A 115,343-nucleotide genomic window follows, 5' to 3' on the forward strand; every position below is an offset into this window, starting at 1 on the left:
TCCAGGGCCAGGTGCAGGACGAGCCGCGCACCGGACATACCGATCGGGTGCCCCAGGGCGATGGCTCCGCCGTTGACGTTCACCCTTTCCGTGGACACGCCGAGGTCCTTCATTGACTGCACGGCCACCGCGGCGAAGGCCTCGTTGATCTCGATGAGGTCGAGGTCGGAGACCTCCAGGCCCTCCTTCTTCAGGGCGTGCTGGATGGCGTTGGAGGGCTGGGACTGCAGGGAGTTGTCCGGGCCCGCCACGTTGCCGTGGGCGCCGATCTCGGCGATCCAGTCCAGGCCGAGCTCCTGCGCCTTGGCCTTGCTCATGACGACGACCGCGGCGGCGCCGTCCGAGATCTGCGACGCGGAACCCGCCGTGATCGTGCCGTCCTTCGAGAACGCCGGGCGCAGCTTGCCCAGGGACTCCGCCGTGGTGTCGCCGCGGATGCCCTCGTCCTTGCTGAACAGGACCGGGTCGCCCTTGCGCTGCGGGATCTCGACCGGGGTGATCTCGGCCTCGAAGAGGCCGTTCTTCTGCGCGGCGGCGGCGCGCTGGTGCGACAGGGCGGCGATCTCGTCCTGCTCGGGGCGCTGGATGCCGAGGCGGGTGTTGTGCTTCTCCGTGGACTCGCCCATGGCGATGCCCTCGAAGGAGTCGGTCAGGCCGTCGTGGGCCATCGCGTCGATCATCTCCACCGCGCCGTACTTGAAGCCCTCGCGGGACTTCGGCAGCAGGTGCGGGGCGTTGGTCATGGACTCCTGGCCGCCCGCGACGATCACGTCGAACTCGCCGGCGCGGATGAGCTGGTCCGCGAGCGCGATGGCGTCGAGGCCGGACAGACACACCTTGTTGATGGTGAGCGCCGGCACGTTCATCGGGATGCCGGCCTTGACCGCGGCCTGGCGCGCCGGGATCTGCCCTGCCCCGGCCTGGAGCACCTGGCCCATGATCACGTACTGCACCTGGTCGCCACCGATTCCCGCACGGTCGAGGGCGGCCTTGATCGCGAAGCCGCCGAGGTCGGCTCCGGAGAAGGACTTCAGTGAGCCGAGCAGCCGTCCCATAGGGGTACGGGCACCCGCGACGATCACGGAGGTCGTGCCGTTTCCAGAAGACATGAGGTGCGATCCCCTTCCAGCTTGAGCAGCCGAGGAGTGAACGAGGGTTTACTTCGAATGTACTGAGTGGCACTCCGTGCCGTCACCGGGCTGTCGGTGTGATCGCTGGCACGTTGCGTAACCACCGCAGGAGCGCTGCACTGAATTCCATGCTGACGCGAATCGACCACATCGGGATCGCCTGCTTCGACCTCGACAGGACTGTCGAGTTCTACCGGGCCACGTACGGCTTCGAGGTGTTCCACTCGGAGGTCAACGAGGAGCAGGGCGTCCGCGAGGCCATGCTCAAGATCAACGACACCTCCGACGGCGGCGCCTCCTACCTGCAGCTTCTCGAGCCCACGCGCCCGGACTCCACCGTCGCCAAGTGGCTCGACAAGAACGGTGAGGGTGTCCACCACATCGCTTTCGGTACGGCGGACGTCGACGCGGACGCCGACGACATCCGCTCCAAGGGCGTACGCGTGCTGTACGAAGAGCCCCGAATCGGCTCCATGGGGTCACGAATCACCTTCCTTCACCCAAAGGATTGCCACGGAGTACTGACAGAACTGGTCACTTCGGCGCCTGTTGAGTCACCTGAGCACTGACCCTCGTACATATGGGCCGGTAGGGTTGGGGGCGGTCGCTCCTCGACACGGGGTGGCCGCATGCCGGGGTCCGGGTTTCGGGGGGCGAGCGTCGGGGCAGCAGCCCATGCTCTGCCGATGATCTGACACCATTCCCCGGGGGCCCCGTTCGGCGGACGGACGGAGCCCGTTTGGCCAGACTTGCGACCAGGGGACGGATGGGACCGCGCAGTGCGGGGCTACGAACGCCAGGAGCGAGAGCCGGCGGCTGACGTCGACCACCTCTCTCGGTTCGAGGCCGAGATGGATCGGCTGAAGACCGAGCGGGAGAAGGCGATCCAGCACGCCGAGGACCTCGGCTACCAGGTCGAGGTGCTGCGCGCCAAGCTTCACGAGGCGCGGCGGACCATCATGTCCCGGCCCGCCTTCGACGGCGGGGACATCGGCTATCAGGCCGAGCAGTTGCTGCGCAACGCCCAGGTCCAGGCGGACCAGCTCCGCCAGGACGCCGAGCGTGAGCTCAGCCAGGCCCGGGCGCAGACGCAGCGCATCCTCCAGGAGCACGCGGAGAACGCGGCCCGTCTGCAGGCCGAGCTGCACCAGGAGGCGGTGACCCGCCGCCAGCAGCTCGACCAGGAGCTGGCCGAGCGCCGGCAGACCGTCGAGTCGCACGTCAACGAGAACGTGGCATGGGCCGAGCAGCTCCGCGCCCGCAGCGAGTCCCAGGCCCGCCGGCTTCTCGACGAGTCCCGCGCCGAGGCGGAGCAGGCCATGTCGGCCGCGCGCGCCGAGGCCGAGCGGCTCACCAGCGAGGCCCGGCAGCGTCTGACGGGCGCGGCCGAGGAGGCCCGTGCGGAGGCCGAGCAGATCCTGCTCCGGGCGCGCACGGACGCCGAGCGGCTGCTGAACGCCGCCTCGACGCAGGCCCAGGAGGCCACCGACCACGCCGAGCAACTGCGTACCTCCACCGTCTCGGAGTCGGACTCCGCTCGTCGCCAGGCGCAGGAGATGAGCCGCGCCGCCGAGCAGCGCATGACGGAGGCCGAGGAGGCGCTGCGCAAGGCGCAGTCCGAGGCCGAGAAGCTGGTCACCGAGGCGACGGCGGCCGCCGAGAAGGCGCTCGCGAACGCCGAGTCGGCCAACGAGCAGCGCATGCGTACGGCCAAGGAGCAGGTCGCCCGGCTGGTCAGCGAGGCCACCAAGGACGCCGAGTCCACCAAGGCGGACGCCGAGCAGGTCGTCGCCGATGCCCGCGCCGAGGCCGAGAAGATCGTCGCCGAGGCCGCCGAGAAGGCCCGCACGATCACCGCCGAGGAGAGCGCGACCCAGCTCTCCAAGGCGGCCAAGACCGCCGAGGACGTCCTCAACAAGGCGCAGGAGGACGCGCAGAACACCACCAAGGCCGCGGCCGAGGAGGCCGAGCGGATCCGCACGGAGGCCGAGGCCGAGGCGGACCGGCTGCGCGCCGAGGCGCACGACATCGCCGAACAGCTCAAGGGCTCGGCGAAGGACGACACCAAGGAGTACCGCGCCAAGACGGTCGAGCTGCAGGAGGAGGCGCGCCGGCTGCGCGGCGAGGCCGAGCACCTGCGCTCCGAGGCGGTCGCCGAGGGCGAGAAGATCCGCGCGGAGGCCCGCAAGGAGGCCGTCCAGCAGATCGAGGAGGCGGCCAAGACCGCCGAGGAGCTGCTGTCCAAGGCCCGGCAGGACGCGGACGACCTGCGCCAGAAGGCCACGACGGACAGCGAGAAGGTCCGCACCGAGGCCATCGAGCGCGCGACCACGCTGCGCCGGCAGGCCGAGGAGACCCTCCAGCGCACCCGCCAGGAGGCCGAGCGCCACCGCGACGAGGTCGTCGAGCAGGCCGAGGGCATCAAGGCCGACGCCGAGCAGGCCGCCCGTGAGCTGCGCGAGGAGACCGAGCGCGGCGTCGAGGCCCGCCGGGCTGAGGCCGCCGAGGAGCTGACGCGCCTTCACGCAGACGCCGAGCAGCGGCTCGCCGCGGCCGAGCAGGCGCTCACCGACGCCCGCGAGGAGGCCGCGCGCATCCGCCGCGAGGCCGCCGAGGAGACCGACCGGCTGCGCACCGAGGCCGCCGAGCGGATCCGCACGCTGCAGCAGCAGGCCGTGGAGGAGGCCGACCGGCTGCGCACCGAGGCCGCGTCGGACGCGTCCGCGTCCCGTGCCGAGGGCGAGGCCGTCGCCGTACGCCTGCGGTCGGAGGCCGCGGCCGAGGCCGAGCGGCTGAAGTCGGAGGCGCAGGACACCGCCGACCGGGTGCGTGCCGAGGCGCAGGCCGCCGCCGAGCGGCTCGCCACGGAGGCGTCCGAGACGCTGGCCGCCGCCCAGGAGGAGGCCACCCGGCGCCGTCGCGAGGCCGAGGAACTCCTCGGCTCCGCCCGCCAGGAGGCCGACCAGGAGCGCGAGCGGGCCCGCGAGCAGAGCGATGAGCTGCTGGCCGCGGCCCGGGCCCGGGTGGAGGAGGCGCAGGCCGAGGCGGTACGCCTGGTCGAGGAGGCGGACCGGCGCGCCACCGAGATGGTGTCGGGGGCCGAGCAGCACGCCCAGCAGGTCCGCGACTCCGTGTCCGGGCTGCACGAGCAGGCCCAGGAGGAGATCACCGGGCTGCGCAGCGCCGCCGAACACGCGGCGGACCGTACGCGCCGGGAGGCCGAGGAGGAGTCGGACCGGGTCCGGGCCGACGCCTACGCCGAGCGGGAGCGGGCGAGCGAGGACGCGGGCCGCGTGCGGCGCGAGGCGAACGAGGAGGCCGCCGCCGCCAAGTCCCTCGCCGAGCGCACCGTCGGGGAGGCCATCGCCGAGGCGGAGCGGCTGCGGTCGGACGCCACCGAGCACGCCCAGCGGATCCGCACCGAGGCCTCCGACAAGATCGCCGAGGCCGACCAGGCCGCGTCCCGCACCCGGGCGGACGCCCGCGAGGACGCCAACCGGATCCGGTCGGACGCGGCGACGCAGGCCGACACCCTCATCACCGAGGCGCGTTCGGAGGCGGAGCGGCTCCAGTCGGAGACCATCGCCGAGGCCGACCGGGTGCGCGCCGACGCCATCGCCAAGGCCGAGAAACTGGTCGGGGACGCCACATCGGAGGCGGAGCGGCTGCGTGCCGAGGCCGCCGAGACGGTGGGGTCGGCCCAGCAGCACGCCGAGCGGGTCCGCAGCGACTCCGAGCGCGTCAAGGCCGAGGCGGCCGCGGAGGCCGAGCGGCTGGTCAACGCGGCGCGCGAGGAGGCCGAGCGCACCCTCGACGAGGTCCGCAAGGACGCCAGCAAGCGGCGCCAGGACGTGGCCGAGCAGGTCGACAAGCTCATCACGGAGACCACCGCCGAGGCGGACAAGCTGCTCACCGAGGCACAGCAGCAGGCCCACAAGACGACCGCGGACGCCGAGGCGCAGGCCGACACCATGGTGGGCGCGGCCCGCAGCGAGGCCGACCGGCTGGTCTCCGAGGCGACGGTCGAGGGCAACTCGATGGTCGAGAAGGCCCGTACGGACGCGGACGAGCTGCTCGTCGGCGCCCGCCGGGACGCCACCTCGATAAGGGAGCGCGCGCAGGAGCTGCGCGACCGCATCACCGGCGAGATCGAGGACCTGCACGAGCGGGCCCGTCGCGAGGCCGCCGAGACGATGAAGTCGACCGGCGACCGCTGCGACGCCCTCATCAAGGCTTCCGAGGAGCAGCTCGCCAAGGCGCAGGCGAAGGCCAAGGAGCTGGTGTCGGAGGCCAACTCCGAGGCCGGCAAGGTCCGTATCGCCGCCGTCAAGAAGGCCGAGGGTCTGCTGAAGGAGGCCGAGCAGAAGCGCTCGACCCTCATCAGGGAGGCCGAGGAGCTCAAGGCCGAGGCGATCCGCGAGGCCAAGCGCACGGTGGAGGAGGGCAAGCGCGAGCTGGAGGTCCTCGTCCGCCGGCGCGAGGACATCAACGCCGAGATCTCGCGGGTCCAGGACGTCCTCGAGGCGCTGGAATCCTTCGAGACGCCGGGTGCCGGCAAGGACGGCGGGGTCAAGGCGGGTGCGACAGTCGGAGCACCCCGATCGGGTGGCAAGTCGTCAGAGGGCTAGCGTGTCGGACGGGTTCCGGTGTCTCCTGGGGGCCTTTGACCCGGTTTTTGGCAAGCCGCCCGACGGTTAGCCACTCAAAAGGGGTCTCATTCTCCAGATCAAACACGTATCCGCTCGATGACACACCGCTTCGGCCCCTAGGATTCCACTTATCACCTCACCGGTCTCTTTCGACAGGAACCCCATGAGCGACACTTCCCCCTACGGCTTCGAGCTTGTGCGGCGTGGGTACGACCGCGCTCAGGTGGACGAACGGATCTCCAAGCTCGTCTCCGACCGTGACAGCGCTCTCGCCCGCATCACCGCTCTGGAAAAGCGCATCGAGGAGCTCCACCTCGAGACGCAGAACGCCCAGGCCCAGGTAACCGACGCAGAGCCGTCGTACGCCGGCCTCGGCGCGCGTGTCGAGAAGATCCTCCGCCTCGCCGAGGAAGAGGCCAAGGATCTGCGCGAGGAGGCTCGTCGCGCGGCCGAGCAGCACCGCGAGCTCGCGGAGTCGGCGGCCCAGCAGGTCCGCAACGACGCAGAATCGTTCGCGGCGGAGCGCAAGTCCAAGGCCGAGGACGAAGGCGTCCGGATCGTCGAGAAGGCCAAGAGCGACGCCTCCCAGCTCCGCGCCGAGGCGCAGAAGGACGCGCAGTCCAAGCGCGAGGAGGCCGACGCCCTCTTCGAGGAGACCCGCGCCAAGGCCGCGCAGGCCGCCGCCGACTTCGAGACGAACCTCGCCAAGCGCCGCGAGCAGTCCGAGCGCGACCTGGCGTCGCGTCAGGCCAAGGCCGAGAAGCGTCTCGCCGAGATCGAGCACCGCGCCGAGCAGCTCCGCCTGGAGGCCGAGAAGCTGCGCACCGACGCCGAGCGCCGTGCCCGTCAGACGGTGGAGACGGCCCAGCGTCAGGCCGAGGACATCGTGGCCGACGCCAACGCCAAGGCCGACCGGATCCGTTCGGAATCCGAGCGCGAGCTCGCGGCTCTCACCAACCGCCGCGACAGCATCAACGCTCAGCTCACGAACGTCCGCGAGATGCTGGCGACCCTGACCGGCGCCGCGGTGGCCGCGACCGGTGCGCCCGCCGCCGAGGACGAGCCGATCACCCGTGGGGTGCCCGCGCAGCAGTCCCGGTAACGATCCGGCGCACGGCTGCTGAATTTTCGCAAAGCCCTCTGCCACTGGGGTGGCAGAGGGCTTTGTCCCGTTTTAGCGTGGGCGGCATGATCGAGCTCGAGGGGCTGACGAAGCGGTACGGCGACAAGGTGGCGGTCAACAACCTGACGTTCACGGTGAGACCGGGCATCGTCACTGGGTTCCTCGGCCCCAACGGCGCGGGCAAGTCGACCACCATGCGGATGATCCTGGGCCTGGACCGGCCGACCGCGGGCGACGTCCGTATCGACGGCAAGCACTACGACCGGCTCAAGGATCCGCTGACGTACATCGGTGCCCTGCTGGAGGCCAAGGCCTGGCACCCCGGACGCAGCGCCTACAACCATCTGCTGTGCATGGCGCAGAGCAACGGCATTCCTAACGGCCGGGTGCGGGAGGTACTGGACACGGTCGGGCTGGCCGCCGTCGCCAAGAAGAAGACCAAGGGCTTCTCGATGGGCATGGGCCAGCGGCTCGGCATCGCGGGCGCGCTGCTCGGCGATCCGCGGATCCTGATGTTCGACGAGCCGGTCAACGGCCTCGACCCCGAGGGCATCCACTGGATCCGGAACCTGATGAAGTCGCTGGCCGGCCAGGGCCGGACCGTCTTCGTCTCCTCCCACCTCATGAGCGAGATGGCCCTGACCGCCGACCATCTGGTCGTCATCGGACAGGGGCGGCTGCTCGCCGACACGTCCATGCCCGAGTTCATCGCACGCAACTCACGGGCGTACGTCCGTATCCGCACCCCGCAGCGCGAGCGGCTGCTCGACGTGCTGCACCAGGCCGGGATCACCGCCGTGCAGAACGGCAACGGCACCTTGGAGGTGGACGGCGGCAAGTCCGAGCAGATCGGGGAGCTGGCCGCGCGCCACCAGCTCGTGCTGCACGAGCTCAGTCCGCAACAGGCCTCCCTGGAGGAGGCGTTCATGCAGCTCACCGCGGAGTCGGTGGAGTACCACGCGCACGCCGAGGCGCCGCCGCAGCCCCAAGTGCAACAGCAGCAGTGGGGCGCGGACTGGAGGAGGAGCTGAGCATGGTGGTCACCCAGGTCGTCCGCTCCGAATGGACCAAGATCCGGTCCGTCGCCTCCACCGTGTGGACACTGTCCCTCGCCGTGGTGGTCACCATCGCCCTCGGCATGCTGATCTCGGCCCTGTCGAAGAACGAGTTCGGCGACATGAGCCGGCGCGACCAGCTCTCCTTCGACCCGACCTTCATCAGCTTCGCCGGGATGGGCCTCGGACAGCTCGCGCTGATCGTGTTCGGGGTGCTCGTCGTCTCGAACGAGTACAGCACCGGCATGATCCGCACCTCGCTGGCGGCCGTGCCGCAGCGCGGCACCTTCCTGTTCAGCAAGATCGCGGTGGCGACCGGGCTCTCCCTCGTCGTCGGCCTGGCCACCAGCTTCGTCACCTTCTTCCTCGGGCAGGCGATGCTCGGCCAGTACAAGGCCGAGATCGGCGACCCGGGCGTGCTGCGGGCGGTGATCGGCGGCGGGCTCTACATGGCCCTCATCGCGATGTTCTCGATGGGCGTCGCGGCGATGCTGCGCTCGCCGATGCTGTCCCTGGGCATCCTGATGCCGTTCTTCTTCCTGATCTCCAACATCCTCGGGAACGTCTCGGCGACCGAGAAGATCGGCCGCTATCTGCCCGACCAGGCCGGCAGCAAGATCATGCAGGTGGTCACCCCGGTCGACGACGACACTCCCTACGGCCCCTGGGGCGGGCTCGGGATCATGGTGCTGTGGGTGATCGCCGCAGTGGCCGGCGGTTACGTCACGCTCAAGAAGCGGGACGCATAGCGAGGGACACGCGCGGCGGGGGAGGGCAGGTGCGAAGGTTTTACTCGCTCTTGAGTGGAACCGTCAGCGCCTCGGTATCCTCCTAACCCTTACGGGGGGCGTGTGCCCCGCTGTCCTGAACCTTTCGATGGGTGCGGAGCATGATCGAGGCAGTCGGCCTGACCAAGCGCTACGGCGACAAGACCGCTGTGTACAACTTGTCCTTCCAGGTGCGGCCCGGCGCCGTCACCGGCTTCCTGGGCCCGAACGGCTCGGGCAAGTCGACGACGATGCGGATGATCCTCGGCCTGGACAACCCGACGGCAGGCCATGTCTCGATCGGCGGCTACCCGTACCGCAGGCTGCCCAACGCCCCCCGCCAGGTCGGCGCCCTGCTGGACGCCAAGGCGGTGCACGGCGGCCGCGCCGCGCGCAACCACCTGCTGAGCCTGGCCCAGCTCTCCGGCATCCCCGCCCGGCGGGTCGACGAGGTGCTCGGCGTGGTCGGCCTCCAGGACGTGGCCAAGCGGCGCTCCAAGGGCTTCTCGCTCGGCATGGGCCAGCGGCTCGGCATCGCCGCGGCACTGCTCGGCGACCCGCAGGTGCTGCTGTTCGACGAGCCGGTCAACGGCCTCGACCCCGAGGGCATCCTCTGGGTGCGGAACCTGATGAAGTCGCTGGCGGCCGAGGGCCGTACCGTCTTCGTCTCCTCCCACCTCATGAGCGAGATGGCGCTGACCGCCGACCACCTCATCGTCATCGGGCGCGGCCAGCTCCTGGCCGACATGAGCGTCAAGGACTTCATCGCCGCTAACTCCGCGGGCTTCGCCCGGGTCCGTACGCCCGACACCGAGCCGCAGCTCCGCGAGAAGCTGGCCGGCGCGCTCACCGAGGCGGGCGGCCATGTGCTGCCCGAGCAGGACGGCGCGCTCAGGGTGACCGGGCTGGCGCTCCCCCGCATCAGCGACATCGCGCACGACTCCGACGTACGGCTGTGGGAGCTGTCGCCGCACCAGGCCTCGCTGGAGGAGGCGTACATGCGGATGACGCAGGGCGCGGTCGACTACCGCTCCACCATCGACCAGAAGGAAGGGCTCCAGCAGCCGCTGCCGCCAGGCGCGCAGCCGCCGATGCCGGTGCCCGGTCAGGGCCAGCCGGGCTGGTACGCCCCGCCGCCGCCCCAGCAGGGCGGCCAGCCGTACGCTCCGCAGCAGGGCCAACAGGGCGGCCAGCCGTACGCCGCGCAGCCGGGCCAGGCGGGTCCGTACGGCGCCCCGGCGGCACCCGGTGCGGCTCCCAACCCGTACGCGCAGACGGCCCCCCAGGCGCCCTTCACGGCCCCGGGCCAGGCTCCGGCGCAGCCCGCGCCGCCGGCCGCTCAGAACCCCGCCCAGGCGCCCGCGAGCGCTCCTGCCGGCGCGCCCGCGCCCCAGCCGCCCGTCGCCCCGGCCGCCCCGGCCACTCCCGCCGCCCCGACCCAGCCCGAGGACGCCCGATGAGCACGCCCCAGCCCCCGATGCCGCAGACCGCCGCACCGAACTGGCAGGCGGCGCCCGGCTCCCCGTACCCCACCTACACCTCGCCGATCCCCGTGGTGCGCACGCACCTCGGGCACGCGCTCGCCTCGGAGTGGACGAAGATCCGCTCGGTGCGCTCCACGATGTGGACGCTCGGCGTGTTCGTGCTGCTCGTCGTCGGCATCGGCCTGGGCGCCGCGGCGCTGGTCTCCGCCAACTCCTCCGAGGAGGGGCTGGCCGGCCAGAACCCGCTGTCGTTCGGCTTCTTCGGGCTGCTGCTCGGCAGCATGTGCATCATCACGCTCGGCGTGCTGACCACGGCCTCGGAGTACGGCACCGGCATGATCCGCACCACGATGACCGCGTGCCCGACGCGTGGCCGGGTATTGGCGGCCAAGGCGATCGTGTTCTTCGTCGTCGCGTTCGTCGTGACGCTGACGTCGTCCGTCCTGGTCGCCCTCGCCGACGTGGCCATGCTGGAGGGCTCGCGCGAGCCGACCGGTCAGGAGTGGCTGAAGGGCACGGTCGGCATCTCGTTCTACATCGCGCTGCTCGGCCTGCTCTCGCTGGTCGTCGGCTCGATCATCCGGCACTCGGCGGGCGCGGTCACGATCATGATCGGTGTTCTGCTGGCCCCGCTGGTCATCGCTCTGTTCATGTTCTCGGAGTCGCTGAAGGACCTCCAGCAGGCCCTGTTCGAGTACTCCATCCCGAACCAGCTCAGCGTCTTCTACGCCCAGTCCCTGTCCGAGTCCGGCCCGTCCGGCTGGGACCCGCTGTGGATCATGCTCGGTATCACGGCGGCCGCGTTCGCCGGCGCCTTCGCACTGCTGGAGAAGCGGGACGTGTGAGCCTGCCCGGCTAGAACCTCGGCGCGCTCCTGGACCGCTGCACCCTTGTGGTGCGGCGGTCCTTCGCGTTCCAGCACGCCTTGTGCCAGTGGCGGCGGTCGTCCACGCCCGCGTGGTCCGGCCAGGCGACCACGTGCGGGACGCCGTCCGGGATCATCTGCTCACAGCCCGGGCAGCGGTACGCCTTGCCCTGCGCGCTCGCGCCCGCCACATGCCGTACGTTCCACTCCTCGCCGTCCCAGCTCTCCGAGGACTGCCAGCCGCCGTAGCGGCCGGGACGGTCGTCCTCGGCGCTGCGACCGGACGAGACAGCGTCCTTGGGGCCGTTGGGTCGGTTGCGACGCGGGGACACGGAACACCTCACGGGGCTATACAGGATGCACGGGTCGCATCCAGCCTACGCGGCACGGACAGGGGTAGTCGTCCGGCACCAACCCCCACAAGTCCCTCACGCCGGCCACCGATTCTGCAGACAATCCGCAAATCTCTTCGCCAAGCCGTGTCCTCGGCACGTGTCAGACGGTTATGCCCGGTGGGGGAGCTCCGCGTCGGAGCCAAGGAAGCGGGAAACAGCAATGCGCGTAGGAAGTTTCGTACTGGCGGCCCGGTTCCCGGGCCAGGGCGATGGGGAGGCGCTGCACCGCGCGGTCCGCTCCGCCGAGGTCGCCGAGGAGGCGGGGCTCGACTCGGTCTGGCTGGCCGAGCACCACTTCGTGCCGTACGGCACCTGTCCGTCCGCGATCACCCTGGCCGCCTTACTGCTCGGCCGCACCAGCCGGCTGCGCGTCGGCACCGCGGTGAGCGTACTGCCCACGGCCCACCCGGTGGCCCTCGGCGAGCAGGCGGCACTGCTGCACATCACCTCCGGAGGACGGTTCTCGCTGGGTGTGGGGCGCGGCGGGCCCTGGGTCGACCTGGAGGTCTTCGGGCAGGGCCTCAAGGCGTACGAGGAGGGGTTCCCGGAATCACTCGATCTGTTGGTGCGCTGGCTGCGCGAGCCCTCGGTCGCGGCCGCCGGCGAGCGGTTCGGCTTCCGCGAGGTCGCCGTCGTACCGAGGCCGTCGGACTGCCTCACGGACGTCGAGGGCCCCGAGGTCGTCGTCGCGTGCACCTCGCCGCACAGCGTGCGGCTCGCGGCCGAGCGCGGGCTGCCGATGCTGCTCGGCATGCATGTGGGCGACGAGGAGAAGGCGGAGATGGTCGCCCTGTGGCGGGAGCACGCCCGCGCGGCGGGGCGGCCGGTGGACGAGATCCGTGGCGCGGCCCATGTGTCGGCCGGCGTCTGCCAGATCGCGGACCGGCGCACGGACGCGGTGGAGACCCTGACGAAGGCGATGCCGGGCTGGCTGCGGCAGGGCTTGGAGGCCCATGTGACGGTCGACGGCCGCCATCGTGCGATGCGCGACCCGCTGGCGTACACCGAACTGCTCTGCGGGCTGCACCCGGTGGGCACGCCGCGCCTGTGTGCCGACCGCCTGGCGGCGACCAGCGAGCGGACCGGGATCTCCCGCTTCGCCCTGCTGGTCGAGGGTTCGGGCGACCTGGCGGCGACCGAGGAGAACGTACGACGGCTGGGCGCCGAAGTGCTGCCGCACCTCGGCTGAGCCGGCCGGTGCGCACCGAACGCCCCGGGCCGCCAGAGGGCTTGCCGCCCCAGTACTGAATGCACCTCCCGCGTATGGAGCGGCAAGCAAGCGACTCAGTGCGTCAGCAGTCCCTGAACTCCGGGGACTGGTTCAACACCTGACTGCGCACCGAGGTGAAGCGGGACAGCGTCCCGTCGACCGAGGAGTCAAGCGGGAACACAGCCACCCGGTGGCAGTTCTGGAAGGCCAGTCGCACCCCGAAGTGCCGCTGTAGCGCGCCGCGTATCGCGTCACTCGCAAGCGCACGCAGCAACTGGCCACGTGCCTGCTCGTCCGGCGGGGGCGTCTGGTTGTCGGCGAACGAGCCGCCGTCGACCTTTAGCTGGGCCACCAGGGAGCTGATCATCTCCCATGCATAGGGCAGGGAGGTCCGGACGCAGTCGACGAAGGCGGCTTCGTCGACCTCGCCTCGCTCGGCCTGTTCGAGTAGGGCCGGTGAGACGTCGAGCGACATGGGTTCTCCTCTCGCACCCCCGCAGCAGCAGGGGTTGCCGGACAGATGAGGGAGTTCGCGATATCGGACACTCTGTGTACACGCCTCGCGACCTCCCGTTTAATACGGTAGGCAACAGACGGTGACCGCACCAGGAGAATGCGCACATGGGCGGGCCCCGTTGGGCTCACAATCGGCCAGAAATGAACAGGGGCAGTCCGGGGTCTTACGGACTCCCCCAGGGCGAATCGCGTCGACACCGGCCCGTCGAGTAGCGTTGCCGACCATGCGTCTCGTCATTGCCCGATGCTCCGTCGACTACGCGGGCCGGCTCACCGCCCATCTGCCCTCGGCGCCCCGTCTGATCCTGGTCAAGGCGGACGGCAGCGTCTCGATCCACGCGGACGACCGGGCCTACAAGCCCCTCAACTGGATGTCGCCGCCCTGCACTCTGAAGGAGGGGGACGGCGAGCAGCAGGACGTCTGGACGGTCACCAACAAAGCGGGCGAGAAGCTGATCATCACGATGGAGGAAATCCTCCACGATTCCTCGCACGAACTGGGTGTGGACCCCGGTCTGATCAAGGACGGCGTGGAAGCGCACCTCCAGGAACTCCTCGCCGACCGCATCGAGACGCTGGGCGAGGGTTACACGCTCATCCGCCGCGAGTACATGACGGCCATCGGGCCGGTCGACATCCTGTGCCGGGACGCGGAAGGCCGCACGGTCGCGGTCGAGATCAAGCGGCGCGGCGAGATCGACGGCGTGGAGCAGCTCACGCGCTACCTGGAGTTGCTGAACCGCGACCCGCATCTCGCGCCGGTACACGGCATCTTCGCGGCCCAGGAGATCAAGCCCCAGGCCCGGGTCCTCGCCACGGACCGCGGCATCGGCTGCCAGGTCCTGGACTACGACGCGATGCGCGGCATCGAGGACGACAAGCTGCGGTTGTTCTAGGACCGCGGTCCATCGGCGCTTCCCTCTTCCCGCCGCAACGGCGCTCAGCCCCCACGACGTTGTCCGGGGGTACCGAACCGACCTGAGGCACGGTTGGCACCGCCGAAACGCGCCATAGGAGCTGAGCGCCGCTGCGGCGGACAATGTTTGGCCGGGGACGGGTGCCGGGGTCACGACGGTCGTCGCGCCCCGAACAGTCCGTCGCCCACCGGCAGTGGGCCGAATCACCAACCGTCACTCGGACCACCGGCCATGGGGCGGATCCCCTGGCAGTGGGCCGCATCACCAACCGTCACTCGGACCACCGGCCACGGGTCGGATCCCCTGGCAGTGGGCCGCATCACCAACCGTCACTCGGACCACCGGCCACGGGTCGGATCCCCTGGCAGTGGGCCGAAGCACCCACCGCCGCTCGGGTCGCCGGCCCTGGGTCAGATCAGCGAGTCCGCGCCCGCGCTCGGGGTGTCCGCCCGCGTCGACGTCGGCGCGCTCGCCGAGGTGGTGGTCTCCGCCGGGCTGGAGGAGGCCGGCCCGCTCGCCGAGGTCGAGGAGGTCGGGGGTTCCGTCGGGTCGTCCGTCGGAGTCGGGTCGTCCGTCGGGGTCGGATCGTCCGTGGGCGTCGGATCGTCCGTCGGCGTCGGGTCATCCGTCGGCGTGGGCGGCCTCGTCGGGGAGGACGGCGGCTTGGTCGGGGACGACGGCGGCTTCGTCGGGGAGTGCGTGGCGCCGCCGCTCGAACCCTGCGTCCCGGTCGGGCCGTCCGACGGGTCCGTCGGGTCGTCCGTCGGGGTCGGGTCGTCCGACGTGCCGAAGGTGCCGTCGGGGCCCGGATCCGTCGGCCGGCTTGTGGCCGTACCGGTGTCGCCGGAACCCTTGTCCTCGTTGCTCTCCACCTTGTCCGCGCCCAGACTGTCGTCACCGGGGCCCTGGCTGGCGGACGGGTTGACGCCGACCTGGTTGGACGGGGCATTGGGGTCGTTGTCGGACGTGGCGCCGAGCGTCACCACCGTGCCGAGCACCGCCACGAGCAGTGCGCCCGCGCCGGCCGCGACGAGGTTGCGCCGCGCGAAGCTACGGATGCCGCCGCGACCCTTGTGCGAGGCGACAGGGGACGACGAGGCCTGGTGGGTGACCAGCGTCGTGGTGTCGCCGGCGGGCAGGAACGCGGCCGGCACGCCGCCGGGCGGCGACTGCGACTCCTCGTAGCGCGCGTCCGGCACCTCCTCCCCCGCGGTCGCGGAGAACGCGGCCACCCCCGGCGCCGTACCGGAGCGGTCGGAGACCAGCGCGAGGGCGCGCCGCCCGGCGACGGTGCCGCGCTTGTCGGCGAGGGCACCGCGCAGGCCGATGGAGGTCTCCAGCTCGGCACGGGCCCGGTCCAGTCGGCCGCCGCAGAGCGCGAGGATGCCCAACTCGTGGTGGAAGTAGGCCTGTTCGGACACGTCACCGGCGAGGCGCGCGGCCTCGGCACCGGCGCGCAGCGCCCGCTCCCAGGCGCTCCAGTGCAACCCCGCGGCGAACGCGGGCGCCGCCGTGCGGGCGAGCTGCACGGTCGGGCTCTCCTCGCCCTCGGCGGGCGGTGTGGTGGAGGGCACGAGCACACTCAGCGCGGCGAGCACGGCATCGGCCTCGGCGGACACCCGCTCCGGCGTGACCGAGGGGTGCCCGGCCCACCAGGCGTAGTGCTGCACGACGGTGCGGGCGTCGCTCTGGGCGTCCTCGCCGTACCCGGCGGCCTCGAGCTGGACCTGCACCCCGGCGGCGAGCCGGTAGCGGGAGCCGACCGGCGAGACCAGCCCGCAGTCGGCCAGCTCGCCCAGCGCCGCGTCCGCGTGGGTGTCACCGACGAGCGCGGGCAGATGCGCCTGGTGCGGCACCTCGCCGCCGAGCGCGACGGCGAACCTCAGGGTGGTGCGGGCGGAGGCGCTGAGCCGCGAGGCGAGCAGCCGTGCCGGTCCCGCCGCCTCGCCGAGCGAGGGCAGAGGTGTCTCCTCGCCGCCGCCCTCGGAGTCCGTCGGGCCGTCGAAGGGCGCGTCGTTCGGCGGGGCGTCCTCGAAGACGCCGTACTCGTCGACGGCGTCCGCGCCGGCCCGCAGCCGGTCGCGTTGCCGCAGCAGCGCCCCGGCCTGGACGAACCTCAGGGGCAGGCCCTCGGACTCGAACCACAGGTCGCCGGCCCAGTTCGCCTCGTCCTCGGTGAGGACCCGGCCGATGCCGCGCTCCAGGAGGTCCACGCTCGCGGCACGGTCGAGCCCGCCGAGGGCGACCTCCTCGATGCCGGAGTCGGCGGACGGCGCGGGCACCTCGGGCGTGGCGCCGAGCAGGAAGGCGCACTCGGGGGTCGCGTCCAGCAGTTCGTCGAGCGCGGCGCCGCCGAACTCGACGTCGTCCACGACGACGACGGCACCGATCTCACGGACGCGCGCGAGCAGTTCGTCCTGGTCCGGGCGGTACAGGGGCGCGCTGTACACGGAGTAGAAGAGGTCGTACAGCAGATCGGCGGGCGTGCGGTGGAAGCCGGTGAGGCGGACCACGCCGTCGGGGGCGAGGTCCTCGCAGTCCTCGGCGACGAGGTCGAGCAGGCTGGTGCGGCCCGCGCCACGGGCGCCGACCAGACGTACGGAGCGGCCGCGGGCGAGCATCCGTACGAGCTGTTCGCGCTCGTCCTGGCGGGCCAGCAGCGGCTGTGCGGGACGGGTCGGTCCGGGTGGGACCGGCGGCTTGGCGGCACGGTCGGCCTCGGCGCGTTCGGCCGGGGTCAGCTTCTCGGGCCGCCCTGGACGCTCCGCCTGCGGGCAGACCTCGATCTCGCTGCCGTCGACGGGATTGACCGTGAGCAGGAAGTCGCCGGAGACCAGTTGCACCGTGCGGGCGAGTGCGGGTGTGTGCTGGCCGAAGTCGGGTGTGAGGGGATCCCTGGGCGGGCGCGGGCGCGACGACTGGCCGTCGGCGTCATGGCCGTACCCCTCGGGTCCCCGGTTGTTCGGGTCCATAGGTTTCAAGCCCCCCAAAAGCGTCGTGTGCAGTTCGCGGCCCCTCCCGGCCGTTGCACACCGCGCTGTCGCTTCTGGTCCGGGCCCGCTCGAAGGGGTTTGTCTAGGCAGCGGGCAGCCGAACCCTAAACCTTCGCACAGTATCTACGACAGGTCGGGGTACCGCGCCGTCCGAGACATCACAGTCTCGTGAGGATTGTGCGCGACGTGCGCTTCGCAACCGGAACGCCCTACTGTCCCGCCCCACCCGTGCCGGGTGTCACACCCGGGGCAGGGACTCCACCCCGATGCCGCCCTCGATCGCCAGGATCCGGTGCAGCCGGGTGGCCACCAACAGGCGCTGCATCTGCGGCGGTACGCCGCGCAGCACCAGGCGTCGGCCGCAGCGGCCGGCCCGCCGGTGGGCCCCCATGATCACCCCGAGTCCGGTGGCGTCCCAGAACTCCAGCTCGGACAGGTCGAGCACCAGATCGCCGACTCCGTCGTCGACGGCCGAGTGCAGGACCGTGCGGGCGTCCGCCGCGCTGCGGACGTCGAGGCGGCCCCCGACGACCAGCTCGGCGTGGTCGCCCCTGATGTGCATATCGCTCCCCTAAGCGTGCGTTCGTGCTCCGCGTGTGTGGTCTGCGTAGGTGCCTGTGTCTGTGTTTGCTATGAGTCTTCGCTGTGGCACGTGATGCAACCTCTGACTGCGTTGAGCGGCCAGAGGTTGCCGTCTGTAAGCGAACCGATACCGAATTCACCCCATCGCGTGATGCGTCCGGGGGCTGCGCGGTGGTCTACGAAACCTCAGTAGCTGTAAAAGCCTTGCCCGCTCTTGCGGCCGATGTCACCCGCGTCCACCATCCGGCGCATCAGCTCCGGCGGCGCGAACTTCTCGTCCTGGGACTCGGTGTAGATGTTGCTGGTGGCGTGCAGCAGGATGTCGACGCCGGTGAGGTCGGCCGTGGCGAGCGGGCCCATGGCGTGACCGAAGCCCAGCTTGCAGGCGAGGTCGATGTCCTCGGCGGTGGCGACACCCGACTCGTAGAGCTTGGTGGCCTCGACGACGAGCGCCGAGATCAGCCGGGTGGTGACGAAGCCGGCGACGTCGCGGTTCACGACGATGCAGGTCTTGCCGACGGACTCGGCGAACTCTCGCGCGGTGGCGAGGGTTTCGTCGCTCGTCTTGTAGCCGCGCACGAGCTCGACGAGCTGCATCATCGGCACCGGCGAGAAGAAGTGCACGCCGACGACCCGCTCGGGGTGCGCCGTGGCCGCGGCGATCTTGGTGATCGGGATGGCGGAGGTATTGGAGGCGAGCACGGTGTCCTCGCGCACGATCTTGTCGAGCGCGCGGAAGATCTCGTGCTTGACCTCCAGCTTCTCGAAGACGGCCTCGACGACGACGTCCGCGTCGGCGGCCGCGTCCAGGTCGGTGGTGGCGGTGATGCGGGCGAGGGCCGCGTCGGCGTCGTGCGCCTCCAGCTTGCCCTTGCTGACGAACTTGTCGTACGACGCCTTGATGCCGTCGGTGCCTCGCTTGAGCGCCTCGTCGGTGACGTCACGCAGAACCACGTCCCAACCCGCCTGAGCAGAGACCTGGGCGATACCGGAACCCATGAGACCGGCCCCGATGACGGCGAGCTTCCGTGCCACTGACGACTCCCCTTTGAATCACGGCAGCATTACTGCGATTGTGCGCTTACACGCTGCTTACGATTGGCTTCTGCGGCGGACCTTAGCGCTCGTCGGGGACTGTGTGACCGGTTAGTAACGCGAGTCACGTCTCATCTGACGGACATCACACCGGCGCCGGTCATTCCGCGCCCCGGACGGCGTAGTTGAGCACGCTCGCGCTCAACAGCTCCTCGATGTCGTCGAGAAGCACGAGTACCTCCCGTGACACTTTGCCCGGATTGCGCCCGGCCACCATCTCCCGTCCGATGTGGACGAACACCGTCTGGTGGATCCAGGCGATCTGACCGGCGATCAGCCCCGGCAGCGGGTCTGCGGCGTCCGCGCCGACCTCCTCGCGCAGGGTCGCCTCCAGGTCGTCGTGGATCTCCTGCTGCAGGCTCCACAGCCGGGAGCGCAGCGGCGGCGCCTCGTGGATGCAGCGCATGAAGCGGTCGTAGCCCTCCATGAGGCCGACCCTGGGCGAGACCGCCTCGACGTCGGCGCGCAGTTCGCGCAGCACGGCCCGGGCGGCCGACTCTCCCTTCGCCCGGCCGCGCACCCAGTGGGAGAGCTGCTCGACGACGCCGGCGGAGCGGTCGAAGAAGAGGTCCTCCTTCGCCGGGAAGTAGTTGTAGACGGTGTTCACGGAGACGTCGGCGGCCTCCGCCACCTCCGCGATCGTCACGGTCACGAACCCGTGCTCCAGGAACAGTCCGGTGGCGATGTCCGAGATCCGCTGTCTCGTCTCGCGCTTCTTCCGCTCCCTGAGCCCTTCCGCCATGGCTCCCATCCTAACTTCAGTGGGACCTCTTAAACTTTGGGGTCATTGCAAAATTTAAGAGACTCTGTTTTTCTGGGCCCATGACCATCATCAGTACGGCCGGACTGGCCCGTACCTTCCGGACGAAACTCGGCCCCGTCGAGGCCGTCCGCGGCATCGACCTGACCGTGCGCGAGGGCGAGATCCTCGGCTTCCTGGGCCCGAACGGCGCGGGCAAGACGACGACCCTGCGGATGCTCACGACCCTGCTGGCGCCCACCGGCGGCGCGGCCACCGTCGCCGGCCACGACCTCGCGACCGACCCCGCGGGAGTGCGCCGGGTGTGCGGGTACGTGGCGCAGTCGGGCGGGGTGGACACCCAGATCACCGTGCGGGAGGAACTGATCACCCAGGGTCGCCTCTACCGACTGACCAAGGCGCAGGCCGCCGGGCGGGCCGAGGAGTTGGCGCACGACCTGGGTCTGAGCGACCTCCTGGACCGCAAGGCCGGCGCGCTCTCCGGCGGCCAGCGGCGCCGCCTCGACATCGCGCTGGCGCTCACGCACCGCCCGAAGGTGCTCTTCCTCGACGAGCCGACGACGGGACTGGACCCCGGCAGCCGGGCCGACCTGTGGGACCTGATCCGGCGGCTGCGCGACGAGCACCGCACCACGGTGTTCCTGACCACTCACTACCTCGACGAGGCCGACGCCCTCTCCGACCGGCTCGTCGTCGTCGACAAGGGCGTGGTCGTCGCGGAGGGCACGCCGAGCGCGCTGAAGCTGCGATACGGCGGCTCGATCGACGCCTCGCTCCAGGAGACCTTCCTCGCCATCACCGGCCGCAGCGCAACTCCGGCCGACGCCGCCCCCGTAGCCGTATAGGAATCCCGAGAAGATGCTGCTGCACGACACGGCCCTCATCTACGGCCGCTATCTCCGCCAGTCCCTGCGCTCCCGCTTCGCCCTGCTGTTCGGTGTGCTGATGCCGCTGCTGTATCTGCTGTTCTTCGGTCCGCTGCTGACGGATCTGCCGCTGGGCGGACAAGGCAGCTCCTGGCAGGTGCTGGTCCCCGGGCTGCTGCTCCAACTCGGGCTGTTCGGGGCGTCGTTCGCCGGATTCTCGATCATCATCGAGAAGAGCCAGGGGGTGGTGGAGCGGATGCGGGTGACGCCGGTCAGCCGCCTCGCCCTGCTGCTGGGACGCGTGCTGCGGGACGCCACGGTGTTCGTCTTCCAGGCGGTGCTGCTGGTCCTGGCCGCGCTGGCGATGGGCCTGCGGGCTCCGCTGCCCGGCGTCCTGATCGGCTTCGCGTTCGTCGCGCTGCTGACGGTGTCGCTGGCCTCGCTGTCGTACGCGCTCGCCATGAAGGTCAGCACCCCGCAGGAGTTCGGGCCGGCGATCAACGCCATGACGATGCCGATGATGCTGCTGTCGGGCCTGATGCTCCCGATGACGCTGGGACCGAGATGGCTGGACGTCCTGTCCCACTTCGTGCCGTTCCGCTATCTGGTGGACGCGGTGCGGGACGCGTACGTCGGCTCCTACGCCTCGGCGCACATGCTGTACGGCGCCCTGGTCGCCGTCGCCTTCGCCGCGCTGTCCGTGACGGTCGGCACACGCGTGTTCCGAACGGCCGGGGCGTAACTAGGCTGACCTCATGGTCAATCTGACACGCATCTACACCAGGACCGGCGACCAGGGCACCACCGCCCTCGGCGACATGAGCCGGGTCGCCAAGACCGATCTGCGGATCTCGGCGTACGCCGACGCCAACGAGGCCAACGCCGTGATCGGCACGGCGATCGCGCTGGGCGGCCTGGAAGAGGAGGTCGTCAAGGTCCTCACCCGCGTCCAGAACGACCTGTTCGACGTGGGTGCGGACCTGTCGACGCCGGTGGTGGAGAACCCGGAGTTCCCGCCGCTGCGCGTCGAGCAGTTCTACATCGACAAGCTGGAGGCGGACTGCGACCGCTTCAACGAGCAGTTGGAAAAGCTCCGCTCCTTCATCCTCCCCGGCGGCACCCCGGGCGCGGCCCTGCTGCACCAGGCCTGCACGGTCGTCCGCCGGGCCGAACGCTCGACCTGGTCGGCCCTGGAGGTCCACGGCGAGACCATGAACCCCCTGACGGCGACCTACCTCAACCGCCTGTCCGACCTCCTGTTCATCCTCGCGAGGACCGCGAACAAGGAGGTCGGGGACGTGCTGTGGGTGCCGGGCGGGGAGCGCTGAGCGGCCTGGGCGGCGACGCGCCCCGAAGGGGCGCGGGGAACTGCGCGACCAGCCACGACGGGCCCGCAGGCGATCGACGGCCCGTCGCGGCACATCCCCCGGAGCGCTGGGCACTCATCTCCGGGCCTGCTCCTTCGAGGTGACGAACCGGTCGGCGGGCCCGGGCTCGCCCTTGGGCTGCTTGGGCCAGATCAGGTAGGCCAGCGCGACCAGGCCGTGGATGCCGGCGGCGCGCAGCGCAACCCACTGGAAGGAACGCAGGGACGAGGTGTCACCGTCCCCGACGTACCAGACCGCGCCCTGGAGAAGGGCACAGGCCACGGCTGCCGCGAGCAACGTACGAAGCCACAGTCCGCCCTCGTGCCGGGCGCGTGCCATGCCGTACTGCGGTGGCTTGGGCGGGCGCGGGGCGCCGGCCAGGCGGTGCGCGGCGTGGCCGTCCAGCCAGCGGATCGTGTAGTGGCCGTACGCCACGGTGTAGCCGATGTAGATGGCGGCCAGGCCGTGCTCCCAGCCCGGCTCGGCGCCGTTCTTCAGGTCCACCGCGGTGGCCACGAACAGCACCAGTTCCAGCACCGGCTCGCACAGGAGCAGCACCACGCTCGTACGGCGCCACTTCAGCAGGTAGCGGACGGCGAGGCCCAGCGCCAGCAGCACCCAGAAGCCGACCTCGCAGGCGATGATGAGGGCGACGATCACAACATGCTCCCTTCGGTCACCTTTCCAGGCTCCCGTCGGGACCGGCCGCTTTCGTCGTCGGCGCTGACGAACTCGCGGTACATCGAAAGATGCAGTCCAGGACCGTTCCCCGGAATCAGGCGCAGGCCGAGCACACCGTGTTGGATGGAGCCATGCTCCTCCCCCGCCCGCACCGCTTCGACGTGTACATCGCCGTCGGCGGGCTGCTCGGCGGCCTGCTGCTGGTGGGCATCGGCCTGGGCACCCGGCCCTCCGACGACCCGATCACGCTCTTCGACGGCCCCTGGCCGATCCTGGTGCCGCTCGGCGTCATGTCCTGCTGCGAAATGCTGCGCCGGGCGGCCCCGCGCACGGCCCTGCTGACCGGCTCGGTCGCGATCTGCGCGGACGTCGTGACCCAGGGAAACCTGGCCACGGTCCTGATGTTCACCGACATCGTCTACGCGGCCGTGCTGTACGGCCCGCTCGCCTCCGCCCGCCGCATCCAGTGGATCACCGGCCTGCTCACGGTGGCCGCGACACTGGTGCCGTTCGCGGTGTGGCGCACACCGGAGGCGCTGCTGATCGGCGTGGTCGTCGGTGTCGTGGCGTACGGCCCCGCCGCCACGGGCTGGATCGTGCGCAACCACCGTGACGCCGCCGAGGCCGCCCGGCTGCGCGCGGAGCAGACCGCGCTGCTCGCCGAGATGGACCGCGCTCAGGCGGTCGTCGCCGAACGCTCCCGCATGGCCCGCGAGTTGCACGACATGGTCGCCAACCATCTCTCCGCCATCGCCATCCACTCCACGGCCGCGCTCTCCATCGACGACCCGAAGACCTCCCAGGAGGCGCTGTCGATCATCCGCGAGAACAGCGTCGAGGGGCTCGCCGAGATGCGCCGGCTCATCGGCATCCTGCGTGACTCAAGCGGCGACAAGGAGCCGGTCGCCGCACCCACGCTCGACGGCCTCGACGCACTGGCCGCAGGCGCCCGCACCAACGGCCTCGACGTCCACCTCGAAGCAGACCCCGGCACCGTCCCCGCCCCCGTCGAACTGGCCGCCTACCGCATCGTCCAGGAGTCGCTGACCAACGCCCTCAAGCACGCCTCCCCGGGCCGCGTCACGGTCGCGCTCGCCCAGCGGGGCGGCAGTCTCACCGTCGCCGTGACCAGCCCGTTCGGCGACCGCGACGGGCCGCGCGCGCCCGGTTCAGGTGCCGGGCTGGTCGGGATGCGGGAGCGAGTCGCGCTGCTGGGCGGTGAGTTCGAGGCCGGGCCCGAGGACTCGGCCGACGGCAAGATGTGGGTCGTACGCGCCACGCTTCCGCTGACCGAAGGAGACCCCGCATGATCCGCGTCCTGGTCGCCGAGGACCAGTCCGCCGTCCGCGCCGGGCTGGTCCTCATTCTGCGCAGCGCGCCCGACATCGAGGTGGTCGGGGAGGCGGCGGACGGTGAGCAGGCGGTGGAACGGGCCCGGGAGCTGAGGCCCGACCTGGTTCTGATGGACATTCAGATGCCGCGTCTGGACGGGGTGTCGGCCACCCGTCAGGTCGTCGAGGAGCGGCTCGCGGACGTGCTCGTGCTGACCACCTTCGACCTCGACGAGTACGTCTTCGGGGCGCTGCGGGCGGGCGCGTCCGGGTTCCTCCTGAAGAACACCGACGCCCGCGACCTGCTGGAGGCGGTCCGCACGGTGGCGCGCGGCGAGGGCCTGATCGCCCCGGCCGTCACCCGGCGCCTGATCGCCGAGTTCGCCGCCAAGCCCGAACGGGAGCCGACGGCCGACCCGTCCGTCCTGGACAGCCTCACCCGCCGTGAACGCGAGGTGCTGTCCTGCCTCGGCGAGGGCCTGTCCAACGCCGACATCGCGGCCCGGCTGGGCATGGCCGAGGCGACCGTGAAGACTCATGTCAGCCGGCTGCTGGGGAAGCTTGAGCTGCGCAGCCGGGTCCAAGCTGCGGTGCTGGCGCAGGAGTTGGGTATCTAGAGGTTCGGGAGCGCGGCCGTATACGAGAGTGGTCCAGACCTATTGACCTGTGGTCCAGACCTTTCTATTCTCGCGGCACCGTGGGCGTGAAGGCTCAGTCACGCCCCCAACTCCCCAAGGAGGCGCAGCATGCGCTTCAGACACAGAGCCGTGGCGGGGTTCGCGACCCTGCTGCTCCCGCTGGCCGGTCTGGTCGGCCTCGCGAGCCCGGCCGAAGCCGCCACATCCGCCACCGCCACCTACGCCAAGACCCAGGACTGGGGCTCCGGCTTCGAGGGCAAGTGGACGGTGAAGAACACCGGCACCACGTCCCTCAGCTCCTGGACCGTGGAGTGGGACTTCCCCTCCGGCACCTCCGTCACCTCCGCCTGGGACGCCGACGTCACCTCCTCCGGCACCCACTGGACCGCCAAGAACAAGTCCTGGAACGGCACCCTCGCCCCCGGCGCCTCCGTCTCCTTCGGCTTCAACGGCGCCGGCTCCGGCTCCCCCGCCAACTGCAAGCTGAACGGCGGAAGTTGTGACGGCGGCACCGTCCCGGGGGACGCCGCTCCCTCCGCCCCCGGCACCCCCAGCGCCTCCGACATCACCAACACCTCGGTGAAGCTGTCCTGGAGCGCCGCCACCGACGACAAGGGCATCAAGAACTACGACGTCCTGCGCGACGGCGCCAAGGTCGCCACCGTGACGACGACGTCGTACTCCGACACCGGCCTGACCGCCGGCACCGACTACTCCTACACCGTCCAGGCCCGCGACACCGCCGACCAGACGGGCCCGGTCAGCGGCGCCCGCGCGGTGCGCACCACCGGCGGCACCACCGACCCGCCGCCCACCGGCGACAAGGTCAAGCTCGGCTACTTCACCGAGTGGGGCGTCTACGGCCGCAACTACCACGTCAAGAACCTGGTGAGCTCCGGCTCCGCGTCGAAGATCACGCACATCAACTACGCGTTCGGCAACGTCAAGAACGGTCAGTGCACCGTCGACGACACCTACGCCGCCTACGACAAGGCGTACACCGCCGACCAGTCCGTCAGCGGTGCCGCCGACACGTGGGACCAGCCGCTGCGCGGCAACTTCAACCAGTTGCGTCAGCTCAAGGCCAAGTACCCGCACATCAAGGTGCTGTACTCCTTCGGCGGCTGGACCTACTCCGGGGGCTTCGGCCAGGCAGCGGCCAACGCGGCGGCGTTCGCCAAGTCCTGCAAGGCCGTGGTCGAGGACCCGCGCTGGGCCGATGTCTTCGACGGCATCGACATCGACTGGGAGTACCCGAACGCCTGCGGCCTGACCTGCGACACCTCCGGCCCCGCGGCCATCAAGAACCTGATGTCCGCGCTGCGCACGGAATTCGGCCCGAACTACCTGGTCACCGCGGCCATCACCGCCGACGGCTCCTCCGGCGGCAAGATCGACGCGGCCGACTACGGCGGCGCCTCCCAGTACCTCGACTGGTACAACGTGATGACGTACGACTACTTCGGCGCCTTCAACGCGCAGGGCCCGACCGCGCCGCACTCGCCGCTCACGTCGTACGCCGGCATCCCGCAGGCGGGCTTCAACTCCGCCGACGCCATCGCCAAGCTCAAGTCCAAGGGCGTGGCATCCAAGAAGCTGCTGCTCGGCATCGGCTTCTACGGCCGCGGCTGGACCGGCGTCACCCAGGCCGCCCCCGGCGGGACGGCGACCGGAGCCGCGCCCGGCACCTACGAGGCCGGCATCGAGGACTACAAGGTCCTGAAGAACTCCTGCCCGGCGAACGGCACCATCGCCGGCACGGCCTACGCCTACTGCGGCAACAACTGGTGGTCCTACGACACCCCGTCGACGATCGCCGGGAAGATGTCCTGGGCCAAGAACCAGGGCCTGGGCGGCGCGTTCTTCTGGGAGTTCAGCGGCGACACCGCGGGCGGTGAGCTGGTGACCGCCATCAACAACGGGCTGAGTTAAGCCCGCTAGGCAACATTGACGCGCTGACCGGGCGGGGCTGCCTCAAGCCACGCGAGAAATCCGGTCAGCGCGTCTTCGCTCATGGCGAGTTCGAGACGCGTGCCCCGGTGCAGACAGGTGAGGATCACGGCGTCCGAGAGCAGCGCCAGTTCCTCCTCGCCGTCGGGCAGACGCCGGCCGGCCACCTCGATCGCGGAGCGCTCCAGGATGCGGCGCGGGCGGTAGGCGTAGGAGAAGACGCGGTACCACTCGATGCGGTCGCCGTTGTAGCGGGCGACGCCGTAGCTCCAGCCCTTGCCGCTGGTGTCGGCTTTCTCCGGCACGTCCCAGCGCAGCGAACAGTCGAAAGTGCCGCCCGAGCGCTGGATGAGTCTGCGGCGCAGGCCGAAGACGAACAACCCCAGCACCACAAGGGCGACGACGATTCCGCACACAGTCAGAGCGAGGACCATCGACACCGACCTCCTCGTCTCCTAGGTAACGGAACGGAAAAAACTTCCATATCTGCCTCAGCCGCGACCGGCACCGGATTGCTCCGGTCCCAGCCGCGGCTGAGTGATGTCATCGGGTGCGCTCCCCCAGAGCCTAGACGGCCCGGAAGGTGACCCCGTGGGTCAGCGCGCCGTCGCCGCCCGCAGGCGGACCTCCGCGCGGCGCTCGGCGGACGCGTCGTCGTCCGACTTCGCGCGCTCCAGTGCCCGCTCAGCGCGCTGGACATCGATCTCGTCCGACAGTTCGGCGATCTCGGCCAGCAGCGACAGCTTGTCGTCCGCGAACGAGATGAATCCGCCGTGCACCGCGGCGATGACGGTCCCGCCATCACTCGTACGGATGGTCACCGGGCCCGACTCCAGCACACCGAGCAGCGGCTGGTGACCGGGCATGACGCCGATGTCGCCGGACGTGGTGCGCGCGACGACCAGGGTGGCCTGGCCCGACCAGACCTCACGGTCGGCGGCGACCAGCGCGACGTGCAGCTCAGCAGCCAAGGTGGCTCCTCGGGTCACCACCCGGCGGTTGTGCCGGGTGTTGGTTACAAGTCTAGTAGGCATGGAAGAGGGGGCGGGACGTGCCCCGCCCCCTCATCAAGAGCTCAATGGCTCACGAAGACCGGTACGTCAGGAGACGCCCAGCTCCTTCGCGTTCTTCTTGAGGTCCTCAAGACCACCGCACATGAAGAACGCCTGCTCCGGGAAGTGGTCGAACTCACCGTCGCAGATCGCGTTGAACGCGGTGATCGACTCGTCCAGCGGCACGTCGGAGCCGTCCACACCGGTGAACTGCTTGGCGACGTGGGTGTTCTGGGACAGGAAGCGCTCGACGCGGCGGGCACGCTGGACGACCAGCTTGTCCTCCTCGCTGAGCTCGTCGATACCGAGGATCGCGATGATGTCCTGGAGGTCCTTGTACTTCTGGAGGATCCCCTTGACGCGCATGGCGGTGTTGTAGTGGTCCTGCGCGATGTAGCGCGGGTCCAGGATCCGGGACGTGGAGTCCAGCGGGTCCACGGCCGGGTAGATGCCCTTCTCGGAGATCGGACGGGACAGAACCGTCGTCGCGTCGAGGTGGGCGAAGGTGGTGGCCGGGGCCGGGTCGGTCAGGTCGTCCGCGGGGACGTAGATCGCCTGCATCGAGGTGATCGAGTGACCACGGGTCGAGGTGATGCGCTCCTGGAGGAGACCCATCTCGTCGGCCAGGTTCGGCTGGTAGCCCACCGCGGAGGGCATACGGCCGAGCAGGGTCGACACCTCGGAACCGGCCTGGGTGAAGCGGAAGATGTTGTCGATGAAGAACAGCACGTCCTGCTTCTGCACATCGCGGAAGTACTCCGCCATGGTCAGACCGGCGAGGGCCACGCGCAGACGGGTGCCCGGGGGCTCGTCCATCTGACCGAAGACCAGCGCGGTCTTGTCGATGACGCCCGACTCGCTCATCTCGTCGATGAGGTCGTTGCCCTCACGGGTGCGCTCGCCGACACCGGCGAACACCGACACACCGTCGTGGTTGTTGGCGACGCGGTAGATCATCTCCTGGATGAGCACCGTCTTGCCGACGCCGGCGCCGCCGAACAGACCGATCTTGCCGCCCTTGACGTACGGGGTCAGCAGGTCGATGACCTTGACGCCGGTCTCGAACATCTCGGTCTTCGACTCGAGCTCGTCGAAGTTCGGGGCCTTGCGGTGGATGGACCAGCGCTCGCCGTCGTACTTCTCGTCGACGTTCAGCACCTCACCGAGGGTGTTGAACACCTTGCCCTTGGTGAAGTCGCCGACCGGGACGGTGATGCCGTCGCCGGTGTCGGTGACCGGGGCCTGGCGGACCAGGCCGTCGGTGGGCTGCATGGAGATGGTGCGGACCAGGCCGTCACCCAGGTGCTGGGCGACCTCCAGGGTCAGCGTCTTCTTCTCGCCCGCGTTCGCCGGGTCGGCGACCTCGACGTGGAGGGCGTTGTAGATCTCCGGCATCGCGTCGACGGGGAACTCCACGTCGACGACCGGGCCGATGACCCGGGCGACGCGGCCCGTGGCCGTCGCGGTCTCAACAGTGGTGGTCATTAGCGGTCACTCCCCGCGGTCGCGTCGGCCAGGGCACTGGAGCCACCGACGATCTCGCTGATTTCCTGGGTGATTTCGGCCTGGCGGGCCGCGTTGGCAAGACGGGAGAGCGTGTTGATCAGCTCGCCCGCGTTGTCGGTGGCCGACTTCATCGCGCGCCGCGTGGCGGCGTGCTTCGAGGCCGCCGACTGAAGCAGCGCGTTGTAGATACGGCTCTCGACGTACCGCGGCAGCAGGGCGTCGAGGACGTCCTCCGCCGAGGGCTCGAAGTCGTACAGCGGGAGGATCTCGCCCTTGCCGGGCGCCTCCTCCGCGACCTCTTCGAGGCTGAGCGGCAGGAGCTGGGCGTCCAGCGCCTGCTGCGTCATCATCGAGACGAACTCGGTGTAGACGATGTGGAGCTCGTCCACGCCGCCGTCCGCCGTCTCCTTCTCGATGGCCTCGATCAGCGGGGCCGCGACCTTCTTGGCGTCCGCGTACGTGGGCTCGTCGGTGAAACCGCTCCACGACTCCGCGATCTTGCGCTCACGGAAGTTGTAGTGCGCCACACCGCGGCGGCCGACGATGTAGCTGTCGACCTCCTTGCCCTCGCCCTCCAGGCGCGCGGTGAGCTGCTCCGCCGCCTTGATGGCGTTGGAGTTGAAGGCGCCGGCAAGGCCACGGTCGCTCGTCAGGAGCAGCACCGCGGACCGCGTGACCGTCTCGGCCTGCGTGGTCAGCGGGTGCTTGGTGTTCGAGCCGGTGCCGACCGCCGTGACCGCGCGGGTGAGCTCGGTCGCGTACGGCGCGGAGGCCGCCACCTTGCGCTGCGCCTTGACGACGCGCGAGGCGGCGATCATCTCCATCGCCTTCGTGATCTTCTTGGTCGCGGTGACGGATCGGATGCGACGCTTGTAGACCCGGAGCTGGGCTCCCATGAGTCAGGTCCCTTCCTTACGTCACTTGGAGGCGCTGGTCGCCTTCGGGGCGGCCGGAGCGTCCTCGCCGAGCAGCTTGCCGTCCGCGGTCTCGAACTGCTTCTTGAACTCCGCGATGGCGTCGGCGATGGCGGTGAGCGTGTCGTCCGACATCTTGCCGCCCTCCTTGATGGAGGTCATGAGGCCCTGCTCCTTGCGGTGCAGGTACTCCAGCAGCTCCTTCTCGAAGCGGCGGATGTCGGCGACCGGGACATCGTCCATCTTGCCGGTGGTGCCGGCCCAGACGGAGACGACCTGGTCCTCGGTGGACATCGGCTCGTACTGCGCCTGCTTCAGCAGTTCGACCATGCGCTGACCGCGCTCGAGCTGCGCCTTCGACGCGGCGTCCAGGTCGGAACCGAAGGCGGCGAACGCCTCCAGCTCACGGAACTGGGCGAGGTCGACGCGCAGACGACCGGAGACCTGCTTCATCGCCTTGTGCTGCGCGGAACCACCGACTCGGGAGACGGAGATACCGACGTTCAGCGCGGGGCGCTGACCGGCGTTGAACAGGTCCGACTCCAGGAAGCACTGGCCGTCGGTGATGGAGATGACGTTGGTCGGGATGAACGCCGACACGTCGTTCGCCTTGGTCTCGACGATCGGCAGACCCGTCATCGAACCGGCGCCCATCTCGTCGGAGAGCTTCGCGCAGCGCTCCAGCAGACGGGAGTGCAGGTAGAAGACGTCACCCGGGTAGGCCTCACGGCCCGGCGGGCGGCGCAGCAGCAGCGACACGGCGCGGTAGGCGTCGGCCTGCTTCGAGAGGTCGTCGAAGATGATGAGGACGTGCTTGCCCTCGTACATCCACTGCTGACCGATGGCCGAACCGGTGTACGGCGCCAGGTACTTGAAGCCGGCCGGGTCGGACGCCGGGGCGGCGACGATGGTCGTGTACTCCAGCGCGCCGTTCTCCTCCAGCGCACCGCGCACGGACGCGATGGTGGAGCCCTTCTGGCCGATGGCGACGTAGATGCAGCGGACCTGCTTCTTCGGGTCGCCGGAGCGCCAGTTGTCGCGCTGGTTGATGATCGTGTCGACGGCCAGGGCGGTCTTGCCGGTCTGGCGGTCACCGATGACAAGCTGACGCTGGCCACGGCCGATCGGGGTCATCGCGTCGACGGCCTTGTAGCCGGTCTCCATCGGCTCGTGCACCGACTTACGGGCCATGACGCCCGGGGCCTGCAGCTCGAGGGCGCGACGACCGCTGGTCTCGATCTCGCCGAGGCCGTCGATCGGGTTGCCGAGCGGGTCGACGACGCGGCCGAGGTAGCCCTCGCCGACGGCCACGGAGAGCACCTCACCGGTGCGCTGCACCGGCTGGCCCTCCTCGATGCCGCTGAACTCACCGAGGACGATGGCGCCGATCTCGCGCTCTTCCAGGTTGAGCGCGAGGCCGAGGGTGCCGTCCTCGAACTTCAGCAGTTCGTTGGCCATGGCCGAGGGAAGACCCTCGACCTTCGCGATGCCGTCGCCGGCAAGGGTGACCGTACCGACCTCCTCGCGCGAGGCCGCGTCCGGCTTGTACGACTGGACGAAGTTCTCCAGCGCGTCCCGGATCTCCTCCGGCCGGATCGTGAGCTCCGCCATCTGGGTTCCCTGCTCTCCTTGTTGGGCCCGAAGTTTCACTTGGGGGGATGGGGACTCCCCCCTGAAAGAGGTGAATCCTCTGCACGGCCCAACATGGGCCGTCGTAAGTACGTATTGCTATGAAGTTGCTGCTAGCCCGCCAGTCGGCGGCCGGCGTCCTCGATGCGGTCCGCGAGGGAGCCGTTGATGACCTCGTCACCGACCTGCACGCGGATACCGCCGACGACCTCGGGGTCCACGTCGATGTTGAGGTGCATCGTGTGGCCGTAGAGCTTCCCGAGAGCGGCACCCAGGCGCCGCTTCTGCGTGCCGCTCAGCGGCACCGCCGAGGTGACCACGGCGACCAGGCGTTCCCGGCGCTCGGCGGCGAGCTTGGACAGGGACTCCAGTCCCGACTCCAGGCTACGTCCACGCGGCGCGGTCACAAGACGCGTCACCAGACGCTCCGTGGTCGCCTTGGCCCGGCCGCCGAGCAGGCTGCGCAGCAGCTCGCTCTTGGCCGAGGTGGTGGCGGCGCGGTCGGTGAGCGCGGCGCGCAGCTCGGTGCTGCCGGACACGATCCGGCCGAACCGGAACAGCTCGTCCTCGACGTCGTCGAGCGTGCCCGCCCTCTGCGCGGCGGTGAGGTCGGCGGTGTCCGCCAGCTCCTCCAGCGCGTCCACCAGGTCGCGGGACTGCGACCAGCGGGAACGCACCATGCCGGCCAGCAGGTCAGCGGTCTCGCCGCCGACCTGGCCACCGAGCAGGCGCTGGGCCAGCTCGGCCTTGGCCTCGCCGGCCTGCGCCGGGTCGGTCAGGACCCGACGCAGCGACACCTCGCGGTCGAGCAGCGCGGTGACGGCGGCCAGCTCGTCGGCGAGCCGTCCGGCGTCGACGGACGTGTTGTCCGTCAGCGCGTCGAGTCGCTCGCGTGCGGCTGCCAGGGCCTCGCGGCTCGCTCCGTTCATCGTCCGGCCTCGGCCTTCTCCTCGAGCTCGTCGAGGAAGCGGTCGATGACGCGGCTCTGCCGGGCGTGGTCCTCGAGGGACTCGCCGACGAGCTTGCCTGCCAGGTCGGTGGCGAGCTTGCCGACGTCCTGGCGCAGCGCGGACGACGCGGCCTTGCGGTCGGCCTCGATCTGGGCGTGACCGGCGGCGACGATCTCCTCGCGCTGCCGCTGGCCTTCCGCGCGCATCTCGGCGATGAGCGTGGCGCCCTGCTCCTGCGCCTCCTGGCGCAGACGCGCGGCCTCGTGCCGGGCCTCGGCGAGCTGGGCCTTGTACTGCTCCAGAACGCTCTGTGCCTCGGTCTGGGCGGCCTCGGCCTTCTCGATACCGCCCTCGATGGCCTCGCGGCGCTCTTCCAGAACCTTGTTGATGTTCGGGAGGAGCTTCTTGGCGAGGAAGCCGAAGACGATGACGAAGGCGAGGAGGCCGATGACAAGCTCAGGGATCGGCGGGACGAGAGGGTTCTCCCCCTCGCTCGCCGCGATGAGCAGGTGGCTCATGTGAGTGCCTTTCGTCTAGTCGGCTGGACTGGTGTGGTGGCTCAGTAGCCGTAGACGAACGGCATGACCAGACCGATCAGGGCGAGCGCCTCACAGAAGGCGAAGCCCAGGATCTGGTTGGCACGGATCAGGCCGGCAGCCTCGGGCTGACGGGCAAGCGCCTGGGTGCCGTTACCGAAGATGATGCCGACGCCGACGCCCGGGCCGATCGCGGCGAGGCCGTAACCAATGGAGCCGAGGGAGCCTTCGACAGCAGCAAGGGTCGCAGACATGCCAGTTCTTCCTTTTCTTTACGGACCGGTGGGGGTTGGCCACCGGACGATCTGTGGAGGTGGGAGGGCGTTGGCTCAGTGGTGCTCGGCGAGAGCGCCCTGGATGTAGGTGCACGTCAGCAGGACGAACACGTACGCCTGCAGGGCCTGGATGAACAGCTCGAAGGCAGTCATCACGATGACCATCACGAACGAGACACCCGCGTAGGCGATGCCGAAGCCGTTCAGCATGTACCAGCTAGCGATCGTGAAGAGCAGCAGCAGGGTGTGACCGGCGAACATGTTCGCGAACAGTCGCACGGCGTGGGTGAACGGCCGGATCAGCAGGTTCGAGAAGAGCTCGATCAGCATGGCCAGCGGAAGCACCGCGCCGAGCGACTTGTCGTAGCCCGTGACGTTCTTCCAGAAGCCGACGAAGCCGTGCCGCTTGAACGTCAGGGACACCCACAGGATGTAGACGATCAGGGCCAGGACCAGCGGATACGAGATGATCGAGGTGACCGGGAACTGGGCGATCGGAATGATCGACCAGAGGTTCAGCATCCAGACGAAGAAGAACAGCGAGACGACGAGCGGTACGTACTTCTCGCCTTCCTTCTTGCCGATGGTCTCGTAGACGACACCGCGCCGGATGAAGTCGTAGCCAGCCTCGGCGACCATCTGCAGCTTGCCCGGGACCACCTGCGGCCTGCGGAACGCGGCCCAGAAGAAGCCCACGATGATGATCGAGCCGAGCAGCGCCAGCAGCATCGTCTTGTTGAAGTACACGTTGCTGTCGCCGTCACCCCACAGGGGCTGGAACATGAACGAATGCAGGCCCGGAGACACATCGGCGAAGCCACACCCGTCGAACAGGTGGCAGTCGGTCTCGAAGGCGAGCACCTGCGTCGGGTCAGCACTCACCGCGGGCTCCTTCAGCGTGGCGCATAGGTACGGCAACCTCGTTGTGTCGGCGCGGCGCGCAGCCGCGGTTCGGCACGGGACTGGTGTTACGGATGTGGGGGCGGCTGTGGGGCATCAAGCCTCGCGATTGAGCAGGCGTCAGCTCAGATGCCCGCGCCCGCGATGCCGCAGTTGGCACCGGACGATAGCAGGACTTCTCAAGCGCCTTTATCCCACCCCTACCTCTCACGACGAGTGCCCCGTCTTTTCGGACTTGCCGTCCTTCGAGGAGGTGTCCGAATCGGGTTCGACGTAGAGGATCTTGGCCTTCATGTGGGCACGCGTCTGCATGGCGATCCACACCAGGGTGGTGCCGAGCAGTGTGAACGCGAAGACCCGGGGGTTGAACAGCGTCGTGTTCTTGAACGCGGCCATGAAGATGAACAGCAACAGGATCTGCGCCGCGTACAGCATCAGGCCCATTGCCTGGAACAGATGCGGAAGCGATTTGGCAGTGCGCTGAAGTACGTAGAGGCCGATCCCCATGAAAAGGATCACGACCAGCGTCGCGACGACGGCCCCGATCGCTCCCTTGCCACCGGCGACCACGCCACTGACGACGGCGGCAACAGCACCGGCGACGGCTGTGGGCACGGCGGCCTGGAGCAGGGTGCGGGCGTCATTGGACGGCATGGCGGCAACTCCGCTTTCACGGTGGGGGCAGGGTGTCGTCATGGACGAGCGTAGTCCCGGGCTGAGAGAGAACCTCACGCCGGGTGGACCGTCGCACTTCGGTCCTTCGGCTCTGTCCCGGGTTCTCGTGAACCGTATCACAAACTATTTGATGAGGTCTTTACCTGGATCGTGTGCTCGGTGTCACACATGAGAGTGAAGGTGCGCGTCTGTGCAGAAACACTGCCGACATGTCTGGTATTGGGGTGCTTCGTTCCCCCATGACTTGGCAATGCTCTAGTCAGATTCTTACCTTGAGGCTTCTCTCACCTTGACCGTCAGCGCGACGTTCCGGCTTTACGCCGGTCCAGGGTCCGCGAACGAGCGCCGATCGCGGTCGCTCCGTTGACGCGCGAGACCCCTGCGGCGACCGGAGTACGCGGCTGCTCCTCGGACTCGGCGACCGCGGTCTGCGGTGTGGCGGCCGCGGGCTCGGCGACCGCCCCGCCCCGGCGGTAGCGCGGCGGCACGAAGTGCTCCGCCCAGCGCGGGGCGCGGGGCGTGAAGCGCGGCAGAAGAAGCAGGACCAGGCCGATGAAGCTGAGGAACACCACGCCGAGGACGATCCACATGGACGCCGAGTTCACCGAGTAGGCGAGGGCGCCGAAGGCGATCAGCGCCGACCAGAAGTACATGATCAGCACCGCGCGGCTGTGGGAGTGGCCGATCTCCAGCAGGCGGTGGTGCAGATGGCCGCGGTCGGCGGCGAACGGCGACTGGCCGCGCCAGGTGCGGCGCACGATCGCCAGCACCAGGTCGGCGGCGGGAATCGCGATGATCGTCAGCGGCAGCAGCAGCGGGATGTAGACGGGCACCGTCTGGTGCACGGCCGCCTTCTCGGAGCCGGCGAACAGCTTCAGCGCGTCCGGGTCGACCTGTCCCGTGATGGAGATGGCGCCCGCGGCGAGGACCAGGCCGATCAGCATCGAGCCGGAGTCGCCCATGAAGATGCGCGCGGGGTGCATGTTGTGCGGCAGGAAGCCCAGGCACATGCCCATCAGGATCGCCGAGAACAGGGTGGCCGGGGCGGCGGCCTCGATGCCGTACGACACCCAGACGCGGTAGGCGTAGAGGAAGAACGCCGCCGACGCGATGCACACCATGCCGGCCGCGAGGCCGTCCAGGCCGTCGACGAAGTTGACCGCGTTGATGGTGATGACGACCAGGGCGACGGTGAGCAGGGTGCCCTGCCACTGGGTCAGCGCGACGTTGCCGACCGTCGGGATGGGCAGCCACAGGATCGTCAGACCCTGCATGACCATGACGCCGGCGGCGATCATCTGGCCGCCCAGCTTGATCAGGGCGTCGATCTCGAACTTGTCGTCCAGGACGCCGATCAGCCAGATGAGCGCCGCTCCGGAGAGCAGCGCCCGCGGTTCGTTGGACTTCTCGAAGACCGTACTGAGGTTGGTCAGGTGGTCGGCGGCCAGCAGGCCCGCGCACAGGCCGAAGAACATGGCGATACCGCCGAGCCGCGGAGTCGGTTCGCGGTGCACGTCGCGTGCCCGGATCTGCGGCATGGCTCCGGCCACGATCGCGAACTTACGTACCGGCCCTGTCAGCAGATACGTCACCGCGGCCGTGATGCAGAGCGTCAGCAGGTATTCACGCACGGGCTTCCCCACAAGTCTCGCTGGCCATCTCAGCCCCACACCCTAGCGACGTACGCATACGCGACGCATATGTGTGGGGACTTCCGGGTAGCGACGATGGTTGCACGTGTGGCTGTGTGCTCAGGTGCGTCTACCCCGCCTCAGCCGGGATACGGCGGAAATCTACCGGTGAGCTCCCGCACTTCTTCACGGGACTTGTGGCTTTCCCTCCCACCTCTCAGTACGCCCGCCAGCAGCGCGGCGAGCCACACCATCTCCTCCTCCCCCATGCCCTGGGTGGTCACGGCCGCGGTGCCCAGGCGCAGGCCACGGGCGTCGCCGTGCGGCAGCGCGCAGCAGTCCAGCACCACTCCGGCCGCCGCGAGGAGGCCGCGCGCTTCACGGCCGTCGACGCCGAGGGGGGCCGGGTCGGCGGTGATGAGGTGGGTGTCGGTCCCGCCCGTGGTGACGACGAGCCCCTCCTCGGCGAGGTGGGCCGCCAGGGTGCGCGCGTTGGCCACCACCTGATGGGCGTACACGGCGAACGCCGGCGTTGCCGCCTCCCCGAAGGCGACGGCCTTGGCGGCGATGGTGTGCATCTGGGCGCCGCCCTGGGTGAACGGGAAAACGGCGCGATCCACGCGTTCGGCGAGGTCCGAGCCGCACAGGATCATCCCGCCGCGCGGGCCGCGCAGCACCTTGTGGGTGGTGGCGCACACCACATCGGCGTACGGCACCGGACTGGGCGCCGCTCCCCCGGCGACGAGCCCCATGGGGTGGGCGGCGTCGGCGATGAGATAGGCGCCCACCTCGTCGGCGATGTCGCGGAAGAGGGCGTAGTCGATGTGGCGCGGGTAGGCGATGGACCCGCACACCAGGGCCTTGGGGCGGTGATTGCGGGCGAGGGTACGCACCTGTTCGTAGTCGATGAGCCCGGTCTCCGCGTCCACCCCGTAGCCGACGAAGTCGAACCAGCGGCCGGAGAAGTTGGCGGGCGAGCCGTGGGTGAGGTGTCCGCCGTACGGCAGGCCGAGGGCGAGGACGGTGTCGCCGGGGCGCAGCAGGGCGGCGTAGGCGGCGAGAACGGCCGAAGACCCGGAGTGAGACTGCACGTTGGCGTGCTCGGCCCCGAACAGCGCCTTGGCCCGCTCCACGGCGAGCCGCTCGGCGACGTCGACCATCTCGCACCCGCCGTGGTACCGGGCGCCCGGATAGCCCTCGGCGTACTTGTTGGCCAGCGCCGATCCGAGGGCCGCCAGCACCGCGGGCGACGTGAAGTTCTCCGCGGCGACGAGCTGGAGCGTCGTCGACTGCCGGTCGAGCTCCCCGAGCAGGATGTCGGCGAGCTGGGGGTCCTGACGGCGCAGGACATCGGCCTCGAGGGTAGGGGTGACCGACATGGTGGGCTCCGGGCGTGCGTCGGCGGTGACGTACGTCCAATGTAGGCCCGGGGCGCCGCAGGCGCCCGGCTGTCACGTCCTTGCGGGTACTCCGGTGAGCGCAGTGACGACCGGATCCAGCGCCTCGTGTATCTCGTCCCCCACCGACCGGAAGAACGTCAGCGGCGCCCCGTACGGGTCGTACACCTCGTCCGCCTCGGCCGTCGGCGCCAGAAGCCACCCGCGTAGAGCCGCCGCCGCACGCACCAGGGCGCGTGCGCGCTGGACCACGCCGTCCTCCAGGGGAGGAAGCGTCGCGGGGTCTATGGCGCGGACCAGGCGGGTGAACTCCTTCAGGGTGAAGGTGCGCAGGCCCGCCGAATGGCCCATGGAGATGACCTGGGCGCGGTGGTCGCGAGTGGCCGTGAGGACCAGGTCGGCCATGATGACGTGCTCGTCGAGGAGCTCGCGGCCGACGAAGCCGGAGGCGTCCGCGCCGAAGTCGGCGAGGACCGTCTCCGCGTTGGATTCCATGGCCGCGCCCTCGTGGCCCCAGGTGCCCGCGCTCTCCACGATCAGCGAGCCGCCCAGCACACCGAGCCGCTGCGTCACGAAATGACGGGTCAGCCGCTCGGTGATCGGCGAGCGGCACACATTGCCGGTGCTGACGTGGAGGATGCGGAAGCTGTCGCGCGGCAGTCCGACGAACGTGGTCGTGATCTCCGCCGCGCTCTCGCCGTTGCCTATGCCACGCATGGGGGTCCCCCCTGCTCGAGCGCAGCCGAGAGCTCGGGGGATTCAGGGGCTGTCAATTCGCCACCTCGAGGTCGGGTACGACCTTCCGCAGATCCTCCGCCGAGAGGGCGCCCGCGCGAAGCAGGAGGGGGACCTCGCGGGTCACGTCGACGATCGAGGACGGGACGTTGCCCGGGGTCGGGCCGCCGTCCAGGTACACCGACACGGAGTCGCCGAGCATCTCCTGCGCGGCGTCACAGTCCTCCGGCGCCGGGTGCCCGGTGAGGTTCGCCGAGGAGACGGCCATCGGGCCCACCTCGGTCAGGAGCTCGATGGCGACCGGGTGCAGTGGCATGCGCACGGCAACCGTGCCCCGGGTGTCACCGAGGTCCCACTGCAGGGACGGCTGGTGCTTGGCGACGAGCGTGAGCGCGCCCGGCCAGAACGCGTCGACCAGCTCCCAGGCCAGCTCGGAGAAGTCGGTGACGAGACCGTGGAGCGTGTTCGGGGAGCCGATCAGCACAGGGGTGGGCATGTTGCGGCCCCGACCCTTGGCCTCCAGCAGATCGCCGACGGCCTCCTTCGTGAACGCGTCGGCGCCGATGCCGTACACCGTGTCGGTCGGAAGGACCACGAGCTCGCCACGGCGGACGGCGGACGCGGCCTCACGCAGACCGGTCGTGCGGTCGGTCGCGTCATTGGTGTCGTATCGCCGTGCCATATCTAGCGGGCCTCCTCGTACACGAAGTACACGTACTTCCGGGAAAGAGTCTTCGGGACGGTCACGGCAGCGCCTTGCGTGCGGTCGCGAACCGGGGGCGGTTGTTGAGGTCCGGGTGGTCGGCCGCGTCGGCCCAGCCCCGCTCCTCGGTGAAGATCCACGGCACCTGACCGCCCTGGGTGTCGGCGTGCTCGATGACGACGACGCCGCCGGGCCGCAGGAGACGGTGCGCGGTGCGCTCCAGGCCGCGGATGAGGTCGAGGCCGTCCTCGCCGGAGAACAGGGCGAGGTCGGGATCGTAGTCCCGCGCCTCGGGAGCGACGTACTCCCATTCGGTGAGCGGGATGTAGGGCGGGTTGGAGATGACCAGGTCGACCTGGCCGTCGAGGTCGGGGAAGGCGTCCAGGGCGTTGCCCTGGCGCAGGTCGACGCGCGAGCCCTCCACGTTCTTGCGCGTCCACACCAGGGCGTCCTCGGACAGCTCCACGGCGTGCACGCGCGAGCGCGGGACCTCCTGGGCGAGGGCCAGCGCGATGGCGCCGGAGCCGGTGCACAGGTCGACGATGCAGGGCTCGACGACGTCCATCGCGCGCACCGCGTCTATGGCCCAGCCGACCACCGACTCGGTCTCGGGCCGCGGCACGAACACGCCCGGCCCGACTTGGAGTTCGAGATAGCGGAAGTACGCCCGTCCGGTGATGTGCTGGAGCGGCTCGCGCTGCTCGCGGCGGGCGATGACCTCCCAGTACCGGGCGTCGAAGTCCGAGTCCTTCACGGAGTGCAGTTCGCCCCGCTTCACGCCGTGCACGAACGCGGCGAGCTCCTCCGCGTCGTTGCGCGGCGAGGGCACGCCGGCGTCCGCCAGCCGCTGGGTGGCCTGTGCCACCTCCGCGAGCAGCACGCTGCGGGGGCTTGGGGTCCGCCCCCCGATGAATTGCTGCACGCAAGTCCTCCGTGTCGTACTCGTACGTGCGTACGTCCGTCCCTTACGCCCTTACGCGGCCGCCAGCTTCGCCGCCGAGTCCGCGTCGACGCACGCCTGGATCACCGCGTCGAGGTCGCCGTCCAGGACCTGATCCAGGTTGTACGCCTTGAAGCCGACGCGGTGGTCCGAGATGCGATTCTCCGGGAAGTTGTAGGTACGGATCTTCTCGGAGCGGTCGACGGTGCGGACCTGGCTGCGGCGGGCGTCGGCGGCCTCCTTCTCGGCCTCCTCCTGCGCCGCGGCGAGCAGCCTGGAGCGCAGGATACGCATCGCCTGCTCCTTGTTCTGAAGCTGGCTCTTCTCGTTCTGGCAGGAGGCGACGACTCCGGTCGGAATGTGCGTGATGCGCACGGCGGAGTCGGTGGTGTTGACGGACTGCCCACCCGGGCCGGACGACCGGTACACGTCGATGCGCAGGTCGTTCGGGTTGATCTCGACGTCGATCTCCTCGGCCTCCGGCGTGACGAGCACACCGGCCGCGGAGGTGTGGATACGGCCCTGCGACTCGGTCGCCGGCACCCGCTGCACGCGGTGCACACCGCCCTCGTACTTCAGCCGGGCCCAGACACCCTGGCCGGGCTCCGTGGCACCCTGCCCGCCCTTGGTCTTCACCGCGACCTGGACGTCCTTGTAGCCGCCCAGCTCGGATTCGGTGGCGTCGATGATCTCGGTCTTCCAGCCGACGCGCTCGGCGTACCGCAGATACATGCGCAGCAGGTCCCCGGCGAACAGCGCGGACTCGTCACCGCCGGCGCCCGCCTTGATCTCCAGAATGACGTCCTTGTCGTCACTGGGGTCACGCGGGACGAGCAGGAGGCGCAGCTTCTCGGTCAGTTCCTCGCGCTGCTTGTCCAGCTCCTTGACCTCGGCCGCGAAGTCCGGGTCGTCGGCGGCGAGTTCCTTCGCCGTCTCGATGTCGTCGCCGGTCTGCTTCCAGGAGCGGTACGTGGCGACGATCGGGGTGAGTTCGGCGTAGCGCTTGTTCAGCTTGCGCGCGTTCGCCTGGTCGGCGTGCACCGACGGGTCGGCGAGCTTCTTCTCCAGGTCGGCGTGCTCAGTGACCAGTTCCTCGACGGCCTCGAACATCTTGGGCTCCTGTGTGAATACGTCTGTGAAGGGCGGGCGACCAAAAACGCCGGTCCCGGCGCGCCTGAAACAGGGCGCGGCCGTGGACCGGCGAATTGGAGCTCGCTACTTCTTGGAGCCGGCAGTCGCCTTGCCGAAGCGGGCCTCGAAGCGGGCCACACGGCCACCGGTGTCGAGGATCTTCTGCTTGCCCGTGTAGAACGGGTGGCACTCGGAGCAGACCTCGGCACGGATGGTGCCGCTGGCGATCGTGCTACGGGTGGTGAACGACGCGCCACAGGTGCAGCTCACCTGCGTCTCGACGTACTCGGGGTGGATGTCGCGCTTCAAGGTGTCTCCTAGTTTCGGGAGGGCGCCGGGTCGCCGCCGCGGGATGCGGGAGCGTGAACCGGAGCCGACGTACCAGTCTGCCAGGACTGGGGCCATCCCCCAAAACCGGGGGTGGCTCCGATCTATTCCGTCCCGGACACCACACCGCTGGCGTCGCCCTTGGCCGTGCCTTCCGTTGCCGCCTTCGGGATCGCCTTGTCGTTCTTCAGGGCCGTCCACACCTGCTTGGCCTTCGCCTCGGCCACGATCACGCGGTTCGGGTCCGCCGGGTCGTACTGGACCGGCATCGTGACCATGGTCATGTTCTTGGAGCTGATGCCCTTGAGGCCGTTGGTGAAGGACATGAGCTTGTTGACCGAGCCCAGGTCGGAGTCGGTGGTGACCGTCTTGGTGGCGGTGTTGGCCAGGTCGTACAGCCGCTTGGGGTTGCCGAACAGGTTGATGTCCTTGACCTGCTCGAGCAGCGCCTTGATGAAGGCCTGCTGGAGCTGGATGCGGCCGAGGTCGGAGCCGTCGCCCACGCCGTGGCGGGTGCGGACCAGACCGAGGGCCTGCTTGCCGTCGAGCTGATGCGTGCCGGCCTCGAGGTCGAGGTGGCTGTCGGGGTCCTTGATGTTCTTGGTCGTGGTGACCTCGACACCGCCGAGCTCGTCGATCAGCTTCTGAAAGCCGGAGAAATCGACCTCCAGATAGTGGTCCATGCGGATGCCCGACACGGACTCCACCGTCTTCACCGCGCACGCCGCGCCACCAGTGGTGTACGCCGAGTTGAACATCACGCCCGACGCGGCCGGGTACGTGTTGCCCTTGGTGTCGGTGCACCGGGGGCGGTCGATGAGGGTGTCGCGCGGCACGGAGACGACGCTGGCCTTCTTGTGGCCCTTGTAGACGTGCAGGATCATCGCCGTGTCCGAGCGGGCACTGCCGTCGTCGGCGCCGCCGCCGAGCTTCTTGTTGCCGCCGGAGCGGGTGTCCGAGCCGAGGACGAGGATGTTCTCCGAGCCGTTGTCGACCTTCTGCGGCCGGTCGGTACCGAGGGCCTGGTCGATGTCGACGCTCTTGAGGTTGCCGTTGAGCTTGAAGTACAGATAGCCGGCGCCGGTCCCGCCCAGGACCACGATCCCTGCGGCCGTCCAGGCCATGATCCGCAGGCCCTTGTGCTTCTCGCGGGGCTTGCGGCGACGGCCCTTGGCGCGGTGGCGCGGGCCGTTGGTCCCGTTCTCGCCCGGTATACCGGGCTCCGGCGTGCTCTCGGCGGACACTCTGCTCCTCGGTTCTCGTCCCGGTCGGTTACCCCCTGCTTTCAGGGTCAGGCATGGCGCAAAAGGCCCTTACCGCACCATCGTCACCCCGTCCGGTCAGACGGGGAAACCCGGGAAAGGGTTGCACAACGGACTGTGCCCACCACCTGGGAGGCGATGGGCACAGTCCGTAGTCGGCGATACCGGGTATGCCGGTCTCACCTGCGATTTCAGCCGAAGATGTCGTACTGCTTGAAATCGGTGCCGACGGACTTCGGTGTGGCAAAGATCTCGCTCGTGGCCTTGCCGGTGCCCGGGTACAGATAGAGCGTGCCGGCGGAGTTGCGGGCCAGGAAGTCGGCCTTGCCGTCGCCGGTGACGTCACCCACGGCGTCGAAGCCGGTGTACGTCGCCCAGGTGCGCACCTTGATCCGGGTGGCGAAGGCGCCCGTGCCGGACTTGCCGGTGCCCTTGAACAGGTAGATGTAGCCGCCGGACGAGCTGCGCGCGATCAGGTCGGTCTTGCCGTCGCCGGTGAAGTCGCCGTGGCCGCGCAGGGAGTTGTACTGGTTGAAGCCCGTGCCGGACTTCACCGGGCTGGCGAAGGTGCCGTTGCCATTGCCCGGGTAGATCCACAGCACGCCGGCCGAGTCGACGGAGAGCACGTCGGGCAGGTAGTCGCCGTTGACGTCACCCGGTGCCACGATCCGGGTGCGGGACTTCCAGTTGCTGAAGATCGTCTTGGTCGCCCAGGTGCCGCTGGCCGGCACGAAGTGCGACCAGAACATCGCCCCGTCGGAGCTGCGCCGGAACACGAGGTCCTGGTAGCCGTCCCGGTCGAGGTCGGTCTGCAGGACCAGGTTCACGCCGCTCCAGTCGCCCCAGGACTCGCGCGCGGCGAACGTGGTGCCGTTGGAGTCCTTGGAGTAACCGGTCTTGGTGGAGGCGTTGCGCAGCCACAGGTCGGCCCGGTGGTCACCGCTGATGTTGGTGTCGTCGACGCGCGGATAGGCGGCCCCGACGTAGGAGCTGACCTTGGCGAACACGCTGTACGCGCCCTTGGCGACGCAGTCCTGCACGCCCCAGGAGACGACACCGGCGATACGGCCGTTCACCACGAGCGGCCCGCCGGAGTCGCCGTTGCAGGCGGAGACCGTCCCGGTGTCGCTGCCGGTGGCCGGCTTGCCCGCGCAGACCATGTGGCCCTTGACGAACTCACTGCCGTAGTAGCCCGTGCACGTGGTGTCGGACTGGATCGGCAGCGTCGCCGACTTCAGCGACTGCGAGATGTCCTGGCTGGTGGAGGTGGTGCGGCCCCAGCCGTAGACCTTGGCGCTCGTGCCGGCGGCGTACGAGGCGGTGTCGCCGGACGTCGTCATGCGGATCGGCGTCGCCTTGACCGGGTTGGCCAGCGTGATCACGGCGATGTCGTTGTCGATCGTCGTCGCGTTGTACGACGGGTGGTTCCACTGCCGGTGCGGCAGCGAGACCGTGCCGCCGTGCAGGTCGCTGTTGCCGGCGTCGTCGGTGGTGGGTAGCTGGTTGGTGCCGGTGACGACGGCGCCGTAGTTGTACCAGTCGTAGCCCTTGACGCAGTGCGCGGCGGTGAGGATCTTCGTCGGCGCGACGACGGCGCCGCCGCAGAAGAAGCCCGTGTCGTCGCCCTCGTCGGCGGTGCCCTGGTCGTCGTAGTACCAGAGCTGCGCCATCCAGGGCGCCGAGGTGATGCTGGTGGTGGTGCCCCCGATGACCATGGGGCTCACGGTGGAGTCGCCGGAGGTGCCGGTCGTGCTCGCGCCGTACGACGACTTCTTCGCCGTCTCCCCCGCGGTGTCGTCACCGGCGACGGCACCCGCGACGCGCCGCTCCAGTTCGGCGAGCGAGGCCGAGCTGGTGGCGGGCTTCACGGTGGGCTTGGGCAGCGCGGTCGCGGCCCCCGCGGACGAGGTCAGCAGCGCGGCGGCGACGGCCGCGGCGAGGCCGGCTGCGGCCACGGGCAGCCCGAGACGAATCCGGCGTCTGTGACGACCGTTGCCGGACGTGGTGGTGGTCAAGAAAGTCCCCCCAGAGACATCAAGAGTCGGAAGGGGCGCACAGATGCGCCCGCTCCTATCAGCGCCAAAAGGCCGCCCCACGTCACTGATATGACGTGGGGCGGCCTGGGCGCCCTCCAGGGGCACGGGACTGTATTCAGTTGGCGGCTCGGCCGCGTGGGCCGGGCTACTAGTCGCCGTTGCCGGGCGTCGGCGTCGTCTTCTGAATCTGCATCAGGAACTCGGCGTTCGACTTCGTCTGCTTCATCTTGTCGAGGAGCAGTTCGACCGCCTGCTGCTGGTCGAGCGCGTGCAGCACCCGGCGCAGCTTCCAGACGATGGCGAGCTCGTCCGGAGCGAGCAGGATCTCTTCCTTACGGGTGCCGGACGCGTCGACGTCCACCGCGGGGAAGATGCGCTTGTCGGCGAGCTTGCGGTCGAGCTTGAGCTCGGCGTTGCCGGTGCCCTTGAACTCCTCGAAGATCACCTCGTCCATGCGGGACCCGGTGTCCACCAGGGCGGTGGCGAGGATGGTCAGCGAGCCGCCGTCCTCGATGTTGCGCGCGGCACCGAAGAAGCGCTTCGGCGGGTACAGCGCGGTCGAGTCGACACCACCGGACAGGATGCGGCCGGAGGCGGGCGCGGCGAGGTTGTACGCACGGCCCAGACGCGTGATCGAGTCGAGCAGTACGACCACGTCGTGGCCCAGCTCCACCAGACGCTTGGCGCGCTCGATGGCGAGCTCGGCGACCGTGGTGTGGTCCTCGGCCGGACGGTCGAAGGTCGAGGAGATGACCTCGCCCTTGACCGACCGCTGCATGTCGGTGACCTCTTCCGGACGCTCGTCGACGAGGACGACCATCAGGTGGCACTCGGGGTTGTTGTGCGTGATCGCGTTGGCGATCGCCTGCATGATCATGGTCTTGCCGGTCTTCGGCGGGGCCACGATCAGACCGCGCTGGCCCTTACCGATCGGCGCGACGAGGTCGATGATGCGGGTGGTGAGGATGCCCGGGTCCGTCTCCAGACGGAGGCGGTCCTGCGGGTACAGCGGCGTCAGCTTGTTGAACTCCGGGCGGCCGCGGCCGTGTTCGGGCGCCATGCCGTTGACGGAGTCCAGGCGGACCAGCGCGTTGAACTTCTCGCGCCGCTCGCCTTCCTTGGGCTGACGGACCGCGCCGGTGATGTGGTCGCCCTTGCGCAGGCCGTTCTTGCGGACCTGGGCCAGGGAGACGTACACGTCGTTCGGGCCCGGCAGGTAGCCCGACGTACGGATGAAGGCGTAGTTGTCGAGGATGTCCAGGATGCCCGCGACCGGGATCAGGACGTCGTCGTCGGCGAGCTGCGGCTCCTGCACGTCGTCACGGCCACGACGGCCCCGACGGTCGCGGTAGCGCCCGCGACGGCCACGACGGCCGCCCTCGAAGTCGTCGTCGTCCTGCGGGCCGTTGTCGCGCTGACGGTCCTGACGGCCGCCGCCCTGCTGCTGGCCCTGCTGGCGGTCCTGACGGCCGCCGCCCTGCTGGTCGTCGCCCTTGCGACGGTCACCGCGATCACCGCGGTCACCGCGGTCACGGTCGCGGCCGCGCTCACGGCGGTCACGACGACGGCCCTCGCCGCCGTCGGCGTCGCCCTTGGCGTCGCCCTGCGACTGCGCGGGCGTCTCGGCCTTCGGCTCGTTCTTGGCCTCGGCGGCGACGGTCTCGGGCGCCGCGGCGGGGCTGCCCGCGTCCGCGGTGGCGCGACGACGACGGCGCTCGGCCGGGGCGTCCTCCGCACCATCACGCGAGGGGCCGCCGGCCGGCTGGCCGGGAATCTCGATCTGCTGCTGGGCCACGGCCTTCTCGGCGGGGGCCTCAGCCGCCTTCTCCGCCTTCTTCTCGGCGTCTTCGCCGGTACGAGCCTTGGAGGTGGCACGACGCTTGGGCTTGGTCTCGGTGGCGGCCTCCGCCTTCGGAGCCGCGGCACCTCCCCCGGCCTGCGCCTCCTTGATGACCTCGATCAGTTGGCTCTTACGCATGCGCGCCGTGCCCCTGATGCCGAGGCCGGATGCGACCTGCTGAAGCTCGGCCAGCACCATGCCCTCGAGGCCGGTACCGCGGCGCCGCCGGGAGCCGGCACCGGTGGCAGGCGCGGAGGCGTCCGTGGCGGGCGCGGCAGCGGTCTCCTCGACACGTGCGCCCATCAGATCGGTGGTGTCGCTCACGAAGGGTCCTTCCCTGGAGCGGACGTCGGCCTGTCTGGCTCGGCGACCGGTTGTGCTGTCCGGCTTCGGTCCTTGGTGTGTGGACCGTGCCGGGGCGGTGGTCCGCCAAAGCGGCGGAGGAAATATCTGGTGATGGCGGTTCCCAGAGCCGTGGCACTGAGTGTCGGTGTCACTCGGCCCGGTCGCGCCGGTTCCGGAGCGTGCCCGGCAGGTCGCTCAGTGCTCGTGTACGACGTACTGCCCGCGTACGTCATACGGAACACAGTGCGGCTTGGGAGGCTCCCGGAAGAATGTCTGTCCCGGACGGGGACAACAAGCACCTCGCCATGGTGGGGTCGGGTGCAGACTTGAGGTTAACACTACCGGATCCAACAAACATTCCCCCTCTCGAAATCCGGCAACCGTGTGTCAGGTCGCAAGCGGCAGCACGCTCGCTCCCTGGGCGTCGAGGTCGAGCCGGTTCGCGGCCCACCCCTCGCCTGCCAGATGGGCGACCTTGTCGGCACTGTCCTCATCGGCCAGTGCCAGCACAGTGGGTCCCGCGCCCGAGATGACCGCCGGCACCCCGTCGGCCCGCAGCCGCTCCACCAGCGCGGCGCTCTCCGGCATCGCCGGCGCGCGGTACTCCTGGTGGAGACGGTCCTCGGTGGCGGGCAGCAGCAGCTCGGGGCGCCTGGTCAGGGCCTCGACGAGCAGTGCGGCACGGCCCGCGTTGGTGGCGGCGTCGACGTGCGGGACGGTGCGCGGCAGCAGGCCGCGCGCGGTCTCCGTCAGGACCGGCTTACCGGGCACGAAAACCACCGGAACGATGGAATCGGCGGGCTCCATCCTGATGGCCCGCGCGGCGCCGGCCTCCATCCAGGACAGGGTGAATCCGCCCAGCAGACAGGCCGCGACGTTGTCGGGGTGGCCCTCGATCTCGGTGGCGAGTTCGAGCAGCGCCGTGTCGTCGAGCCTGGCCTCGCCGCCTATGGTCACGGCGCGCGCCGCGACGATGCCGGCGCAGATGGCGGCGGAGGAGGAACCGAGGCCGCGGCCGTGCGGGATGCGGTTGGCGCAGACGATCTCCAGGCCGCGCGGCTGGCCGCCCAGCAGGTCGAAGGCGGTGCGCAGGGAACGTACGAGCAGGTGGTTCTCGTCACGCGGCAGCGTCTCGCTGCCCTCACCCGCGATGTCGATGTGCAGCCCGGAGTCGGCCACCCGGACGACCACGTCGTCGTACAGCCCCAGTGACAGGCCGAGGGCGTCGAAGCCCGGGCCGAGGTTGGCGCTGGTGGCGGGGACGCGCACCCGGACGGCGGCGGCGCGGAAGGCTGGACCGGCCATCGCTCGATGACTCTCCTTGAGCTGCGTGATTGTCGAAGACATTCGATGACGTACGAGAACCTCTGGGGCCGCTTCCGGACATCGGAGACGGCGCGGCGCCGCACCCATGCGGAGGCATATGCGGCGGGCGGGTTCACTACAGCCTATCGAAGGTAGGTTCTGTGGCGACATAGGGCGCACAGGAGGCGCACGATGCGTGTCGTATGCCCCCCGTGCACCCCTTGTAGGGAAGTTCCCCAGGTGAGCGCCTCGTGGTCGCTTGCACGAGCCTGCTGCGACGGAGCGTGGCCCCGCTTACGCCAGCCCGAGCCGCTCGGCCGCCGTCACCGCGTCGACCGGGACGGTGACGGGCTGCGGGGCGCCGGCGACGGCCCAGTCGGGGTCCTTGAGGCCGTTGCCGGTGACGGTGCACACGATGCGCTGGCCCGGATCGACCTTGCCCTGCTCGGCGGCCTTCAGCAGACCGGCGACCGACGCGGCGGAGGCGGGCTCGACGAAGACGCCCTCCTGAGCCGCCAACAGCCGGTAGGCGCGCAGGATTTCACGGTCCGTCACCTCGTCGATGAACCCGCCGGACTCGTCCCGCGCGGCGAGCGCGTACTGCCAGGACGCCGGGTTGCCGATGCGGATGGCGGTGGCGATGGTCGACGGGTCCTTGACGACCTCGCCGCGCACGATCGGCGCGGAGCCGGACGCCTGGAAGCCCCACATGCGCGGGGTCCGCTTCGAGACACCGTCGGCGGCGTACTCCTTGTACCCCTTCCAGTACGCGGTGATGTTGCCCGCGTTGCCCACCGGAAGGACGTGGATGTCGGGGGCGTCGCCCAGCATGTCCACGATCTCGAAGGCGGCCGTCTTCTGCCCCTCGATCCGCACCGGGTTGACCGAATTCACCAGCGCCACGGGGTAGTTGTCGCTCAGGTCGCGGGCGAGCGTGAGGCAGTCGTCGAAGTTGCCGTCGACCTGGAGGATCTTCGCGCCGTGCACGAGGGCCTGGCCCATCTTGCCGAGCGCGATCTTGCCCTGCGGGACGAGAACGGCCGAGACCATGCCCGCGCGCACGGCGTAGGCGGCGGCCGAGGCGGAGGTGTTGCCGGTGGAGGCGCAGATGACGGCCTTCGCCCCCTCCTCCTTGGCCTTGCTGATGGCCATGGTCATGCCGCGGTCCTTGAAGGACCCGGTGGGGTTGGCGCCTTCCACCTTGAGGTGGACCTCGCAGCCCGTGCGCTCGGAGAGCACCTGCGCGGGCACGAGGGGCGTGCCGCCCTCCCGGAGCGTCACGACCGGCGTGGTGTCGGAGACGGGCAGCCGGTCCCGGTACTCCTCGATGATTCCGCGCCACTGGTGGGTCATTGCTGGTTACTCTCCTTCAACCCGCATGATGCTGGCGACACCCCGCACGGTGTCGAGCTTGCGCAACGCCTCGACGGTGCCGCCGAGGGCCGCGTCGGACGCTCGGTGGGTGACGACGACGAGGGAGGCCTCGCCGCCTCCGTCCTGCCGCCCTTGCTGGCGAACCGTATCGATCGACACTCCGTGCTCCGCGAACACGGTCGCCACCTGGGCGAGAACACCCGGTTTGTCGGCGACATCGAGGCTGATGTGGTAGCGCGTGACGACGTCGCCCATGGGCGACACGGGCAGGGCGGCGTACGCCGACTCGCCGGGCCCCGTTGCCCCGCTGAGCCGGTTGCGGCAGACGGCGACGAGGTCGCCGAGCACGGCCGAGGCGGTCGGCGAACCGCCCGCCCCCGGGCCGTAGAACATGAGCTGCCCGGAGGCATCGGACTCCACGAACACGGCGTTGTAGGCGCCGCGTACGGAGGCGAGCGGGTGGGTCAGCGGAATCATGGCGGGATGCACGCGCGCGGTGACCGACCGGCCGTCCTCGGCCCGCTCGCAGATGGCGAGCAGCTTGATGGTGCAGCCCATCTCCTTGGCGGAGGCGAAGTCGGCCGCGGTCACCTCGGCCATTCCCTCGCGGTAGACGTCGTCGAGACGCACCCGCGTGTGGAAGGCGATGCCGGCGAGGATCGCGGCCTTGGCGGCGGCGTCGAATCCCTCGACGTCGGCGGTGGGGTCGGCTTCCGCGTACCCGAGGGCGGTGGCCTCGTCGAGGGCCTCCTGATAGCCGGCCCCCGTCGAGTCCATCTTGTCGAGGATGAAGTTGGTGGTGCCGTTGACGATGCCGAGGACCCGGTTGACCTTGTCGCCGGCGAGGGACTCGCGCAGCGGCCGGATCAGCGGGATGGCGCCGGCGACGGCGGCCTCGTAGTAGAGGTCCTTGTTGTTCGCCTCCGCCGCGGCGTGCAGCGCGGCACCGTCCTGGGCGAGGAGCGCCTTGTTCGCGGACACGACCGAGGCGCCGTGCTCGAACGCGGTGGTGATGAGGGCACGGGCGGGCTCGATCCCCCCGATGACCTCGACCACGACGTCGATGTCGCCGCGTTTGACGAGCGCGGTGGCGTCGGTGGTGATCAGCGCGGGGTCGATGCCCTCACGGACCTTGGAGGGCCGTCGTACGGCCACGCCCGCGAGCTCGACGGGAGCGCCGATCCGGGCGGCGAGGTCGTCGGCGTGCGTCGTCATGATGCGCGCCACCTCTGAGCCGACAACCCCACAGCCCAGCAGCGCCACCTTCAGCGGACGCGTACGCATCATCCGACCTCGTTTCCTCATACCGTCTACGGTTGCACCAGTCTCACTCACCGGACGGGAGTTTCTGCCCTTCGTCCGGATCGTGAGACATCTATTTCATTTGTACCGGGGTGGAAGACAGGAGATCTTCCACCACTGTGTTTCCTGCTCAGCCGACGTCGAGACGAAGAAGGTCCTCTTCGGTCTCCCGCCGGACGATCACCCGGGACTCGCCCTCGTGCACGGCGACGACCGGGGGCCGCAGCACGTGGTTGTAGTTGCTGGCCATCGACCGGCAGTAGGCACCCGTCGCCGGTACGGCGATCAGGTCACCCGGTGCCAGGTCGGCCGGCAGGAACGCGTCCTTGACCACGATGTCCCCGCTCTCGCAGTGCTTGCCGACGACGCGGGCGAGCATCGGCTCGGCGTCGGAGGTGCGGGAGACCAGGGCGACGCTGTACTCGGCGTCGTACAGCGCGGTCCGGATGTTGTCCGACATGCCGCCGTCGACGGAGACGTAGGTACGGAGGTTGTCGAGGGGCTTGATGGTGCCGACCTCGTAGAGCGTGAAGGCGGTGGGCCCGACGATGGCCCGCCCGGGCTCGACGGAGATCCGCGGCGTGCGCAGCTTGGCGGCCTCGCACTCGCGGGTGACGATCTCGGTGAGCGCCTTGGCGATCTCGTGCGGTTCGCGGGGGTCGTCGTCACTCGTGTACGCGATCCCGAGCCCGCCCCCGAGGTCGATCTCGGGAAGCTCGACGCCGTGCTCGTCACGGATGTCCTTGAGCAGCCCGACGACGCGGTGCGCGGCGACCTCGAAGCCGGACATGTCGAAGATCTGCGACCCGATGTGGCTGTGGATCCCGATGAGCTCAAGCCCGTCGAGCTTCAGCGCCCGCCGCACCGCCTCGGCGGCCTGCCCGCCGGCGAGCGGGATACCGAACTTCTGGTCCTCGTGGGCGGTCGCGATGAACTCGTGCGTGTGCGCCTCGACCCCGACGGTGATACGGATCTGCACCCGCTGCCGCTTGCCGAGCCCCTGCGCGATGTGGGCGACGCGCACGATCTCCTGGAAGGAGTCGAGGACGATGCGGCCGACGCCGGAGTCGATGGCCCGGGTGATCTCCTCGACGGACTTGTTGTTGCCGTGGAAGGCGATGCGGTCGGCGGGCATCCCGGCGGACAGGGCGGTGGCGAGCTCGCCCCCGGAGCACACGTCCAGGTTGAGCCCCTCCTCGTGCAGCCACCGCACGACGGCCCGCGACAGGAACGCCTTGCCGGCGTAGAAGACGTCGGCGTCGCTGCCGAAGGCGCTGCGCCAGGAGCGGGCCCGGGAACGGAAGTCGGCCTCGTCGATGAAGTAGGCGGGCGTGCCGTGCTGCTCGGCGAGGGTCTTCACGTCGACACCGCCGACGGTGACCACGCCGTCGGCGTCACGGCCGACCGTCTGGGCCCACACCTTCGGGTCGAGGACGTTGAGGTCGGCGGGCGGCGCGGAGTAGTGACCCTCGGGCAGGACATCGGCGTGACGGGGCCCGGCGGGGTGTGCGGAACGGCTCATGACTGTCGTGGGCTCTCTCAGAGATGTTCGGGTGCGTCGATGCCGAGCAGGGACAGGCCGCCGGCCAGCACCGTCCCGGCGGCTTCGGCAAGGGCGAGCCGGGCACGGTGGGCGGCCGAGGGTTTCTCGTCACCACGGGGGAGGACGGCGGGCAACAACGGCAGAACGGCATCGGCAACGCTGACGAGATGCCGCGCAAGCCGGTCGGGAGCACGATCGGCGGCCGACCGGGCCAGGACTCGGGGGTGATCGGCTAGGGCGGTGAGGAGGGGGGTTGCGTCGGGGGTGGCGGGGAGGGGGCCTTCGTCCCTGCGGGTGGCGAGGAGGGGGTGTGCGTCGGGGGCGAGCCGGCGGGTGGGGTGTGCGTCGGGGGCGAGCCGGCGGGTGGGGTGTGCGGTGGCGCGCGTGGTGGCGCGCGCCGTGAGGTGCCCGTGCCCTGTGGGCTGATCGGCGGGGTGCTGGACCGGCTGGTCGGTCAGGTGCGCCGTGGGGTTCTCGGTGGGCTGACCGGCGGAGTGCTGGACCGGCTGGCCGGTCGGGTCCGCCGTGAGGTGCCCGTGCCCTGCGGGCTGACCGGCGGGGTGCTGGACCGGCTGGCCGGTCAGGTGCGCCGTGGGGTGCTCGGTGGGCTGACCGGCGGAGTGCTGGACGGGCTGGCCGGTCGGGTCCGCCGTGAGGTGCCCGTGCCCTGCGGGCTGACCGGCGGGGTGCTGGACCGGCTGGCCCGTCAGGTGCGCCGTGGGGTTCTCGGTGGGCTGACCGGCGGGGTGCTGGACGGGCTGGCCGGCGGACGGCTCCATGGGCTGTCCCGGGGGCGACTGCTCGATTGGCCCCGGCTCGGCGTGGAACCCCAGGTCGGCGGCGTTGCGGCTGAGGGCCCGGGTGCGGGCGTGTGCGTAGCGGACGCGGAAGAGAGGGTTGCTCTCGCGCTGGACGAGGTGCTCGTCGGTGACACGGGGCCGGTCGTGCTCGGCGGGGTGGAGCAGTGCCCAGCGGGCGGCGTCGCGGCCGAGGGGAAGGGGGTCGAGCGGGGCGGGTACCGGACGCACGGCGTAGTGGGGCAGACCCGGCTGCTGCCGAGCCGCGTTCGCGTCGACGCCGCCGCCGTTCTGCCGGCCGGCCGTGTCCACCCGTACGCCCAGGATGTCGACCCACTCCGGAGCGGGCTCGGCCTCGCAATGGGTGCGTACGGCGGCGCCCTGTGAACGCAGGATCCGGGCGACGGCGTCCATCACGACGACGGCCCGCACCTCGCGGGGACAGGACAGCGGCACGAGGTCCCCGGAGGGACCGTGGGCGTACCCGTACCGTTCGCCGCGCCGGAGGATCTCTTCGACGAGGGCGACGGACGCGGTGCCGCCGAGGCGGATGTTCAGGAACCCGGGTCCGGTGACGACGACGTCGGCCACACCGTCCGCCCCCGCGAGGTGCGGCCGCAGAATCTCGGCGACACGCAGGGCGGGCTGCCCGGCCGGGCGGGCGAGCTGCAGGGCGATGCTGGTCGCGTAGTCCCCCCACCCCCCGGGCCCCGGCACGGTGACCACGGCCCGCTCGGGCACAGCGACAGCCAGCTCCCCCTCGTCGACAGCACGACGCACCGCGCACAGCACGGAACGGGAGAGCTCGACGGGGGTCACGGCATAAGCGTATGGGAGGAGGGGGGTGGGTATGCGAACGGGTTTGGGGTGGGTTTCGGGATGTGGACGGGGTGGGGGTTTCGGAGCGGGGTTGGGGGCAGGGGGTTTGGGTTGAGGCGGAGCGGGGGCTAGGCAGCCGACCCTGGCCGCCGCCTCAGCCTCCGGTCCGCCCGGCGGTCTCGCCGGCGCCCAGGACTCCCCTGAACACGGCATCGTCGGCATCGCCGCCTCCGACGCCACCCTCGGCGTCCCCGCTACGCCTCCGCTCGATCAACCGCCGTACGAGACTGACGAGTTCGGCGGGCTCGAAGGGCTTGGCGAGGAAGGCGTCGACGCCGACGCCGAGACCGTTGTCGACTTCGTACTGCGTGCAGGCGCTGATGATGGCGAGGGGCACCTCACGGGTACGGGGGTCGGCACGCAGCCTCGCGGCGGTGCGCAGCCCGTCCAGCCGAGGCATGACCACGTCCAGGGTGATCAAGTCGGGCCGCACCTGATGGACGACATCCAGACACTCGGCACCATCGGCCGCGGTCACCACCTCGAGCCCCTCCAGCTCGAGATTGACCCTGATCAGCTGCCGGATGACCTTGTTGTCGTCCACAACAAGGACCCGGCCGGAAGCGCCTGGCACAACTCGAGAGTAGGTCCGGACCGACGACCGCGTCCGGGTTTTCCCGACTTCCACCCCCCTGCGGGCGAGCCATCCCAGGTCGCACCCGGTGCCACGGCCCCGGAAACCCGTTCATGAACACCCCACCGAAGCTGGTAGGGTTCTACCCGTCGCCGCCAAGCAAGGCGCCCGACACGCCCCCGTAGCTCAGGGGATAGAGCAACGGCCTCCGGAGCCGTGTGCGCAGGTTCGAATCCTGCCGGGGGCACTCGCCTAGTCACCTACGAACTTTCGTACCTGACCAGCGCGGATGCCGACAGAAGAGGGCGGGAGTCAGTCTCACTGACTCCCGCCCTCTCTCGTTATCTCTCACTGTTCTCGCACCATCTGCGATACACGCATAGACGCCTCCGACGCACTCGTCAGCCGTACGGCGCGGCATAGAGCCGCACCAGCCGCGATGAGGACGATGCGATGAACGAGGGGTCGGCGGCCCTAGCCGCCTGAGGCTTCGGACTGATCGGCGCCTTGAAGCTACCTACGCTCGCGTGACGGGGCCAAGAGCTTGCCGAGCACCGCCGTTGGGCCCATGAGCAACGCATGATCACCTTGATGGAGACAGTTGATCAACTGACGAATATGGATGCAGCCCTGAGCTTGTCTTGGGTAAAGCTGATCATGGGGGAAATGCCCCCTGAGTGATATGAGGAGTTTGACGTCTCCCATAGGATGCTTTTCGGGTTCGCAGGGCGGCACTTAACGCGCCATGGGCCGAGTTTCCCAACCTAGCCGGACGCTCCCTCAGGGAGCCCGTGCAAGCCTCCCAATGTCCACAGTTCAGGGACGATTCTTGGGGTGTCCTTGCTCGGCCTGAACGAGGTCACGATTGTCAGTTGTGGCCGTCGCGTTTGGCCATGACGTAACTGAGATTCTCTCGAACAGTCCGAGTGAGTGGGTGATCGCTGCCCAACACCCGCTCGCAGTCTGTCAGGGTTTGCTCGAACAGGGGGATGGCGCGGTCCAGGTCCCCCGCACTCTGGTAGGTCACGGCTAGGATTTTTCGGGTGCTCAGGGTGTCGGGGTGGTCTTCACCCAGCAGCAACTCACACTCCCTGAGGGTGCGCTCGTGCATGGGGATGGCGCGGTCCAGGTCCCCCGCATCCCGGTAAGCCTCGGCAAGGTTGCTGCGGGAGTTCAGGGTGTCGTAGTGGTCTTCACCCAGCAGCAACTCACACTCCCTGAGGGTGCGCTCGTACATGGGGATGGCGCGGTCCAAGTCCCCCGCCCGGTGATATGCGACGGCGAGATTGTTGCGGGAGGTCAGGGTGTCGGGGTGGTCTTCACCCAGCACCCGCAACCGATCTGCCAGGGTCTGCTCGAACAGGGCGGTGGCATCGGCCAGGTTCCCCGCATCCTGGTAGGCCAAGGCGAGACGGTTGCGGGTGTTCAGGGTGTCGGGGTGGTCTTCACCCAGGAGGCGCTCGTAGGCGGAGAGGGCACGTTGGAGGTACACGATCCCGCGGGCGGGCAAGCCTTGATTGGCCAGGAAGAGACCGGCCTCGCTGAGGAGGAGGGCCGTGCTGTTGGTGTCGGTGTCTGAGGCGGCGTGGTCGGCGAGGGCCCCAACGTGGGGAAGCAGAGATCGCCAGGTGGGCCAGGTAACGGGGTCGTCCAGGGGCGAAGGTAGAGCGTTGCACAGGTTGCTTGTCGCCTGTTCACGGGCGTGGTCGATGTGGTTGCGCGTGCGATGGGGGTCCTCGGGGTCTGGAGTGCGGGCCACAGCCTGCACAAGTCGGTGGATGGCCAGAGTGCTGGTACCGGTGTCGGCGGTGATCATGTTGTAGGTAATGAGCAGGCCGACTGCCTGGTTCAGCGCGGGCCCGTCAGTGAAGCCGTCCGCTAGTGCGGCAGGGATGCTTTCGGGGGCGTACCAGGCCATCGTGCGCAGGAGGTCGGCTGCCGCGGGCTGGACCGTGGCGATCTGGTCCAGAGTGATGTCCCAGATCCGACCGATGGTGCGCTGGGCTGGGGTGGTCGCCCCGCTGTGGCCATACATCGCTACCCAGTGCTGGGCAAGTAGGTGGAGGTAGCCACGGGGGGTGACCAGTGAGTTCTGGGCAAGATAGGCGGCCACCTGTTCGATCGCTAGGGGCAGGTGGCCCAGTTCAGCGCACAGTTCAGCCGCCCCGTCCAGATCGCGTGGGCCAGCTGCGACCGTGATGCGGGTGAGCAGGTCGAGGGAGTCGGCCCCATCCATGACGTCGAGGCGTACCTGTGTGGTGGCGTCGCTCCAGGCGGTGGCGAGTCGGCTGGTGATCAGGAAGCGACCGCTGGGGGCTCGGGCGATGACGGCGGCGATGTCGGCGGGATCGTTGACGTTGTCGAGGATGAGCAGCCAGTTGGTGTGACTGGCCAGCCACTGCAACCCCCACTCAGCGAGAGCTTCGGCCGGAAGAACGTTGGCCAGGGCGGGCTGCAGGGCGGTAGCAAGACTGGTCAGGCCCTGCTGAACGCCGGCTGGGCTGTCCGCCGTGATCCAGCGCACTGGTGCACAGCCGTGGGGGCGGGTCGCGGCCCAGTGGGCGGCCAGGGTGCTCTTCCCGACGCCACCCAGCCCGTGCAGCACCTGCACCAGTGCCGTACCCGAGGTGCGCGGGGCAGCGTCGAGACGGTCGAGGTCGCGGGAGCGGCCGATGAAGTGCCCCAGTCGGCGAGGCAGATTGTCCAGGCCCGAAGGGGCTTCCACCTCGGCAGGAGGTCGTATTGCCTCGGGTGGGAGGTGCACGGTGGGGTTGTAGATGCCGGTGACCGCGATCGCGCCGTGGGTAGCCGTTGCGTTCCCGCTCTGGATCACCACCTGCTCAGCCCCCCGGGCGCCAGGTGCCGCAGCCGAATGGGTGTCGCGGGCAGCCCACCGTGGGAAATGGTCACTGCCTCCCTCCGCAGGCGCGGCGAGGCCCTTGCCTGAGTCACGGTTGCCCCACGGCCATCTGACCATGCCCGCTCCCTAGCACGCGGCCATCAGCTGAGGTGATGCCGGGCGGTCACTCGTTGACGATGCCGCTGACGGCGCTGGAACCACTCCCCTCGGCTTCGGCGTCCCCCGTGTGTACCGCCGCCGCAGGGCCGGTCCGGCCGTCGCCCTTGCGTTTGACACCGGTGACTGCACTGCCGCCCTCGCGAGCGGCGGCCTTCCCGGTGTTGATGGCCACATCACCGGTCGAAGCGGCGACGAACGAAAGCATCTCCCGCAGTTGCTCAGTCGCCCATTCCTGCCCGGGCCCATCGAGGCTCTCGAACAGAGCCTCGAACCTCCCCCGCCACACGCCTTCCTGCCGCAGACGCTCGGCGCCAATGTCATTCGCACTGCTGAGGACCGCGGCAGTGCGGTCCAGGCGCTCGCGCTCAGCATCCGCCCGCGCGGCGTCGCCGCGCGCGAAAAGCTCCCCCACCCGGCTCCGCACGCCGTTCCACGCATCGGTCCCTGCAGCCTGCACCACTGCCGTGCCGCCAGCCAGCGCCAACGCCATGAATGTCTCGACCAGCATGCGATCACCACTCTCCGCAGAAGGGCCATCTCCCGCTGTGCCACATCGAACAGGCAGAGACGTTCATCAGCCTTCACATCTAGCGAAGCCCACATCTCCCGATCCTGCAAAGCGTCCTGTGCCGTACACGTAGCCGCAGACCAAGCCGGGCAGCTTCACCTGTACACATACACCACGCCAAAGATCATTCGGGGACAACAAGGAGGAATCATTCGCTATACGGCGTCACCCTCTTCCTCTAGCGCCTTCGCGATCTTTGCATTGGCGGCTTCCTCATGTCCGTCAATGCAGCCGTGGTATCGCCGATGAATTACCTCCGGGGAGTTGCCGACGCGCCGGGCCACCTCAGCGATCGGCACCCCCGCGTTCAGCCACCGCGTGATGCATGCGTGCCGCAGGTCATACGGGCGCCCGGCCAGCGGGGAGTTGACCCGCTCGGGTGGCATCGCGTATTCCCGTGCTTCCTCCCACACCCGCCAGTACGTTGAGGAACCGACGACTCCCCCACGCTCGTTACCGAATACCCGCCCTTCCTTGGCGGTCCCGAACTCCTTCAGGTGGGTTCGCAGGATCGCGACTAGGACGGGCGGGATAGGGACCGGACGGTCCGTGTCCGCCTCCCGTCCCTTTAGGCCCCGGCGGTCGTGCCGCTCCCCTGAATCCGTCCACTGCTTGCCGGAGACGGGACGCGTCTCCCGCAGCGTCAGCGTGCCCCACCCCGCGTCCGGGAGGTGGCAGTCAGAGAGCCTCAACCCGACCGCTTCAGCGGGCCTGAGCCCCGCGTAGTACTGGACCGCAAAGAAGGCTGCCAAACGCCGCCCACGGTTACGGTCCCACGAACCGACGTAGGAGACCGCGGTGAGCAACTGGCGCCCCTGTACGGCGTTCACCAGGACGCGTCGGTCCACCACCCCACCGGAACCCACGCGCTTCTTGTGTGCCCCCTGGAGAGGATTCTCCGGGAGTTCCTTCGCGGCTACCGCGTGTTCGAGGGCCGTGTTCAGGACCCGGCGCCGCCGCTTGTGCGTCTCCCCCGCCGCCGGAGTGCCATCCAGTCGATAGCTCAGGCGGTACAGCACGTCCTCGAACACCTCAGGGTCGACCAGGTCGACAACCGGCCGGTCTTCCTTCGTGAGCCACTCATAAGCAGGCTTCAGCTCGGCCGGCGGCTCCTGTCCCGCGTTCGCAGGGACGATCGCCCACCGGAACGCCAGGCGCAGGTACTTGTCCTCAGGGGTGTTCTCGCCTCGCTTCACCATGGCGAGCGACACGGCGGCCAGCCCATCCGCTATGCCCTCACGGGTCTTGGCGGCGCTCATGCGCCACCGCCCGGCGACGTACTTCCGGCAGAACTCGAACCACCGCAACGACGGCTTGGCCTCAGCCGCCGTTGCCGCCGCCTCTTCCGCCGCGCGGACTTCGGACTCAGGCTGTCCGCTTGCGACCTCGAACGCTTCGCCCCGGCGCATGGCCTGCCGCAACTCCGAGCGTCGGCTTTCGGCGAGTGCCGACGTGGCGAACGTCGCGCTGCTCACCTTCCCGCCTACGACCCACCGGAGTTGATACGGGCGTGCCTTGCGGTCGACCTTCGTGACCTTCCACAGCCGGACGTCAAGGGAGTACCCCTGCCTCGCCTCCCCGTGCGGACGGAGAGGCGAGGCGTCATCGGTCGTGCTCACGCGGCGTCCTCCCGCTCCGCAAGCCACCGCTCGTATTCGGACCTGCGGATTCGTACGTCACCGTTGGGAAGCTTGATCGAGCGAGGGGCCTTCCCGAGTTGGCGCCACCGGTAGAACGTCGACGAAGCCACCTTCAGATCGGTGAGGATCTCCGCGACGGTCAACTTCTCGTCCAGCGCGCGGGCGCTCATACCGCCGTCCCTTCGGCTTCGGTCGACCCGGACAGCCCGGACAGCTCCAATTCCGACTGTCCGGGTTGTTCGTGCTGGTCAGATGGGGTAACCGGACAGTCGGACAGTGCGGACACCTCTTGGGTGCCCTGTGTCCGGGTCTCGGTATCCGGGTAATACCGGCCGCCGGCGTCCTTGGTGAGCTGTCCGGCATCGGCCATGCGGTTGCAGGTACGCCGGATCGTGTCCATGTCGACGTGCGGCAGCTCGCTCGCCATATCCTTCGGCTTCGCGCCGGGGTATGCGCGGACGTACCGGAGGATCGCGGCTCGGGTATCTCCGACGGTGTGGTCGGTGACGGGACCGTCCAGCAAGTGCCAGGCGCCGGAGGCAGGTTGGAAGCTGAGCGCGTACTCGGCTTCGTCGACATCGCGGCCGGTGACGTGCAGGATGCCGTCCGCCTGCCCGCGGGCCCGCTTCAGTACGAGCGTGGCGTCCGCGGCTCCGGCGATGCCGTTGGTCCCGGAGACCTCCGTCAGGAAGTCGTCCGAGCCTGCCTTGCGGACATGGTGGACCAGGACCACGGCGATGCCGTAGTGGTCCGCGAGGCGCTTCGCGTAGCCGACGGAGACGTAATCCGCGTCATACGCGGACACCCCCTGAGGTGCTTGGCCGCGCATCTTGGCGAACACGTCGATGACGACCATGCGCGCGTCCGGGTTACGGTCCAACCACTGCGCGATGGCCTCGCTTCCGCCTTGGGGGAAGGGCGGGCACTCGGTCACGAGGGTGAGCCCGGCGGGCGCCTGCTGCCCTCCCAGGAGTTTGCCCATGCGGGTCTGGAGACGGCGCGGGGTGTCTTCCAGGGCGAGGTAGAGGACCGGTCCGCCGTCGACGGGGACGGAGTCGAAGGCCTGGCCTCCGGCGGCTACCGCGAGGGCGAGTCCGAGGGAGAGCCAGGACTTGCCGACCTTGGGCGGTCCGGCGAGCAGGCTCACGCCCTCTGCGAGGATGCCGGGCACGGCCCATTTCGGCTCGGGGAAGTCCGCGGCCATGAGCTGGTCGGCCGTCCACGCGGTCCGCGGGCGTTCCCGCTTCGGCGGCGGCAAGGTGGGGGTTTGGGGGTCGCTGGGGACGGAGTACAGGTGCAGGGGCGGGATGGGGTTGGCGCTCATGCTGCGACCGTCCGGGGGCGCCGTGCTCCGGCCCGCAGTCCGGAGGCGATGGTGCGCTGTGCCTCGCGCTCGCCCTGGCCGACTTGGAGCGCCGCGGTGAGGAGCCAGCCGGTGACGTCGGCTTCGCTCAACTCGCCTCCGGCCACGAGCTGTCCCAGAGCGACGGCGGCAATGTAGAGCGCGTTGTTGTGCTCGTGCGGGCCGGAGCCGGTGACCCGCTCCACTTCCCCGTTGACGGCGGACCGGATGAAGGCGGCACGCCGTCCGTGGCCCGTGAGGGCGACCGTGATGGGGGTTTGCGGGGGCAGCGGGGCCGGGCGAAGGAGTTCGGCGAGCCAGTCCGGCAGGGGTGTCACAGGGGCGTTGCGGATGACCTCGTACGGGTGTCCGGCGAAGGTGCTGCCCGCACCGACCACGAGTCCGCCCCACGCGCGGGTGTCGACCTTCCAGCCGAGCCCGCGAGCGCTGTCCCCCGCGGTGTTGCGCAGTGGCTCACCCTCGGGCGCGGCGAAGCACAGGTGAGTGCCGCCACTCCAAGTGCGCACCGTGAACGTGTCGGCAGGGAAGGGCTGGCCGTGGCGCTTGCAGAGCACGGCGAGGACGTCGGCTCCGTCGGTGACCCCGTGCTCGGCCCACGCAGCTGGCGGGGTGTCGCCGGGGTGCTTGGGCTTGTCCAGGTCGATGACGACCAGGCCGGACGGGCCGGTGGCGATGCCGACGTTGAAGGCGGCGACGGACCATGCGCGGGTGATGCGGTCCGGGTCGGTGGTGGCGCGGGTCTCCCAGTCGGAGATGGCCGGGCGCTTGTCACCGGGGATGAGGGGGAAGACGCGCCAGTCACGCGACGCTGCGTCAAGCGCAAAGCTGAGCTGGGCAGAGCCGTCCGGGTGCGGCATGCTGGATGTGCTCCTGTTCTGTCTACGGATGGGCAGGGAGAACCGCGGCGGCGGGCGACCTTGCTGGGGAGTCCCGCCGCCGCGGCGTTGCTACAGGTCGTCGTCGGCGTCGTCGATCGGGCCGGAGTAGCCGAGCGGGCTGGACGCGCTGTGGGCACGGGCCAGGGCCGCCGCGAGGGCGGTGGCGTGGCGCTCGGCCTCGCGTAGGGCGTCCCAGGTCGCGGCGACGTGCTCGGTGGGGGTGCCATAGTCAGCGGCGAGGTATCCGGCCTTGAGCAGGTCGGCCAGCGCCATGCCGGTCTGGTCGAAGGACTGCGGCAGCCGCTCGGCCAGAGCCTCGAAGGCGCCGATGGCGTGGTACGCGGTGATCGGGTACTTCAGTCCGGGGCGTCCGTCGCGGCCGAACAGGGTGGCGTGGTTGAAGGATCGGACTGCTTCAGCCGCCTTGCGCGGGTGGTCCGCCGGGTCCGTGGTGTGGTGGGCCATGGTCAGTGCTCCTTATTCATGTCGAGGGACGGGAGCGCAGGCAGGCCTGCGCGTTCCAGGGCAGTGGGGTCGAAGCCGGGCAGAGCGGCGCGAGTGACGAGGGCCTGTGCGAGCTGTTCGGCGTAGGCGGCACCGGTACGGGCCACCTCAATCTGCGCCCCGGCGCGCAGGGCCTCCACGCGCTCGATGTGGGCGTGTTCCTCGCGGCGCGCGCTGGTCTGCCGCTCGTGAGCAACGTGCTCGCGGCGCTCGGTGCGCCAGTACCGTGCGGCGAGCCCGTAGGCGATGGCGGTGGCCAGCGCCCACAGCAGCAGCGGCAGAGACCATCCCTCGGCGTAGCCGGCGACGCCCGCGAGGGCGAGTCCACCAGAGGCGGCGAACGCGGTACCGGCAAGTACACCGTCACCGGAGTGACCGAGCGAGGCACAAGCGCCGGCCGCCGCGGCGGCGAGGGACAGCGCGGTCATGAGCACGGCGTTGCCGACGGAGTGTTCGGCGCCGTTGGCGTTCCAGATGCGGGCCAGGATCAGCACGGTGGACGTGGCCAGCACGGGGGCGGCCTTGGGCGCGACGATGGCGAGCCAGTGCCGGGCGACGATCTGTTGGTTCATGGCAGGGCTCCTCACAGTTGCTGGATGGCGTCGATGACGGCGACGGCGAGCTGGTTGATGGGGCCTGCTGCGCCGGTGGAGGCGAGGAAGAAGCCGAACCCGGCGGCGGTGAACGCGGCGCCGTAGCCGAGGGACTTGGAGCGCAGCAGGAAGAACAGGACGAGTCCGAACAGGGCCACGAGCGAGACGGTGACGGCCACGGGCGGGAATCTCCTTTGACGGTGGGTTGGGAGGGTTGGTTGGATGCGGCTGGCTTCGGGGTGCTGGCAAGCTCCGTTGGCTGGCCGACGGTTGCGCCCGCCTAGCTCCTGCTCGGAGCGGGGCACGTCTCATGACGGGCACCGTCGGCCGTCTTGCATCCGCCGTCAGTGGGTGCCTTCGCGGTAGATCCGCTGGGCGCGGTTGAAGAGCCAGCGCCCGGCGCGTATGCGCTTGCCGGTGGCCTTGCAGCGGCGGCAGCTCTTGCCGCGCCTGGGCCGCCCCTTGCGGTCGGTGTCCATGGCGAAGCCGAAGCCGTTGCACTTGCGGCAGGTGCCGAACGGGCTGCCAGCACATAGAGCGCTGTAACCGAGCGTGACGACGAACAGGCAGGCGATAGCAAGCACGATGGGGGTCATGAGGGGCCCTTCCAGACGTTTTCCGGGGTTTCCGCAGGTGGGGTGCTATGCACTAGATCGCAGATCAGGTGCTACATGGGGTGCTAGCGGGGGTGCTACCGGTAGCAGGTCAGCCTGCTACCGGTAGCGGCCCCTCGGGGCTAGGCGGCGCCCCGCGTTTCGTCACGCTCCGCAATCGTCTTCGTGAGGTCGGCGCGGGCGATACCGCGGCGGGTGGTGCGGGTTCCGTCGTCGGTGGTCCCGGCCACGTCGCGGGTCTTGATGCCGTGCGGCTTGAGTGCGCTGGTGACGTTCTCGCCCTTCCAGCCGCCGTAGACCTCCGGCCGCAGCTCGGCAAGCCGGGCGGCGATCCGCTCGTTCCACACCCGCTCCTCCGACGGCGGCACGATGGCGGCGACGTCGGCAAGCAGGTCGTACGACGGCCCGGCCGGAGTCTCGCTCTCGTCTCCGAGGGCGATGCCGGACAGGGTGCCCTCGGCCTTGCGCAGCGCGAGCGCGCGCTGGGCGATGGCGTGGGTGGCGTTGTCGTCCAGGTAGGCGGTGCGCACCACGACCGGCAGCGCGGTGGCGCCGGCAAGGTAGCCGTTACCGGCGTCGATCTCCGGGCGGAACGAGGTGGCGCGCACCCCGTTCTTGTAGGCGGAGGTGCCCAGGATCATGTCGTTCTCGATCTGGCCCGCGACCTTGAGGGCGAAGCGGATGGAGACGTTGCCGCTGATCCCGGTGGGCAGTGAGTCCTTGTCCGGGCGCTGCGTGGCCAGCACCAGAATGACCCCGAGGGCGCGACCGAGCTTGATGATGAACTCAGCGTCCTCACCAGCCTGTTTGCCGTACTTGGAGTGGGCGAACAGGTTCTGGCACTCATCAAATACACCCACGAGCGGCCACAGCTTCAGCGAGCGCTTGTCGGCAATGGTGCGGGTGATGCGCTTGTCCGGGCACAGGTCCCGCGGCAGCTTCTTGATTGCAGCTGCGCGGCGCATGACCTCCGCACGCAGGAGCTTGAGGGAGTCGGCCGCGTACTTGATCGAGTCGTCGTCGATGCCGGAGACGAACCGGTGGCTGACGCATTCGAGGGAGTCCAGGTCACCGGTGCCCTTGTTCTCGTGCAGCCACAGTTCCACGGACGGGTCCAGGGCGGCGCCGCAGGCCAGCACCCGCACGGAGGCGGTCTTGCCCTGGCCGGGCAGCGAGCCGACCAGGATGTTGTGCTGGATCATCGGCACCGACTGGGCCCGGCCGCGCGGGTCGATGCCGAACGGGATGCGCTTGAAGACGTCGTGCTTGCTCGCGGTGGCGAGCTGCCACTTGACGATGCCGGTCTTGGACAGGTCCCGGTCGCCCACCCACAGGATGAGCCGTCCCTCGTGCTCGTTGGGGTCGGCGTCCGGCCACACGCAGCCCAGCGGGCGGCGCAGGCCGGAGGCGAGTCGGGCGCGCCGGTCGGCCACATCTGCCACGGTGACGCCCAAGGGCAGGTCGATGTCCGCGCGCCAGCCCGGACCCTCGCGGGTGATCGGGGCGACGAACCGGATGCCGTCCTGGCCCTTCGCCACCGCGGATGCGATCTGGCCGATGCCGATGGACGCCATGGCCTTGACCACGATGTCGCTGGTCAGCTTCTGCACCTCGGTCTTGATGACCGCGCGAGTGGCCAGCGGAGCATCCGCCGGCGCACCGGCCAGCCCGAACCCGAACACAGCCACAATGGCGGCGATGACCTGCGTCAGCGACTCCGCCCCGAAGACCAGGAACAGGACCATGCCCAGGGTGAACAGCGCCCCGAGGACGGTCAGGAGCATCCGCAGCCGCACCCGCCGGTCACGCTGACGCGAGAGCTTCAGGTACAGCTCGGAGTTCTCGCGGCGCGCCTCGGCCTGCCGCAGCGGCTCGCCCTCAGCGTCGACAGCCCAACGGCCGACCCGTCCGAGGGTGTTGGCCAGGCCGCGCGGCGAGCGCCAGATCAGCTTGGGCACGTACAGGAACGGCACGCGGACCGCGTGGAAGGCGATGGTGTGCCAGACGTGCCCGGCCAGCCAGCGCATCGCGTCGGCGAACTCCGGGCCGGACTTCACCCATGCCGGGAGGACGTCCAGGCGCTTGGAGTCACGGATGCGGTCGATCAGACCGGGGCCCGACTGCGTCGGCACGCGGCGGTCGACCAGGCTCGGGCCGGAGTCGTCCGACTCCCCCTCGCTCGGGTCGGCCGACTCGGTCGGCTTGTGGTCGGCCGACTCGGTGCGGGCCGACCGGGCCTTGTTGAGGTCGACCACATGGGAGTCCAAGTCACGGAACGCATCGAGATCGCGGCCGCTGTCGACGACATGGATTTCGTCGGCCGTCATCTCGGCTTCGAGCCGGTTGAAGAGTTCGTTGTCGTCGTCGGGGTGTTTCACTGAGGGTTCCTTCTCTCGGGAGGGATGGCGGGGCCCGGCCGCTGCTTTGGTCGGTTGAGACCGGGCCCCGTGCTGAGCGATTCAGGCAGCGCGCTGTTCCTCGGGGTAGGCGCAGAGGATGCACATCCCGAGCGACGTCGGGAGGCAGTAGCTGTAGATCACCCGGCACTTGGGGCACGTGCAGCGGGCGAGCATCGCCAGAGCGAGCGCACCCCACTTACGAGAGGTCATCGGCCGCACCGGCTTCGCGCGGTCAACGCGATAGAGGTAAGCGACCTGCACCCCGGCCTTGCGGCCACGGTGGTGGCGCATGACCTGCGCGGCGACGGGCTGTCCGCCCGGCCGTAAGCCACGGGTGCGGAGCTGGCGGCGGGTGGCGTAGCCGTCCGGCGCGAACTGCCACGGGAAGGTGGGGATACCGAACCGGACGCCGGACGGGTCAAAGCACTTGCCGCAGGCGGGCATCAGGCAGCCACCCCCACGACCCGGGCATCGGTGCGGGCCCCGGTGCGTCCGGCGCGTCGTCCGGTAACGGTGGCGAACAGCCGACCCAGCCCCGCACGGCGGGTTCCGGCGCGGGCCTGCTTGGCCGCGTACATCGCCTCATCAGCCCGCCGCAGCAGAGCAGACAGGTCGTCGCCGGGGAAGTCGGAGCAGCGCACCCAGCCGAGCGAGACAGTGGTGTGTACGGCCGGGTCCTGGCCGTCGACCGGGCGGGCAAGCACGGCATGCAGGACAGCGAGCATGTCCGCGGCGGTGCCGTGGTCGTCGATCAGGACGGCGGCGAACTCATCGCCCCCGAGCCGCCCCGCCACCCCGGACCGCCCGACGTGGCAGGCGAGCCGTTCGGCGGTCGCCTTCAGTAGCGCGTCTCCGGCCGCGTGGCCGAAGGCGTCGTTGATCTGCTTGAAGCGGTCCACGTCGGCGAGGACCACGACCGCGCGCGGGTCGCGCAGCAGCGCGGTGGCGCGGCGGGTGAACGCCTCACGGGTCCGTAACCCGGTCAGGGGGTCGCGGCGGGCGACGTTCAGGCGCCGACGCAGCCACAGCGTGTGCGCGGTCCAGCCGGATGCGACCGGTGCCGCCGCGGCCAGCATGCTCAGCCAGGTGGTCATGCCGCCGCCCCCTCGGTCCCCTCGTCGCCGTCGACGGAGTGCAGACGGCGCCCCTCGGCCCGCTCGTTCAGCAACAGGTCACGCAGCACGCGAGAGTTGGCAGCCGAGCAGTGCAACGTGGTCCGGATGGCTTCCGCGTTGATCGCGTCATCGGCCCACTCGGCCGTGGCCTGGCGCGCCTCAGCGAGCAGTTCCGCCGGGGTCCTCGGCGCCTTGGCAGGCTTGGCCTTGCCCTTGCTGCTGGCCGGGCGCTTGCGCGGCACCTTGGGCGCCTCCGGCTTCGACGCCTCCGTCCCCTGCGTCGGCACGGGCGGGACGTCCTCGCTCGCCGGGGCAAGCTCACCCAGCTTCAGCAGCACGCGTTCCGGGCGCGGTGTCTTCGACCGCCACCGCCGCCCGTGCCGCTCCCGCAGCCGGGCACGGGCCAACTGCCGCCCACGCTCCCGCTTCAACGCCTCCGAGTAGGAAGTGATCTCCCACAGCGTCATCCGACGCCACAGGGCGAACGTCGACATCGGGGCCAGCATCCAGCGGGAGAACCGCACCTTCTCCATCCGCCGACCGGTCGCGGCACCGATCCGCACGGCGTAGACGTGCGCGCCGATCTCGGAGAACACCACCCACAGCAGCGGCATCGTGCCGTGCGCCACCTTGGCCCACAGCGAGTGCCCAGCGGCGACGTTCAGCCCGCACGTGACCAGCGTCAGCGCCCAAGGCACGAACCGCACCCACGCCAACGCCATGTCCATCCGGATCAGCAGCAGGTTGGCCACGGTGAACACCGGAATAGCCACGTCAATCCCGACCGGCAGCATCCACGGCCCACCGAAACCCCACCGCGCCGCGGCAGAGGAGACCGCGTCGAACGAGGCGATCAACCCCAAGGCGCCGACCCCCGCCGCGGCCAGCGCGCCCAATCCTGCAAGGCCCATCTCCGGGCGCGTCAGCGGCGGAACCGCCAGCCGCGCCGTCTCGGTTGCGGTCGTCATGCCGCCGCTCCCTTCCGGGAAGCCCGGCGACGTCGGGCCGGACGCGTCAGCGGGACGACGTTGAACAGCTCCGGAGCGTGCGCCTCGATCACCTCAGCGGCGATGCGGGCCACATCGTCCGGCAGGCTCCGGTATTCCGGGTCGGCGAGGATGTCGCGCGCCGCATCCAGACGGGCGGCGCGCTCCATCTCGCTCTCGCCCTCCACCCCGAGCCACAGCTCAACCGGGGTACCAAGGGCGAGTTCCATGAAGTCGTCGACGGATACGGCCTGTTGACGGCCGACATAGGTGCGCATGGACGTTCTCCTGAGTGGATGAGCCAGGGAGACGCCCGGCGGCGGGCGACCTTGCTGGGGAGTCCGGCCGCCGGGCATGTAGGTGTTGATCAGGTCGTCGGCTTGGCAGGTCCGAACCGCGACAGTCGTTCGTCTGAGGCCGACCAGGTGGCGGCCCCGCGCTCCTCGCCACGTGATCGGCAAGGAGGGTGCCCCGGCCGGGAGTCGAACCCGGCCTTGCAACCATCGGTGCGGCGGTTCAGATCACTTGCTCGGGTAGCTGTGGCCAGCGGGCGGATAGTTCTTCTCACCCTGACCGAACAGCCCGCTCGTGACGACACCGACGAATTCGCTGGGCCTGGACGCGCCCGAGTCGGCCTCGCTGCGGGCCACGTTGTCCACGGAGTCCATCAGGCGGTGCCCGCGCTGGACGTCGGCCTCAACATCGCGCTTGCTGTGGAACATCAGGTCTCCCGAGGTTGTGAAGCCCGCCGTGTGCGGGCCTCCCGTGCCCCGGCCGGGAGTCGAACCCGGCCTTGCGACCATCGGGGCTGTGAAACGGAGCGGCTCAGCGCAGGACGACGGATTTATCGAGGTCGCGGTGGCGGACGCTGACTGTGTGCCCAGCGGCGGTCAGCCGTTCGGCGAGCGCGCGGGCGAACGTGGGTGCGCGGTGGCGTCCGCCGGCGCATCCGTCAGCGACGGTCACTGTCCCGGCGCTGGGGCCGGAGGCGAACGCGGCGACCGTCATGGCGGTGGCCTCCACCAGTGCTGTGACACCGGGGGTGTTCAGCACGGCCGTACGGACCGGCTCATCGTCCGCGGTCATGTACCGCAGCTCCGGCGACACATGAGGGTCGCGGAAGTGATGACGCAGATCGATGGTCAGATGCGCAGCAGGCGGCGCGTCGTGCAGGTAACCAAACGAGACGATCTCAACAGCACCCACAGGGACTCTCCGGGGGTCGAAGGAACAGGGAGAACCGCAGCGGCGGGCGACCTTGCTGGGGAGTCCCGCCGTTCGGACACGTGTGCGGCCAAAGCGATACGGAGCCCGGGATCCCCGGAGTCCACCCTTGAGGAACATGTAGTACGTGTTCCTTATCCTGCAAAGAGGAGTTCGCCCCGTCAAGCCCTTCGGCTGTTTGGAGTTCGGCGAGCCCTCGCGCTCGATGTACCTACAGACTGGCGTCGGCGCCGACGACGATCGACTTCGCAGATGTCCGGCTCAGGTCGTTCTTGGCTACCGTGAAGTCGAACCAAGTCGTCCCAAGAAGTCAGAGGTTGGACGTGGCGAACGAGCGACTACGCGGCGCGATAGTGGACTTGGGCCTGACGCTCGATGAGGTCGCCCAACGGCTCGGGGTCGCGGCCAAGACGGTCGAACGATGGATCAACGAGCCTGAGCGCAAGCCATATCGCCGCTTCCAGTACGCGACCGCCTCGCTTTTGAAGTGCGAAGTGTCGTACCTGTGGCCGGACGAACGCACATCAGCCGAGGTCACTGCCTCTGGCAACGCGGAGTTGGTCAGGCTCTACCCGCACCGGTCCGTCGTGATGCAAACCCTCTGGACGAACCTGTACTCCAAGGCGACCCGTCAGTTTGACCTGTTGGTGTACTCCGGGTTCTGGCTCACGGAAGACGCGACGTTCCACCGGATCGTGAAGGAGAAGTCAGCCGACGGAGTGCCCGTCCGCTTCATCCTGGGAGAGCCCACGTCGCCGGCCGTGGCCGTGCGGGGCGAGGACGAAGGCATCGGCGCAGCGATGGCAGGCAAGATCCGGAACGCCCTCATCAACTACGGCCCGCTCTTCGGCCTCCCCGGGGTGGAGTTCCGGCTGCACGGTACGACCCTCTACAACTCGATCTATCGGGCCGATGACGAGATGCTGGCGAACGGGCACCTCTACGGCGTCGGCGCCTACATGGCTCCGGTGCTGCACCTGCGACGTGTGCCCGGCGGTGAACTCTTCGACGCCTACGCTGAGAGCGTTGAGAAGGTCTGGGAATCGGCCCGCCCGATCTCTTCACCTGCCGATTGGGAAGGCACTGCCTGATGAGCCGTATCGACTACTTCCGCGACCCGAATGCCCCTCATGCCAACTCGGTGGTGCCCTCGGTCACCGCAGTCGTCCGAGACGACGCGGGGCGGTTGCTGCTCATCCACAAGACGGACAACAACCTGTGGGCACTGCCCGGCGGTGGCCACGACATCGGCGAGCGCATCGGTGACACCGTCGTCCGTGAGGTCGCGGAAGAGACCGGCATCGACGTTGAGGTAGATAGCATCGTGGGGCTCTACACCGACCCTGAACACGTGCTGGCGTATGACGACGGGGAGGTCAGGCAACAGTTCTCCATCTGCTTCCGAGCCCACCCCGTCGGCGGCTCCCTGCGTACGAGCAGCGAGTCAAAGGAGGTCCGCTGGGTTGACCCAGCGGACCTTGAGGGGCTGGACATTCACTCGTCGATGATGCTCCGTATCCGGCACGGTCTCGACGAATCGCGGCGAGAGCCCTACATCGGCTGACTTTTGGCAGGGACGCGCGCCAACCGGTCGTCGACACGCTTGGCCGCCGCGTGGATCTCGGGGGCCGCGCGTTGAATGAACCGCCCGACGATCGTGTCCGGGCCGTACCGCTGCACGATCTCGTCTAGCCTCTCGGCCGGCGTGGTCTGCGTCCCGTCGGGCGTCGTCGTCATGTCGCAGTAGAGCAGGGCGTCAACCAGGTCCGGACGCTCCAGCTCGAACTCACCCTCAAGCTCCTGCCTCAGCCCGCGTTCCTCGGCTTCCAATAGGGCGCACGAGTGATGAGCCACGAGCCGAACGACCCGTTCATCCGCGCCTTCCTGGTCTCGCAAGAACCGCGCGCCATCCAGCGGATGGAAGCCTGTAGCGGCGATGGTTGGCGAGTACCCGACGTCATGCAGCACTGCGGCGGCTTCCAGCAACTCGGCATCATGACCCATGATCGGCGCCAAGGAGCGAGCACGCTTGGCGACCCCTAGCGAGTGCACCCACCGACGCGGGAGCGGGTCGGACAGCAGCGATTCGGAGAGCGAGTACGCCCACTCGGTCAGTCCCATGACGGCCAAGGCTACGGGCGGGCGGTGTGCGTCGGGAGAGCGCGTACGGTTCGCCCCTTGCCGTGAACCGTGGTGAGCAGGCCGTTTCCCTCCATTTGGGCAAGGACACGGCGCACAGCGGTGCGCGAGGCGCCGAACCGCTCGCACAGCTTCGCTTCGGACGGGTACGTGTCACCCACGGAGAGGCAGTCCTCTCTGATCACGTCGGCCATCCGATCCGCGAGAGACCGACGGTCGCCACCCCGAGCGACGCGCCACCCGATCCCAGGAGCAGACTCAACAAGACCGTCGGCTTCGAGAACCTTGAGAGCACGGCGGATCGTGTTGCGTGAGACGCCGTGCGCCTCCATGAACTCAGCCTCTGACGGCAGGGCATCGAGGCCCTGCCCCTCTTCGATCTCGTTTCGCAACGTCTCCGCAATGACCAGGTAAGTTCCGCGCGGACTGGCCTCCGGCACCTCGGCTCCTCTCATTCCACCCATTGCCCGCTGTCAAGAGTGCCACCGGCCCTCGCAGCGCATCGACGGACAAGCAGTGTCCCACGTGTCCGGCTGTCCGGTTACGCCTCTCACCTGCACAAACAGACCGGACAGCTCGTAGTGATGCTGTCCGGGCTGTCCGGGTACAGCCGCCCGGAGTTTGGCAAGCACGGGGTGCTGCCTTGCCGAACGCTGCACCCCAGAGGGCCTCAGCTTCCTGAACTTCCAGCAAGCAGCCCGGTGGGAACGTCTGAGTTCTGCACTTTCAAAGCGCAGCGAGCTGTGCCCTCCCTCGCGATTCAGCCCATAGCGATAAGCACGAATCAGCCTCCGTTCCATAAGCCGACCCGCCCATACAACCCTCGGTTCTGTACGTGAGAACGGGTGAGGTGCACCATGCGCATCACGCACATCACCAGTACCCGATTCACTGACTTGATCACGGCTGATTCCCACCGGATATGAAGCGGCAAGCGTAACCAATTACGCCGGACATCCAAGATGTCAACGGCGCCCGTTGGGTCAAATACAAGCGGGTCACACATATCCCCGAAACAGCTAATGCAATCAACGACCTCCACTTGTACGATTCCCTCAGTCGCGTTCGTGATCACGGGGAGGGGTTGGGTCGTGACGCGTCCTATTCAGTCTGCGAGCGGCCCCACAGAGCAACTTCTGGCGCACACGACCGCAATCCTAGAGCTGCAAGAGAAGATCCGAACAAGGAAAATTCAGCTTCGGAGCCTGTACGGAACGGGCTTTGCCGCTTTGTTCGCTGCACTGGCGATATATGTTGCGACCATATCCACGTGGCGCACAGTCGACCTTGCCAAAGTCAACAGGATTGCCATACCGCTGACCGTCTTGTGCGCGATCGCATGCGGGGTCCTTGCTTACATGGAGCATGACCGAGCAACACAGGACCGTAAGTCACTCCGTAAGCTTCAATTGGAGCTGGAGATCGCAGAGGAGCGGAGACTTCTTCAAGCATCTCAGCTTGGAGTTCCCGTAACTCAGCGTCAATTCACGTACAAGGACTCACTCCCCCGAGAGCTCGATCAACTCCGGACAGAAGCCCAGCATTACCGCAGGATTCACAACGCATTCCAATCCATCATCATTATCGGCTCGCTGGGTACAACCACCGCCGCAAGCTTGGCTGATACTCCTTCATATCTCAAATGGGTAACAGTCGGACTGAGTTTTGCGGTCGGAGTATCCGCTGGTTTCACAGGGTACTTCAAGTACCGCGAGCGGAGCTTCTATCTGCAACAGACGGCAGACGCCATCGAACAGCATGCCACTGCATTTGAGCTAGGCATCCCGCCCTATACGGGAGACGAAAACGACAACCTGTCGAAGTTGACGAAGGAAGTCGAGTCGCTGCGTGTCGAGCAACGCAAGAGGGAGCAGCAACTCGACCAGCCTCATGAGGGCCGCGATGGAACGGTCTGACAACTTGCAGATTACGCGCCAAGTCGATTGGGGACTCGACACGATGCAGCGCAGCACAAAACGGTGGCTTCTGTCTCCCATCACGCAATGGCGCGCAGTCAGGCTCTCCGCCAGCCAGGGGGATGGCGTAGACGTGCAAACCGCCTGGATTCTCGTGCGCTTGAGACGGAATCCCGCAGAGGCCGAATACGTCTTGGCTCAGAGCGGGCTTCCGAAGAGCCCAAACCCCGGGGTTCACTACGACGATTGGGACACCCTTTCACACGAAGAGCGAAGCCGCCGAAGGTCCTGGCTCGCTCGCCACGAAAAGTCGCCGTTCCAACTCTTAGGAATAACCGCCGACTTCATGGTCCGCGCCGGCATCGAGGTGACTGATTGGGGTCCTCCCCCAGACGGCCCCGCTAAGGCATAGCCCGTCGGCCACAGCCAGGCACGGCGCACAGTGTCCCAACTGTCCAGCTGTCCGGTCACGCCTCTCACCTGCACAAACAGCCCGGACAGCTCAAAGTACCGGTGTCCGGGCTGTCCGGTCACAGACGGGCTGTAACACCCCGGGGTGTTACAGCCCGTCGGCGAAGCCGACCTCTCAATGGGCGTGGGAGCCGGAGGCGACTTCTGATCTACCGCTCTCTCGAAATCAACATGCACACATTGGAGTGGACCAGGACCCACCTTCCCGCACCCGTTTTTGAATCTTTGAATTTTTCGCGAGGCGCTGTGGGAGTTTTGTGCCCATACAGACACGCGCTTGGGTGATCTGCTCCACAGTCAACCCTTCAGTCTCGGTAAGGTCCGTCAGGTAAAGGCAAGCTCCGGCCAGATTAGCCCCTTTGAGTTGCGCCCCAAAAAAGGAAGACATTGTAAGATCGGCGTCTGAGAGATCAGCCTTCGTTAGATCCGCTCCGACCCAAACACCATCGCCGACATCCTCTTCACCAAAATTCGCTGCGTCGATCTGCGCCCCCGAAAAGTTCGCTCCCTGAAGGAGCGCTCCCGCAAAATCCGCCCCGGAGAGGCTGGACTCACGAAGATCCACTCCTTCCAACCTCGCCGCGACGAGATCCACATAGGCGAGATCCGCTCCTCGAAGTTCCGCTCCAGGCAAGCTGGCTCCCCTGAGATAGGAATGCGACCAATCAATCACACTCCCCCCATCCTGCTTGGAGTTCCGGCTACCTAGTACATTCACCGCGGCTAATACATCGACATCCACTGGCCGGTTACCCTTCGGAGGTTTCTTATCCGTGGAATGCGCATGCGTCCTCACGTACGCCGAGAGGATATCTACAACGGCTGGTTGGTCTTTCCCTGAGTCACGCATCATGCGTTGGAGGGAGTAGATTCCCCCGAGGCGCACATCATCTGATTCATCACCAAGCTGTTCAATGCCTGCGGTAAACCTGTCAGCAATTTGGCCATCCCGAGTAATCTTCAATTCTTGCACTCGGTTTTTGATCTCATCCTGTGCCTGCATTGACGAGATTCCTGTAAAAAGTAGCGCTGCTGTCGCAGTCAGCGCCGTGAGGGCAGTGCCGACGGCGTTGATGTGAAGATGCCAGCTTCGCTCTGGGGGTGGCCCGGCGGCGGCACGTTGCGCATCGGGCTCCCCACGCACAGCACCACGTTGCCGGGGAAGCCGCAGTCGAGCGGAGCGGACATGTGCGGGGAGACGGCGAGGGCCTGTAGTCACATCAGTGGAACTACGTACCGGCGTCATGAGTTACGCGAGCTCTGGCGCCCAGGACAGTGGCGTGGGAGCGTGCGCCTCACGCACGACGCGCATCGTTTCCCGCGCGCCCTTTGTGTAGCTCCGCCGCAGGTCACAAGGGTTGCAGCCGTACGCCGACTGTCCAGGTACGCCTCTCACCTGCATAAGCGGCCGGGACACCTCAGGGTGCCGTGTCCGGAGCGCCCGGTCATCGACCGAACTGCGACTCCTAAGAGCTCGGGTGGGCCGGCGAATCCAACGCAGACGAGAAGAGCAGGAGGCGGCTCCCGAGCCACGTGGACGTCCGATAGCGCCCTTCAGTTCTGGCCCCGTAACAGCTGGAATGACGGTTCACAAGATCTGGATAGAGCCACGGAGCAGAGCACGTGACCGAACACCGTGGGGCAATAGCCCGAGCGAGGTCTAGGGACCCGCTCCCCCCTGATACGCACCATCTGCGATACAGGAGAGCACTGAACACCCCCCGCGATCAAGGAACCTGCTGTTCAGGGGCCATTCGCAAGGCAGAATCTGATTGTGCTCCGGAGCCGTGTGCGCAGGTTCGAATCCTGCCGGGGGCACCCTGTATGAGGTGCCCAAAGACCCCGCCATCAGCGCTTTAGCTGAGGACGGGGTCTTCGCGTATGTGCAGCCGTATGCCGCCCTGAGCGGCCGTATGTCGGGGTCCGTGGACTATTTGTGGACACGATCTTGAGGCATCGTCCCTGGTCAGTGCCGGGAACGGCGAAGGCCCCTGGACAAGTCCAGGGGCCTTGAGCGTAGCGCGGCGCGTGGGGGATCACTCGTACTCGCGCAGCAGCTCTTCGATCTTGCGGTTGGCGATCTCCTGCCGACCGTCGATGCACTTGGCGTAGCGGCTCAGCAGGACCTCAACGCTGTTGCCCGCGCGCTCGGCTACCTCGGTCGCGTCGACGCCGGAGTTGAGCCAGGTCGACAGCGCCGAGTGCCGAAGGTCGTACGGGCGGGCGGCAAGCGGTGAGGCCACCACGGCCGGCGGGAGCGCCAGCGCGCGAGCTTCCTGCCAGACCCGGAAGTACGTCGAGGAGCCGACCACTCCCCCACGCTCGTTGGTGAACAGGCGCCCGTCATCTGCTACGCCGAATGTGTCGATGTGATCCCGCAGGATGGCAACGAGATGGGGCGGGATAGGCACCGGCCGGACCTCTTCCACGGGCCGGTTCTTGAGGCCGCGATCGTCGTGCGTTTCGCCTGAGTCGGTCCACCGCTTGCCGACGCTCGGACGAGTGCTATGCAGCAGTGCCGTTCCCCAGCCACTTTCCGGCAGCTTCAGGTCTGCTTCTTTGAGACCGACAGCTTCGGCCGGACGGAACGCGCCGTAGTACATGCAGGCAAAGAGGCCGACAAGTCGACGACCACGCGCCCGGCCATAGCCGCCGATGTAAGAGACTGCGGCCAGCATGGCCCGAGCCTGTTCGGGATTGGCGACCACGCGGGGATCAACTTCCTTGACAACCTTCGGCTTCTTCCAGCGAAGCGAGGTGATCGGATTGTCTTTGAATTCGCCGAGGTCCACCGCGTAGTGCATCGCGTTGACGAGCGTCCGCCGCTTGCGTCGTACGGTTTCCGCAGCAGCCGCCGTCCCGTCGAGTTTCAGCTTCAACGAGTCCAGCACGGCTCTGCCGATCGCTGCGTCGCCGAGGTCCGAGAGCGGACGCGAAGCCTTGGCCACCCAGTGCAGCGTGTTCGCGATCTCTGTCGGCAACTCGCGGTCGTCAGGACCGGGCAGGACGAAGGCCCAGGTTCGGAGAGCCTTCCTCAGCGGTTCGTCAGCCGGCCGTCCCGGACGGTCGTCGAGGAGGGCCACGGTCACGGCGGTCAGCGACTCGTTGATCCCGTCGCGTGTGTTCGGCGCAGCATGCGGCCACTTCATGGCGAGGTACTTCAACGCGAAGGCGTACCAAGTCATCGAGGGCGCCTTTTCGACCATCGAATCCGGAAGCCCGGTCACTGTGTCAAAGTCCTCGCCGTCACGCATGGCGCGGAGCAGCTTGGAACGGTAGTTGTCGGCTAGTCCCTTGGTGCGGAACTGCTCGGAGAACACGTTCCCGGCGACAATCCACCTGACGTCATAGGACGATTTCTTGGTGTTCCTCTTCCGTACGCCCCAGACCTTCACGTCGAGCGACTTCATGCCGTCGCCCTTTCCCGACTGTTCAGCCAAGCTGTGAAGTCGCTCCGCCACACCCTCAGTTCGCCATTGGGCAGCTTGAAAGCCCGCGGAGCCTGCCCAAGTTCGCGCCAGCGGTAGAACGTACGGCGTGAGATGCCCTTAAGCTCAACGCGGATCTCGTCGACTGTCATCAACTCGTCTTTCACGTCAGTTCTCCCTCGATGGCTTCGCGGGCTGTTTCGCGGTTGAGTTGGAGGTCGCGGGCGATCGTGGCGGCGAGGGCGGATTCGCCGGGGGTGTGGCCGTGGCCGGCGTACTGCCAGGAAGCGAGGACGAGCACGGTGTCCGGCTCGAGGCCGTCGAGGCCGAGGGCTTGGCGTTCCTGGGCCGCGCGGTAGTCGGCGCGTATCTGCCGCAGGACGCCAAGGGTGGTGGAGTAGCGGCGGGACTTGGAGCTGAAGTGACCACGGAAGCCGAGCATGTGCGCCCACGCGGTCAGCCTCCGATCCGGGTAGAACGGATCGAGGTCGAAGCAGGCTTCGATGAGGCGGCGGGGGTGGTCGGGCAGGCCGAGGAGTATGGCGGCTTCGCGGTTGCCGATGCGCCGGTCGACTGTGCCGGTGTTCTCGGCGGCTTTGGTGGCGTACTTGGCGACGTAGGAGGCCACGGCCTGTTCGGTGATCTCGGAGCCGTCGCCGAACGCCTTGATCGGCCGGACGTCGAGCTTTCGGCCCCAGCGCAGCTTCCACCCGCGGGCGAAGCCAGCGGGTGCACGCGGAGGGGCTTCGGCAGTGACGTAGGGGTGGGCGGCGGCAGCGCGGATGGCGCGGGTGAGTAGTTCGGTGGTTGCCCATGCGGGTGGTGCGGTGTCGGGGCCGTCGGGTCCGTCGAGGCGGATCACAGCGTGGAAGTGGACGGCGCCGCGCTCTTGGAACTCAGCGACCTTGCCGTACGACAGCCGGGCGACCTCTTTGAACGCCTTTTGTGTGATGCCGACCTGGGCGGCGATCTCGCGGCGCAGCCGGTTGACGAAGCGGTGCCACAGCTCGCCGGCGTGGTTGTTGAACAGGACTGCCCCGGCGTAGTCGTACGAAGCGGGATCGAGCGGTGTGCCGAGTGCCGGGTCGTCGTCGCGGTGGGCGGTGCCAGTCGTGGTGGTCCCAGCCCGAGACCCGGGGCAGGTTGCGGACGAAGCTGTCGACCGCCTCCCGGTACGCCGACAGCCGGGAGCTGCCGACCTCGGGCTCCAGGACCTCAAGCGCGGCAACGGGCGTGGCATCCAGGACGTCCTCCACGCAGTGTCATGCGTGCCGCTCTGGAGCGCGGTCCACCAGTCGCCGGCCGTGCGTGCCAGGAGGAGGATCTTGAACGCCGTGCTACCGCTACTGCCGCGTCGTAACGCAGCCTCGATCAGGGACAGAACCTGTGGACCGCGGATCTCCGCGTAGTCGACGACGACCAGTACCGGCCGTGCGGTACCGGCCAGCTCTCCTAGGTCTACCGGCGGCACATCGGGCCGTAACCACAGCACGGTGTACTGCCCCGCTCCCAACCGGTCCGCCACGTGCTGGGCCAGTCGGGTCTTCCCCTGCACCCGCCCGGACCGTGGACGAGATAGGCGCCGAAGCCGGGCTGTTCCGCCCAGGCCACCAGCCAGCCGATGAAGTGTTCACGTCCGCGCAAAGGCACGATCTGGCGCTGTGCGTGCAAGAGGCGCGCGGGAGAGGCCAGTAGAGCAGGTAGGCGGGCACCGCTTCGAGGGCGCCGTGTGCACGCCTCGGGGATCCGCGGCGATGACACCCATTAGCAGATCGCCGCTGCACAGGGCGCCGCCCGACAGACCGCCCCAGGGGGAGGACCCGTCCGCGTGGGGAGCAGGCGGATAGCCGTCGACGTTCATCACATAGCGGTTGCCGATGGACCGGTCGCCGAAATTGAGGGTGCCTGGTGGAGGTAGTCGTTCGGCCCGCCCTTCTGCTGCACCACGTCCGGCAGACCCCACGTCTCGCAGGGGGTGCCCGGCGAACTGCTGGCCAGGCGCCCCCATCGCGTACCGGACGAAGAGCACGAGGGGATCCAGGAAGGGTCGTCCACCAGCACTAGGGCCGCGTCGTCGCGGCCCTCGGGGGTACCTCGCCACACAACGCGAGCCGTGCACGACGGGCGGCCATGCTGGAAGACCGTCACCTGGTTGCCGGGCTCGGGGCAGACTTGCGCGCTGGCGAGCACCAGATGGGGCGCGACCACGTAGCCGGAACCCGGCTTCCCTCCCAGGCCGTTCAGCCCGACTACCCGCGACTGCTCCACTCTCGATTCCCCTTCGCGCTGTTGCCTAGTCGGGGATGTAGCCGCTCAGGTACCCGGGACCTTCCTCCCGGTCCGCGCTCCCATGGACGAACAGGTCGCCGCCGTCGGGATTCTGCGGTGTCAGCGAGATCTTGACCCGGTGAGTGTCGGCCTTGGCCGCATCGAGCTCGGTGCCCGCCGTCACCACCCACGCCTTGAAGCCAGCCTTGGCCTTCACGTCCTTCTTGAGCTCGACGGCGAACTCGAGTTCCACCTCGCCGACCTTGAACTGCACGTCCTTGCCGACTCCTTGTGCCGCCGCCTCCAGCAACTCGTCGAGCACGGCGGCAACCGTCTTTGCCAGCTCGATCTCCATGATTGACCTTCCTGCTGCAGCAGATCCCCTGGGCCTGCAGTCTCCGGCGGGATAACGGCAGGGGATGGTCGTGGCGCTGTTGAGCGGCCCAATCGTGACAGCTTGAGATGGCCCCGCCTGTGGAGGTCGGATTCAACTGGCCCCACCGGACTCGTGCTGTGGCTCGCGGTGGGATGCTTCGTACCGTCGTTGATCTTCACAAATGGGGTCCAGTTCGGGCCGTCATGCTGGGGCCGATTGACGACGTCACAGCCACTCAGGGCGACGGGACGACCCCCACCCGCGCTCAGCAAGGCACGAGCCGGAGCAGTCAACCGCTCCGGGAACCGAGAAGGGATCACCACGAAAGAGCACATGGAGACCGGAGTCCGTCCGGAGTCCTGTGCGTTTGCTGTAACTGCGTGACACGAATCACGCGTCGAGATCGAGTCAACTCATCTCATTAACAGACAGACCGGGAAAGGTGTGACTGTAGGTTCCCCTGTGACCATTCTTGATCGTTCCTAGGGGGAACTTTGTCGCGTTCGCGCGCGAGATTCTTGGCCTCGGTATGCGCCGGGGTCACTGCACTCACCGTTCTCGGCACCGCCCCGTCAGCGAGTGCCGCCGCGCCCAACGAAGCCTGCTCCGGCCTCTACAACGCCCGCATCACCTTCTGGGCGATGACGTGCAGCCAGCCCGGCGAGCCGATGATCGGCGGCTTCGCCACCTGGCGCAACATACCGATCACCTTCGATCAGGTCGACACCGGGTCAGCGACCGTACAGGTGGCCAACTACCTGCGCGTCAGCCCGAACACGTCGAGCAGTCCGCTGGCTCCCAACATCGAGATCGGCCTGTACGCGGAGAAGACGGGGAAGACCACCCACACCTACGGCCCTCGCTGGTCGGAGCTGACCACCAGCGGCGGTCGCACGACAGCCATCAAGGCCGGCGTCAACCCGACCAAGCCGGACAAACGCAACCACACCTACATGACCGTCCGCCAGGACAGCGGCAACCAGTGGGACGTGCTCTACGACTTCAACAAGGTTGGCTCCACCACCAAACAGCTCAAGGTACTGGGCGGCAACACCAACCGCATCGACGTCGGCCTCGAGGTGATGGGGCCGAAGTACATCAACATCCCCTCGATCGCGAACCGCATGCAGTTCATGACCGGTAACAAGGTGTGGCAGCAGGTCGCGACGGCCAACGTGGCCAAGTCCGTCACGCTCCCCGTCTGCAGCACGAGCCACAAGCCACCGAACTGCTTCACCACCAAGCTGACCGACAACAGCAAGTTCACCCAGTGGACCGTGAGCAAGCCGCGCCGGCAGGCCGCCGCTACCGTGGCCTCCCCGGCTGCCCTGACGCCCAGCCGGGACGCCGCCGCGGCCAGCCTGCCCGCCACGTTCAACGGCGTGGACCAGCAGGCTCTGCAAGCGTGCCTGGAGAACGATCCCGACAACTGCCTGGCCACCGTGCCCGGCCTGTCGGAGTGCGTGGCCACCGTACGGGTCTGCAACGCCGCCGCCCTGCCGTCCGGTGGGCCCTCGGAAGAACCGGCAGCCGACGCGGACGTGTCGACCGCCGACATCCGCGCCCGGGCCGCGGCCTCCTTCGACGTCCCCGATGACGCCCTCGCCGTCGAGCCGCCCGCGTCACCCGCTGTGCTCAAGGCTCACCCGAACGCGGCCGACAGCAGCAGCGGCGACGCCGCCTGGACGGTGACCTCCACCAGCTCCACCCCCGGACTGCAGCGCAGCGACCGGCGCTTCGACGGGTTCACCGCCCGCTACTCGGCACACACCGGCGCACTGCTGGAGGCGTGCTGGGGCGACCTCTGCGATGCCTCGTGATCACCACGTGCCGCAGATACCCCACCGCTTCCGCACGCCCGCAAGGAGTCCACTGGTGAACATACGCACCGCACTCATACGTCTCGCCCGCGCCACCGCCACCACGGCGGCCCTGACACTGCTCACCGCGGCCACCACCACCGCCACCCACGCCACCTCCACCACGAACGATCCGGCCCCCGAGGGCACGGTGTTCGTCGACGCCGCATCTCTCCCCGCCGACGAACTGCGCGGCCTCGACCAGCCCATCCCATACGCCGAATACACCCGATCCCACGGCTCGAAGTCTGCGGCGCCGCGGGCAGCGGCCGACCCGGCTCCCGGCGACCAACAGGATCTGCGCCAGCAGTGCGCCAACCACGCGGCGCAGGCCAAAACCGCCACCGGCTGGCTCAAGTCCCGCTTCGAAAGCTGCCAGAAGCGTCCCTTCGATCTGGTCCTGCGAGACGTCAGGGGCACGACCACGCTCGGCCGCCTCAAGTTCGACCAATGGGTCCTCGGCTTCGCCTACGACGGCAGCCGTCGCGTCGACTACGTCGCCAGTATCGAGAACATATGGGTCCAGCCGATACCCACCGAGGACGCCACCAAGTGGCGGATCGGACAGCACTTCCACCACAGCGTCAACGCCTCCAGCAGCGATCCAGACCCTCAGGTGACCGCGCCGCAGACCGTGAACCGTGACGAACTGCTCGGCGTGTGGGACACCAATCCCCACTGGAGCCTCACCTACACCTCCCCGGACAAGGGCGCCTTGTTCGACCAGGGCAACCAGCAGCGCGTCTTCTCGACCGTCGCGATGGACCTGAGCGCCAGCTCCCCCAACTCCGCCCCCTTCAACGAGGGAAGCAACGTCTACAACTCAAGCGTCCGCTACGACTACGCCGGACCGGTCGCGGGCAAGCACAAGGGCACCGTCTTCACCAAGGCCCGTGTGGAACTCGCGATGAGCCAGAAGGACCCCGCGGTCAACGAAAGCGCCGTGCACATCTACGACGCCCTGAACCGCCCCGAGCGCACCTTCCCCTCCTGGCCCGGCAAGAGCGTCCCGGGATCGAAGGAACCCCTTCACCGAGTCGTCGATCCGAAGAAGATCGAAGACAATCGCAAGAAGTCCATCAAGGAATGCAAGAAGGTCTGGGGCGACTACGCCGGCAGCGGCCTGGAGTGCGACGAGTACCCCTTCGCCTCCACCAAGGAAGGGTCCACCAAGGGCGACAACCGCTTCTCCGTCCGGCTGATCGACGGTAAGGACAACCGCAAGGGCGGAGAGCGCCTCAACGAGACGTACACCCTCAACCGCGTCCTGAACGACGACCCCTTCTACGTGAAGATCACCAACTAGCAGGAAGGCACCACCGGCCATGGCGCTTCTCGCCGAACACAACGTCACCGCCACCCCTGGCCGCCGCGTGCTGGAGGTCTACGACGCTGACGCCTACCTCGGCGACGAAGCAGCCCTGGACGCCGCAGAGACACAGGTGGTGGCCGGCAACGGCTACCACCTGTACCTCCTCAGCCTGCAACCAGACATGAAAGTCCAGATGACGATCCGCATCTGGGACACCCCACCCGCACCACCCGCCGAGGCCGAAGGCCACACCGACGTCAGCCTCGAATCCGAGACAGGCATCCTGGTCATCGGCCAACTCGACCGCGGACCCGCCGGCGAGATCACCCTGCCCCGCCCCGGCATCTACGAAGGCCACGCCTGGTGGCAAGGCCGCCAAGCAGCAGCCGACTACTACAACACCACCCTCGACCAGCTCACCGATGACTCCCCCGAAGACCAGCTCACCGAAGCCTGGAACAATTGCCCCGTCACCGAACGCTACGTCCTCGACCTGGCCTACACTCGCGAACCCGAACCCATCGACGACGAAGACCTGTAAGAGGGGGCCTGCCGACAGCCCGTCGGTCACCAAGGGCATCAGCCCGGTCCGGCGACTTCTCCGTCATGGGCGGGGGTTCCGCAGCCGCGCGGACCACTCCCGGCGGTAGCGGCACCAGCCGCGCTCGCCCCTCAACCGCCACGGTGGCGCAAATGCTCAGGTCAGCGCCGTGCGCACGACCAGCCATGTTTTGTGGCTCCTGCCCAGGACTCGAACCTGCGGCCAAGCGACGCCGTCCTACCGCTTCAACTGGACGACCGTCTGGAGCACCAGCTGCCCACCCCGACCGGCGGCTTCCCTCGTTCCCATGTTCTGGGTCCCCCGCCGGGGGCACTCGCCCGGTCTCAAGCTGAAACTAGCATTTGACCTGGGTGGATGCCGACAGAAGAGGGCGGGAGTCAGTCTCACTGACTCCCGCCCTCTCTCGTTGTCTCCCACAGCTCGCGCACCATCTGCGACACACGCGACACACTCGTCAGCCGTACGGCGTGGCACGAAGCCGCACCCGACCACGATGAGGGCGATGCGACGAACGACGGGTGGGCGGCCCAAGTCGCCGGAGGCTTTGGACTAGTCGGCGCCTTGGCTTCCGAGCATCGCTGTCGGGGCCGTGTGCAATGCATGATCACCTTGGTGGAGACAGTTCGGGTTGGGCGGGAGCCGGGCCCTTAAGGAGTCCACCGGCCAACTGAGCGCTCGGGTTCCTGGGTGGAGTGGTGGCGTGGCTACCGTGGGCGCACGGCGTAAGTCAGGTGCGTCACCCTCGGGGAGGGCTCCGCGCGGACCTGTTCCAGAGCCACGCGGCCCGCGTCCACGCCCTCGAACAGGCGGATCCCGGAGCCGAACAGCACGGGTGAGAGCGCGATCGAGAACTCGTCGATCAGGCCGGCGTTCAGGTACTGCAGGATCGTCGCGCCGCCGCCCGCGATGCGGATGTCCCGGTCGCCGGCGGCCTCGCGGGCCTGGTCGAGCGCGGCCTCGATGCCGTCGTTGACGAAGTTGAAGGTCGTGCCGCCGGGCCGCTCCCACGGGTCACGCTTGGTGTGCGTCACGACGAACACCGGCGTATGGAACGGCGCCTCCTCCGGCCACGCCTGCTCGCCGGCGTCGAACATGCGCTTGCCCATCACGCTCGCACCGGTGCGCTCGAACGTCTCCCGCGCGATGTCGTTGTCGCGGCCCTCCTCGCCGCCCTCGCCCAGCTTCAGGTTCTCCCGGATGAACCGCAGCGGGAACAGCCACTGCTGCAGCTCCGCCCACTGCGCCATCCAGCGCTGGACGGCCGGGTCGTCCTGCTTATCGGGCGCCAAGAAGTCGTCAATGGGCACGGACTCGGGCGCGATGAAGCCGTCCAGCGACATCGTCACGCTGAAGAACACCTTCCCGGCCATCAGCCCTCCGCCCCCTTCCGCCTGAGGTCGGTGACGTAGGCCGCCAGGTTGCTCAGGGTCTGCCGGCCGCCCTCGATCGCGTGGTACTTCTCGATCGCCTCGTCGCGCAACTCCTTGGTGGGGAACACCGTTCGCATCTCGATCCGGGTCGCCGCACCGTCGGGCTCGAACGTCAGGACCGACTCGAAGGCGTTCGGGTCGTCCCGGGACTCACCGTGGAGCAGCGCGATCCGCTCCGGCGGGACGATCTCGGTCCAGGAGATCCACTCCTGGTAGTCCGTTCTGTCCGGTCCGTGCATCACGAAGTCCCACGCCCCGCCGACACGGAAATCGAAGGACCGCGTGGTGGTGGTGAACCCCTCCGGGCCCCACCACCGGGACAGGTGCCGCACCTCTGTAAATGCCTCGAACACCAGCTCCCGTGGGGCGTCGATGACCCGGGAGATGACGATCTCGCGGTCGGCCGTCGCGGACGGCGCCGGCCCTCCTTGTCCCGTCGCGCTCATCAGCTCTCCTCCTGCCTTGCCTGCTTGAGGTCCTGCACGTACGCGTCCAGTTGGTCGAAGCTTTCGTTCCAGAACCGCTCGAACCCACCGGTCCATTCGTGGACCGGTCGCAGCCCGCGGGCGTCAAGGCCGTACATACGCTGCTTGCCTGCCTTGCGGTCGCGCACCAGGCCGACTTCCCGGAGCACCCGTAGGTGTTTGGACGCGCGCGGCTGGGTCATCCCCAACTCCCGGGCCAACTCGGTCACCGGCCGCTCGCCCGCCCGAAGCAGCAGCAGGATCTCCCGGCGCTGCGGCTCGGCGATCGCGTTGAAGACGTCCGACGTCGTCGCTGCTCGTGCCATGGCAGCCATCGTATGCCCATATCGGCATGCGTCAAGCTGTGAGGAATCAGGCGGGTCCTGTCGGATGACGACTGGCCGGCGGCGTCCGCGGCCCGCAACGCCGAGCTGTCAAATGGACGCAGGAGCCGCGCAAGCCAAACCCTGATGGTGCTCCGGAGTCGTGTGCGCAGGTTCGAATCCTGCCGGGGCACTCGCCTGGTCACCTACGAACTTCGTACCTGACCAGCGCGGATGCCGAAACGAGAGAGCGGGAACCAGTCTCACCGGATCCCGCTCTTTTCCGTTGCCTCGCGCTGTTCGCGATAGACCTGCGATGGACGTGACGGCCACCCAGCTAGGTCCAGGACGGCGAGTCGTCCAGCCGCTGCAGGTCTAGCCGTCGCACTGCGCACCATCCTGCTCAGTCGGCGTGCACCAGGCCGGCACACGCCTCACTTGGACCGTATGGCCGGTCCTCTTCCTAACGCTTGCCCACCGGGAGGGCGTCGAACTTCCGGCCCGCGCATACGACTTCAAGCCCCAAACGAACGACTGAGTTGAAACTTCTCTACTGGTTCATGCGCATCAACGGCCACTCTGGCCCGCATGCCACCGGCTCGGATGGATGGCGGGCGTGGCTACCAGAAGGTAAGAACCCGCTGCGGCTGGTGCCGTTGGCTCCACGACTTCAGCCGGCCACTTTGGCGCGAGACTCGAAAGATCGCAGACCCAACTTCGTGCTTTATCGGGCAGATCCGCAGACTGCCCGGCACACCGAAAGCTTGCGAGGCCATGATCGCTCGCGCCAAAGCCGCTCCTGGCCAAGGTCATTCCACCGGCCATCAGGGCCAGCGGCCGGCCGTAGCCTGGCCGCACTGGCTCAATCGAGGTAGGGGCAGGGCGGACCGAGACCTAGCCAAGAAATTCATCCGCCTGCAAGAGACCTTGCCTCACCTGAGCAGGCAATTGCATTTGCTCCGATTTCCGCGCGTCCCAAACCACTACGCCATGTCTTGCAATAAAACTCAGCGGAATTTTCGGATTATTCAGGTGAACCGGCGCCCCGCCTTCCCGGCGAAGGGACTCCTGACTCCTCAACTTGTTTTCCCAAAGAGAGAAGTAGCGCTCCAGGTGCACCGGAGAAATCTCGTAGATTACTTCAGGGTTGGATTGATCGAAGACCGCCACGATCCAAAGGTGTACCTGCCTGTAGCGCTCCACGTTCTCAAGCGTGAGAGTATGCTCAGTGGTCACATTCAGGTACGACTTGCGCTCGCCCTTGGCGCTTACACGAGCTACGGTCTTGATCTCGTATTCGCGACCCTGGTCGTCAACCGCATCATTGCCGGTGCGATCCCCGCCCTTGGTGAGATTGAAGAGTGAAAGGAGCATGAGCTCCTTGTATCCGCCGTCATCAAAGACGTTATGAATACGTCGAACACTCGCAAGCTCTTGCAGGGCATTACCGATTCTTACAATTTCGGTAATATCACCCTGCGGCTGCAGGACGGCCTCAGCCTCGTACCCATCAATAGTCACAACGGCGACGATCTCGTGAACACCCCTGCGGCGTCTACAGACTATGAGTAACGTCCGGATTCTGAAGTCAGCGCAGGTCTGCGAAAACTAAAAAAGCAGTTCGACTTCTTCCGCGGGACCGCGGTGCAGCCGTCCGGACTTTGAGTCAACGGTCCACCCGTCTTCGACGAGTGCCGCGGTTACCACCCTGAGATCGATTTCTTCGAGATGCCAGCCTTCACTAATCCCAGCGCGCAGCAACTCGAGATAGAGGTGACTCGGTGTCGCAGGGTCCGCTGCAGCAAGCTCACGGATTTTATGGCTGACCGTGTCTGCATCCACGTGTCGCAGAGGACGCGCCTGTTGTGCGGAATCAGCAGCTTCCATCGTGATGATGAGGTCGAGCGTGGCGACATGCTCGAATCCGGAGGCGAGACCCTTGACTGATCGCTGGCCCTTATTGAGGACAACCAAGGCTTCCGGAATGATACGTAGCCCAGCAGCCCGAATGGACCTCTGAACCAGCTCCCATACTTCACCGGATGAGTTTCCGAAAACCATACTGATCTTGCCGTTCGGACGCAGCACCCTGAGGCACTCGGAAAGTGCTGCCGTAAGCAAGCGTTCGTAGCGATCCGCGGTCCGCTCGCCCTTCGTACCCTTGCGATCGACCACAGCCTCACGGCTCACATCGCTGAATCCATCAAGCCAAGCCTCTTGGAACAACGCCATGTCTGCATAGAAGAGGTTGGATCCAAACGGCGGATCAGTGAAAACGTAGTCAACGCTTCCAGTGGCAAGCGGAATTTTGTCTGCGCTACTGATTTCGTAAGCAACATCAGGAGAATCTGCAGCTTCGGACCCTACGGAAACCCTTCTGGCAGCCCTTACCCAGTCGTCAGACTTCAAGACTGCAGAAACCTTGCGGGTAAATAGATCGTAGACGTTCCACTCGTAGAATACGGATGCAACGTAGTAGTTTGCGTTCGCGGCATTCAGCGGTCGGGCTTTCGACCACTGATATCGCTTCGATGCCCTGGTCAAGCAGGCCGTGAAAGCAAACAGCAGCTTGGAGCGGATTTTCCGGTCGTCCACGGCGGAGATCTTATTATGGAGCTCGGTCAAAACTGCAAGGTTGCGCGCAGAGTAGAATGAGCCAATGGTCGTCATTCCACTTTTGCCAAGCGCAGAAGCCTTATACATCTGACGATCTGGCGTGATCTCCACCCTAGGGAAGTTGATCCCCTCTAGCGATGTCACGGATAGTTCGCAGGGATCCTGCTCAATCTGCACTGCACTGCAGTTGCAGACGACGTAGTCGAGTACTCGCTCCTCGCCCACGCGGCGATTTCTACTCGAAACCGGATCCCCGCAGCGCGGACAGGCCATGGCCGGCTTTGACCAACCGGCCTTCTCCAACGAACGGTAGTAGTTGACAGGCGCTTCACAACCACGACACTCAACAACAAACGACCAGACAGATTTTGCCAGAGTTGCACTCGCACTACAGCGTGAGCACTTGACGGAATATAGATCCCCAAGTGCATCCTTTGAAGCCGCTACAACCTCGTGGGCAAATTTTCCGAAATCGCTAGAATTTACCAGATTCGCATAGTTTCGGCCGATGTGCTGGCCGAGAACGCTGATGTCGAAAAGTTTCGCAGAGCGGCCCGTCATAGCAGCGGCAACGCCGGTCATCCCCGAGCCTGCGAATGGGTCCACCACCACATCACCCGGCTTCGAGTACGCCTCGATGAAGGGAATGATGGCGGGAACGGGGACCTTCGTCAGGTAGGCGTGCGCCATGTAGGCAGGGTCACTCCTGCCCACAGAGAGCTCCTCCGGGACGCTTCGAACGTTACTCATAGTCTGTAGCCCTGTCGCATTAGTTGATCTAGTGTCTTAGCCGCAATGACTACGCACGGTAATCAACAGGACGCGCTCGCCCACAGGCTGGCATTTGGCGCTCGCGTTCGCTCATTGCGGGAACAGGCCGGGATGTCTCAGGAGGAGCTTGCTCACACGGCGGGCCTCCATCGCACGTACGTCTCAAGCCTTGAGCGCGGACAGCGCAACGTTGGGCTTGACAACATCGTGGCCCTAGCCCGAGCCCTCCAGGTAGCGACGTCGACGCTGCTCCACGGCGTTTGACGCTCCACGACCTGTTCCCTCGCCCTCGCTCAGCGTTCGCGCGCACGTATCCGCGAGTCTCGGAGCCAGCACTACATGTACACCACCCGGATGGGGCACTATATCGTCGACCAACACGCCACAGCAACGAGCATCATGCTGTGGATGTCGTCATGCTCAAACTCGGGCACACTTGCTTGTGCGGCAACTGGGAATCACTTTCCTGCTATCAATTGGCGATCAACTCTCGCGATATAGCACCGAATGAACTTGCTGTTTCGGACTATCCGGTGGTCGACGAGCGGGCCGCCCGTCAATGGCCCTCGGATCACCTGAACTTGCCAAGTGCGGCGCTCGTCCAGTGGCGGCGCCCGGCGTTCGTCCGCGGTGTGCGGGAGTATCATCTCTCGGCGCCCTCACAACTACTCGAAGGTATTTGATGGGCTTCAAGGAAGATGCGGATTTCGCTCGGTTCCTGAGCATGGGGGTTTACGCCGCCGACGAGATTGCCCGAGACCTCGAGCAAAATCACGGGCACCGTATCATCGAGCTCGAGCGGTATGCCAAGGCCAACAAGGTATGGCAGACAAAGGTCAAGCGGATGCGCCTACCTGACCTCATGTGCGTTAGCTGTGGGCGCCGTTTCGAGTCCAAGGGCAAGACAAAGCTTGAGGTCAAGCTCTCCGACTCCACGGTGCCAGGGCGCGCCTGGCGCGACGGCGGCATGCGCCTGGACGACGTCTTCGCCTTCGCACGTGTCGACATGAAGACGAGCCCTGTGAGCGTGTCGCACCTTGTCTACGTGACTCGGCGGAGCTTGGAAGATGCTCGAGGGTCCTCCAGGGAGGGCAACCGAAAGGCAGTATCCGAGGGATCGGAGATGGACCGTACGTGGCCTATGTGGGCCCCGGGCTATGCCGGTGAGGTCGTCGTAGTCGACGACGACCGCAAGAAGGTTCGCGTCACCAAGGGCACCAGCACGTATCTCTACGGGAGCGGTAGCCGGTGGGAGGCATTCCATGCGTTGGCAGAAGGGACGGCATTCGAGGCCGGTCAGCCGGTCGCGTTCTGCTTCCGCACGGCTGACTCGGTCGGCTGCGCCGGCGAAGGGTCCTGGGACTGGCAGGAAGACCTCCTGGCGAGTGACGAAGACATTCGATTCCCGGCCGTCAAAGCAGCCCGGTTCCTCGGTGCGGAGTCGGTCGAGGACATCCTCATCGGCGTAGCGGACAACGAGGCCAACGACTGGCGAGTGCGCCTCGAAGCGCACGCCAGCCTCGCCCCCAAGCGCCCGGCATCCGTCGCAGCACTGCTCGAACTCGCTGAATGCGCTGACTCGACCGACGAGGTGCGCATGGAGGCGGTGTTCTCTCTGTCGGAGATCGATACCGAGGAAGCCGCGGAGGCGCTGCACTCGGTTGCCGGCAGCACCGAGCCGGCAGTTCCAGAAGAGGTGCGTGCGGCTGCCGCCTGGGGGCTCGGGACTGGGGCTCGCAAGGCACCCGCCAAGCTCATGCGCCTCGTCGACGATCCCAGCGTGCTTGTCGCGACGCATGCGGCGGCGGTCATGCCGGCAGACCTGCCCCAGGAGTGCTTGGACGAACTCCGCGACTGGCTTCGTACAGGCAACCTGCGCCGGGCCGCTACTGCTGCGCACCTGCTGGCTGAGCGCGATCTTGTCGCCGAGCTCGTCGATGCCCTCCCGACGGCGCCGGAGGCCGTTCGCAAGCTGATAGTCCTGGCGCTCGGGGATGCCTCACGTCAGGCCGTTTCCGGTCTGCTGAGCGGGCTCGATGCTCAAAGCCGTGCCGGCATCGCCATTCTGTGGGCGAAGAACGACGACTGGCTCCGTCAGCCGGACACGGACGGCATTCTCGGCGCTCTGAAGCTCCAGACGCTACGCCGGTAGCAGTGACTCGAGGACTGCCCAGGGGGACGCTCGCTTACGGCGTTGTGGCTCCGACGGGTCCCGCGCCTAACCGCCACCGAGCCCCGCCCCCAGCCATCCACACCTAGGCCACCGAGCCCCGCCCTCAGCCATCCACACCTACCGCCACCGAGCCCCGCCCCCAGCCATCCGCGCCTACCGCTACCGAGCCCCTCCCCCATACCCCTGCTGTCGGCCCCATTGATCCGCATCCCCGTCCGGCAGGAGTTCCGCTGCCCGGTGTTGGGTGTGTGCGGCTGCTATTTGGGCCTCCGTCACAGCGTCTCCGCGTTCGCGCACCAGGTCTTCATATATGGGCAGGTGATCGTTTTCGGCGGGGGTGCGTGTCACTGTGTCATCCTTCCGCTGGGTATCGCCGTCAGGCCCTGTTCAGGCGGGCGGCAATTCCGTGTCCGAGGAGCAAATAGAGGACTGCCGGAAGGCCGTAATTGAGGACGACCCGTAGGCCCTCTGTGTCCATCGTGAAAATGTCCCGTGCCCATCCGGAGAGCAGGTCCGCGGCCCCGTGGACGAACTCCACGAACGCGTTGCCCTGGTTCGCGTCGAGCAGGTACAGGGCGATCCACAGGCCGAGCAGACCGGCGGAGACGTCGGCGATCGTGCAGATCGTCAGGGCTGCTCTGCGAGCGGTGGCCTGGTTGCGCGCGGTGGGATCCTGGGCCGGGTGCTGGTCGTACGTCTGGTATCCGGATACCGGGTCGGTGTTCACAAGAAATCCGATCTGACGCATTGATGGGCCGACTGGCCACCGCGCGGTGCCGGGATTCGGACTTTGCGCGGTGACTACCTTCCGCCTAGTTCTGCGCCGGACGAACGCGACCGTGTTACACCACTGCCGGGGACATCCCAAATATGGCTGCCTAGTGGCCTATTCGGGGCCCTTACCCGATTGTTCACGTGCGAGTGCACATTTGCGGATGCAGTGCGAGGTCCTCGGGGATCAGGACTGGCCGGCGGTCGGGAGCATCGCCCAGACCGTCTTGCCCAAGGGGTGCCGTCGGGTCCAGCCCCAGTGTTCGGACAGGCTGTCGATGATGCGCAGACCACGGCCGTGCTCGTCGAAGGGGTCCGAGGTGTGCGGGTACACCGGCGGGTGGTCGCTCGGGTCGGTGACCGCGCAGACCAGGTGGGCCGGGCGGCGGAGGCTGAGCCTGAGCCAGATCCCGGCGTCGGCCGAGAGGTGGGCCGCGCAGTGCGGTGCGGCGTGCAGTACGGCGTTGGCGAGCAGTTCGGTGACGACCGTCAGGGCGTCGGGGCCGCAGTGGTCGAGCTCCCAGTCGTTCAGCGTGCGACGGACGAAGTCGCGGGCCTGGCCACAGCCGCGTTCGGCGCCGACGAGACGCAGGACGGCGGAGTTGGGCGTGCTGTGCGGAGGTTCTGGCGTGGCGAGCCGGCGCGGGCCAGGGGTGCCGGCGTGCGAATGCGGCCTCGCGGTCACACCCTCGGCAGCGGTCAACCCCCCAGCCGCGGTCAAACCCTCGGCCGCGGTCGACCCCCCAGCCGCGGTCAAACCATCAGCAGCGGTCAGCCCTTCCGCCGCGGCCAACTCCTCATGCGACGCAGCGTCCTGGGGCAGTCGGAGCCCTTCGTACGCAGGTAACGACACAACGTCTCCCCTGATACACGGTCAGGACTGGGCGTCCGCGCTGCACTTGACGCCAAGGGCTATTATCCACGCCGACGGCGTCTCCGTGCAATTTCACGGGAAATTTCGCGGGTGATGTCGGCCAGAGCACGTGATGCGGCCCGGGTCCGCCGGGGCGATGGGGCGCGCGCGTGGCGGAACGTGAGCAAGGAGAGTGCAGTGCCAACAGCATCGAACGGCGTACGAGCAAGCTCGTTGGGCGTCCGCTGGATCAAGAGCCGGCACAGCAATGCCGAGGGCAACTGTGTCGAGGTGGCCGCCCTGGACGACGGCAGTGTCGCCATGCGCAACTCCCGCCACCCCGACGGGCCGGCCCTCGTCTACACCCCCGCCGAGATCGCGGCCTTCCTGGCGGGCGCCAAGGACGGAGAGTTCGACCACCTGGCGTGAGACGGGCCCCCGCCCGGAAGCACGTGAGTCGGTGGAGGGTGAAACGCCGCCCGCAAACGGAAGTTGAGCCTTCCACTTCTCACGGTTCGGGCGCCATGAGGCGCCGGGATGCGATAATGCGGTCTGTCGTATGCCGGTCTACGGGGAGTCAGGATGTCGCCCGAGTCACCTCGCATCTCCCGCCTCGAACCCTATCTGGACCGGACCGAGCCCGCGCCGACCTTGCTGAAGATGCTGGTCGGCGTCCAGTTGGCGGGTATCCGTGAGGACTTCGGCCTGTCCCAGGACCAGGCTGCGCGGGCCGTGGGATTCAGTCCCGCGAAGCTGTCGCGCATCGAGGCGGGCAAGGGCCGTCGGCCGCCCACGGAGGCGGACGTCCGCGCCCTGCTGGAGCATTATCGCGCCGAGGAGTACGAAGCATCGGTGCTGCTTCAGTTGCTGCGGCGTGCCGGCGAGCCGGGCTGGTGGCAGCGCTACGACAAGCGGCTGATGCCGGAGTGGTTCGACCGGCTGGTCGGGCTTCAGGAGGCCGCGACGCACATCCGTACCTTTGAACTCCAATACGTGCCGGGCCTGTTGCAGACCGACGACTACACCCGCGCCGTCGTCGAGCGCGGACTGCCTAACGCGCCGGCCCGTGAGGTGCAGCGTCGGGTTGAGCTGCGGATGCGCCGACGGCAACTGCTGCACCGTCCGGACCCGCCCCAGCTCTGGGCGGTCGTCGACGAGTCGGTGCTGCTGCGTGTCCTGGGCAGCCGTGAGGTGATGCACACGCAGCTCGAGCACCTCGTGGAGATGGCCCAACGGCCGCATGTGACCGTGCAGATCGTGCCGCTGGACGCCACCAACGCCTCGGCGCCCGCCATGCCGGTCACCTATCTCCGGTTCGGCGGCATCGACCTGCCCGACATCGTCTACCTGGAGCACATCAAGAGCGCGGCCTTCCTGGAGGACCGCGACGAGACCGAGGAATACCGCCTCGCCCTGGACCGCCTGGGCGACGAGGCCCTCAATCCGCGCGAGTCACTGGAGCGGATGCGCGAGACGATGAAGCGGTACGCGTAGCGAGACTCCGGCCCGGGAGCGGCAGCGAAGCCCGCTCCCCCGCCTGTCCGTCCCTACGGCAGACCCGCTCCCCCGCCTGCCCGTCCCTACGGCAGACCCGCTCCCCCGCCTCCCCTGTCCTAAGCCAGCCGCCCCACGCCGCCGAACTCGATCCACTCCTGGGTGAGCTGGCGCGGCGCCACCTCGGTGTCGGGGCGCCAGGTGGAGACCTCCACCAGGCCGGGGTCGAGGATCTCCAGGCCGTCGAAGTACTCGGCGACGTCCTTCTCCTGACGCACCCGGCCCCAGTGCCCCTGCGTCGCCTGGTCCATGAAATCGGTGACGAACTTGCGGACCTCTGGGTCGTCGCTGACCAGTTGGCACATCACCATGAAGCTGCCGGGCGCCAGGCGCTCGCGCACCCGGCGGGCCACGGCGAGCGGCCCGTCGGTGTCGCTGTCGGGGATGCAGTGGAACACCGAGTTGAACAGCACCGCCACCGGCTGGGAGAAGTCGAGCAGCCGCTCGGTGTCCGGGTGGGAGAAGATCAGGTCCGTCTCGCGCATGTCGGCGTGGATGACGGCGGTGTTGTTGTTCTGGTCCAGCAGGGCGCGGCCGTGGACGAGGACCATCGGGTCGTTGTCGACGTACACCACGCGCGAGGTGGGGTCGATGGCCTGCGCGACCTGGTGGACGTTGTTCTGGGTGGGCAGGCCGGATCCGTGGTCGAGGAACTGGCGGATGCCGAACTCGCGGGCCAGCGTCCCGACCACCCGCTGAAGGAAGCGGCGGTTGTTCAGGGCGAGGGCCCGGGTGCTGGGGACGACCTTGTCCAGCTCCTCGCAGGCGGCGCGGTCCGAGGCGTAGTTGTCCTTGCCTCCGAGGTAGTGGTCGTACATGCGCGCGGCCGTGGGGACCGTGGCATCGATCGACGTCGACAGTTGCTTTCCAGGCTCCATGGCTTCCCCCAGGGGCAGGACGGCCGAGGAGATCACCTCGCCGACAACACATCCTAGGGAGGCCGCAGTTGGTCGGGCCAGTCCATCGCTCAAGCACCGGGAGAATGACACCCTTGACGGGGAGGGCGCGCACGGAATCCGCTGCTGGACGGCGGCCGACGTGCCCGAGGACGGCACCTCTGGTGCGGGACGTCCCGAATGTCGCTGTGTCGTCAATTGTTCGTAGGTGCCTACGAGGCGGCACTGCCTTGTCCCGGTACGGGCCCGTCAGCGCGCGGCCCTCTCGGTCGTGACGGCCCGTCCGTGAGGGCTTCTCGGACGCCTTTCATGATCAGGGCTGTGCGGCCGGTCACTTCGAACTAAGGTTCTCGACCGGAAGCCACATTCGACGGGGGTACGCACGTGGCCGATGCGGCGCGTTCGCAGGACGACACCGCGCACGACGGGGGGAGGACCGGCCGGTTCACCGGCATGGGTCCCTTCATGCTCGTCTGGAGCGGGCAGGCGGTGTCCCTGGTCGGCAATTCCGTCCTGCGGTTCGCCTTCGTCTTCGAGACCTGGTCGGCCACGGGCCGCGCGACGGCGCTGACCACGCTGTCGCTGTGCGCGCTGCTCCCCCAGGTGCTCCTCAGTCCGCTCGCCGGAGCCTTCGTCGACCGTGTCAAACGTCGTACGGCGCTGCAGCTCGCGGACGGCGGCGGGCTGCTGGTCGTGGCGCTCCTCGGCGTCCTGCACTTCACCGGCGGGCTGCGCACCTGGGAGGTCTACGGGGCGGTCATGCTGCTCGGCGGTGCCGCCGCCTTCCAGTTCCCGGCGCTCGGCGCGGCCGTGCCGCTGCTGGTGGACAAGAGCCGACTCCAGCGCGCGAACAGCCTGTTGGCGAGCGCCAAGAGCACCGCCGACGTCGGCGGCCCGGCGCTGGGCGGGCTGCTGGTGGCGTTCTCCGGGCTCGGCTTCATCATCGTCGCCGACCTGGTGAGCTTCGCTCTCGCACTGGCCGCGATCCGGGTCGTGCGGATGCGTGGGGACACCGGTCCCGGGGCGAAGCCGGGCGGCGGTCCGCGCAAGAAGCTCATCGCCGAGGCCGTCGAGGGGATGCGCTTCCTCTTCCGCTTCCCGAGCCTGCGCGATCTGATGCTGGCGTTCTGCTTCGTCAACCTGGTCATGGTCTTCGGCTTCGCCGCCGTACAGCCCATGGTGCTGGCCCGTTCCGGCGGCGAGACCTCGGCGCTGGCGAGCGTCAACACCGCGATCGGGGTCGGCGGGGTCGCGGGCGGGCTGCTGATGGCGGCCTGGAGCGGGCCGCGGAACCGGGCCCGGGGCATGCTGCTCGGGATCATCGGCATGTGTCTGTCCGCCCAGGTGGCGATGGCGCTCGCCGGCGAGGTGGTCGGCTGGTGCGCGGCCATTCTCGTGGGCGCGGCGCTGATGCCGATGATCAACGGCACGATGCAGGCGATCGTGCAGACGAAGGTTCCGCAGGAGTGGCACGGGCGGGTCTTCGGCGCGGTGATGTTCCTGTCGCAGATCTCCGTCCCGCTGGCCACCGCGGTCTCCGGCCCGCTGGCCGACCACGTCTTCGAACCGCAGGCCGCGGACGGCGCCGGCATCTTCGTGGTGCTGGGGCCGCTCCTCGGGGACGGGCCCGGCAGCGGCATGGCCGCCATGCTGCTCATCGCGGGCCTGTGCGGCATCACCGTCGCGGTGCTCAGCATGTCCCGGCGCACGGTTCGGGAGATCGACTCGCTGCTGCCCGATGTAGCCGACGATGCCGCCGGCTCCCCTGACGCCGGCGAGCCTGCCGACAGCGCCGGCGACTCTGCGAGCCCCGGCGATCCCGGGGCCCCGCAGGGCACCGGCAAACCCGACAACCCCGAGAACAAAGCACTCGTGGAGGGCTGACCATGACCACCAATCCGTTCGAGGACGAGAACGGGACGTATCTCGTCCTCACCAACGCCGAGGGCCAGTACTCGCTCTGGCCCGACGGGATCGCCGTGCCGGCCGGGTGGGACGTGGCGCTGACCGCGAGCAGCCGTGCCGAGTGCCTCGCCTTCGTCGAGGAGCGCTGGACCGACATATGTCCCGCCCCCGCGGGCGCAGACGCCTGAGATGGGAGCAACGGGGGCGTTGCACGGTGTGCATGAACTCTTCGCGGAACAGGCCCGACGGACACCGGCGGCGACCGCGCTGGTGCACGGCGAGGAACGGCTGAGCTACGGCGAACTCGACGCGCGCGCCGACCGGTTGGCCGCGCTGCTGCGTCGGCACGGCTTACGGCCGGGGGCCCTGGTGGGCGTGTATCTGGAGCGGTCCGCCGGGATGGTGGTGGCGCTGCTCGGCACGCTCAAGGCCGGTGCCGGCTATGTGATGCTCGACCCGGACTTTCCGGCGGAGCGGCTGCGCGGGATGGCGGCCGACGCGGGGGTCGCCGTGGTGGTGTCCCGCCGCGGCGTCCGCCAGCCGGTGACCGCCGCCGCGTCGGTGACGCTGGAGGACGCCGAGGAGGTGCAGCCGCACGAGTCGGGCTCGGTGGCCGTACGGCCGCACGACCCTGCCTGCGTCATGTTCACCTCCGGCTCCACCGGCCGCCCGAAGGGCATCGTCGCCTCGCATTCCGCGATCACCGGGACGCTGACCGGGCAGGACTTCGCCTCCTTCGGGACCGGCGCGGTGTGGTTGCAGACCTCCCCGGTGTCGTGGGACGCGTTCGCGCTGGAGCTGTGGGGTCCGCTGCTGAACGGCGGCCTGTGCGTACTGCACCCGGGGCAGCGCCCCGACCCCGTGGTGATGGCCGGCCTGGTCGACCGGCACGCCGTCACCTCGCTGTACCTGTCGGCCTCCCTGTTCCACGTGGTCGTGGACGAGTACCCGCGGGCCCTCGACGGGGTACGTGAACTGATCGTCGGCGGCGAGCCGTTGTCGCCCGCGCACGCGGCCCGCGCCCTTCGGCGCCATCCCGGTCTGCGGCTGAGCAACGGCTACGGCCCGGTCGAGGGCATGGTCTTCCTGACCGTTCATCCGGTCACCGCCGAGGAGCTGCGGGACGGCCGGCCGGTGCCGATCGGGCGCCCCCTCGCCGGCAAGCGGCTCCGCGTGCTGGACGAGGGGCTGCGGCCCGTCGCCGACGGCGAGACGGGTGAGCTGTACGCCGCCGGGGCGGGTGTCGCCCTCGGCTACTGCGGCCGGCCGGAGCTGACGGCCGAGCGGTTCGTGGCCGATCCGCACGGGCCGGCGGGTGAGCGGATGTACCGCACCGGGGATCTGGTGCGGCGCCGGGCGGACGGCGTGCTGGAGTATCTGGGACGGGCCGACGCCCAGGTGAAGATCCGCGGGTTCCGGGTGGAACCCGGCGAGGTGGAGACGGTTCTGGCGGGCCATCCGGGCGTCGTCCGGGCCGCTGTTCTCGCCCGCCCCGACGCCACGGGCGAGAAGCGGCTCGTCGCCTACGTCGTCCCGCGCGACGGGGACCGACGACGGCCCTCGGAGGATGAGTTGCGCGAGCACGCGGCTCGCCTGCTGGCGGACTATCTCGTCCCCGCTGCCTTCGTACTGCTGGATGCCCTGCCCCTCACACCCAACGGCAAGCTGGACCGCGCCGCGCTGCCGGAGCCCGGCCCCGTCACCGGCTCGCTCGGCTCACCTTCCGGCCGGCGGCCGTCGGGGCCGGTCGAGGAAGCGCTGTGCGGGCTGTTCTGCGAGGTGCTGGGGGTCGCGTCCGTCGGCCCCGAGGACGACTTCTTCGCGCTCGGCGGCAACTCGCTGATGGTGGCCCGGCTGCTGGGCCGGATCCAGCGGACCCTGGGCGCGCGGGTCGGCGTACGCACACTGTTCGAGAACCGGACGCCGGCGGCGCTGCTGCCGCACGTCGAGGAGACGGCAGGGAAGGACGACCTCGCCGCCGCGCCCACCCCGCTCCCGGGCGGCCGAGCGCTGCCCCTGTCCTACGCCCAGCGGCGCCTGTGGTTCCTGGACCGGGTCGACGCGGGCACCGCGTACACCCTGCCGGTGCTGGTGAAGCTGCGCGGTCCGGTCGATGCGCCGGCGCTGCGGGCGGCGCTCGCGGACGTGGCCGCGCGGCAGACGGTGCTGCGGACCGTGTTCGAGGAGCGCGACGGCGAGCCGGGGCAGCGGGTGCTGGACGGTGCCGAGGCACGGCCGCGGCTGCGGCAGGCCGACGTCGGCTCGGACGAGCTGCCGAAGGCCGTCGCCGAGGCCGCCCGGCACCGCTTCGACCTCGCTGCCGAACTGCCCCTGCACGCCGTGCTGTTCAGTGTCACGGACCGGCCGGGCGAGCACGCGCTGCTGCTCGTGCTGCACCACATCGCGGGCGACGGCTGGTCCCTGCCCTCGCTGCTGCTGGACCTGTCGCGTGCCTACGCCGCCCGCGCCGCCGGATCCGCTCCGCAGTGGGCCCCGCTGCCCGTCCAGTACGCCGACTTCGCCCGCCGTCAGCGGGAGCTGCTCGGCGCGGCCGGCGATCCCGGGTCGCTCGCGTCGGAGCAACTCGCCTTCTGGCGCAAGACCCTGGCCGGTCTGCCGCCCGGCGGTCCGCTCCTCCCGCGCCGCGCGGGCCGGCCTGCGGTGCCGGGGCGGAAAGCCGACACCGTCGTACGGCACCTGGACGCGCGGGCGCACGCGCGGATCGTCGCGACGGCGCGGGAACAGGGCGCCACGCTGTTCATGGCGCTGCACGCGGCCCTGGCCACCGCGCTGGTGCGGACCGGGGCGGGCGAGGACCTCGCGGTCGGGTCGCCGATCGCCGGGCGCGGGCACGACGGCACGGTGGACGACGTCGTCGGGTTCTTCGTCAACATGCTGGTGCTGCGCACCGACGCCTCCGGCGACCCGACCGCCCGGCAGTTGCTGGCGCGGATCCGGGAGACGGCGCTGGACGCCTTCGCGCACCAGGACGTGCCGTTCGAGGAGGTCGTGGACGCGCTGGGCCCCGTACGCCCACCGGGGCGGCAGCCGTTCACCGAGGTGGTGCTGGCGTTGCAGAACAACGCCCGCGCCGAGGTCGGCCTGCCGGGCGCCACGAGCGGCGCAGAACCGCTGCGCACCGGCACGGCGCGGTTCGAGCTGCTGGTGGACGTCACGGACGACCACTCCGCGTCGGGCGCCCCTGACGGGATGACGCTGGTCTTCGAGTACCGGACCTCGTGTCTGGAGCCGGAGTTCGTGGACGGGCTGGCGGACGCGGTCGTCGAGGCGCTGCACGCGGCGGCCGCCGAGCCGGACCTGCCGCTGTCCAGGCTTGCGCTGCCCGAGCCGCCCCGGCGGGCGGACCCGGCGCGGGACGCGGTGCTCACTCCCGCGCGCGCCGACGTCGTCCCGGCGGACTCGGCCCTGCACCGGGAGATCGCCGCCGTCTGGTCCGACGTCCTCGGCGTCGACCAAGTGGGCCCGCACGACGACTTCTTCCGGCTGGGCGGCAACTCCCTGCGCGCGGTCCGGGTCGCGGCCCGCCTCACCGGCACCGGGCGCACGGTGACCGCCGCCCAGTTGTTCACCTCGCCCACGGTCGCCGCACTCGCCGCCGAGCTGGAGCGGGCGCCGGCCGAGGCCCCCGCGGCACCGGCACCGATCCCGCGCCGGCCGCGCGTTCCCCGCCAGCCCGGCCGCACCGGCCGTACCGACACCAGCCAGAAGGAGGTGCCATGGACCTGAGCGTGATGTTCTTCGGCGCCGACAGCCCCGCGGACGGGGGAGCCGCGCCCCGGCACAGCGAGGCCTACGACGACATCCTCACCGTCGCCCGCACCGCGGACCGGCTCGGCTTCCACGCGATCTGGACGCCCGAGCGGCACTTCCAGCAGGTCGGCCAGGTGTTCCCGAGCCCGCCCGTGCTCAGCGCGGCGCTCGCGGTGGCAACCGAGCGGATCAACATCCGCGCGGGCAGCGTGATCCTGCCGCTGCACCATCCGCTGCGGATCGCGGAGGACTGGGCGGTCGTCGACAACCTCTCGCACGGCCGGATCGGGCTGTCGGCCGCGACGGGCTGGCACTCCGCCGACTTCGTGCTCGCACCCGGCAACTACGAGGACCGCCGGGAGCGGACCCTGCGGGACATCCCGCTGCTGCGGAAGCTGTGGGCGGGCGAGGCGGCCGAGTTCACCGACGGCACCGGCGCCACGGTCACCGTCCGGCCGCAGCCCCGGCCGGTGCAGGAGACCCTGCCGCTGTGGCTGACGAGCTCCGGCAACCCCGTGACCTGGGAGGCGGCCGGAAGTCTGCGGACCGGGGTGCTCGGGGCGACCGTCGGGCAGAGCCGGGAGGAACTCGCCGAGAAGATCGCCCGCTACCGGGCCGCCTGCGCCGCCGCCCCCGACCAGGGCGGCACCGACGCGCACGGCCGGGTGACGCTGATGGCGCACACGTTCGTCGGCGCGGACGACGAGGAGGCGCGGCGGCTGGCCGCCGAGCCGCTGAAGCGGTATCTGCGCTCCTACGTGCGCCAGACCACCGCGAACCGCCCGGCCGACCGGGCAACGGCGGAGCTCGACGAGGAACAGACCGCGCTGCTCGCCGAGTTCGCCTTCCACCGGTATCTGACCTGGGGCAGCCTGCTCGGCTCCGCCGAGACCTGCCGGAAGATGCTCGCCGACCTGCGTGAGCTGGGCTGCGACGAGGTCGCCTGCTTCGTGGACTTCGGCCTCGGCCGCGACGAGGTGCTGGCCGGGCTGCACCGGCTGGCGGAACTGCGGGAGGACGTGGCATGACAAGCCATTTCACGGTCTTCCCGGAGAACGTGGCGTGACGGCGGATTTCGCGACGGTCCGGGAGGACGTGGCGTGACAGGGGATTTCGCGAGGGTCCGGGAGGGCGTGGCGTGACGGGGACTACGGGGGCGGGGTCGGCGGCGGCCGGCGCGTCGATGGCCGAGCGGTTCAGCGCGCTCAGTGGTGAGCAGCGGATCCGGCTGATGCGGCGGCTGGTGGAGTCCGGGCAGATGGGGCTGATCCCGGCGGTCGTGCCGGCGCGCGACGGGGACGGGCCGGTGCGGCTCAGTCCGGCGCAGGAGGACCTGTGGGTGTACGAGTCGCTGTATCCCGGCACTCCGGCGCTCAACCTGTGCTGTGCCTACCACTTCGACGCCCCGATGGACCCCGGTCTGCTGGAGACGGCGCTGACGCTGGTGCGCGCGAACCACGACGTCCTGCGGGCCCGTATCGACGGTGAGCCGGGCGCGCTGAGCGTCACCTTCCCGCCCGAGGAGCGGTTCCGTCTGGAGCGTGAGGACCTGCGGGGCACCGGTATCGGCATCGCCGGGGCCTTCGAGACGTTCCGGCGCCGCCCCTTCGACCTGGCGGGCGAACCGCTGATGCGGGCCCGCTTCGTCACGGTCGACGGCCGGCGGACGACGCTGATGCTGAGCCTGCATCACGTCATCGCCGACTGGTGGTCCTTCGACGTGCTCCAGGCCGAGTTCGCCGCGGCCCACCGCGCGCTGCGCTCCGGTACCGCGCCGATGCCGACCCGGCCCCGCATCCAGTACGCCGACTTCGCGTCCTGGCAGGGCGAGTTGGCGGCGTCCGGTGTCTTCGAGGCGCGGCTGGCGTTCTGGCGCCGCTACCTCGCCGACCCGCCGGGGCCGCTGACCGTGCCCGGTGCCCGCGCGGGGTCCTCCGAGGAGATCGCGCAGATCCCGTTCCGCGTGGACGCCCCGACCGCACAGGCCGTACGGGCGCTGGCCCGTGAGCGCGGCGCCTCCGTCTACGTCGTCCTGATGGCGGCCTTCGCCGTCCTGGCGCACCGCCTCACCGGCGCCGACGACATGGTGCTCGGCACCCCGACCGCCAACCGGGCCGCCAAGGGCCTGGAGCGGGTCATCGGGTACGTCATGAACGCCATCCCGACCCGCTGGCGGTTCCGGCCCGGGGACTCCTTCGCCGATGTGCTGGCCCGGTTCGCGGCCGACTTCCCCGAGCTGATGGCCAACGCGGACGTGCCGGTGGGCCGGATCGTCTCGGCGGTCGCGCCCGACCGCAGCGCCGGGCGCTCGCCGCTGTTCCAGTGGGTGTTCATGCACCTCACGCAGCAGCGGAGCGTGGCCGCGCTCAGGGAGTTCAGCGAGCCCGAGCGGATCCACACCGGCGGTGAGCACGACCTCGTGGGCATCGTGCGGGACGCCGACGACGGCACGATGGACGGCAGCTTCGAGATCCGTACGGCCCTGTTCGGCGCGGACACCGTACGGCACTGGACGGACGCCTATCTGGAGCTGCTGCGCCGCTTCACCGCCGATCCCGGGGTGCCGCTCGCCGACGTCGGACTGCTGTCCGAGGCGGGCGGGAGGCGGCTGCTGGAGCTCGGGCTCGGCCCGGCCGCTCCCGAGCCGCTGCCCCTGCCCGATCTGGTGGCCCGGCAGGCGGCCCGCACGCCGGACGCGCCGGCGCTGGAGGCGGGGGCGCTGGAGGCGGGGGCGCTGGAGGCGGGGGCGCCGGCGCTGACCTACGCCGAACTCATGGACCAGGTCGACCGGTTGGCTGCCGTTTTCGCCGAGCACGGCGCGGGGCCGGGGGAGGTCGTGGCTCTCGCGCTGGGGCGTACCGGGGCGATGGTGCCTGCGTTGCTGGCGGTGCAGCGGGCCGGGGCGGCCTATCTGCCGGTGGATCCGGACTATCCGGCCGAGCGGATCCGGGTGGCGCTGGAGGACGCGAAGCCGGTGCTGGTGGTTGTGGGTGAGCGGGGGGTGCCGGTCGATACGGATGTGCCGACCTTGGCGTTGAGCGATTCGCTGGAATTGCCGCGGGATGTTGTTGAGCGTCTGCCGCGCCGTGGGGGCTGGTCGCGCAGTTCCCCGCGCCGCTGTGGGGCGTCGAGCCCCGCGTACGTCATACACACCTCCGGCTCCACCGGCCGTCCCAAGGGCGTCCTCGTCCCGCACACCGGGCTGGCCGCCCTCGCTCAAGGGCTCGTGGACGTCATGGCGCTGCCCCCTGAGACCCGAGTCCTGCAACTCGGGTCGCCCGCGTTCGATATCTCTGTGGCTGAGATGTGCATGGCGTTCGGTTCGGGTGGGACGTTGGTCGTGGCGCCGGGCGGGCCGCTTGTCGGGCAGGGGCTGGCCGATGTGCTGACCGGGCTGCGGATCAGCGCCACGATGCTGCCGCCGTCCGTGCTGGCGACCCTGCCCGCCGGGGAGTACCCGGATCTGCGGTCGCTGGCCGTGGGTGCGGAGGCGTGTCCGCCGGAGCTGGTGGCCCGCTGGGCCGTCGGTGGACGGCGGTTCCACAACGCCTACGGGCCCACCGAGTACACCGTCGCCGGCACCGTCTCCGGCCCGCTCGCCGGCGACGGCACGCCGCCGCCCATCGGCGCCCCGCTGCCGGGCACGCGCGCGTACGTACTCGACGAGCGGCTGCGGCTGTTGCCGCCGGGGGTGTGTGGTGAGCTGTATCTGGCGGGGCCGGGGGTGGCGTACGGCTATCTGGGCCGGGCGGGGGCGAGCGCCGAGCGGTTCGTCGCCGACCCGCACGGGGCGCCCGGCACGCGCATGTACCGCACCGGGGACCTGGTCCGCCGCCGGGACGACGGGCAACTGGAGTACCTGGGCCGCTCCGACGACCAGGTGAAGATCCGGGGGCAGCGGATCGAGCCGGGCGAGATCGCGGCCGTCCTCACCGGGCACCCCTCGGTCGAGCGGGCGGTGGCCGTCGTACGGGAGGACCGGCCGGGCAGGCCACGGCTGGTCGCGTACGTCGTCGGCGGCGACGGCCCCGAGCCGGTGCCGGACGCGCTGCTGGCGTACGCCGCCGGGCGGTTGCCCGCCGCCATGGTGCCGGCCGACGTGGTGGTGCTGGACACGCTGCCGCTGGCGCCGGGCGGCAAGCTGGACCGGGCGGCGCTGCCCGTCCCGGGAAGCCGGCCGGGCGGCGCGGGGCGGGCCCCGGAGGGGGTGCGCGAGGTCACCCTGTGCGCCCTGTTCGAGGAGGTGCTTGGCCTCGAACGGGTCGGCGCCGACGACGACTTCTTCCGGCTGGGCGGCGACAGCATCATGGCGATCCAGCTCGCCGGGCGGGCGGCGGGGGCGGGGCTCGGCATCTCGCCGCGTGACGTCTTCACGGCCCGTACGCCGGCCGCGCTCGCGCTGACCGCGCGGGAGACCGCGGGCCTCGGCGAGGATGCCGGCACCGGGCGTTTCCCGCTCACGCCGGTCATGCGCTGGTGGCGCGAACAGGGCGGGGACGCCTCGGCGTTCACGCAGTCGATGCTGTTCCCGGTGCCGGCGGGCGTGGGCCCGGAGCGGGTCGAGGCGGCCGTACGCGGGCTGGTCGAGCGGCACGGTGCGCTGCGGATGCGGCTGGTGGACGGCGAGCTGGAGATCGGTGAGGCCGTCCCCGAGGTGACGGTGGCGCGCGTCGAGGTGCCCGCCGGCGCCGATCCGCGGACCCTGGCCGACGAGCTGGCGGCCGCGGTGCGCCTCGACCCTGAACAGGGCGAGATGCTGCGGGCCACCTGGCTCGACACGGGCGCGCAGCGGCCGGGTCCGCTGCTGTTGCTGACGGTGCACCATCTCGCGGTGGACGGGGTGTCGTGGCGGCTGCTCGGCCCCGAACTGTCCGCCGCGCTGGCCGGGGAACAACTGCCGGAGCCCGGTGGCACGTCCTTCGCGCGGTGGGCGCGGCTGCTGGCCGAGGAGGCGGTGCGTCCCGAGCCGGCGGACGTGGAGGCGGCCTGGTGGGAAGGGATGCTGGGCGGCCCGGACGCGCGGATCGCGGGCGGCCGGGGTGTCGGTGCGAGCCGTGCGGTGCTCACGGTCGAGCTGACGCCCGAGGTCACCGAGGCGGCGCTGTCCGAGGTGACGCGGGTCTTCCACTGCGGCCCGGACGCGGTCCTGCTGACCGCGCTGGCCGCGGCGGCGGTACGGCACCGGGGCACCGGCAGCGGTCTGCTGGTCCATCTGGAGGGCCACGGCCGTGAGGGGCTCTCCCGGCCGACCGACGTCTCCCGTACCGTCGGCTGGTTCACCACCCAGTACCCGGTCCGCCTGGACGCGGGCACCGCGCTCGGCGCGGACTTCTGGCAGCCCGCGCAGAACGCGGCCGGTGACGCGCTCAAGCACGTCAAGGAGCGGCTGCGGTCGGTGCCGTCGGGCGGTCTGGGCTGGGGGCTGCTGCGTCACCTCAACCCGGACACGGCCCAGAAGCTGGCCCTGCTGCCCGTCCCCGACCTGCGCTTCAACTACCTGGGCCGGTTCTCCGGCGGCGACACGGCCGACGGCGAGCTGCTCGGCATGGCCGCGCAGGCGCTGCCGCTCGGGCACGCCGTGGAGGTCGACGCGATCGTCCTGGAGCGGGGCGCCGGGCGGCCGTGTCTGAGCGCCGGGTTCTCGTACGCGCGCGGGGTGCTCGGCGAGGACGAGGTGCTCGCGCTCGCACGGCTGTGGTGCGAGGCGATCGACGTGCTGGTCGAGCACGCCCGCCGGGACGGCTCGGGCGGCCACACGAGCTCCGACTTCCCGCTGGTCGACCTGTCGTCGGACCAGCTCGCCCTGCTGGAGGGCGACCTGGAGTTCGAGGACCTCGACGAGGAGGGGGACGACTGATGGGCGGCCGTATCGCGGACGTACTGCCGCTCTCCCCCGCCCAGGAGGGCCTGCTCTTCCACGCCCTGCGCGATCCGGAGCGACCGGACCCGTATCTGGTGCAGGCCCGGTTCCGGATCGCGCCCGGAGTCACCGGCGAGGCACTGCGGGCCGGGGTGGCGGGACTGCTGGAGCGGCACCCGAACCTGCGGGCGTGTTTCCGGCACGAACACGTCGAGCGGCCCGTGCAGGTGATCCCGCGCGCCGTGAAGCCGCCGTGGACGGAACTCGACCGCACCGGGCACGCGCCGGACGAGGTGGCGGCGGAGCTGGCCCGGCTCATGGCCGAGGACCGCGACCGCCGCTTCGACCTGGCCCGCCCGCCCCTGCTACGGGCCCTGCTGGTCCGGCACGACGAGGGCGGCGACCTGCTGCTGACTTTCCATCACATCCTGCTGGACGGCTGGTCGTTGCCGCTCCTGGCGCGGGATCTGGAGGCGCTGACGGCGGAAGGGGCCGAGCTGGGGCCCGCCGCGCCCTTCAAGCAGTACCTGGTCTGGCTGAAGGGCCGGGACCACAGCCGTGCGGAGGCGGCCTGGCAGGCGGCGCTGACCGGGCTGCCCCGGCCCGTGCCGCTCGCGCCGGACGGCCCCGACACCTCGCAGGACACGGTTGATGTCGAGCTCACCCCCGAGCTGACGGCGGCCATCGCCCGGCGCGCGGCGGACGCGGGCGTCACCGTCAACACCGTGGCGCAGACCGCGTGGGCGCTGGTGCTGGCCCGGACGACGGGCGCGCAGGACCTGGTCTTCGGCGCGGTCGTCTCGGGGCGGCCGCACGATCTGCCCGGCGTCGAGCGGATGGTGGGGCTGTTCATCAACACCCTGCCGGTGCGCATCGCGCTGCGCGCAGGCGAGGGCGTCGACGAGCTGCTGGCCCGGGTGCAGCGCGAGCAGTTGCGGCTGGCGCCGTATCACCACGTACGGCTGTCGCAGGTGCAGCGGGCGGCCGGGGCGGGCGAACTCTTCGACACGGTCCTGGCGTTCGAGAACTTCCCGCGTGCCGAAGGCCCCGCTCCCGCGGTGGAGCTGGTCGAGACGCGGGACGCGACGCACTACCCGGTGACGATCGCCGTGGTCGCAGCGGAGCGGATGCTGCTGCGGGTGAGCTGCCGCGGGGGCATCCCGGCCGGCACGGTCGGTGCCCGCCTGGTGCGCGCCTTCGAGGCGCTGACGTCCGCGCACGACACTCCCGCCGACCGGCTCGACGTCCTGCCACGGGAGGAGCGGCGGCGACTGCTCGCCCTGGCCGAGGGACCGGCTCGTACACCGTCCGGGGCAAGGGACATCCCCGGCCGCTTCGCCGCGCAGGTGGCCCGTACGCCGGACGCGCCGGCCGTCGAGTCCGACGGCGAAGTGCTGACGTACGGCCGTCTGGACGCGGCGTCCGACGCCTTGGCCGGGCACCTGTGGGAGGCGGGAGTGCGGTCCGGCGACACGGTCGCGCTGCCGTTGGCCCGGTCCGTGGCCATGGTCGTCGCGCAGCTCGCGGTGCTGAAGGCGGGCGGGTGCTGTCTGCCGCTGGACCCGGAGGCTCCGGCGGGGCGGCTCACGGCGCTGGCCGAGGCGGCCGGAGTGAAGGTGGCGGTCGCGGAGGAGGGCGTACGACTGCCGCTGACTGTAAGGAAGTTGACGCCGTCGGATACGCGGTTCGCCGCGCCGCCGGCGGTCCGCGTCCACCCCGAATCCGCCGCCTACGTGATGTACACCTCCGGCTCGACGGGCGAGCCCAAGGGCATCGTCACCCCGCATCGAGCCGTGGTGGAGCTCGCGTCCGACGGGCGTTTCGCGGGCGGCGCGCACGAACGCGTCCTGCTGCACAGCCCGCACACCTTCGACGCTTCGACCTACGAGACCTGGGTGCCGCTGCTCAACGGCGGCACGGTCGTTCTCGCCCCGCCCGGGCCCGTCACGCCCGACCTGCTGAAGAGGCTGCTGCCCGAGGGGCGGGTCACCGCGCTGTGGCTGACCGCCGAACTGCTGCGCACCGTCGCGGAGATCGCGCCCGAGGTGTTCGGCGGCGTGCGCGAGGTGTGGGCGGGCGGGGACGTGCTCGCGCCCGAGGCGGTCGCCCGGGTGCGTGAGCGCTGCCCCGGCACGCGGGTGGTCAACGGCTACGGACCCACCGAGACGACCGTGTTCGCCACGGCCCACCCGGTGACGGGGGACATCGGCGCGTCCGTGCCCATCGGCCGGCCGCTCGACAACTCCCGCGCCCACGTCCTCGACCGCATGCTGCGCCCGGTGCCGACGGGTGCGGTGGGCGAGCTGTACGTCGCCGGCAGCGGGCTCGCCCTCGGCTATCTGAACCGTCCGGGACAGACCGCTGAGCGGTTCGTCGCCGACCCGTACGGGCCGCCCGGTACCCGGATGTACCGCACGGGCGATCTGGTGCGCCGGCTTCCCGGCGGCGAGCTGGAGTTCGTGGGCCGCGGTGACGACCAGGTCAAGGTGCGCGGCTTCCGGATCGAACCCGGCGAGGTGGAGGCCGCCCTGGCCGGCTGCCCCGGCGTGGAGCGGGCCGTGGTCGCCGCGCGACCGGGACCCGGCGGCGGCAAGCGGCTGGTGGCGTATGTCGTGGGCGGCGACCTGGACCTCGTACGCACGCACGCGGCGCGCACGCTGCCCGCGCATCTGGTGCCGTCGGCGTGGGCGCGCCTGGACGCCGTACCGCTGACCGCGCACGGCAAGGTCGACCGGGCCGCACTGCCCGAACCCGAGCCGGAGCGGGCGCGACCGGGGCCGGGCCGGATCGCGCGGCCGGGACGTGAGCAGCGGCTGTGCGCGCTGTTCGCGCAGGCGCTCGGGGTCGACGCGATCGGTCCCGACGGCGACTTCTTCGCGCACGGCGGCCACTCGCTGCTCGCCCTGCGGCTGACCGCGAGCATCCACGCGGAGCTCGGGACCCGGGTGTCCCCCGCCACGCTGTTCGAGGCGCCGACGCCGGCCGCGCTCGCCGCCCGCCTGACCGCAGGGCGTACGGAGGATGACGCGTACGCCCCGCTGCTGACGCTGCGTCGCGAGGGCGACCTGCCCCCGCTGTTCTGTCTGCACCCGGGGTTCGGGCTCGGCTGGGCATACGCCGCGCTGCTGCCGCACCTCGCCCCCGGGCGGCCGGTGTACGCGCTGCAGACGCCGGTGCTGCACGGCGGGCGACTGCCGCGGACGCTGGGCGAGTTGGCGGAGAGCTGTCTGCCGATCGTCCGGGCGGTGCGCCCGCACGGGCCGTATCTGCTGCTCGGGCGCTCCTTCGGCGGGCCGTTCGCGCATGAGCTGGCGGTGCGGCTGCGCGCGGCGGGCGAGGAGGTCGCGCTCGTCGCCGTCGTGGACGCGATGCCGAAGCCGCCCGAGGTGGCGCGGGTGCCGCTGGAGGCGGCGGCGGTGGAGCAGGCGGCGCTGGCCAACCTGCTGCGCAACGCGCTGCCCGGGGTCCCGGCCGGGCCGGGGCCGCTGGACCGGGCCGAGGTGATCGCCCGCGTCCACGCGCACAGCGCGCTGCTCGCCGGCCTCGACCGGGAGCGGGTCGGCGCGCTGGCCGGCGCCATGGAGCGGTACATCGAGATGGCCCGCGCCTGGCGGCCCTCGCCGTACGACGGCAGGGTCACCCTCTTCTCGGCCGCCCGCGCCGCGGAGGCGACGACCGGGGAGAAGAGCGCGGCGTGGCGGGCCTGCGCGGCCGCGGTGGAGGTACACGAACTGGACTGTGAGCACAGCGATGTGCTCACACCGGGGCCGGTCGGCGAGATCGCCGCGGCCGTGGAGAACGTACTGGCAGACCACGCAGAACCGGCAGGGGACCGCACGGGGGATGGAGCACAGGCAGATGGCCGCTGACGACACAGGAACGGTCGGGGAGCACGACGAGGCCCTCAGGGAGCACGAGGAGTACGAGTTCCCGACCTCGGACGCGCAGGCCCGGCTGCTCGTCCTGGACCACATGGATCCGGGCGCCGCGACCTATCACGTGCCGGCCGCCTTCGTCGTGCGCGGGCCGTTCGACGCGGCGGCCTTCGGGCGGGCGCTCGACGCGCTCGTCGCCCGGCACGAGTCGCTGCGCACGGTCTTCCGCACCGGCCCCGACGGAAGTCCGCTCCAGATCGTGTCGGCGGCCGGCCGGGTCGAGCCGCGCGTGGAGCGCGACGTGCCCGCGGCCGGGGTGGACGCGCGGATGCGCGCGGAGGCGGCCCGTCCCTTCGACGTGGCGACCGGCCCGCTGCTGCGCTGCACGCTGTACGGCGTGGCCGACGGCAGTCACCGCGTGCTGCTCGTCGCCCACCACCTGGTCTGCGACGGCTGGTCGCTGGGCGTGCTGCTGCGCGAGCTGTCGGCCGGGTACGAGAACGAGACCAAGGGCCTGCCCCACAGCCCGCCCGAACTCGCCCTCCAGTTCCCGGACTTCGCCGCCTGGCAGCGCGAGCGGCAGGCGGCGGGCGAGTACGCCGGCTCGGTGGCCCACTGGGCCGGGCGACTGCGGGGTGCCCCGGAGACGGTCGCGCTGCCGCTGGACCGGCCGCGCGGTGCGGTGCGTACGGCGGCGGGCGGCACCGAGCGGTTCACGCTGCCGGCCCGGGTGCGGGAGCGGATCGCCGAGACGGCACGAACGCGCGGCGGCACCCCGTTCATGGCGGTGTTCGCCGCGTACGCCGCTTTCGTGAGCCGGCTCTCGGGCTCCGAGGACCTGGTGATCGGCTTCCCCGTCTCCGGCCGGGACCGCCCCGAGCTCCAGGACATGGTCGGCATGCTGACCAACACCCTGGCGCTGCGCGTCGACCTGTCCGGCGACCCGTCGTACCACGACCTGATCGACCGTCTGCGCACCGCGCTGCTGGACTCCCAGCCGTACCAGGACGCCCCCTTCGAAGCGGTCGTCGACGAGGTCGCCCCGGCCCGCGAGATCAGCCACGACCCGGTCGTGCAGGTCGTCTTCGGCTACGACGACGACACCGAACTGACCCTGCGGCTGGCCGGCGCCGAGGTGGAGCGGGTCCATGTCGGCCTGGACACCGCGAAGTTCGACTTCCACCTCCAGGTGGAGCGCTGGGGCGAGGACCTCGCCGCGTACCTGATCTTCCGCAGCGCACTGTTCGAGGCGGAGACGGTACGGCGCTGGGTGCGCTGCTTCGAAACGTTGCTGGAGGGGCTCCTGGGACACCCGGATGCCCCGCTGTCGACGATCGACATACTCCCGCCGGACGAAAGGGTCCGGCTTCTCACACCGGTCACTGCAACGCCCTTCAGGGGCGCGGGGCTGTGTCAATATGCGGCTCCGCCGCGGGGCGCGACAAGCCACGACGATCCCGCAGCCGCCAGTCAACCGAACGCGGCACTCCCCAAGGCGCACCTGGTCCCAACCCTCGTCGCACATCAGGCCACCACCCGGCCGGAGGCCACCGCGCTGATCTGCGGCGACCTGCACCTGACCTACGCCGATCTCCTCACACGGGCAGACCGCCTCGCGGCACGCCTCCAGGCACACGGCGTAAGCCGAGGAGACCGCGTCGGCCTGCTGCTGCCCCGCGGCGCCGACATGGGCATCGCCGCCCTCGCGGTCCTGCGCGCGGGCGGCGCGTACGTACCGCTGGACCCGGCGCACCCACCCGCCCGCCTTGCCTACATGGTCGGCAACTCGGGCACGTCACTGCTGCTGACCGCTGCCCAGACCACGGGCCTGGCGGGGACCGGCGTACCGGAACTGCGGGTGGACCGGGAAGCGGAGTCGGCGCCACCCGCGCTCGCCCCGGTGGAGTGCACCCCCGGCGACCTCGCGTACGTGCTCTACACCTCCGGCTCCACCGGCGTCCCCAAGGGCGTGGCAGTGGAACACCGCGCACTGCTCAACCTCGCGGTGAACGTCCGTCCGGTGTTCCCGGTGACCGAGACGGACCGTGTCCTGCAGTTCGTGTCGTTCGGCTTCGACGTGGCCGTGTCCGACCTGTTCTTCCCCTGGGTCGCGGGCGCCGAGCTGCACATCGCGCAGGAGGACGAGCGGCTCGGCGAGGCGCTTCAGGCACGGCTGCGGGACTCCCGCATCACCTACGTCTTCCTGCCGCCGTCCGCCGCGATGACGCTCCCCCGCACCCCGGGCGCGCTGCCCGAGCTGCGCACCCTGGCGGTGGGCGGCGAGGCGTGCCCGGCCGAGCTGGTCGAGCGGCTCGGCGAGGAGGGCCGCCGGATCGTCAACGCGTACGGCCCCAGTGAGGCCACGGTGTACTCGACCACGGCCGATCTACGGCCGGGCGAGCCCGTGGTGATCGGCCACCCGGTCCCCGGCTCCCGCGCCTACGTCCTGGACCGCCGTCTGCGCCCGGTCCCGGTCGGCGTGACCGGCGAGCTCTACGTCGCCGGCGCCACCCTGGCCCGCGGCTACATCGGCCAGCCCGGCATGACCGCCGAGCGCTTCGTCGCGAACCCGTACGGCCCGCCCGGCAGCCGTATGTACCGCACCGGCGACCTGTGCCGGATCGACGCGCGGGGCGTCCTGCACTATCTGGGCCGGGGGGACTCGCAGGTGAAGCTGCGCGGCTACCGGATCGAACTCGGTGAGATCGAGGCCCTGCTGGCGGGCCATCCGGAGGTCACGGTGGCCGCGGCGGCGGTGCGCGGCGAAGGCGCCGACCAGCGGCTGGTGGCGTATGTGGTCGCGCAGGACCCGGCCCCCTCGGACGAGGCCCTGCGGGCCCTGCTCGCCCGGCGGCTGCCGGGGTACATGGTCCCGGAGGTCTTCGTACGCCTGCCGGAGCTGCCGCTGAACCGCTCCGGCAAGATCGACCGGTCCCGGCTGCCCGAGCCCCCCTCCTCGCGCCCCGAGCTGAGCGGGTCGTACACCGCGCCGGACAGCGCGGCCGAGCAGCGGGTGGCCCGGGTGTGGCAGCAGGTACTGACCCTGGACCGGGTCGGTGTCCACGACAACTTCTTCGACCTGGGCGGCAATTCGGTACGGCTGCTGGCCGTGCTCGCGGCGCTCCAGGAACACCCGGAGTACCGGGACCTCACCCTGATCGACCTGTTCCGGCACCCCACGGTCGCCGCCGTGGCGGCCCATCTCGACGATACGGCCGGGCAGCGGGCGCCTCACGAGGAGGCGGCCCGGCGCGGCAGCGACCGCCGGGCCGCCCTGCACAAGATCCGTTCCAGGAAGGGCACGACGCGATGACGACCGAGGAAGCCGTACAGCACGACCTTGAGTCGGCGGTGGCCGTCGTGGGGATGAGCGGACGCTTCCCCGGCGCCCCCGATCTCGACGCCTACTGGGCCAACCTGCGCGACGGCGTCTGCTCGCTGTCCGCGTTCACCGAGAAGGAGCTGCTCGCCGACGGGGCGGACCCGGCCGAGCTGGGCAATCCCGCGTACGTCCCGGCGCAGGGGCATCTCGCGGACGCGGACCGCTTCGAGGCCGAGCTCTTCGGCTTCAACCGCTCCGAGGCGGCGGCCCTGGACCCACAGCACCGGGTGCTCCTGGAGACCGCCTGGTCGGCGCTGGAGGACGCCGGGTACGCCCCGCTGGACGCCCCGTCCCGCACCGGCGTGTACGTGGGCGGCAGCCCGACGGAACACGCCCTGGCCGCCGGCACGGACCCGGCGCTCGCCGCTTCGATCGGCGCGCTTCAGGTCCGTATCCTCACCGACCGCGAGTTCCTGGCGCCCTGGATCTCCTACCGGCTGGGCCTGGACGGGCCGAGCATGACGGTCCAGACGGCCTGCTCGACCTCGCTGACGGCGGTCCATCTCGCCGTCCAGGCCCTGCTGCTCGGCGAG

At 69.3% G+C, this 115,343-nt stretch carries 99 protein-coding genes, 1 tRNA gene and 2 pseudogenes (2 of these 102 running past the window's edge); 35 read left to right on the forward strand and 67 right to left on the reverse strand.

Translation table 11 applies throughout. From position 1 onward, the window contains the following. Window positions 1-1,109 carry the 5' portion of an acetyl-CoA C-acetyltransferase gene (locus tag ACZ69Q_RS20945; RefSeq protein ID WP_471043874.1) on the reverse strand. 94 nt of this gene lie to the left of the window's left edge, so 1,109 of the gene's 1,203 nt are visible here — the first part of the coding sequence; the start codon lies at window positions 1,107-1,109; its stop codon lies beyond the left edge, outside the window. Between the two features lie 149 nt (window positions 1,110-1,258). Here ACZ69Q_RS20945 and mce point away from each other — a divergent pair, with 149 nt between their 5' ends. The 7 genes from mce to ACZ69Q_RS20980 all read left to right on the forward strand — a co-directional run bounded on the left by mce (window position 1,259) and on the right by ACZ69Q_RS20980 (window position 11,053). Next, on the forward strand, window positions 1,259-1,699 hold the full coding sequence (mce, locus tag ACZ69Q_RS20950) for a methylmalonyl-CoA epimerase (protein WP_471043876.1): 441 nt from the start codon (window positions 1,259-1,261) through the stop codon (window positions 1,697-1,699). Between the two features lie 210 nt (window positions 1,700-1,909). Continuing rightward, window positions 1,910-5,758 (forward strand): polarized growth protein Scy, encoded by a 3,849-nt coding sequence (gene scy / locus ACZ69Q_RS20955; RefSeq protein WP_471043879.1) that lies wholly within the window; start codon window positions 1,910-1,912, stop codon window positions 5,756-5,758. A 184-nt stretch (window positions 5,759-5,942) separates the two neighbouring features. Then, window positions 5,943-6,881 (forward strand): coiled-coil domain-containing protein, encoded by a 939-nt coding sequence (locus tag ACZ69Q_RS20960; protein ID WP_125524869.1) that lies wholly within the window; start codon window positions 5,943-5,945, stop codon window positions 6,879-6,881. Between the two features lie 86 nt (window positions 6,882-6,967). Then, complete coding sequence (locus ACZ69Q_RS20965) at window positions 6,968-7,933, forward strand: ABC transporter ATP-binding protein (RefSeq protein WP_471043883.1); 966 nt, start codon at window positions 6,968-6,970, stop codon at window positions 7,931-7,933. 2 nt (window positions 7,934-7,935) lie between these two features. Beyond that, entirely contained in the window at window positions 7,936-8,706 is a 771-nt protein-coding gene (locus ACZ69Q_RS20970; protein WP_471043885.1) for an ABC transporter permease, read from the forward strand. Window positions 8,707-8,846: 140 nt separating this feature from the next. Continuing rightward, window positions 8,847-10,184: an ABC transporter ATP-binding protein gene (locus ACZ69Q_RS20975; protein WP_471043888.1), complete on the forward strand. Its 1,338-nt coding sequence runs from the start codon at window positions 8,847-8,849 to the stop codon at window positions 10,182-10,184. Further along, window positions 10,181-11,053 (forward strand): ABC transporter permease, encoded by an 873-nt coding sequence (locus tag ACZ69Q_RS20980; RefSeq protein WP_471043891.1) that lies wholly within the window; start codon window positions 10,181-10,183, stop codon window positions 11,051-11,053. Before ACZ69Q_RS20975 ends, ACZ69Q_RS20980 begins: the two co-directional genes overlap by 4 nt. Before the next feature lie 10 nt (window positions 11,054-11,063). Here ACZ69Q_RS20980 and ACZ69Q_RS20985 read toward each other — a convergent pair whose 3' ends face one another. After that, window positions 11,064-11,405 (reverse strand): ATP/GTP-binding protein, encoded by a 342-nt coding sequence (locus tag ACZ69Q_RS20985; protein ID WP_471043893.1) that lies wholly within the window; start codon window positions 11,403-11,405, stop codon window positions 11,064-11,066. Between the two features lie 223 nt (window positions 11,406-11,628). Between ACZ69Q_RS20985 and ACZ69Q_RS20990 the strand changes: the two genes are divergently transcribed. Beyond that, the gene (locus ACZ69Q_RS20990; RefSeq protein ID WP_471043896.1) at window positions 11,629-12,657 is read left to right on the forward strand and encodes an LLM class flavin-dependent oxidoreductase; all 1,029 of its coding nucleotides are present in this window, start codon (window positions 11,629-11,631) and stop codon (window positions 12,655-12,657) included. A gap of 103 nt (window positions 12,658-12,760) precedes the next feature. Here the strand turns inward: ACZ69Q_RS20990 and ACZ69Q_RS20995 are convergent, their stop codons facing one another. Next, window positions 12,761-13,153, reverse strand: a complete 393-nt coding sequence (locus tag ACZ69Q_RS20995) for an SCO5389 family protein (RefSeq protein ID WP_471043898.1) — start codon at window positions 13,151-13,153, stop codon at window positions 12,761-12,763. Window positions 13,154-13,418: 265 nt separating this feature from the next. Here ACZ69Q_RS20995 and nucS point away from each other — a divergent pair, with 265 nt between their 5' ends. Beyond that, window positions 13,419-14,090, forward strand: coding sequence for an endonuclease NucS (gene nucS, locus ACZ69Q_RS21000; protein ID WP_380844550.1), 672 nt, complete (start codon window positions 13,419-13,421; stop codon window positions 14,088-14,090). A 431-nt stretch (window positions 14,091-14,521) separates the two neighbouring features. On the opposite strand, the gene ACZ69Q_RS21005 is transcribed toward nucS, so the two are convergent. The 4 genes from ACZ69Q_RS21005 to ACZ69Q_RS21020 form a co-directional block, all read right to left on the reverse strand. After that, window positions 14,522-17,083 (reverse strand): ATP-binding protein, encoded by a 2,562-nt coding sequence (locus tag ACZ69Q_RS21005; protein WP_471043901.1) that lies wholly within the window; start codon window positions 17,081-17,083, stop codon window positions 14,522-14,524. Between the two features lie 259 nt (window positions 17,084-17,342). After that, on the reverse strand, window positions 17,343-17,666 hold the full coding sequence (locus ACZ69Q_RS21010) for an STAS domain-containing protein (RefSeq protein ID WP_019760944.1): 324 nt from the start codon (window positions 17,664-17,666) through the stop codon (window positions 17,343-17,345). A gap of 206 nt (window positions 17,667-17,872) precedes the next feature. Then, complete coding sequence (locus ACZ69Q_RS21015) at window positions 17,873-18,721, reverse strand: 3-hydroxyacyl-CoA dehydrogenase family protein (RefSeq protein ID WP_471043905.1); 849 nt, start codon at window positions 18,719-18,721, stop codon at window positions 17,873-17,875. 160 nt (window positions 18,722-18,881) lie between these two features. Beyond that, a complete protein-coding gene (locus ACZ69Q_RS21020; RefSeq protein WP_471043907.1) occupies window positions 18,882-19,523 on the reverse strand; it encodes a TetR/AcrR family transcriptional regulator in 642 nt (213 codons plus the stop codon). Window positions 19,524-19,603: 80 nt separating this feature from the next. On the opposite strand from ACZ69Q_RS21020, the gene ACZ69Q_RS21025 reads away from it, so the two are divergent. The 3 genes from ACZ69Q_RS21025 to ACZ69Q_RS21035 are packed head-to-tail and all read left to right on the forward strand — an operon-like array spanning window position 19,604 to window position 21,735. Next, window positions 19,604-20,386, forward strand: a complete 783-nt coding sequence (locus ACZ69Q_RS21025) for an ABC transporter ATP-binding protein (RefSeq protein ID WP_471043910.1) — start codon at window positions 19,604-19,606, stop codon at window positions 20,384-20,386. A 13-nt stretch (window positions 20,387-20,399) separates the two neighbouring features. After that, window positions 20,400-21,149, forward strand: coding sequence for an ABC transporter permease (locus ACZ69Q_RS21030; protein WP_471043912.1), 750 nt, complete (start codon window positions 20,400-20,402; stop codon window positions 21,147-21,149). Window positions 21,150-21,162: 13 nt separating this feature from the next. Next, window positions 21,163-21,735: a cob(I)yrinic acid a,c-diamide adenosyltransferase gene (locus ACZ69Q_RS21035; RefSeq protein ID WP_471043915.1), complete on the forward strand. Its 573-nt coding sequence runs from the start codon at window positions 21,163-21,165 to the stop codon at window positions 21,733-21,735. Between the two features lie 114 nt (window positions 21,736-21,849). On the opposite strand, the gene ACZ69Q_RS21040 is transcribed toward ACZ69Q_RS21035, so the two are convergent. Beyond that, complete coding sequence (locus ACZ69Q_RS21040; protein ID WP_471043917.1) at window positions 21,850-22,434, reverse strand: hypothetical protein; 585 nt, start codon at window positions 22,432-22,434, stop codon at window positions 21,850-21,852. A 152-nt stretch (window positions 22,435-22,586) separates the two neighbouring features. Here ACZ69Q_RS21040 and ACZ69Q_RS21045 point away from each other — a divergent pair, with 152 nt between their 5' ends. The 3 genes from ACZ69Q_RS21045 (at window position 22,587) to ACZ69Q_RS21055 (ending at window position 26,356) form a co-directional block, all read left to right on the forward strand. Next, complete coding sequence (locus tag ACZ69Q_RS21045) at window positions 22,587-23,765, forward strand: sensor histidine kinase (RefSeq protein WP_471043919.1); 1,179 nt, start codon at window positions 22,587-22,589, stop codon at window positions 23,763-23,765. Next, complete coding sequence (locus ACZ69Q_RS21050) at window positions 23,762-24,403, forward strand: response regulator (RefSeq protein WP_471043921.1); 642 nt, start codon at window positions 23,762-23,764, stop codon at window positions 24,401-24,403. The genes ACZ69Q_RS21045 and ACZ69Q_RS21050 overlap by 4 nt, the downstream gene beginning before the upstream one ends. A 129-nt stretch (window positions 24,404-24,532) precedes the next feature. Continuing rightward, the gene (locus ACZ69Q_RS21055; protein ID WP_471043923.1) at window positions 24,533-26,356 is read left to right on the forward strand and encodes a glycosyl hydrolase family 18 protein; all 1,824 of its coding nucleotides are present in this window, start codon (window positions 24,533-24,535) and stop codon (window positions 26,354-26,356) included. A gap of 5 nt (window positions 26,357-26,361) precedes the next feature. Here ACZ69Q_RS21055 and ACZ69Q_RS21060 read toward each other — a convergent pair whose 3' ends face one another. From ACZ69Q_RS21060 to ACZ69Q_RS21190, 27 genes and pseudogenes are all read right to left on the reverse strand, one after another. Next, complete coding sequence (locus ACZ69Q_RS21060) at window positions 26,362-26,808, reverse strand: DUF2550 domain-containing protein (protein WP_471043925.1); 447 nt, start codon at window positions 26,806-26,808, stop codon at window positions 26,362-26,364. 162 nt (window positions 26,809-26,970) lie between these two features. Continuing rightward, window positions 26,971-27,345 (reverse strand): F0F1 ATP synthase subunit epsilon, encoded by a 375-nt coding sequence (locus ACZ69Q_RS21065; protein WP_194040551.1) that lies wholly within the window; start codon window positions 27,343-27,345, stop codon window positions 26,971-26,973. 129 nt (window positions 27,346-27,474) lie between these two features. Then, a complete protein-coding gene (gene atpD, locus ACZ69Q_RS21070; RefSeq protein ID WP_471043928.1) occupies window positions 27,475-28,911 on the reverse strand; it encodes a F0F1 ATP synthase subunit beta in 1,437 nt (478 codons plus the stop codon). Further along, window positions 28,911-29,828: a F0F1 ATP synthase subunit gamma gene (locus ACZ69Q_RS21075; protein WP_471043930.1), complete on the reverse strand. Its 918-nt coding sequence runs from the start codon at window positions 29,826-29,828 to the stop codon at window positions 28,911-28,913. Before ACZ69Q_RS21075 ends, atpD begins: the two co-directional genes overlap by 1 nt. Window positions 29,829-29,849: 21 nt before the next feature. Further along, window positions 29,850-31,457, reverse strand: a complete 1,608-nt coding sequence (atpA, locus tag ACZ69Q_RS21080) for a F0F1 ATP synthase subunit alpha (protein ID WP_471043933.1) — start codon at window positions 31,455-31,457, stop codon at window positions 29,850-29,852. Between the two features lie 131 nt (window positions 31,458-31,588). Then, complete coding sequence (locus tag ACZ69Q_RS21085; RefSeq protein WP_471043936.1) at window positions 31,589-32,404, reverse strand: F0F1 ATP synthase subunit delta; 816 nt, start codon at window positions 32,402-32,404, stop codon at window positions 31,589-31,591. Continuing rightward, complete coding sequence (locus tag ACZ69Q_RS21090; RefSeq protein WP_471043939.1) at window positions 32,401-32,943, reverse strand: F0F1 ATP synthase subunit B; 543 nt, start codon at window positions 32,941-32,943, stop codon at window positions 32,401-32,403. Before ACZ69Q_RS21090 ends, ACZ69Q_RS21085 begins: the two co-directional genes overlap by 4 nt. Before the next feature lie 41 nt (window positions 32,944-32,984). Next, window positions 32,985-33,215, reverse strand: coding sequence for an ATP synthase F0 subunit C (gene atpE / locus ACZ69Q_RS21095; protein WP_006130155.1), 231 nt, complete (start codon window positions 33,213-33,215; stop codon window positions 32,985-32,987). Window positions 33,216-33,290: 75 nt separating this feature from the next. Then, window positions 33,291-34,118, reverse strand: a complete 828-nt coding sequence (gene atpB, locus ACZ69Q_RS21100; RefSeq protein WP_471043941.1) for a F0F1 ATP synthase subunit A — start codon at window positions 34,116-34,118, stop codon at window positions 33,291-33,293. A gap of 225 nt (window positions 34,119-34,343) precedes the next feature. Further along, on the reverse strand, window positions 34,344-34,790 hold the full coding sequence (locus ACZ69Q_RS21105) for a hypothetical protein (protein WP_471043944.1): 447 nt from the start codon (window positions 34,788-34,790) through the stop codon (window positions 34,344-34,346). A 317-nt stretch (window positions 34,791-35,107) separates the two neighbouring features. Next, a complete protein-coding gene (locus tag ACZ69Q_RS21110; protein ID WP_471043946.1) occupies window positions 35,108-36,442 on the reverse strand; it encodes an MraY family glycosyltransferase in 1,335 nt (444 codons plus the stop codon). Between the two features lie 140 nt (window positions 36,443-36,582). Beyond that, a complete protein-coding gene (locus ACZ69Q_RS21115) occupies window positions 36,583-37,821 on the reverse strand; it encodes a serine hydroxymethyltransferase (protein WP_471043949.1) in 1,239 nt (412 codons plus the stop codon). Window positions 37,822-37,893: 72 nt separating this feature from the next. After that, window positions 37,894-38,556: an arsenate reductase/protein-tyrosine-phosphatase family protein gene (locus tag ACZ69Q_RS21120; RefSeq protein WP_471043952.1), complete on the reverse strand. Its 663-nt coding sequence runs from the start codon at window positions 38,554-38,556 to the stop codon at window positions 37,894-37,896. Between the two features lie 52 nt (window positions 38,557-38,608). Further along, entirely contained in the window at window positions 38,609-39,256 is a 648-nt protein-coding gene (locus ACZ69Q_RS21125; protein WP_030944961.1) for an L-threonylcarbamoyladenylate synthase, read from the reverse strand. Between the two features lie 61 nt (window positions 39,257-39,317). Then, the gene (gene prmC, locus ACZ69Q_RS21130; RefSeq protein ID WP_471044677.1) at window positions 39,318-40,157 is read right to left on the reverse strand and encodes a peptide chain release factor N(5)-glutamine methyltransferase; all 840 of its coding nucleotides are present in this window, start codon (window positions 40,155-40,157) and stop codon (window positions 39,318-39,320) included. 93 nt (window positions 40,158-40,250) lie between these two features. Then, on the reverse strand, window positions 40,251-41,327 hold the full coding sequence (gene prfA, locus ACZ69Q_RS21135; RefSeq protein ID WP_471043955.1) for a peptide chain release factor 1: 1,077 nt from the start codon (window positions 41,325-41,327) through the stop codon (window positions 40,251-40,253). A 105-nt stretch (window positions 41,328-41,432) separates the two neighbouring features. Then, window positions 41,433-41,657 (reverse strand): 50S ribosomal protein L31, encoded by a 225-nt coding sequence (rpmE, locus tag ACZ69Q_RS21140; protein ID WP_380844621.1) that lies wholly within the window; start codon window positions 41,655-41,657, stop codon window positions 41,433-41,435. Between the two features lie 122 nt (window positions 41,658-41,779). Next, a complete protein-coding gene (locus tag ACZ69Q_RS21145; RefSeq protein WP_471043959.1) occupies window positions 41,780-42,919 on the reverse strand; it encodes an LCP family protein in 1,140 nt (379 codons plus the stop codon). 209 nt (window positions 42,920-43,128) lie between these two features. Then, entirely contained in the window at window positions 43,129-44,952 is a 1,824-nt protein-coding gene (locus ACZ69Q_RS21150) for a trypsin-like serine protease (RefSeq protein WP_471043962.1), read from the reverse strand. A 169-nt stretch (window positions 44,953-45,121) separates the two neighbouring features. Beyond that, window positions 45,122-47,137, reverse strand: coding sequence for a transcription termination factor Rho (gene rho / locus ACZ69Q_RS21155; protein ID WP_471043964.1), 2,016 nt, complete (start codon window positions 47,135-47,137; stop codon window positions 45,122-45,124). 408 nt (window positions 47,138-47,545) lie between these two features. Beyond that, window positions 47,546-48,463, reverse strand: a complete 918-nt coding sequence (gene thrB, locus ACZ69Q_RS21160; RefSeq protein ID WP_194040588.1) for a homoserine kinase — start codon at window positions 48,461-48,463, stop codon at window positions 47,546-47,548. A gap of 294 nt (window positions 48,464-48,757) precedes the next feature. After that, on the reverse strand, window positions 48,758-49,816 hold the full coding sequence (gene thrC / locus ACZ69Q_RS21165) for a threonine synthase (protein ID WP_471043968.1): 1,059 nt from the start codon (window positions 49,814-49,816) through the stop codon (window positions 48,758-48,760). A gap of 6 nt (window positions 49,817-49,822) precedes the next feature. Then, window positions 49,823-51,121 (reverse strand): homoserine dehydrogenase, encoded by a 1,299-nt coding sequence (locus ACZ69Q_RS21170; RefSeq protein ID WP_471044679.1) that lies wholly within the window; start codon window positions 51,119-51,121, stop codon window positions 49,823-49,825. 148 nt (window positions 51,122-51,269) lie between these two features. Beyond that, a complete protein-coding gene (gene lysA / locus ACZ69Q_RS21175) occupies window positions 51,270-52,661 on the reverse strand; it encodes a diaminopimelate decarboxylase (protein WP_471043971.1) in 1,392 nt (463 codons plus the stop codon). A 17-nt stretch (window positions 52,662-52,678) separates the two neighbouring features. Beyond that, a pseudogene (locus ACZ69Q_RS21180) lies at window positions 52,679-52,936 on the reverse strand (DALR anticodon-binding domain-containing protein); the annotation flags it as partial. A 543-nt stretch (window positions 52,937-53,479) separates the two neighbouring features. Then, window positions 53,480-54,298 (reverse strand): annotated as a pseudogene (locus ACZ69Q_RS21185) (ArgS-related anticodon-binding protein NrtL); the annotation flags it as partial. A gap of 154 nt (window positions 54,299-54,452) precedes the next feature. Further along, a complete protein-coding gene (locus tag ACZ69Q_RS21190) occupies window positions 54,453-54,932 on the reverse strand; it encodes a response regulator (protein WP_471043973.1) in 480 nt (159 codons plus the stop codon). A gap of 175 nt (window positions 54,933-55,107) precedes the next feature. On the opposite strand from ACZ69Q_RS21190, the gene ACZ69Q_RS21195 reads away from it, so the two are divergent. Next, window positions 55,108-55,179 (forward strand) — tRNA-Arg (locus tag ACZ69Q_RS21195). Window positions 55,180-55,800: 621 nt separating this feature from the next. Here the strand turns inward: ACZ69Q_RS21195 and ACZ69Q_RS21200 are convergent. The 17 genes from ACZ69Q_RS21200 to ACZ69Q_RS21280 all read right to left on the reverse strand — a co-directional run bounded on the left by ACZ69Q_RS21200 (window position 55,801) and on the right by ACZ69Q_RS21280 (window position 69,817). Continuing rightward, on the reverse strand, window positions 55,801-57,768 hold the full coding sequence (locus ACZ69Q_RS21200; protein ID WP_471043975.1) for a tetratricopeptide repeat protein: 1,968 nt from the start codon (window positions 57,766-57,768) through the stop codon (window positions 55,801-55,803). A gap of 187 nt (window positions 57,769-57,955) precedes the next feature. After that, entirely contained in the window at window positions 57,956-58,459 is a 504-nt protein-coding gene (locus ACZ69Q_RS21205; RefSeq protein WP_471043978.1) for a hypothetical protein, read from the reverse strand. Between the two features lie 215 nt (window positions 58,460-58,674). Beyond that, window positions 58,675-60,138, reverse strand: coding sequence for a tyrosine-type recombinase/integrase (locus ACZ69Q_RS21210; RefSeq protein ID WP_471043980.1), 1,464 nt, complete (start codon window positions 60,136-60,138; stop codon window positions 58,675-58,677). After that, a complete protein-coding gene (locus tag ACZ69Q_RS21215; RefSeq protein ID WP_471043982.1) occupies window positions 60,135-60,329 on the reverse strand; it encodes a helix-turn-helix transcriptional regulator in 195 nt (64 codons plus the stop codon). Before ACZ69Q_RS21215 ends, ACZ69Q_RS21210 begins: the two co-directional genes overlap by 4 nt. Next, window positions 60,326-61,483 carry an AAA family ATPase gene (locus ACZ69Q_RS21220; protein ID WP_471043985.1) on the reverse strand — a complete coding sequence of 386 codons (1,158 nt, stop codon included), beginning with the start codon at window positions 61,481-61,483 and terminating at the stop codon, window positions 60,326-60,328. Before ACZ69Q_RS21220 ends, ACZ69Q_RS21215 begins: the two co-directional genes overlap by 4 nt. Next, window positions 61,480-62,379 (reverse strand): bifunctional DNA primase/polymerase, encoded by a 900-nt coding sequence (locus ACZ69Q_RS21225; protein ID WP_471043988.1) that lies wholly within the window; start codon window positions 62,377-62,379, stop codon window positions 61,480-61,482. Before ACZ69Q_RS21225 ends, ACZ69Q_RS21220 begins: the two co-directional genes overlap by 4 nt. A 90-nt stretch (window positions 62,380-62,469) precedes the next feature. Continuing rightward, the gene (locus ACZ69Q_RS21230; RefSeq protein WP_471043990.1) at window positions 62,470-62,865 is read right to left on the reverse strand and encodes a hypothetical protein; all 396 of its coding nucleotides are present in this window, start codon (window positions 62,863-62,865) and stop codon (window positions 62,470-62,472) included. Window positions 62,866-62,867: 2 nt separating this feature from the next. Continuing rightward, window positions 62,868-63,476 (reverse strand): hypothetical protein, encoded by a 609-nt coding sequence (locus tag ACZ69Q_RS21235; protein WP_471043992.1) that lies wholly within the window; start codon window positions 63,474-63,476, stop codon window positions 62,868-62,870. Between the two features lie 11 nt (window positions 63,477-63,487). Continuing rightward, a complete protein-coding gene (locus tag ACZ69Q_RS21240) occupies window positions 63,488-63,676 on the reverse strand; it encodes a hypothetical protein (protein WP_420077034.1) in 189 nt (62 codons plus the stop codon). A gap of 165 nt (window positions 63,677-63,841) precedes the next feature. Then, window positions 63,842-64,093: a hypothetical protein gene (locus ACZ69Q_RS21245; protein WP_471043995.1), complete on the reverse strand. Its 252-nt coding sequence runs from the start codon at window positions 64,091-64,093 to the stop codon at window positions 63,842-63,844. Window positions 64,094-64,233: 140 nt separating this feature from the next. Continuing rightward, window positions 64,234-66,489: a P-loop NTPase family protein gene (locus ACZ69Q_RS21250; protein WP_471043998.1), complete on the reverse strand. Its 2,256-nt coding sequence runs from the start codon at window positions 66,487-66,489 to the stop codon at window positions 64,234-64,236. 81 nt (window positions 66,490-66,570) lie between these two features. Then, complete coding sequence (locus ACZ69Q_RS21255; RefSeq protein WP_471044001.1) at window positions 66,571-66,954, reverse strand: RRQRL motif-containing zinc-binding protein; 384 nt, start codon at window positions 66,952-66,954, stop codon at window positions 66,571-66,573. Next, window positions 66,954-67,604, reverse strand: a complete 651-nt coding sequence (locus tag ACZ69Q_RS21260) for a GGDEF domain-containing protein (protein WP_471044003.1) — start codon at window positions 67,602-67,604, stop codon at window positions 66,954-66,956. Before ACZ69Q_RS21260 ends, ACZ69Q_RS21255 begins: the two co-directional genes overlap by 1 nt. Next, a complete protein-coding gene (locus ACZ69Q_RS21265; protein WP_471044006.1) occupies window positions 67,601-68,593 on the reverse strand; it encodes a DUF2637 domain-containing protein in 993 nt (330 codons plus the stop codon). Before ACZ69Q_RS21265 ends, ACZ69Q_RS21260 begins: the two co-directional genes overlap by 4 nt. Then, the gene (locus tag ACZ69Q_RS21270) at window positions 68,590-68,889 is read right to left on the reverse strand and encodes a hypothetical protein (protein WP_471044009.1); all 300 of its coding nucleotides are present in this window, start codon (window positions 68,887-68,889) and stop codon (window positions 68,590-68,592) included. The genes ACZ69Q_RS21265 and ACZ69Q_RS21270 overlap by 4 nt, the downstream gene beginning before the upstream one ends. A gap of 243 nt (window positions 68,890-69,132) precedes the next feature. After that, window positions 69,133-69,333 carry a hypothetical protein gene (locus tag ACZ69Q_RS21275; protein ID WP_471044012.1) on the reverse strand — a complete coding sequence of 67 codons (201 nt, stop codon included), beginning with the start codon at window positions 69,331-69,333 and terminating at the stop codon, window positions 69,133-69,135. Between the two features lie 103 nt (window positions 69,334-69,436). Beyond that, entirely contained in the window at window positions 69,437-69,817 is a 381-nt protein-coding gene (locus ACZ69Q_RS21280) for a RapZ C-terminal domain-containing protein (RefSeq protein ID WP_471044015.1), read from the reverse strand. 341 nt (window positions 69,818-70,158) lie between these two features. On the opposite strand from ACZ69Q_RS21280, the gene ACZ69Q_RS21285 reads away from it, so the two are divergent. Beyond that, entirely contained in the window at window positions 70,159-70,926 is a 768-nt protein-coding gene (locus tag ACZ69Q_RS21285) for a helix-turn-helix domain-containing protein (protein WP_471044017.1), read from the forward strand. Further along, a complete protein-coding gene (locus tag ACZ69Q_RS21290) occupies window positions 70,926-71,399 on the forward strand; it encodes an NUDIX domain-containing protein (protein ID WP_471044019.1) in 474 nt (157 codons plus the stop codon). The genes ACZ69Q_RS21285 and ACZ69Q_RS21290 overlap by 1 nt, the downstream gene beginning before the upstream one ends. Here ACZ69Q_RS21290 and ACZ69Q_RS21295 read toward each other — a convergent pair. Then, a complete protein-coding gene (locus ACZ69Q_RS21295; protein ID WP_471044020.1) occupies window positions 71,387-71,956 on the reverse strand; it encodes an HD domain-containing protein in 570 nt (189 codons plus the stop codon). The genes ACZ69Q_RS21290 and ACZ69Q_RS21295 overlap by 13 nt on opposite strands. A gap of 11 nt (window positions 71,957-71,967) precedes the next feature. Further along, entirely contained in the window at window positions 71,968-72,414 is a 447-nt protein-coding gene (locus tag ACZ69Q_RS21300; RefSeq protein ID WP_471044022.1) for a winged helix-turn-helix domain-containing protein, read from the reverse strand. 651 nt (window positions 72,415-73,065) lie between these two features. On the opposite strand from ACZ69Q_RS21300, the gene ACZ69Q_RS21305 reads away from it, so the two are divergent. Further along, window positions 73,066-73,890 (forward strand): DUF4231 domain-containing protein, encoded by an 825-nt coding sequence (locus ACZ69Q_RS21305; RefSeq protein ID WP_471044025.1) that lies wholly within the window; start codon window positions 73,066-73,068, stop codon window positions 73,888-73,890. A 637-nt stretch (window positions 73,891-74,527) separates the two neighbouring features. On the opposite strand, the gene ACZ69Q_RS21310 is transcribed toward ACZ69Q_RS21305, so the two are convergent. The 5 genes from ACZ69Q_RS21310 to ACZ69Q_RS21330 all read right to left on the reverse strand — a co-directional run bounded on the left by ACZ69Q_RS21310 (window position 74,528) and on the right by ACZ69Q_RS21330 (window position 80,412). After that, complete coding sequence (locus ACZ69Q_RS21310; RefSeq protein WP_471044027.1) at window positions 74,528-75,505, reverse strand: pentapeptide repeat-containing protein; 978 nt, start codon at window positions 75,503-75,505, stop codon at window positions 74,528-74,530. A gap of 892 nt (window positions 75,506-76,397) precedes the next feature. Then, window positions 76,398-77,771, reverse strand: coding sequence for a tyrosine-type recombinase/integrase (locus ACZ69Q_RS21315; protein WP_471044030.1), 1,374 nt, complete (start codon window positions 77,769-77,771; stop codon window positions 76,398-76,400). Beyond that, entirely contained in the window at window positions 77,768-77,941 is a 174-nt protein-coding gene (locus ACZ69Q_RS21320; RefSeq protein WP_471044681.1) for a helix-turn-helix transcriptional regulator, read from the reverse strand. Before ACZ69Q_RS21320 ends, ACZ69Q_RS21315 begins: the two co-directional genes overlap by 4 nt. An 11-nt stretch (window positions 77,942-77,952) precedes the next feature. Next, window positions 77,953-79,344, reverse strand: a complete 1,392-nt coding sequence (locus ACZ69Q_RS21325; protein WP_471044033.1) for a replication initiator — start codon at window positions 79,342-79,344, stop codon at window positions 77,953-77,955. Between the two features lie 738 nt (window positions 79,345-80,082). Next, complete coding sequence (locus tag ACZ69Q_RS21330; RefSeq protein ID WP_471044035.1) at window positions 80,083-80,412, reverse strand: trypco2 family protein; 330 nt, start codon at window positions 80,410-80,412, stop codon at window positions 80,083-80,085. A gap of 662 nt (window positions 80,413-81,074) precedes the next feature. On the opposite strand from ACZ69Q_RS21330, the gene ACZ69Q_RS21335 reads away from it, so the two are divergent. Genes ACZ69Q_RS21335 through ACZ69Q_RS21345 form a run of 3 tightly spaced genes read left to right on the forward strand, consistent with a single transcriptional unit; the run spans window position 81,075 to window position 84,145 of the window. Next, window positions 81,075-82,253 (forward strand): hypothetical protein, encoded by a 1,179-nt coding sequence (locus ACZ69Q_RS21335; protein WP_471044038.1) that lies wholly within the window; start codon window positions 81,075-81,077, stop codon window positions 82,251-82,253. Window positions 82,254-82,308: 55 nt separating this feature from the next. Beyond that, entirely contained in the window at window positions 82,309-83,598 is a 1,290-nt protein-coding gene (locus tag ACZ69Q_RS21340) for a NucA/NucB deoxyribonuclease domain-containing protein (RefSeq protein WP_471044041.1), read from the forward strand. Window positions 83,599-83,617: 19 nt separating this feature from the next. Then, window positions 83,618-84,145, forward strand: coding sequence for a hypothetical protein (locus ACZ69Q_RS21345; RefSeq protein ID WP_471044044.1), 528 nt, complete (start codon window positions 83,618-83,620; stop codon window positions 84,143-84,145). Between the two features lie 725 nt (window positions 84,146-84,870). Here the strand turns inward: ACZ69Q_RS21345 and ACZ69Q_RS21350 are convergent. From ACZ69Q_RS21350 to ACZ69Q_RS21370, 5 genes are all read right to left on the reverse strand, one after another. Next, window positions 84,871-85,536, reverse strand: coding sequence for a dihydrofolate reductase family protein (locus tag ACZ69Q_RS21350; protein ID WP_471044047.1), 666 nt, complete (start codon window positions 85,534-85,536; stop codon window positions 84,871-84,873). Next, the gene (locus ACZ69Q_RS21355; RefSeq protein WP_471044049.1) at window positions 85,536-86,042 is read right to left on the reverse strand and encodes an SRPBCC family protein; all 507 of its coding nucleotides are present in this window, start codon (window positions 86,040-86,042) and stop codon (window positions 85,536-85,538) included. The genes ACZ69Q_RS21350 and ACZ69Q_RS21355 overlap by 1 nt, the downstream gene beginning before the upstream one ends. Beyond that, on the reverse strand, window positions 86,042-86,386 hold the full coding sequence (locus ACZ69Q_RS21360) for an ArsR/SmtB family transcription factor (protein WP_471044052.1): 345 nt from the start codon (window positions 86,384-86,386) through the stop codon (window positions 86,042-86,044). The genes ACZ69Q_RS21355 and ACZ69Q_RS21360 overlap by 1 nt, the downstream gene beginning before the upstream one ends. Window positions 86,387-87,277: 891 nt before the next feature. Next, on the reverse strand, window positions 87,278-87,904 hold the full coding sequence (locus ACZ69Q_RS21365) for a PDDEXK family nuclease (RefSeq protein WP_471044055.1): 627 nt from the start codon (window positions 87,902-87,904) through the stop codon (window positions 87,278-87,280). 87 nt (window positions 87,905-87,991) lie between these two features. Next, the gene (locus ACZ69Q_RS21370; protein WP_471044058.1) at window positions 87,992-89,689 is read right to left on the reverse strand and encodes a DNA methyltransferase; all 1,698 of its coding nucleotides are present in this window, start codon (window positions 89,687-89,689) and stop codon (window positions 87,992-87,994) included. A gap of 105 nt (window positions 89,690-89,794) precedes the next feature. On the opposite strand from ACZ69Q_RS21370, the gene ACZ69Q_RS21375 reads away from it, so the two are divergent. The 3 genes from ACZ69Q_RS21375 to ACZ69Q_RS21385 all read left to right on the forward strand — a co-directional run bounded on the left by ACZ69Q_RS21375 (window position 89,795) and on the right by ACZ69Q_RS21385 (window position 91,922). Further along, window positions 89,795-90,034: a helix-turn-helix domain-containing protein gene (locus ACZ69Q_RS21375; protein WP_471044061.1), complete on the forward strand. Its 240-nt coding sequence runs from the start codon at window positions 89,795-89,797 to the stop codon at window positions 90,032-90,034. A 140-nt stretch (window positions 90,035-90,174) separates the two neighbouring features. After that, window positions 90,175-90,453 carry a hypothetical protein gene (locus ACZ69Q_RS21380; RefSeq protein ID WP_471044063.1) on the forward strand — a complete coding sequence of 93 codons (279 nt, stop codon included), beginning with the start codon at window positions 90,175-90,177 and terminating at the stop codon, window positions 90,451-90,453. Continuing rightward, a complete protein-coding gene (locus ACZ69Q_RS21385) occupies window positions 90,453-91,922 on the forward strand; it encodes a HEAT repeat domain-containing protein (protein WP_471044065.1) in 1,470 nt (489 codons plus the stop codon). Before ACZ69Q_RS21380 ends, ACZ69Q_RS21385 begins: the two co-directional genes overlap by 1 nt. A 397-nt stretch (window positions 91,923-92,319) precedes the next feature. Here the strand turns inward: ACZ69Q_RS21385 and ACZ69Q_RS21390 are convergent, their stop codons facing one another. After that, the gene (locus ACZ69Q_RS21390) at window positions 92,320-92,691 is read right to left on the reverse strand and encodes a hypothetical protein (protein ID WP_471044067.1); all 372 of its coding nucleotides are present in this window, start codon (window positions 92,689-92,691) and stop codon (window positions 92,320-92,322) included. A 210-nt stretch (window positions 92,692-92,901) separates the two neighbouring features. Further along, the gene (locus ACZ69Q_RS21395; protein ID WP_471044070.1) at window positions 92,902-93,417 is read right to left on the reverse strand and encodes an ATP-binding protein; all 516 of its coding nucleotides are present in this window, start codon (window positions 93,415-93,417) and stop codon (window positions 92,902-92,904) included. A 348-nt stretch (window positions 93,418-93,765) separates the two neighbouring features. Between ACZ69Q_RS21395 and ACZ69Q_RS21400 the strand changes: the two genes are divergently transcribed. Together ACZ69Q_RS21400 and ACZ69Q_RS21405 are read left to right on the forward strand one after the other, a co-directional pair. After that, window positions 93,766-93,996: a DUF397 domain-containing protein gene (locus ACZ69Q_RS21400; protein ID WP_471044072.1), complete on the forward strand. Its 231-nt coding sequence runs from the start codon at window positions 93,766-93,768 to the stop codon at window positions 93,994-93,996. Window positions 93,997-94,149: 153 nt separating this feature from the next. Beyond that, window positions 94,150-95,061 carry a helix-turn-helix domain-containing protein gene (locus tag ACZ69Q_RS21405; protein WP_471044074.1) on the forward strand — a complete coding sequence of 304 codons (912 nt, stop codon included), beginning with the start codon at window positions 94,150-94,152 and terminating at the stop codon, window positions 95,059-95,061. Between the two features lie 119 nt (window positions 95,062-95,180). On the opposite strand, the gene ACZ69Q_RS21410 is transcribed toward ACZ69Q_RS21405, so the two are convergent. Further along, the gene (locus ACZ69Q_RS21410; RefSeq protein ID WP_471044076.1) at window positions 95,181-95,999 is read right to left on the reverse strand and encodes an SAM-dependent methyltransferase; all 819 of its coding nucleotides are present in this window, start codon (window positions 95,997-95,999) and stop codon (window positions 95,181-95,183) included. Window positions 96,000-96,401: 402 nt separating this feature from the next. Between ACZ69Q_RS21410 and ACZ69Q_RS21415 the strand changes: the two genes are divergently transcribed. The 8 genes from ACZ69Q_RS21415 to ACZ69Q_RS21450 form a co-directional block, all read left to right on the forward strand. Beyond that, window positions 96,402-97,901: an MFS transporter gene (locus ACZ69Q_RS21415; protein WP_471044078.1), complete on the forward strand. Its 1,500-nt coding sequence runs from the start codon at window positions 96,402-96,404 to the stop codon at window positions 97,899-97,901. 2 nt (window positions 97,902-97,903) lie between these two features. Continuing rightward, window positions 97,904-98,110, forward strand: coding sequence for an MbtH family protein (locus ACZ69Q_RS21420; protein ID WP_471044080.1), 207 nt, complete (start codon window positions 97,904-97,906; stop codon window positions 98,108-98,110). A 28-nt stretch (window positions 98,111-98,138) separates the two neighbouring features. Continuing rightward, complete coding sequence (locus ACZ69Q_RS21425; protein WP_471044082.1) at window positions 98,139-101,669, forward strand: amino acid adenylation domain-containing protein; 3,531 nt, start codon at window positions 98,139-98,141, stop codon at window positions 101,667-101,669. Next, complete coding sequence (locus tag ACZ69Q_RS21430; protein ID WP_471044084.1) at window positions 101,660-102,721, forward strand: MupA/Atu3671 family FMN-dependent luciferase-like monooxygenase; 1,062 nt, start codon at window positions 101,660-101,662, stop codon at window positions 102,719-102,721. Before ACZ69Q_RS21425 ends, ACZ69Q_RS21430 begins: the two co-directional genes overlap by 10 nt. Before the next feature lie 110 nt (window positions 102,722-102,831). After that, window positions 102,832-107,550 (forward strand): amino acid adenylation domain-containing protein, encoded by a 4,719-nt coding sequence (locus ACZ69Q_RS21435; protein ID WP_471044087.1) that lies wholly within the window; start codon window positions 102,832-102,834, stop codon window positions 107,548-107,550. Further along, on the forward strand, window positions 107,550-111,422 hold the full coding sequence (locus ACZ69Q_RS21440; protein WP_471044089.1) for a non-ribosomal peptide synthetase: 3,873 nt from the start codon (window positions 107,550-107,552) through the stop codon (window positions 111,420-111,422). The genes ACZ69Q_RS21435 and ACZ69Q_RS21440 overlap by 1 nt, the downstream gene beginning before the upstream one ends. Continuing rightward, the gene (locus ACZ69Q_RS21445; RefSeq protein WP_471044092.1) at window positions 111,412-114,741 is read left to right on the forward strand and encodes a non-ribosomal peptide synthetase; all 3,330 of its coding nucleotides are present in this window, start codon (window positions 111,412-111,414) and stop codon (window positions 114,739-114,741) included. Before ACZ69Q_RS21440 ends, ACZ69Q_RS21445 begins: the two co-directional genes overlap by 11 nt. Then, on the forward strand, window positions 114,738-115,343 hold the start of the coding sequence (locus tag ACZ69Q_RS21450) for a beta-ketoacyl synthase N-terminal-like domain-containing protein (RefSeq protein WP_471044094.1). The gene runs 1,473 nt beyond the window's last position; the window shows 606 of its 2,079 coding nt (coding positions 1-606); the start codon lies at window positions 114,738-114,740; its stop codon lies beyond the right edge, outside the window. Before ACZ69Q_RS21445 ends, ACZ69Q_RS21450 begins: the two co-directional genes overlap by 4 nt.

It is taken from the genome of Streptomyces sp. NPDC036764 (genome assembly GCF_055609385.1).

Excerpts from the sequence above, each read along its gene's own strand:
- mce (WP_471043876.1), top strand. The coding sequence starts at position 1,259 with ATGCTGACGCGAATCGACCACATCGGGATCGCCTGCTTCGACCTCGAC.
- ACZ69Q_RS20960 (WP_125524869.1), top strand. The coding sequence starts at position 5,943 with ATGAGCGACACTTCCCCCTACGGCTTCGAGCTTGTGCGGCGTGGGTAC.
- ACZ69Q_RS20965 (WP_471043883.1), top strand. The coding sequence starts at position 6,968 with ATGATCGAGCTCGAGGGGCTGACGAAGCGGTACGGCGACAAGGTGGCG.
- ACZ69Q_RS20970 (WP_471043885.1), top strand. The coding sequence starts at position 7,936 with ATGGTGGTCACCCAGGTCGTCCGCTCCGAATGGACCAAGATCCGGTCC.
- ACZ69Q_RS20975 (WP_471043888.1), top strand. The coding sequence starts at position 8,847 with ATGATCGAGGCAGTCGGCCTGACCAAGCGCTACGGCGACAAGACCGCT.
- ACZ69Q_RS20980 (WP_471043891.1), top strand. The coding sequence starts at position 10,181 with ATGAGCACGCCCCAGCCCCCGATGCCGCAGACCGCCGCACCGAACTGG.
- ACZ69Q_RS20990 (WP_471043896.1), top strand. The coding sequence starts at position 11,629 with ATGCGCGTAGGAAGTTTCGTACTGGCGGCCCGGTTCCCGGGCCAGGGC.
- ACZ69Q_RS20995 (WP_471043898.1), bottom strand. The coding sequence starts at position 13,153 with ATGTCGCTCGACGTCTCACCGGCCCTACTCGAACAGGCCGAGCGAGGC.
- nucS (WP_380844550.1), top strand. The coding sequence starts at position 13,419 with ATGCGTCTCGTCATTGCCCGATGCTCCGTCGACTACGCGGGCCGGCTC.
- ACZ69Q_RS21005 (WP_471043901.1), bottom strand. The coding sequence starts at position 17,083 with ATGGACCCGAACAACCGGGGACCCGAGGGGTACGGCCATGACGCCGAC.
- ACZ69Q_RS21010 (WP_019760944.1), bottom strand. The coding sequence starts at position 17,666 with ATGCACATCAGGGGCGACCACGCCGAGCTGGTCGTCGGGGGCCGCCTC.
- ACZ69Q_RS21020 (WP_471043907.1), bottom strand. The coding sequence starts at position 19,523 with ATGGCGGAAGGGCTCAGGGAGCGGAAGAAGCGCGAGACGAGACAGCGG.
- ACZ69Q_RS21025 (WP_471043910.1), top strand. The coding sequence starts at position 19,604 with ATGACCATCATCAGTACGGCCGGACTGGCCCGTACCTTCCGGACGAAA.
- ACZ69Q_RS21030 (WP_471043912.1), top strand. The coding sequence starts at position 20,400 with ATGCTGCTGCACGACACGGCCCTCATCTACGGCCGCTATCTCCGCCAG.
- ACZ69Q_RS21035 (WP_471043915.1), top strand. The coding sequence starts at position 21,163 with ATGGTCAATCTGACACGCATCTACACCAGGACCGGCGACCAGGGCACC.
- ACZ69Q_RS21045 (WP_471043919.1), top strand. The coding sequence starts at position 22,587 with ATGCTCCTCCCCCGCCCGCACCGCTTCGACGTGTACATCGCCGTCGGC.
- ACZ69Q_RS21050 (WP_471043921.1), top strand. The coding sequence starts at position 23,762 with ATGATCCGCGTCCTGGTCGCCGAGGACCAGTCCGCCGTCCGCGCCGGG.
- ACZ69Q_RS21055 (WP_471043923.1), top strand. The coding sequence starts at position 24,533 with ATGCGCTTCAGACACAGAGCCGTGGCGGGGTTCGCGACCCTGCTGCTC.
- ACZ69Q_RS21060 (WP_471043925.1), bottom strand. The coding sequence starts at position 26,808 with ATGGTCCTCGCTCTGACTGTGTGCGGAATCGTCGTCGCCCTTGTGGTG.
- atpD (WP_471043928.1), bottom strand. The coding sequence starts at position 28,911 with ATGACCACCACTGTTGAGACCGCGACGGCCACGGGCCGCGTCGCCCGG.
- ACZ69Q_RS21075 (WP_471043930.1), bottom strand. The coding sequence starts at position 29,828 with ATGGGAGCCCAGCTCCGGGTCTACAAGCGTCGCATCCGATCCGTCACC.
- atpA (WP_471043933.1), bottom strand. The coding sequence starts at position 31,457 with ATGGCGGAGCTCACGATCCGGCCGGAGGAGATCCGGGACGCGCTGGAG.
- ACZ69Q_RS21085 (WP_471043936.1), bottom strand. The coding sequence starts at position 32,404 with ATGAACGGAGCGAGCCGCGAGGCCCTGGCAGCCGCACGCGAGCGACTC.
- ACZ69Q_RS21090 (WP_471043939.1), bottom strand. The coding sequence starts at position 32,943 with ATGAGCCACCTGCTCATCGCGGCGAGCGAGGGGGAGAACCCTCTCGTC.
- atpE (WP_006130155.1), bottom strand. The coding sequence starts at position 33,215 with ATGTCTGCGACCCTTGCTGCTGTCGAAGGCTCCCTCGGCTCCATTGGT.
- ACZ69Q_RS21105 (WP_471043944.1), bottom strand. The coding sequence starts at position 34,790 with ATGCCGTCCAATGACGCCCGCACCCTGCTCCAGGCCGCCGTGCCCACA.
- ACZ69Q_RS21115 (WP_471043949.1), bottom strand. The coding sequence starts at position 37,821 with ATGTCGGTCACCCCTACCCTCGAGGCCGATGTCCTGCGCCGTCAGGAC.
- ACZ69Q_RS21120 (WP_471043952.1), bottom strand. The coding sequence starts at position 38,556 with ATGCGTGGCATAGGCAACGGCGAGAGCGCGGCGGAGATCACGACCACG.
- ACZ69Q_RS21125 (WP_030944961.1), bottom strand. The coding sequence starts at position 39,256 with ATGGCACGGCGATACGACACCAATGACGCGACCGACCGCACGACCGGT.
- prfA (WP_471043955.1), bottom strand. The coding sequence starts at position 41,327 with ATGTTCGAGGCCGTCGAGGAACTGGTCACTGAGCACGCCGACCTGGAG.
- thrB (WP_194040588.1), bottom strand. The coding sequence starts at position 48,463 with ATGGCCGGTCCAGCCTTCCGCGCCGCCGCCGTCCGGGTGCGCGTCCCC.
- thrC (WP_471043968.1), bottom strand. The coding sequence starts at position 49,816 with ATGACCCACCAGTGGCGCGGAATCATCGAGGAGTACCGGGACCGGCTG.
- ACZ69Q_RS21170 (WP_471044679.1), bottom strand. The coding sequence starts at position 51,121 with ATGCGTACGCGTCCGCTGAAGGTGGCGCTGCTGGGCTGTGGGGTTGTC.
- lysA (WP_471043971.1), bottom strand. The coding sequence starts at position 52,661 with ATGAGCCGTTCCGCACACCCCGCCGGGCCCCGTCACGCCGATGTCCTG.
- ACZ69Q_RS21205 (WP_471043978.1), bottom strand. The coding sequence starts at position 58,459 with ATGCTGGTCGAGACATTCATGGCGTTGGCGCTGGCTGGCGGCACGGCA.
- ACZ69Q_RS21215 (WP_471043982.1), bottom strand. The coding sequence starts at position 60,329 with ATGAGCGCCCGCGCGCTGGACGAGAAGTTGACCGTCGCGGAGATCCTC.
- ACZ69Q_RS21220 (WP_471043985.1), bottom strand. The coding sequence starts at position 61,483 with ATGAGCGCCAACCCCATCCCGCCCCTGCACCTGTACTCCGTCCCCAGC.
- ACZ69Q_RS21225 (WP_471043988.1), bottom strand. The coding sequence starts at position 62,379 with ATGCCGCACCCGGACGGCTCTGCCCAGCTCAGCTTTGCGCTTGACGCA.
- ACZ69Q_RS21230 (WP_471043990.1), bottom strand. The coding sequence starts at position 62,865 with ATGGCCCACCACACCACGGACCCGGCGGACCACCCGCGCAAGGCGGCT.
- ACZ69Q_RS21235 (WP_471043992.1), bottom strand. The coding sequence starts at position 63,476 with ATGAACCAACAGATCGTCGCCCGGCACTGGCTCGCCATCGTCGCGCCC.
- ACZ69Q_RS21245 (WP_471043995.1), bottom strand. The coding sequence starts at position 64,093 with ATGACCCCCATCGTGCTTGCTATCGCCTGCCTGTTCGTCGTCACGCTC.
- ACZ69Q_RS21255 (WP_471044001.1), bottom strand. The coding sequence starts at position 66,954 with ATGCCCGCCTGCGGCAAGTGCTTTGACCCGTCCGGCGTCCGGTTCGGT.
- ACZ69Q_RS21260 (WP_471044003.1), bottom strand. The coding sequence starts at position 67,604 with ATGACCACCTGGCTGAGCATGCTGGCCGCGGCGGCACCGGTCGCATCC.
- ACZ69Q_RS21265 (WP_471044006.1), bottom strand. The coding sequence starts at position 68,593 with ATGACGACCGCAACCGAGACGGCGCGGCTGGCGGTTCCGCCGCTGACG.
- ACZ69Q_RS21270 (WP_471044009.1), bottom strand. The coding sequence starts at position 68,889 with ATGCGCACCTATGTCGGCCGTCAACAGGCCGTATCCGTCGACGACTTC.
- ACZ69Q_RS21275 (WP_471044012.1), bottom strand. The coding sequence starts at position 69,333 with ATGTTCCACAGCAAGCGCGATGTTGAGGCCGACGTCCAGCGCGGGCAC.
- ACZ69Q_RS21290 (WP_471044019.1), top strand. The coding sequence starts at position 70,926 with ATGAGCCGTATCGACTACTTCCGCGACCCGAATGCCCCTCATGCCAAC.
- ACZ69Q_RS21295 (WP_471044020.1), bottom strand. The coding sequence starts at position 71,956 with ATGGGACTGACCGAGTGGGCGTACTCGCTCTCCGAATCGCTGCTGTCC.
- ACZ69Q_RS21315 (WP_471044030.1), bottom strand. The coding sequence starts at position 77,771 with ATGAAGTCGCTCGACGTGAAGGTCTGGGGCGTACGGAAGAGGAACACC.
- ACZ69Q_RS21320 (WP_471044681.1), bottom strand. The coding sequence starts at position 77,941 with ATGACAGTCGACGAGATCCGCGTTGAGCTTAAGGGCATCTCACGCCGT.
- ACZ69Q_RS21330 (WP_471044035.1), bottom strand. The coding sequence starts at position 80,412 with ATGGAGATCGAGCTGGCAAAGACGGTTGCCGCCGTGCTCGACGAGTTG.
- ACZ69Q_RS21335 (WP_471044038.1), top strand. The coding sequence starts at position 81,075 with ATGACGTGCAGCCAGCCCGGCGAGCCGATGATCGGCGGCTTCGCCACC.
- ACZ69Q_RS21345 (WP_471044044.1), top strand. The coding sequence starts at position 83,618 with ATGGCGCTTCTCGCCGAACACAACGTCACCGCCACCCCTGGCCGCCGC.
- ACZ69Q_RS21350 (WP_471044047.1), bottom strand. The coding sequence starts at position 85,536 with ATGGCCGGGAAGGTGTTCTTCAGCGTGACGATGTCGCTGGACGGCTTC.
- ACZ69Q_RS21355 (WP_471044049.1), bottom strand. The coding sequence starts at position 86,042 with ATGAGCGCGACGGGACAAGGAGGGCCGGCGCCGTCCGCGACGGCCGAC.
- ACZ69Q_RS21360 (WP_471044052.1), bottom strand. The coding sequence starts at position 86,386 with ATGGCACGAGCAGCGACGACGTCGGACGTCTTCAACGCGATCGCCGAG.
- ACZ69Q_RS21370 (WP_471044058.1), bottom strand. The coding sequence starts at position 89,689 with ATGGCGCACGCCTACCTGACGAAGGTCCCCGTTCCCGCCATCATTCCC.
- ACZ69Q_RS21375 (WP_471044061.1), top strand. The coding sequence starts at position 89,795 with ATGACTACGCACGGTAATCAACAGGACGCGCTCGCCCACAGGCTGGCA.
- ACZ69Q_RS21385 (WP_471044065.1), top strand. The coding sequence starts at position 90,453 with ATGGGCTTCAAGGAAGATGCGGATTTCGCTCGGTTCCTGAGCATGGGG.
- ACZ69Q_RS21390 (WP_471044067.1), bottom strand. The coding sequence starts at position 92,691 with ATGCGTCAGATCGGATTTCTTGTGAACACCGACCCGGTATCCGGATAC.
- ACZ69Q_RS21405 (WP_471044074.1), top strand. The coding sequence starts at position 94,150 with ATGTCGCCCGAGTCACCTCGCATCTCCCGCCTCGAACCCTATCTGGAC.
- ACZ69Q_RS21410 (WP_471044076.1), bottom strand. The coding sequence starts at position 95,999 with ATGGAGCCTGGAAAGCAACTGTCGACGTCGATCGATGCCACGGTCCCC.
- ACZ69Q_RS21420 (WP_471044080.1), top strand. The coding sequence starts at position 97,904 with ATGACCACCAATCCGTTCGAGGACGAGAACGGGACGTATCTCGTCCTC.
- ACZ69Q_RS21430 (WP_471044084.1), top strand. The coding sequence starts at position 101,660 with ATGGACCTGAGCGTGATGTTCTTCGGCGCCGACAGCCCCGCGGACGGG.
- ACZ69Q_RS21440 (WP_471044089.1), top strand. The coding sequence starts at position 107,550 with ATGGGCGGCCGTATCGCGGACGTACTGCCGCTCTCCCCCGCCCAGGAG.
- ACZ69Q_RS21445 (WP_471044092.1), top strand. The coding sequence starts at position 111,412 with ATGGCCGCTGACGACACAGGAACGGTCGGGGAGCACGACGAGGCCCTC.